General features: G+C 70.7%; 111 protein-coding genes, 3 tRNA genes and 2 pseudogenes (1 of these 116 cut by a window edge). 47 read left to right on the top strand and 69 right to left on the bottom strand.

Features of this window, described 5'->3' with window-relative positions; all coding sequences use genetic code 11:
- The 3 genes from ACZ5SK_RS37030 to ACZ5SK_RS37020 form a co-directional block, all read right to left on the bottom strand.
- Positions 1-488: the 5' end (the start) of a hypothetical protein gene (locus tag ACZ5SK_RS37030; protein WP_468577071.1), read on the bottom strand. Its footprint begins 865 nt before the window's first position; 488 of the gene's 1,353 nt are visible here — the first part of the coding sequence; it begins with the start codon at positions 486-488; its stop codon lies beyond the left edge, outside the window.
- Between the two features lie 99 nt (positions 489-587).
- Complete coding sequence (locus tag ACZ5SK_RS37025) at positions 588-833, bottom strand: hypothetical protein (RefSeq protein WP_334580129.1); 246 nt, start codon at positions 831-833, stop codon at positions 588-590.
- Positions 830-1,024, bottom strand: a complete 195-nt coding sequence (locus tag ACZ5SK_RS37020) for a hypothetical protein (RefSeq protein ID WP_334580128.1) — start codon at positions 1,022-1,024, stop codon at positions 830-832. The genes ACZ5SK_RS37025 and ACZ5SK_RS37020 overlap by 4 nt, the downstream gene beginning before the upstream one ends.
- A 295-nt stretch (positions 1,025-1,319) precedes the next feature.
- Between ACZ5SK_RS37020 and ACZ5SK_RS37015 the strand changes: the two genes are divergently transcribed.
- Both ACZ5SK_RS37015 and ACZ5SK_RS37010 read left to right on the top strand, forming a co-directional pair.
- The gene (locus ACZ5SK_RS37015; RefSeq protein WP_468577069.1) at positions 1,320-1,676 is read left to right on the top strand and encodes a helix-turn-helix domain-containing protein; all 357 of its coding nucleotides are present in this window, start codon (positions 1,320-1,322) and stop codon (positions 1,674-1,676) included.
- Complete coding sequence (locus ACZ5SK_RS37010) at positions 1,645-1,815, top strand: GIY-YIG nuclease family protein (RefSeq protein WP_334580126.1); 171 nt, start codon at positions 1,645-1,647, stop codon at positions 1,813-1,815. The genes ACZ5SK_RS37015 and ACZ5SK_RS37010 overlap by 32 nt, the downstream gene beginning before the upstream one ends.
- A gap of 112 nt (positions 1,816-1,927) precedes the next feature.
- On the opposite strand, the gene ACZ5SK_RS37005 is transcribed toward ACZ5SK_RS37010, so the two are convergent.
- The 28 genes from ACZ5SK_RS37005 to ACZ5SK_RS36870 form a co-directional block, all read right to left on the bottom strand.
- The gene (locus ACZ5SK_RS37005) at positions 1,928-2,362 is read right to left on the bottom strand and encodes an FxLYD domain-containing protein (protein ID WP_334580125.1); all 435 of its coding nucleotides are present in this window, start codon (positions 2,360-2,362) and stop codon (positions 1,928-1,930) included.
- Between the two features lie 27 nt (positions 2,363-2,389).
- Complete coding sequence (locus ACZ5SK_RS37000) at positions 2,390-2,578, bottom strand: hypothetical protein (RefSeq protein WP_334580124.1); 189 nt, start codon at positions 2,576-2,578, stop codon at positions 2,390-2,392.
- Complete coding sequence (locus tag ACZ5SK_RS36995) at positions 2,575-2,916, bottom strand: hypothetical protein (RefSeq protein ID WP_334580123.1); 342 nt, start codon at positions 2,914-2,916, stop codon at positions 2,575-2,577. The genes ACZ5SK_RS37000 and ACZ5SK_RS36995 overlap by 4 nt, the downstream gene beginning before the upstream one ends.
- The gene (locus tag ACZ5SK_RS36990; protein ID WP_334580122.1) at positions 2,913-3,143 is read right to left on the bottom strand and encodes a hypothetical protein; all 231 of its coding nucleotides are present in this window, start codon (positions 3,141-3,143) and stop codon (positions 2,913-2,915) included. The genes ACZ5SK_RS36995 and ACZ5SK_RS36990 overlap by 4 nt, the downstream gene beginning before the upstream one ends.
- Before the next feature lie 52 nt (positions 3,144-3,195).
- A complete protein-coding gene (locus ACZ5SK_RS36985) occupies positions 3,196-3,387 on the bottom strand; it encodes a hypothetical protein (protein WP_334580121.1) in 192 nt (63 codons plus the stop codon).
- Positions 3,387-3,884, bottom strand: a complete 498-nt coding sequence (locus tag ACZ5SK_RS36980) for a hypothetical protein (protein ID WP_334580120.1) — start codon at positions 3,882-3,884, stop codon at positions 3,387-3,389. The genes ACZ5SK_RS36985 and ACZ5SK_RS36980 overlap by 1 nt, the downstream gene beginning before the upstream one ends.
- 96 nt (positions 3,885-3,980) lie before the next feature.
- Complete coding sequence (locus ACZ5SK_RS36975) at positions 3,981-4,316, bottom strand: hypothetical protein (protein WP_334580119.1); 336 nt, start codon at positions 4,314-4,316, stop codon at positions 3,981-3,983.
- Entirely contained in the window at positions 4,313-4,618 is a 306-nt protein-coding gene (locus ACZ5SK_RS36970; protein WP_334580118.1) for a hypothetical protein, read from the bottom strand. The genes ACZ5SK_RS36975 and ACZ5SK_RS36970 overlap by 4 nt, the downstream gene beginning before the upstream one ends.
- Positions 4,615-4,803 (bottom strand): hypothetical protein, encoded by a 189-nt coding sequence (locus ACZ5SK_RS36965; RefSeq protein WP_334580117.1) that lies wholly within the window; start codon positions 4,801-4,803, stop codon positions 4,615-4,617. Before ACZ5SK_RS36965 ends, ACZ5SK_RS36970 begins: the two co-directional genes overlap by 4 nt.
- A 1-nt stretch (position 4,804) precedes the next feature.
- Positions 4,805-5,422, bottom strand: coding sequence for a hypothetical protein (locus ACZ5SK_RS36960; protein ID WP_334580116.1), 618 nt, complete (start codon positions 5,420-5,422; stop codon positions 4,805-4,807).
- Between the two features lie 71 nt (positions 5,423-5,493).
- Positions 5,494-6,225 (bottom strand): hypothetical protein, encoded by a 732-nt coding sequence (locus ACZ5SK_RS36955; protein WP_334580115.1) that lies wholly within the window; start codon positions 6,223-6,225, stop codon positions 5,494-5,496.
- Positions 6,226-6,244: 19 nt separating this feature from the next.
- Positions 6,245-7,297: a hypothetical protein gene (locus ACZ5SK_RS36950; RefSeq protein ID WP_334580114.1), complete on the bottom strand. Its 1,053-nt coding sequence runs from the start codon at positions 7,295-7,297 to the stop codon at positions 6,245-6,247.
- Positions 7,298-7,549: 252 nt separating this feature from the next.
- A complete protein-coding gene (locus ACZ5SK_RS36945) occupies positions 7,550-7,894 on the bottom strand; it encodes a hypothetical protein (RefSeq protein ID WP_334580113.1) in 345 nt (114 codons plus the stop codon).
- Positions 7,894-8,361, bottom strand: a complete 468-nt coding sequence (locus tag ACZ5SK_RS36940; RefSeq protein ID WP_334580112.1) for a helix-turn-helix domain-containing protein — start codon at positions 8,359-8,361, stop codon at positions 7,894-7,896. The genes ACZ5SK_RS36945 and ACZ5SK_RS36940 overlap by 1 nt, the downstream gene beginning before the upstream one ends.
- A gap of 68 nt (positions 8,362-8,429) precedes the next feature.
- On the bottom strand, positions 8,430-8,561 hold the full coding sequence (locus ACZ5SK_RS36935; RefSeq protein WP_334580111.1) for a hypothetical protein: 132 nt from the start codon (positions 8,559-8,561) through the stop codon (positions 8,430-8,432).
- A gap of 221 nt (positions 8,562-8,782) precedes the next feature.
- Positions 8,783-9,082, bottom strand: coding sequence for a hypothetical protein (locus ACZ5SK_RS36930; RefSeq protein ID WP_334580110.1), 300 nt, complete (start codon positions 9,080-9,082; stop codon positions 8,783-8,785).
- A gap of 29 nt (positions 9,083-9,111) precedes the next feature.
- Positions 9,112-9,366: a hypothetical protein gene (locus tag ACZ5SK_RS36925; RefSeq protein WP_468577085.1), complete on the bottom strand. Its 255-nt coding sequence runs from the start codon at positions 9,364-9,366 to the stop codon at positions 9,112-9,114.
- Positions 9,335-9,685, bottom strand: coding sequence for a WhiB family transcriptional regulator (locus ACZ5SK_RS36920; protein ID WP_334580109.1), 351 nt, complete (start codon positions 9,683-9,685; stop codon positions 9,335-9,337). Before ACZ5SK_RS36920 ends, ACZ5SK_RS36925 begins: the two co-directional genes overlap by 32 nt.
- The gene (locus ACZ5SK_RS36915) at positions 9,685-9,924 is read right to left on the bottom strand and encodes a hypothetical protein (protein WP_334580108.1); all 240 of its coding nucleotides are present in this window, start codon (positions 9,922-9,924) and stop codon (positions 9,685-9,687) included. The genes ACZ5SK_RS36920 and ACZ5SK_RS36915 overlap by 1 nt, the downstream gene beginning before the upstream one ends.
- Positions 9,921-10,133, bottom strand: a complete 213-nt coding sequence (locus ACZ5SK_RS36910) for a hypothetical protein (RefSeq protein ID WP_334580107.1) — start codon at positions 10,131-10,133, stop codon at positions 9,921-9,923. The genes ACZ5SK_RS36915 and ACZ5SK_RS36910 overlap by 4 nt, the downstream gene beginning before the upstream one ends.
- The gene (locus ACZ5SK_RS36905; protein WP_334580106.1) at positions 10,130-10,576 is read right to left on the bottom strand and encodes a hypothetical protein; all 447 of its coding nucleotides are present in this window, start codon (positions 10,574-10,576) and stop codon (positions 10,130-10,132) included. Before ACZ5SK_RS36905 ends, ACZ5SK_RS36910 begins: the two co-directional genes overlap by 4 nt.
- Entirely contained in the window at positions 10,573-11,172 is a 600-nt protein-coding gene (locus ACZ5SK_RS36900) for a hypothetical protein (RefSeq protein WP_334580105.1), read from the bottom strand. Before ACZ5SK_RS36900 ends, ACZ5SK_RS36905 begins: the two co-directional genes overlap by 4 nt.
- Entirely contained in the window at positions 11,169-11,513 is a 345-nt protein-coding gene (locus ACZ5SK_RS36895; protein WP_334580104.1) for a hypothetical protein, read from the bottom strand. The genes ACZ5SK_RS36900 and ACZ5SK_RS36895 overlap by 4 nt, the downstream gene beginning before the upstream one ends.
- The gene (locus ACZ5SK_RS36890) at positions 11,513-12,226 is read right to left on the bottom strand and encodes a hypothetical protein (protein WP_334580103.1); all 714 of its coding nucleotides are present in this window, start codon (positions 12,224-12,226) and stop codon (positions 11,513-11,515) included. Before ACZ5SK_RS36890 ends, ACZ5SK_RS36895 begins: the two co-directional genes overlap by 1 nt.
- Positions 12,223-12,468, bottom strand: coding sequence for a hypothetical protein (locus ACZ5SK_RS36885; protein WP_334580102.1), 246 nt, complete (start codon positions 12,466-12,468; stop codon positions 12,223-12,225). The genes ACZ5SK_RS36890 and ACZ5SK_RS36885 overlap by 4 nt, the downstream gene beginning before the upstream one ends.
- 2 nt (positions 12,469-12,470) lie before the next feature.
- Positions 12,471-13,421, bottom strand: coding sequence for a recombinase RecT (locus tag ACZ5SK_RS36880; RefSeq protein ID WP_334580101.1), 951 nt, complete (start codon positions 13,419-13,421; stop codon positions 12,471-12,473).
- Positions 13,421-14,518, bottom strand: a complete 1,098-nt coding sequence (locus ACZ5SK_RS36875; RefSeq protein WP_334580100.1) for a YqaJ viral recombinase family nuclease — start codon at positions 14,516-14,518, stop codon at positions 13,421-13,423. The genes ACZ5SK_RS36880 and ACZ5SK_RS36875 overlap by 1 nt, the downstream gene beginning before the upstream one ends.
- A gap of 86 nt (positions 14,519-14,604) precedes the next feature.
- Positions 14,605-14,898, bottom strand: coding sequence for a helix-turn-helix domain-containing protein (locus tag ACZ5SK_RS36870; RefSeq protein WP_334580099.1), 294 nt, complete (start codon positions 14,896-14,898; stop codon positions 14,605-14,607).
- Between the two features lie 254 nt (positions 14,899-15,152).
- Between ACZ5SK_RS36870 and ACZ5SK_RS36865 the strand changes: the two genes are divergently transcribed.
- A complete protein-coding gene (locus ACZ5SK_RS36865; RefSeq protein WP_334580098.1) occupies positions 15,153-15,524 on the top strand; it encodes a hypothetical protein in 372 nt (123 codons plus the stop codon).
- A gap of 117 nt (positions 15,525-15,641) precedes the next feature.
- On the top strand, positions 15,642-16,484 hold the full coding sequence (locus ACZ5SK_RS36860; RefSeq protein ID WP_334580097.1) for a hypothetical protein: 843 nt from the start codon (positions 15,642-15,644) through the stop codon (positions 16,482-16,484).
- A gap of 200 nt (positions 16,485-16,684) precedes the next feature.
- Here the strand turns inward: ACZ5SK_RS36860 and ACZ5SK_RS36855 are convergent.
- From ACZ5SK_RS36855 to ACZ5SK_RS36845, 3 genes are all read right to left on the bottom strand, one after another.
- A tRNA-Ile gene (locus tag ACZ5SK_RS36855) sits at positions 16,685-16,761 on the bottom strand.
- Between the two features lie 180 nt (positions 16,762-16,941).
- Positions 16,942-17,014, bottom strand: a tRNA-Asn gene (locus ACZ5SK_RS36850).
- Between the two features lie 5 nt (positions 17,015-17,019).
- Positions 17,020-17,092, bottom strand: a tRNA-Asn gene (locus tag ACZ5SK_RS36845).
- 162 nt (positions 17,093-17,254) lie between these two features.
- Here ACZ5SK_RS36845 and ACZ5SK_RS36840 point away from each other — a divergent pair.
- From ACZ5SK_RS36840 to ACZ5SK_RS36825, 4 genes are all read left to right on the top strand, one after another.
- The gene (locus tag ACZ5SK_RS36840; protein WP_334580028.1) at positions 17,255-17,560 is read left to right on the top strand and encodes a YtxH domain-containing protein; all 306 of its coding nucleotides are present in this window, start codon (positions 17,255-17,257) and stop codon (positions 17,558-17,560) included.
- Between the two features lie 115 nt (positions 17,561-17,675).
- Positions 17,676-19,130, top strand: coding sequence for a xylulokinase (locus ACZ5SK_RS36835; protein ID WP_334580027.1), 1,455 nt, complete (start codon positions 17,676-17,678; stop codon positions 19,128-19,130).
- Positions 19,131-19,275: 145 nt separating this feature from the next.
- Entirely contained in the window at positions 19,276-21,009 is a 1,734-nt protein-coding gene (locus tag ACZ5SK_RS36830) for an ABC transporter ATP-binding protein (RefSeq protein WP_334580026.1), read from the top strand.
- Positions 21,009-22,937: an ABC transporter ATP-binding protein gene (locus ACZ5SK_RS36825; protein ID WP_334580025.1), complete on the top strand. Its 1,929-nt coding sequence runs from the start codon at positions 21,009-21,011 to the stop codon at positions 22,935-22,937. The genes ACZ5SK_RS36830 and ACZ5SK_RS36825 overlap by 1 nt, the downstream gene beginning before the upstream one ends.
- Positions 22,938-22,999: 62 nt before the next feature.
- Here ACZ5SK_RS36825 and ACZ5SK_RS36820 read toward each other — a convergent pair whose 3' ends face one another.
- Positions 23,000-24,343, bottom strand: a complete 1,344-nt coding sequence (locus ACZ5SK_RS36820; protein WP_443041289.1) for an RNA polymerase sigma factor — start codon at positions 24,341-24,343, stop codon at positions 23,000-23,002.
- A 146-nt stretch (positions 24,344-24,489) separates the two neighbouring features.
- Between ACZ5SK_RS36820 and ACZ5SK_RS36815 the strand changes: the two genes are divergently transcribed.
- Both ACZ5SK_RS36815 and ACZ5SK_RS36810 read left to right on the top strand, forming a co-directional pair.
- Complete coding sequence (locus tag ACZ5SK_RS36815) at positions 24,490-25,155, top strand: hypothetical protein (protein WP_334580024.1); 666 nt, start codon at positions 24,490-24,492, stop codon at positions 25,153-25,155.
- Positions 25,152-26,168, top strand: a complete 1,017-nt coding sequence (locus tag ACZ5SK_RS36810) for a nucleotidyl transferase AbiEii/AbiGii toxin family protein (RefSeq protein ID WP_468577063.1) — start codon at positions 25,152-25,154, stop codon at positions 26,166-26,168. The genes ACZ5SK_RS36815 and ACZ5SK_RS36810 overlap by 4 nt, the downstream gene beginning before the upstream one ends.
- Here ACZ5SK_RS36810 and dnaG read toward each other — a convergent pair.
- The 4 genes from dnaG to ACZ5SK_RS36790 all read right to left on the bottom strand — a co-directional run bounded on the left by dnaG (position 26,139) and on the right by ACZ5SK_RS36790 (position 31,638).
- Positions 26,139-28,040, bottom strand: coding sequence for a DNA primase (dnaG, locus tag ACZ5SK_RS36805; RefSeq protein WP_334580022.1), 1,902 nt, complete (start codon positions 28,038-28,040; stop codon positions 26,139-26,141). The genes ACZ5SK_RS36810 and dnaG overlap by 30 nt on opposite strands.
- A 40-nt stretch (positions 28,041-28,080) precedes the next feature.
- Positions 28,081-29,346 (bottom strand): NAD(P)/FAD-dependent oxidoreductase, encoded by a 1,266-nt coding sequence (locus tag ACZ5SK_RS36800; RefSeq protein WP_361706739.1) that lies wholly within the window; start codon positions 29,344-29,346, stop codon positions 28,081-28,083.
- Between the two features lie 149 nt (positions 29,347-29,495).
- Entirely contained in the window at positions 29,496-30,755 is a 1,260-nt protein-coding gene (locus ACZ5SK_RS36795; RefSeq protein WP_334580020.1) for a deoxyguanosinetriphosphate triphosphohydrolase, read from the bottom strand.
- 103 nt (positions 30,756-30,858) lie between these two features.
- Positions 30,859-31,638: a sirohydrochlorin chelatase gene (locus ACZ5SK_RS36790; RefSeq protein WP_334580019.1), complete on the bottom strand. Its 780-nt coding sequence runs from the start codon at positions 31,636-31,638 to the stop codon at positions 30,859-30,861.
- 223 nt (positions 31,639-31,861) lie between these two features.
- Here ACZ5SK_RS36790 and ACZ5SK_RS36785 point away from each other — a divergent pair, with 223 nt between their 5' ends.
- Both ACZ5SK_RS36785 and ACZ5SK_RS36780 read left to right on the top strand, forming a co-directional pair.
- On the top strand, positions 31,862-32,539 hold the full coding sequence (locus ACZ5SK_RS36785) for a SanA/YdcF family protein (protein ID WP_334580018.1): 678 nt from the start codon (positions 31,862-31,864) through the stop codon (positions 32,537-32,539).
- 111 nt (positions 32,540-32,650) lie between these two features.
- Positions 32,651-35,131: a molybdopterin oxidoreductase family protein gene (locus ACZ5SK_RS36780; protein WP_468577059.1), complete on the top strand. Its 2,481-nt coding sequence runs from the start codon at positions 32,651-32,653 to the stop codon at positions 35,129-35,131.
- Here ACZ5SK_RS36780 and ACZ5SK_RS36775 read toward each other — a convergent pair.
- A complete protein-coding gene (locus ACZ5SK_RS36775; RefSeq protein ID WP_334580016.1) occupies positions 35,128-35,871 on the bottom strand; it encodes a TetR/AcrR family transcriptional regulator in 744 nt (247 codons plus the stop codon). The genes ACZ5SK_RS36780 and ACZ5SK_RS36775 overlap by 4 nt on opposite strands.
- A 214-nt stretch (positions 35,872-36,085) precedes the next feature.
- Between ACZ5SK_RS36775 and ACZ5SK_RS36770 the strand changes: the two genes are divergently transcribed.
- Positions 36,086-37,600: an MFS transporter gene (locus ACZ5SK_RS36770; protein WP_334580014.1), complete on the top strand. Its 1,515-nt coding sequence runs from the start codon at positions 36,086-36,088 to the stop codon at positions 37,598-37,600.
- A gap of 113 nt (positions 37,601-37,713) precedes the next feature.
- On the opposite strand, the gene ACZ5SK_RS36765 is transcribed toward ACZ5SK_RS36770, so the two are convergent.
- Entirely contained in the window at positions 37,714-38,415 is a 702-nt protein-coding gene (locus ACZ5SK_RS36765) for a DUF6215 domain-containing protein (RefSeq protein ID WP_361706727.1), read from the bottom strand.
- A 150-nt stretch (positions 38,416-38,565) separates the two neighbouring features.
- On the opposite strand from ACZ5SK_RS36765, the gene ACZ5SK_RS36760 reads away from it, so the two are divergent.
- Positions 38,566-39,246 (top strand): hypothetical protein, encoded by a 681-nt coding sequence (locus ACZ5SK_RS36760; RefSeq protein WP_334580012.1) that lies wholly within the window; start codon positions 38,566-38,568, stop codon positions 39,244-39,246.
- 36 nt (positions 39,247-39,282) lie between these two features.
- On the opposite strand, the gene chvE is transcribed toward ACZ5SK_RS36760, so the two are convergent.
- Positions 39,283-40,377, bottom strand: a complete 1,095-nt coding sequence (gene chvE / locus ACZ5SK_RS36755) for a multiple monosaccharide ABC transporter substrate-binding protein (protein WP_334580011.1) — start codon at positions 40,375-40,377, stop codon at positions 39,283-39,285.
- Positions 40,378-40,835: 458 nt separating this feature from the next.
- Entirely contained in the window at positions 40,836-42,482 is a 1,647-nt protein-coding gene (locus ACZ5SK_RS36750; RefSeq protein ID WP_334580010.1) for a M4 family metallopeptidase, read from the bottom strand.
- Between the two features lie 165 nt (positions 42,483-42,647).
- Between ACZ5SK_RS36750 and ACZ5SK_RS36745 the strand changes: the two genes are divergently transcribed.
- The 3 genes from ACZ5SK_RS36745 (at position 42,648) to ACZ5SK_RS36735 (ending at position 44,637) form a co-directional block, all read left to right on the top strand.
- On the top strand, positions 42,648-43,079 hold the full coding sequence (locus ACZ5SK_RS36745; RefSeq protein ID WP_334580009.1) for a gamma-glutamylcyclotransferase family protein: 432 nt from the start codon (positions 42,648-42,650) through the stop codon (positions 43,077-43,079).
- A gap of 296 nt (positions 43,080-43,375) precedes the next feature.
- Positions 43,376-43,903, top strand: coding sequence for a hypothetical protein (locus ACZ5SK_RS36740; protein WP_334580007.1), 528 nt, complete (start codon positions 43,376-43,378; stop codon positions 43,901-43,903).
- Positions 43,904-44,016: 113 nt separating this feature from the next.
- Entirely contained in the window at positions 44,017-44,637 is a 621-nt protein-coding gene (locus ACZ5SK_RS36735; RefSeq protein WP_334580006.1) for a class F sortase, read from the top strand.
- Here the strand turns inward: ACZ5SK_RS36735 and cpt are convergent.
- A complete protein-coding gene (gene cpt / locus ACZ5SK_RS36730) occupies positions 44,621-45,166 on the bottom strand; it encodes a chloramphenicol phosphotransferase CPT (protein WP_334581357.1) in 546 nt (181 codons plus the stop codon). The genes ACZ5SK_RS36735 and cpt overlap by 17 nt on opposite strands.
- A 56-nt stretch (positions 45,167-45,222) precedes the next feature.
- Complete coding sequence (locus ACZ5SK_RS36725; protein ID WP_334580005.1) at positions 45,223-46,005, bottom strand: sulfite exporter TauE/SafE family protein; 783 nt, start codon at positions 46,003-46,005, stop codon at positions 45,223-45,225.
- 152 nt (positions 46,006-46,157) lie between these two features.
- Between ACZ5SK_RS36725 and ACZ5SK_RS36720 the strand changes: the two genes are divergently transcribed.
- Genes ACZ5SK_RS36720 through nirD form a run of 3 tightly spaced genes read left to right on the top strand, consistent with a single transcriptional unit; the run spans position 46,158 to position 50,322 of the window.
- The gene (locus ACZ5SK_RS36720) at positions 46,158-47,372 is read left to right on the top strand and encodes an NAD(P)/FAD-dependent oxidoreductase (RefSeq protein ID WP_334580004.1); all 1,215 of its coding nucleotides are present in this window, start codon (positions 46,158-46,160) and stop codon (positions 47,370-47,372) included.
- On the top strand, positions 47,372-49,966 hold the full coding sequence (gene nirB / locus ACZ5SK_RS36715) for a nitrite reductase large subunit NirB (protein WP_468577056.1): 2,595 nt from the start codon (positions 47,372-47,374) through the stop codon (positions 49,964-49,966). Before ACZ5SK_RS36720 ends, nirB begins: the two co-directional genes overlap by 1 nt.
- Entirely contained in the window at positions 49,963-50,322 is a 360-nt protein-coding gene (gene nirD, locus ACZ5SK_RS36710; protein WP_334580002.1) for a nitrite reductase small subunit NirD, read from the top strand. Before nirB ends, nirD begins: the two co-directional genes overlap by 4 nt.
- Before the next feature lie 192 nt (positions 50,323-50,514).
- On the opposite strand, the gene ACZ5SK_RS36705 is transcribed toward nirD, so the two are convergent.
- Together ACZ5SK_RS36705 and ACZ5SK_RS36700 are read right to left on the bottom strand one after the other, a co-directional pair.
- A complete protein-coding gene (locus tag ACZ5SK_RS36705; protein WP_468577054.1) occupies positions 50,515-52,020 on the bottom strand; it encodes a sensor histidine kinase in 1,506 nt (501 codons plus the stop codon).
- On the bottom strand, positions 52,017-53,003 hold the full coding sequence (locus ACZ5SK_RS36700) for a response regulator transcription factor (protein ID WP_468157869.1): 987 nt from the start codon (positions 53,001-53,003) through the stop codon (positions 52,017-52,019). Before ACZ5SK_RS36700 ends, ACZ5SK_RS36705 begins: the two co-directional genes overlap by 4 nt.
- Before the next feature lie 252 nt (positions 53,004-53,255).
- Between ACZ5SK_RS36700 and ACZ5SK_RS36695 the strand changes: the two genes are divergently transcribed.
- The 3 genes from ACZ5SK_RS36695 (at position 53,256) to ACZ5SK_RS36685 (ending at position 56,655) form a co-directional block, all read left to right on the top strand.
- Positions 53,256-53,861 (top strand): carbonic anhydrase, encoded by a 606-nt coding sequence (locus ACZ5SK_RS36695; RefSeq protein ID WP_334579999.1) that lies wholly within the window; start codon positions 53,256-53,258, stop codon positions 53,859-53,861.
- Positions 53,858-55,972, top strand: coding sequence for a SulP family inorganic anion transporter (locus tag ACZ5SK_RS36690; RefSeq protein ID WP_457495714.1), 2,115 nt, complete (start codon positions 53,858-53,860; stop codon positions 55,970-55,972). Before ACZ5SK_RS36695 ends, ACZ5SK_RS36690 begins: the two co-directional genes overlap by 4 nt.
- A 176-nt stretch (positions 55,973-56,148) precedes the next feature.
- Positions 56,149-56,655, top strand: a complete 507-nt coding sequence (locus ACZ5SK_RS36685; protein ID WP_468577052.1) for a hypothetical protein — start codon at positions 56,149-56,151, stop codon at positions 56,653-56,655.
- A 24-nt stretch (positions 56,656-56,679) separates the two neighbouring features.
- Here the strand turns inward: ACZ5SK_RS36685 and ACZ5SK_RS36680 are convergent, their stop codons facing one another.
- Positions 56,680-57,681, bottom strand: coding sequence for an SDR family NAD(P)-dependent oxidoreductase (locus ACZ5SK_RS36680; RefSeq protein ID WP_334579996.1), 1,002 nt, complete (start codon positions 57,679-57,681; stop codon positions 56,680-56,682).
- 225 nt (positions 57,682-57,906) lie between these two features.
- On the opposite strand from ACZ5SK_RS36680, the gene ACZ5SK_RS36675 reads away from it, so the two are divergent.
- Positions 57,907-58,863, top strand: a complete 957-nt coding sequence (locus ACZ5SK_RS36675; protein WP_468577050.1) for an SMP-30/gluconolactonase/LRE family protein — start codon at positions 57,907-57,909, stop codon at positions 58,861-58,863.
- A 427-nt stretch (positions 58,864-59,290) separates the two neighbouring features.
- Here the strand turns inward: ACZ5SK_RS36675 and tnpA are convergent, their stop codons facing one another.
- Positions 59,291-59,707, bottom strand: a complete 417-nt coding sequence (gene tnpA, locus ACZ5SK_RS36670; RefSeq protein ID WP_334579993.1) for an IS200/IS605 family transposase — start codon at positions 59,705-59,707, stop codon at positions 59,291-59,293.
- Positions 59,708-59,732: 25 nt separating this feature from the next.
- Here tnpA and ACZ5SK_RS36665 point away from each other — a divergent pair, with 25 nt between their 5' ends.
- Positions 59,733-60,956 (top strand): RNA-guided endonuclease InsQ/TnpB family protein, encoded by a 1,224-nt coding sequence (locus tag ACZ5SK_RS36665; protein WP_334579992.1) that lies wholly within the window; start codon positions 59,733-59,735, stop codon positions 60,954-60,956.
- 36 nt (positions 60,957-60,992) lie between these two features.
- Positions 60,993-61,061 (top strand): annotated as a pseudogene (locus ACZ5SK_RS36660) (excalibur calcium-binding domain-containing protein); the annotation flags it as partial.
- 155 nt (positions 61,062-61,216) lie between these two features.
- Here the strand turns inward: ACZ5SK_RS36660 and ACZ5SK_RS36655 are convergent.
- From ACZ5SK_RS36655 to ACZ5SK_RS36635, 5 genes are all read right to left on the bottom strand, one after another.
- The gene (locus ACZ5SK_RS36655) at positions 61,217-63,505 is read right to left on the bottom strand and encodes an FtsX-like permease family protein (RefSeq protein ID WP_334579991.1); all 2,289 of its coding nucleotides are present in this window, start codon (positions 63,503-63,505) and stop codon (positions 61,217-61,219) included.
- Complete coding sequence (locus tag ACZ5SK_RS36650) at positions 63,502-64,230, bottom strand: ABC transporter ATP-binding protein (RefSeq protein ID WP_334579990.1); 729 nt, start codon at positions 64,228-64,230, stop codon at positions 63,502-63,504. The genes ACZ5SK_RS36655 and ACZ5SK_RS36650 overlap by 4 nt, the downstream gene beginning before the upstream one ends.
- A 26-nt stretch (positions 64,231-64,256) precedes the next feature.
- Positions 64,257-64,490, bottom strand: coding sequence for a hypothetical protein (locus tag ACZ5SK_RS36645; protein WP_334579989.1), 234 nt, complete (start codon positions 64,488-64,490; stop codon positions 64,257-64,259).
- Between the two features lie 572 nt (positions 64,491-65,062).
- Positions 65,063-67,810 (bottom strand): pyruvate, phosphate dikinase, encoded by a 2,748-nt coding sequence (gene ppdK / locus ACZ5SK_RS36640; RefSeq protein ID WP_334579988.1) that lies wholly within the window; start codon positions 67,808-67,810, stop codon positions 65,063-65,065.
- Positions 67,811-68,370: 560 nt separating this feature from the next.
- Positions 68,371-69,642, bottom strand: coding sequence for an ROK family protein (locus ACZ5SK_RS36635; protein WP_457495717.1), 1,272 nt, complete (start codon positions 69,640-69,642; stop codon positions 68,371-68,373).
- A gap of 114 nt (positions 69,643-69,756) precedes the next feature.
- Between ACZ5SK_RS36635 and ACZ5SK_RS36630 the strand changes: the two genes are divergently transcribed.
- Positions 69,757-71,331: an MGH1-like glycoside hydrolase domain-containing protein gene (locus ACZ5SK_RS36630; protein WP_334579986.1), complete on the top strand. Its 1,575-nt coding sequence runs from the start codon at positions 69,757-69,759 to the stop codon at positions 71,329-71,331.
- Entirely contained in the window at positions 71,328-73,277 is a 1,950-nt protein-coding gene (locus ACZ5SK_RS36625; protein ID WP_468577046.1) for an amylo-alpha-1,6-glucosidase, read from the top strand. The genes ACZ5SK_RS36630 and ACZ5SK_RS36625 overlap by 4 nt, the downstream gene beginning before the upstream one ends.
- Positions 73,278-73,454: 177 nt before the next feature.
- Here the strand turns inward: ACZ5SK_RS36625 and ACZ5SK_RS36620 are convergent, their stop codons facing one another.
- Positions 73,455-74,012, bottom strand: coding sequence for a hypothetical protein (locus ACZ5SK_RS36620; protein WP_468577083.1), 558 nt, complete (start codon positions 74,010-74,012; stop codon positions 73,455-73,457).
- Between the two features lie 469 nt (positions 74,013-74,481).
- Here ACZ5SK_RS36620 and ACZ5SK_RS36615 point away from each other — a divergent pair.
- A pseudogene (locus ACZ5SK_RS36615) lies at positions 74,482-76,134 on the top strand (alkaline phosphatase family protein); the annotation flags it as partial.
- A 78-nt stretch (positions 76,135-76,212) separates the two neighbouring features.
- Here the strand turns inward: ACZ5SK_RS36615 and dusB are convergent.
- A complete protein-coding gene (dusB, locus tag ACZ5SK_RS36610; RefSeq protein ID WP_361706697.1) occupies positions 76,213-77,352 on the bottom strand; it encodes a tRNA dihydrouridine synthase DusB in 1,140 nt (379 codons plus the stop codon).
- Between the two features lie 64 nt (positions 77,353-77,416).
- On the opposite strand from dusB, the gene ACZ5SK_RS36605 reads away from it, so the two are divergent.
- Positions 77,417-78,862 carry an MFS transporter gene (locus ACZ5SK_RS36605; RefSeq protein WP_334579983.1) on the top strand — a complete coding sequence of 482 codons (1,446 nt, stop codon included), beginning with the start codon at positions 77,417-77,419 and terminating at the stop codon, positions 78,860-78,862.
- On the opposite strand, the gene ACZ5SK_RS36600 is transcribed toward ACZ5SK_RS36605, so the two are convergent.
- Positions 78,852-79,772: a helix-turn-helix transcriptional regulator gene (locus ACZ5SK_RS36600; protein WP_361706694.1), complete on the bottom strand. Its 921-nt coding sequence runs from the start codon at positions 79,770-79,772 to the stop codon at positions 78,852-78,854. The genes ACZ5SK_RS36605 and ACZ5SK_RS36600 overlap by 11 nt on opposite strands.
- 101 nt (positions 79,773-79,873) lie before the next feature.
- On the opposite strand from ACZ5SK_RS36600, the gene ACZ5SK_RS36595 reads away from it, so the two are divergent.
- The 3 genes from ACZ5SK_RS36595 to ACZ5SK_RS36585 all read left to right on the top strand — a co-directional run bounded on the left by ACZ5SK_RS36595 (position 79,874) and on the right by ACZ5SK_RS36585 (position 82,941).
- Positions 79,874-81,364, top strand: coding sequence for an MFS transporter (locus ACZ5SK_RS36595; RefSeq protein ID WP_334579981.1), 1,491 nt, complete (start codon positions 79,874-79,876; stop codon positions 81,362-81,364).
- A gap of 145 nt (positions 81,365-81,509) precedes the next feature.
- Positions 81,510-81,728 carry a hypothetical protein gene (locus ACZ5SK_RS36590; protein WP_334579980.1) on the top strand — a complete coding sequence of 73 codons (219 nt, stop codon included), beginning with the start codon at positions 81,510-81,512 and terminating at the stop codon, positions 81,726-81,728.
- Between the two features lie 70 nt (positions 81,729-81,798).
- Positions 81,799-82,941, top strand: coding sequence for a serine hydrolase domain-containing protein (locus ACZ5SK_RS36585; protein WP_334579979.1), 1,143 nt, complete (start codon positions 81,799-81,801; stop codon positions 82,939-82,941).
- Between the two features lie 17 nt (positions 82,942-82,958).
- Here ACZ5SK_RS36585 and ACZ5SK_RS36580 read toward each other — a convergent pair whose 3' ends face one another.
- The 3 genes from ACZ5SK_RS36580 to ACZ5SK_RS36570 form a co-directional block, all read right to left on the bottom strand.
- Positions 82,959-83,753 (bottom strand): DUF899 domain-containing protein, encoded by a 795-nt coding sequence (locus ACZ5SK_RS36580; RefSeq protein ID WP_334579978.1) that lies wholly within the window; start codon positions 83,751-83,753, stop codon positions 82,959-82,961.
- Positions 83,754-83,873: 120 nt separating this feature from the next.
- Complete coding sequence (locus ACZ5SK_RS36575; RefSeq protein ID WP_334579977.1) at positions 83,874-84,473, bottom strand: TetR/AcrR family transcriptional regulator; 600 nt, start codon at positions 84,471-84,473, stop codon at positions 83,874-83,876.
- 25 nt (positions 84,474-84,498) lie between these two features.
- Positions 84,499-85,503, bottom strand: a complete 1,005-nt coding sequence (locus ACZ5SK_RS36570; protein WP_334579976.1) for an aldo/keto reductase — start codon at positions 85,501-85,503, stop codon at positions 84,499-84,501.
- 136 nt (positions 85,504-85,639) lie between these two features.
- Between ACZ5SK_RS36570 and ACZ5SK_RS36565 the strand changes: the two genes are divergently transcribed.
- Positions 85,640-86,752 carry an endonuclease/exonuclease/phosphatase family protein gene (locus tag ACZ5SK_RS36565; RefSeq protein WP_468577043.1) on the top strand — a complete coding sequence of 371 codons (1,113 nt, stop codon included), beginning with the start codon at positions 85,640-85,642 and terminating at the stop codon, positions 86,750-86,752.
- On the opposite strand, the gene ACZ5SK_RS36560 is transcribed toward ACZ5SK_RS36565, so the two are convergent.
- Positions 86,731-86,931 (bottom strand): DUF397 domain-containing protein, encoded by a 201-nt coding sequence (locus tag ACZ5SK_RS36560; RefSeq protein ID WP_361706682.1) that lies wholly within the window; start codon positions 86,929-86,931, stop codon positions 86,731-86,733. The two genes, ACZ5SK_RS36565 and ACZ5SK_RS36560, sit on opposite strands and share 22 nt — an antisense overlap.
- The gene (locus ACZ5SK_RS36555; protein WP_334579973.1) at positions 86,913-87,755 is read right to left on the bottom strand and encodes a helix-turn-helix domain-containing protein; all 843 of its coding nucleotides are present in this window, start codon (positions 87,753-87,755) and stop codon (positions 86,913-86,915) included. The genes ACZ5SK_RS36560 and ACZ5SK_RS36555 overlap by 19 nt, the downstream gene beginning before the upstream one ends.
- A 166-nt stretch (positions 87,756-87,921) precedes the next feature.
- Between ACZ5SK_RS36555 and ACZ5SK_RS36550 the strand changes: the two genes are divergently transcribed.
- Entirely contained in the window at positions 87,922-88,305 is a 384-nt protein-coding gene (locus tag ACZ5SK_RS36550; RefSeq protein WP_334579972.1) for a hypothetical protein, read from the top strand.
- 57 nt (positions 88,306-88,362) lie between these two features.
- Here ACZ5SK_RS36550 and ACZ5SK_RS36545 read toward each other — a convergent pair whose 3' ends face one another.
- A complete protein-coding gene (locus ACZ5SK_RS36545) occupies positions 88,363-89,745 on the bottom strand; it encodes a glycine--tRNA ligase (protein ID WP_334579971.1) in 1,383 nt (460 codons plus the stop codon).
- A gap of 207 nt (positions 89,746-89,952) precedes the next feature.
- Here ACZ5SK_RS36545 and ACZ5SK_RS36540 point away from each other — a divergent pair, with 207 nt between their 5' ends.
- The 4 genes from ACZ5SK_RS36540 (at position 89,953) to ACZ5SK_RS36525 (ending at position 93,147) form a co-directional block, all read left to right on the top strand.
- Positions 89,953-90,912, top strand: a complete 960-nt coding sequence (locus ACZ5SK_RS36540; protein WP_334579970.1) for a metal ABC transporter substrate-binding protein — start codon at positions 89,953-89,955, stop codon at positions 90,910-90,912.
- Positions 90,913-90,932: 20 nt separating this feature from the next.
- A complete protein-coding gene (locus ACZ5SK_RS36535; protein ID WP_334581356.1) occupies positions 90,933-91,700 on the top strand; it encodes a metal ABC transporter ATP-binding protein in 768 nt (255 codons plus the stop codon).
- Positions 91,700-92,602 carry a metal ABC transporter permease gene (locus ACZ5SK_RS36530; protein WP_334579969.1) on the top strand — a complete coding sequence of 301 codons (903 nt, stop codon included), beginning with the start codon at positions 91,700-91,702 and terminating at the stop codon, positions 92,600-92,602. The genes ACZ5SK_RS36535 and ACZ5SK_RS36530 overlap by 1 nt, the downstream gene beginning before the upstream one ends.
- A 125-nt stretch (positions 92,603-92,727) precedes the next feature.
- Positions 92,728-93,147, top strand: coding sequence for a Fur family transcriptional regulator (locus ACZ5SK_RS36525; RefSeq protein WP_334579968.1), 420 nt, complete (start codon positions 92,728-92,730; stop codon positions 93,145-93,147).
- An 81-nt stretch (positions 93,148-93,228) separates the two neighbouring features.
- On the opposite strand, the gene ACZ5SK_RS36520 is transcribed toward ACZ5SK_RS36525, so the two are convergent.
- A complete protein-coding gene (locus ACZ5SK_RS36520; RefSeq protein WP_334579967.1) occupies positions 93,229-94,080 on the bottom strand; it encodes an isoprenyl transferase in 852 nt (283 codons plus the stop codon).
- 46 nt (positions 94,081-94,126) lie between these two features.
- Positions 94,127-94,876, bottom strand: coding sequence for a DNA repair protein RecO (recO, locus tag ACZ5SK_RS36515; RefSeq protein ID WP_319672199.1), 750 nt, complete (start codon positions 94,874-94,876; stop codon positions 94,127-94,129).
- Between the two features lie 359 nt (positions 94,877-95,235).
- Here recO and ACZ5SK_RS36510 point away from each other — a divergent pair, with 359 nt between their 5' ends.
- On the top strand, positions 95,236-96,453 hold the full coding sequence (locus tag ACZ5SK_RS36510) for a GNAT family N-acetyltransferase (protein WP_334579966.1): 1,218 nt from the start codon (positions 95,236-95,238) through the stop codon (positions 96,451-96,453).
- On the opposite strand, the gene ACZ5SK_RS36505 is transcribed toward ACZ5SK_RS36510, so the two are convergent.
- Positions 96,443-97,408: an FAD-dependent oxidoreductase gene (locus ACZ5SK_RS36505; RefSeq protein ID WP_361706670.1), complete on the bottom strand. Its 966-nt coding sequence runs from the start codon at positions 97,406-97,408 to the stop codon at positions 96,443-96,445. The genes ACZ5SK_RS36510 and ACZ5SK_RS36505 overlap by 11 nt on opposite strands.
- Positions 97,409-97,566: 158 nt before the next feature.
- On the opposite strand from ACZ5SK_RS36505, the gene ACZ5SK_RS36500 reads away from it, so the two are divergent.
- Both ACZ5SK_RS36500 and ACZ5SK_RS36495 read left to right on the top strand, forming a co-directional pair.
- Positions 97,567-98,121, top strand: coding sequence for a SigE family RNA polymerase sigma factor (locus tag ACZ5SK_RS36500; RefSeq protein ID WP_334579964.1), 555 nt, complete (start codon positions 97,567-97,569; stop codon positions 98,119-98,121).
- On the top strand, positions 98,114-99,064 hold the full coding sequence (locus ACZ5SK_RS36495; RefSeq protein ID WP_361706668.1) for a hypothetical protein: 951 nt from the start codon (positions 98,114-98,116) through the stop codon (positions 99,062-99,064). The genes ACZ5SK_RS36500 and ACZ5SK_RS36495 overlap by 8 nt, the downstream gene beginning before the upstream one ends.
- Positions 99,065-99,080: 16 nt before the next feature.
- On the opposite strand, the gene ACZ5SK_RS36490 is transcribed toward ACZ5SK_RS36495, so the two are convergent.
- Both ACZ5SK_RS36490 and leuA read right to left on the bottom strand, forming a co-directional pair.
- Positions 99,081-99,776 carry a TerB family tellurite resistance protein gene (locus ACZ5SK_RS36490; protein WP_334579962.1) on the bottom strand — a complete coding sequence of 232 codons (696 nt, stop codon included), beginning with the start codon at positions 99,774-99,776 and terminating at the stop codon, positions 99,081-99,083.
- A 214-nt stretch (positions 99,777-99,990) separates the two neighbouring features.
- Positions 99,991-101,712 carry a 2-isopropylmalate synthase gene (leuA, locus tag ACZ5SK_RS36485; protein WP_334579961.1) on the bottom strand — a complete coding sequence of 574 codons (1,722 nt, stop codon included), beginning with the start codon at positions 101,710-101,712 and terminating at the stop codon, positions 99,991-99,993.
- A gap of 343 nt (positions 101,713-102,055) precedes the next feature.
- Here leuA and ACZ5SK_RS36480 point away from each other — a divergent pair, with 343 nt between their 5' ends.
- The 4 genes from ACZ5SK_RS36480 to ACZ5SK_RS36465 all read left to right on the top strand — a co-directional run bounded on the left by ACZ5SK_RS36480 (position 102,056) and on the right by ACZ5SK_RS36465 (position 106,127).
- Positions 102,056-103,126, top strand: coding sequence for a M4 family metallopeptidase (locus ACZ5SK_RS36480; RefSeq protein WP_334579960.1), 1,071 nt, complete (start codon positions 102,056-102,058; stop codon positions 103,124-103,126).
- A 21-nt stretch (positions 103,127-103,147) separates the two neighbouring features.
- Positions 103,148-103,414, top strand: a complete 267-nt coding sequence (locus tag ACZ5SK_RS36475) for a protealysin inhibitor emfourin (protein WP_334579959.1) — start codon at positions 103,148-103,150, stop codon at positions 103,412-103,414.
- A gap of 110 nt (positions 103,415-103,524) precedes the next feature.
- Positions 103,525-104,871, top strand: coding sequence for a GH1 family beta-glucosidase (locus ACZ5SK_RS36470; protein ID WP_468577037.1), 1,347 nt, complete (start codon positions 103,525-103,527; stop codon positions 104,869-104,871).
- On the top strand, positions 104,868-106,127 hold the full coding sequence (locus ACZ5SK_RS36465; RefSeq protein WP_361706662.1) for an MFS transporter: 1,260 nt from the start codon (positions 104,868-104,870) through the stop codon (positions 106,125-106,127). Before ACZ5SK_RS36470 ends, ACZ5SK_RS36465 begins: the two co-directional genes overlap by 4 nt.
- Before the next feature lie 45 nt (positions 106,128-106,172).
- On the opposite strand, the gene ACZ5SK_RS36460 is transcribed toward ACZ5SK_RS36465, so the two are convergent.
- Entirely contained in the window at positions 106,173-107,027 is an 855-nt protein-coding gene (locus ACZ5SK_RS36460; RefSeq protein WP_468577081.1) for an NAD-dependent epimerase/dehydratase family protein, read from the bottom strand.
- A gap of 150 nt (positions 107,028-107,177) precedes the next feature.
- Between ACZ5SK_RS36460 and ACZ5SK_RS36455 the strand changes: the two genes are divergently transcribed.
- Positions 107,178-108,026, top strand: coding sequence for a helix-turn-helix transcriptional regulator (locus tag ACZ5SK_RS36455; RefSeq protein WP_334579956.1), 849 nt, complete (start codon positions 107,178-107,180; stop codon positions 108,024-108,026).
- Positions 108,027-108,224: the final 198 nt, after the last annotated feature.

Genomic DNA, 108,224 nt, shown 5'->3' with positions numbered 1-108,224 from the left:
TTCCAGGGGTGCCGCTCGGAACGCGCACGGTGGTAGGCGATCCGCCGCATGATCTGCGCGTTGCGGCGCTGCGCCTCGACATCGACGTTCGTGCGGTAGACGACGATCCGGCGGGCGACCAGGCCGAGCCCCTCGGCCGACACGCACATGGCCATGGGTGTGATCCCGTACACGACCTCTTCGGTGAGGTTGTCGGCGACGACGACGCCGGTCAGTGCCGCGGCGACGGGCGCCGCCCACAGTCCGACGCGGACGGGCCACGGCGCGGCCTGCCCGAACATCGTGAGCAGGACCATGACCAGGGCGAGCACGAGCGTGACGCCTTCACCGGCGGCGACGACGCCGAGCGCGGTCGCGGCCCGCCCGAACTCGGCCGTGATGTTGGTGTACGTGCCCCAGGCGCCGAGGCCGCCGGCGCCGATCATCGGCACCGTGGCGGCGATCAGTACGGCGCGCTGCCCTTTGGTGAGCTCGCCGGTCGCGGTCATGGGTCTGCCCTTCGCGTGTGGTCGGGACGTATCGCAGGAGGGCCGGGCCCTCGCCCCAAGGGGAAGGGATGGGCGAGAGCCCGGCCGGTCTGGGTGCGGTCAGGAGCGACGGCGGCCGAACCGACCGCGCTTCTCCTCGAACGCGAACCTTGTGCCGTCTCCGGCGTCGCCGTTCTTCAGGACGGACGCGCGGTGTCGGGCACGGCGGGCCGCCGCCTGGTCCAGCTCACGGCCGCGCGTGCGTGCGTTCTTCTCCTGGTCGCGGGTCGAGGCGTGCGGGCCGACGGCGGGCGTGTAGCGCGGCCCACCGGTCAGCGCCTCGCGGAGGCGGTCAAAGGCGCTCATGCGGTCCGCCTCCCGCCGAGGCTCTCCGCGCTCTCCTTCGCGTGGAACTTCGCCGTCTCGGTCTGCCCGATTGCCTCCTCGGCCCGAGCAGCCCGGTCCTGGGACGTGCCCCGGTCCTTGCTGCATGCCCGCACCGTGGCGGGCTGGGCGACCGTCTGGTTCGGCGTCTTCGTGCTGATCCGGCGCGTCATCGGCGTCCCCCCGTGGTGTTTCGGGCGGGGATGCCGCGGGTCTGCTCCGAGGCCGGCGCCTTCTGGCCGCGAAGGATCACGGATTGGTAGGTCGATCCGGCGTTGCTCGTCTGCCCGTCCGTGACGCCCGGGGGATTACCCGGGCGCGCGTTAGTACCCTGTGGCATGCGTCAGCTCCATCTGACGTGGCCCCCGGTCGGCGTTTCCTAGGCCCCGACCGGGGGCCGACTTATAGGCGCAACATCGCGTTGCTTGCCCGACTGTATGGGACTCCCATACAGTCGGGCAAGCGGCCATGGCAGATGGGAACCGGATGGCCGAAGAAACGGCAGGCGGCGGGGAGGTGGCACAGCGCGTGTTCGACGCCCTGGAAGCCCTAAGGGCCATTGAGGACGAGACGGTCAGGGCCCGGGAGATCAGCGTGTTCCTGCGACAGTACGGACCCAAGGTCAAGGAACTCAGCGACCTACGGCGGGACTTCGTCCTCGACGAGCGAGCACGACAGGTCTCCGTGCGGAAGCTCGCAGCGAAGATCGGCGTCTCTCCCTCCACCGTCCAGGACATCGAGCGCGGCTACTCCGGGTCGGGCAAGACCCGCCCGCGCAAGGAGAAGGGTGAGGATGCAGACGACGGAGGAAGCATCAGCGGCTGAGCGGACCGCGGTGTATCGGCTGTACGACGAGGACGAGCGACTGCTGTACGTGGGGGTGGCGAGCGACCCGCGCGTGCGCTTCAAGCAGCACGGTCGGGACAAGTCGTGGCGGCCACGGGTCACCGCGCGCGTGGACTAGGCCGGCGGGCTCGTGGTTGATCGCACGGGAAAGCCCCCAGCGGGACTGCTGGGGGCTTTTGCGTGGACGCGCATGATCAGCCTACGGTCCGATCCTCAGCGCGTCGAGATCATCAGAGGCTGGCGTACCGTTCCACCTTCGCCACCCTGCATGTGATCTTGCCGTCTGCTTGTTCCAGGCCGTAGGCCTTGTCGATCGCCTTGTGACCGTGGGCCAGGTTGCTCACGGCGGCCGTGCCCTCGCCGACCTGCGTGCCGGTCGAGTCGATGAACGCGACCGACACGACGTAGTTCGAGGTGTCGGCGGAGTGGTTCACGAGCGTCAGCGTGGCCACGGGGTACTTGCCGAACTCGTCCACCTCGCAGCGGGTCAGCTTCACGTCGCCTTCGGGCGTGTGCGCCTGGCCGGTGGTCGTGGACTTCGCATCGGCCTGCGTGCTGGCGGTCGCGGGGGCCGCGGCCTTCGGCAGTCCGGACGGGTCCGTGCCGCACGCGGTGGCCGCCAGGAGGACGACGCCGAAGGCGACGGGAATGAGGGCGTTGCGCATGGTGATTGGCTCCTGAATACCGGCTGGTCAGAGGTCGAGGGCGGGTCGGTCGTCGTCCGGCTGTGTCTCGCGCTCGATCATGGCGAGTGCTTCGGCGATCGCGGCGCCGAGGAGATGTCGGGGGACGGTCGCCCGGTACTCAATGCGGACGCCCTTGCGCGGTGCGGATTCTCCGTCGGCGCGCGGGCGGGCGGGGAGGTTGGGGCTGTCGGTCACCGTGCGCCCTCCGTGGCCGTCTCGTTCCCCGCGGGGGCGTCGGGGTCGTCGACCACGCTGACCGTGACCCGGCGGACTAGGCGGACGCCGCTGTCGGGGTGCTGCTTGCGGCGCCGGCGGTACGCCTCGACGGCGCGGTCCCGTTCGGTGATGTCCCGCACGAGAGTGCCGTAGCGGCCGTTGACCCGGGCCTCGACCTGCCACCGTCGGGCCGGTGGGGCCGCCTCCGGCCCGCTGATGCCGAGGCGTTCGACGAGGGCGCGGAGCCGGTCAAGCTCGTCGTACAGGGCGTCGAGCTTGGGGCTGGTGAGGTCGTCGAGGCGGATTCGAGCGGTCATCGGAATCCCTTCAGGGCCGGGCCGTACGGACTGGCCCAGGCCGGCCGGTCGGTGCGGACCCGGGCGCGCGTTTCGGCCGCGAATCGTGTGACGTGGCGGGTGGTCTCGGCGATCCTCTCGGCGAGGGCGGCGAGCTGATCACGGAAGTGCCGCCACCAGGCTGCGAGGCGGTGGAGGGCGGTGCCGACGGCGCGGGCCTGCTCAGGAGTCAGGAGGGTGATGCGCACGAGTTGCTCCTACGGGTCGGGCCCGGCCGCCGGGTGGCGGCCAGGCCAGTGGCTATTCGGCGTCGACGGCGTACCGTCCGGTCTGGGGCACGTACGTGAGGCCGAAGCGGATCGGCAGGTTCTTCTGGTCGGCGCCGGTGCGCTCCAGGAACGGTGACCCGCAGCAGCCGCAGCCCTCGATCAAGATGCCGTGCTTCGCGGTGAGGGCGGCCAGATCCTCGAGGAACTCTTCAATCCCCGACATCACAGCTCCCCGTACGAGACGAGGAACCAGCGCGGGCGCTCCTGGACCGGGGTGAGGCCGAGCGCTTCCAGGGCGCGCGCGAGCCGCGCGTCCCACTTCTCCGTGGGCGGCTTCCACAGCAGGTCTTGCGGGTCGATGTACTCGACGTCCCCGCGGTGCACGGTCGTCGCGTGTGCGGCGAGCGCGTACGCGGGCACCGAGTGCGAGCAGTACGTCTCCAGCGTCACGCCGATCCGCTTCTGGGCCTCGCGGCGCCGCTCCCAGTAACCGGTCTCGCGGGCGCCGCGTGTCCACGTCTCGGTGAACTCGCCGACCGTGGCCAGCAACTGCTTCTCGACTGCCGTGCCGATGTCGTCCCCGTCCTCGTCGTCGGTGGGCTCGTGCCAGGACGTCGGCAGCAGGTAGCCGTACTCGTCGACTTCCTGCACCTTCCATCCCTCGTCGGCGCCGCCGAGGTCGTAGCCGTAGACGAGGATTGCGTCCGTCGCCGCTCCCATGTCAGCTGTCTCCGTTCGTGTTGGCGCTGCGGGCCTGCGTGGAGGCGAGGCAGAACGCGCCGGTGGCGAGGGCGCGGGCGTAGCGGCGGTGCGTGTTCACAGGCGTATCTCGATCTCGTGCGGTGGGACACCGGCAGCAAGCTGACGGTGGAGGAGCTGGAGGCGGGCGATGGCGATGTCGTCGCGGATGCTGAGGGCGTGGCGGGCCGGGCCGGGCAGCGCGTCCCAGCAGTCCCAGCACAGGTACTGGCCGGCCCTGCGCGAGGCCTCACAGGCGGGGTTGGGGCAGTTCAGCGCGGTCATGTGCTTGTTATCCCTGTACGTGCGGAGTCGGCGGAGCGCGGCCCTCCCCGCAGCGGCGCCCACGAGGGGCACCGCTGCGGCGAGGGTGGTGAGCGGGGCCAGGACGCCGACCAGCCGCCCGCCGGTCACTTCTTCGACCAGCCGCTGAGTGCGTTCTGGACGGTGTTGACGAGCCAGACCAGGGCGACCTGTTCGGCGGCCTGCGCCGACCAGCCGCGCCGCTTGAGGTCGGCGCGGACACCGTCGGCGTGGTCGAAAACCGGTGCCATCAGCTCGGCGAAGACCAGCAGACTGTTGCTGAGTTCGTTCCGCCTGTGGTCGATCTCCTCGGGGGTCAGTCCCTTCGGCTCTTCCTTGGTGCTGGGCTCGTCGGACAGGTGGCTGGCCACATAGCCGAGCAGGCGGTCAAGTCCGTTGGGGCGATCGGTCATCGGGGGTCCTTCCGGGGTCGCTCGGGGTGGCAGTCCCAGATCCGGGCCGCGTTGTTCCAGGTGCGGATGCGGCACCAGGTGACGGGGTGGGCGCACTCGAAGGCGAAGTACTCGATGCGCCGCCATACGCGGGCGTGCTGCCGTCGCTTGAAGTGGCGGCGGACACGCAGCGGGATCAGCCGCACGTCAGCCCCGCGCCGAGTGCCGGGCGGCCTTCTTCGGCCAGTGCGGTTCAGGTTCGACGGACGAGTCCATGGGGTCGCCGCAGTCAGCGCACTTCCGGGACTTCACCCACCTGCCCTGGGCGTTGCGGTACTCGCTGGTGACCTCCCAGGCGATGTGCGTGCACTCGGTCTCGGGGCCGATGTTGTCGAGGAAGGCGACCACCTCGCGCTGCCCGTCGGGGCACATCTCCGCGAACCGCATGCCGGGCCAGCATTTACGGCACTTCGTGGCGTGCGAGACCGCGGCGTCGTACGCGACCTTGACGGCTTCGAGGAGCGGCATCGACCGACGCGGGGCCGGCGTGGGCTTCGGCTCGTCGGGTTGCGGCTCTTCTCCGTGGATCCAGGCGGCGAGCGCGTCGGCGTACACCGTGTGCGCAGCCTCGGCCTGCTTGGCGAGTTCGCGGGCGATGATGCGGAGTTCGGCCAGGTGCGGGGCGTGCTCGATGACGGCCTGGTAGACCGGCGTGGGGAGTACCTCAGCCAACCGGACCGGGGTCCGCTTATCGCCGTAGGGCGGGTTGAGGCACAGCTTCAGGAAGTCGCGGAGCGCCTCGGGGTTCTCGTGCTGCTTCTGCACTGGGGTTCTCCTTCGTAGGGTGGGTGGCAGGCCGCCCGCTGCTACCGACAGCGGGCGGCCGACTCGCACGGTCAAGAGGCGGGCTTGTCGTGGCATTCGTCGCCGCAGCCCTCGCATGCGGTCGCTGGCTCGGGGCAGCGGCACCGCTCGGCAGCGAGCTGCTGCTCCAGGTCCTCCAGCCGCTTCGTGAGGCCGTCGATCCGGGTCAGCAGCTGGCCGTTCCGCTCGCGCAGCAATCGGGCCAGCTCCGTGGTCTTCTCCCAGGAGCGGTGTGAGACCTGTGCGGCTTCGTTGGCGATCCGCACGTAGGCGTGAACCCGCTCGTTCTCGCGCTCCAGGTGGAAGATCAGCCCCTCACGCTCGTGAGGCTGCCGACGCTTGGCCCGCCGCTTCGCCGACGCGAGAGCGACACGAAGCCGCTCCTGGTCGGCGAGGCGGATGCCCGCGTCGTACACGGCCTCGTCCTGGCACATGTCGACGAGGTGCCGCGCGGAAACCGAGGTCATCACCTGGTGGTCGGCGAGGTACTGCACGATCGTCTCGGCGGCGCCGTCCGCCAGCCGTACGCGGCTCTCCTGCCGGGCCGCAGCCAGGCAGGCGGCCACGATCAGCTCGGCCGAGGCGTCACTGGGGAAGTCGACGACGGCACCTCCCGGCTCGGTCAGGCTGGAGTCGCCGCCCTCACTGGTCACGCCCCAGACGGCGCCGTTGCGGCGCAGAAGCCCGAGCGGGTTCTCCTCGTCGCCGGTCCAGCCGTGTTGCTCAAGCTCCTCGACAACATCGAGGCGCGGGTTCCATGACATTCGGGTTCTCCTTCGTGGGTCAGGTGCCGACGCGGCGGAGGCTGGCGGCCTCGGTGTGCTCGGCGTACAGGCAGTCGGGGCAGCGGGCGGCCGGGTCGCGGTCACGGAAGTCGCGTCCACACCCGCAGGTCCGAGTGGGTGCCATGGGGTCCTGTTTGGACTGCTGGAGGGGCGCTGTGGCGTCCTCGTGCGGCGCGTCGAGGGTGGAGGGGACCGGCATCAGCAGGGGGCCCTGCACGGGCTTGCTGCGCCCCTCCCGAGGCCTGCGACGGGTCGGGGTCTCCCGGTGGGCGGAGCAGCGCTTCGCTCCGGAGCGAACCAGTGGATGCCTGCACACCTCGCACCGGCCGAACGGCTGGTCGTCCTGGGCTTCGTCCTGGTTCGGGGATTCATCGCTCTGCGCCGACGAGCCCCCAACCACCTGAGGTTGAGGAACTACATCAGCCACCTCATGGGGAACCCCATGGGAACTACCTGGGTTGTTCGGGCCTCCGTGGCCCGAACCGGTCGGTCCACTGTGGACCGAACCCATACGTGCCTCTGCGGACCGAACCGATACCTCGTCCGTAGCCCCAAGTTCGTGCCGCTGCGGCCCGAACTGGTTCGTGCCGCTGTGGCCCGAACCAGCGTCATCGGAGTTCGTGCCTCTATGGCCCGAACTTCCCTCGGAGTCGTCGTCCTGGTTGCGTCGGCGAGCGGTGGCCTTCAGGTAGTCCTCTGCGGCCTTCCAGTCCGGCCACGGGATATCGCTGGAGATGGCGTAACGCGTGGGCTTGCCCCGACGCCGCTCGCCGTCGACCAGCACCACGCCCGCACGTATGCCTGCGTCCAGGTACCGGCGCGCATCGTGCTCGCGGCATCCGGCGGCCTTCGCCAGGTCCTGAATCCGGATCGGCTTGCCGTCCGCGAAGCGAAGCTCACCCGAGGGTGCTGCCATGGCGCGCAAGGCGTACAGCATCGTCAGGAAGCCGCCCTTGAGGCCGCGTGGCATGTGCCGCGTCCACTTCCAGGCCAGCGCGTTGCCGAAGGAGTTCGGCACGGCGCCTTGCTTGCGGTCGTCCTGCTCGTCCACTGGCTATCTCTCTGGTCGTGCTGGTCAGGAGAGGCGTGCGGTGTTCGGCCCGCAGACGTCGCCGGCGTCATCTCGGGCCCCCTTTCCGGGCCCAGGACGGGACGAGCCGGACGGGCGCCCGGTGACGGCCACTGGCGGCCCACTGGAGGGCCCAGACGACCGCGCGATGGGTCATGGAGGCCAGGACCGGCGGGTGCCCGAGGAGGCCCGCTGAGCCGGTCAGGACGACGAAGACGTACAGGCCGACGAAGATCACCGGCCACCCCCGGGGACCCGCTGGGCGGGCGTCCTGTCGGCGCGTCCATCTCGGTCGCGGCGGCGGTCGTCGAGACGGATGACGCCGAGGCAGCGGGTCATCTGATCGCCGATCTGCTGCCCCTCGCACGTGGCCACGTGGGGCTTGTGCAGCTTCTCGTAGGGGGCGAGGGGCAGTTCCTCCGTCGGCCGGCGCGAGAGCCACGTGCCCCGCCCGTCCCGGGAGACGGCCGTGTTGCCGTCCGCGTGCGGCTCGGCGTCGACGGCGAGCCGCTTCCTGCCCTCGGTGAGGGTCCACCGGATTGCAGTACCGCAGACCCCGCAATACGAGGGGCTGGGCATCAGGCCACCGCCTTCCGGGGCCGCCCGTGCTGGTCGCGCAGCTCGACACCGGCCGTCAGGAGACGCGTCCGTATGAACCCGTACCCGTACCCGGTCCGGGCCCGGATCGCGCGCAGGCTCAGGCCACGCCGGTACAGACCCGCGAGGTACTCGGCGACCGGATCGGCCTCGACGGGCTGACCGCCGCTCGGGCGGAGCTGCACCCCTGCGAGGAGGAGCTGACGGCGCACGTACCGGTACGAGTAGCCGGTCACCTCCACGACCGCGTTCAGGCCCAGCCCGTCGCCGTACAGCCGCGCGAAGTCCTGCGCGGCGGGGTCGGGCTCGGTCGGTGCGGCCTGGCGGCGCGGCTCGACGCCGGCCGCGATGAGCCGGAGCCGGGTGTACTCGAACGACCGGCCGGTGCGGGCAGCAACGGCGCGGATGCTCAGTCCCTCCTCGTAGAGGGCAGCAACGTCCACGGACACGGACGAACCTTTCTGCGCTGGTGGATCAGGCCGGGGCCGCCCATGTGGGGCCCCAGCCAGGGGAGGAGTCAGGCCCAGAGGACGAAGGCCACGGCCAGCCCGAGGACGGGCGCCCACGGGCCGACGACCGGTATGAACGCGGTCCCGGCCCAGGCCACGACGCCGCACGACAGGCCGACCATGAACCGCCGGAACGTCACCGCAGGGCCCCGGCCGCGCGGCCGGTCCCCGGGACCTGGACGACGTCCGCCGGCCCGGTGACGACCGGGGTCTTGTGCTTACCGAAAGGCATGGGTCCGCTCCTTATGCGTGCTGTGCTTGCGAGTTGGCCGGGGCCCGCCTGGGGGGGCGGGCCCCGGTACGGGCCGCGGTGTGGGGCACCGGGCTCGGCCCGTTGTGGGGGATGGATGAGAGGCGACGGTCAGTCGTCGTCGCAGTCGAACCAGTCATCGTCGTGGTGGCCGTGGACGGTGCTGCCGTGGCTCGCCCCCTGGTGACGGCTGGTACCGCTAGGGCTGGTCGACTTGCCAGAGCTGCTGCCGCGGTTGCTGCTGCGGGAGCCGCTACTGCGTGAGCCACCGCCCTTCCCGGTGTGCACGGCAGTCAGCTCGATACCGAGCCCGCGCGCGTCGCAGTCGTCGTCCCCTCGCCAGTCGCAACCGGCCACGACCAGGGCTGCGAGTAGCCCGATGACCGCGCCGACCTTGATTGCCTTGTTCATCGATCCGCTCCTGATGTGCTGCGCGCGTCCTACGCGCGGTCGTCTTCTGTGAGTTGGGCCCGCTCGGCGTACACCTGCACGGCGTGCGCCTGCTTTCGGGCCCGATACGTCTCCGCACAGGCTTTGTGGGACGGGCGGCCGCCCTCGTCGCGGAGGCAGGTCGGCCCCTTGCAGAACCGGCACGGCCTGGGCCGCTGCGCCCAGTGGCGCTTCGTGTCGGACCAGTCCAGGACCCCGCTCGCGGGAAGGAAGTCATCCGGCGCCGGCGGCTTCGCTCGAGACATCGCCACCTCCCCGTCTCTGCGCGTCCCGGAGGCGGCGCCTCTGCTGTCGCCGCCGGATCGCCCGTCGCTCGTCCTTGTCCAAGCCGCCCCAGACGCCGTTCGGCTCTGCTCGTTCGAGAGCCGCTGCGAGGCACGTCTCGATCACCGGGCACCGAGCACAGACCGCTTTCGCTTCCCTGGTGACGAGCAGCACCAGGCCCTTCGGGAAGTCCTCGGGGAAGAAGATCGAGCGGTCTTCCAACTCGCGGCAGGCGGCCTGGTCGGACCAGTGCGGAGCACGCGAGAGGGTGTCGGGCGCGTGGCGGCTTGGACGAGGCATCAGCTCTCGATCTCCCCGCCCGGGTAGGCCACCCGCTGGAACACGATCGTGTCCTCGTCACCGGCGGGCACCGCTACTTCAGCGGGCTGCTTAGGCTGGTCGTGACGCGGCCGCCGGTGCTTGCCCGTCGGCCGCAGCCCGAGCCACGCCCACACGGCCAGGCCCGGGGCGAGGAGCAGCAGCCACCACCAGCTGAGGTTCTCGGCGATCCAGATCAGGACGTCCAGGACCGTGGTCATCCCTCGGCCTCCCGCCAGGTCATGACGGTCTTCTCCGTGACGCCGAGCAGCTTCGCGACGCTGCGTGCCGACGCCTTGGAGTGCTTCGCCGCGTACCGCAGCTCGTCGGGCTCCAGCTCCGTGTGCGGCAACGTCCCCGTGAGGACCCGCTGAACGGCCACCACGTCGACGCCCCGGTCCCAGGTGGCGAACTCCTTCAGGCTGTTCACGCCGCCTCACCGGCCTTCGCTGCCTCGCGCATCACTCGGTCCTGCTGGTGTGCGCCGTCGACGCAGCCCGGGATCTTGCACGACCGGGTCACGTTCCCTTCCGGCTCCCGCTGGTGGTGCAGCCGGAACGCCACCCGATACGCGGTCTGGATCGACGTCCGGTACCGGACCACGGGCGTCCCGCACTTCTCCCGCGTGCCGGTCCACCGCCGGTGACCGCCCTCCACGGCCTCGGACTGCTCGGTGAACGCCTCCTTCCACGAGCCGTACGCCGGACGCCGGCCACGCACGTACGAGGGCAACCCGACCCGCTTACGCACCTCGTCGACCCGCCGGTCACCGATACCGAGCTTCAGGGCCACAGCCCGGTTGGAGACGTCCTCCTTGGCGAGCAACGCGTGAAGTATCTGCTCGTCACTGACCTCGACGACCGTGTCCGTCATCGCTTCACCTCCGGCCACTGGGCCTTCTCGACAGCGGCGCGGTGCGCCTTGGGCATGTCGGTGATCGGGGCGAGCAGCCAGTCACGGCCAGCCGCCATGAGCGTCACGGCGTCGGCGGCGTTGTCGTTGCCGCCGGTCTGCCACTGCGGCCACCGGCGGGCGACGGCGTCCACGACGGCCGTCTTCGGCCCCGACCCCTTGCCGGTCGCGTACAAGATCCGCTGGTTGGGGGACAGGAGGCCGATGGGGATCTCGGCGTCCGTGAGCCGCTCGAAGATCCGCCACCACAGCCAGCCGCGCTCGTGCGCGCCGCCTCCGGAACGGGACAGGGCGGCGGCCTCGATGACGGCGAGGTCCGGTCGGCCGATCGCTTCCGTGACCGCATCCAGGACGCGCCGCATGTGGGCGAGCCGTACGCGGTGCGGGAGCTTGGTGATCGGGTTCTTCTTGTCCTCGTAGCCGATCACCTGGCACCACCCCATCGAGGAGGCAAGGCCGGTAGCCGACAGCGACAGGTCCACCCCGACAACGCTCGGGCCGGGAGGGATCTCGGCCTCTGGCTCGGGATCCGACGCGAACAGGTGGATGCTCTTCATCCTTCGCCGCCGTCCTTGTCCTGGCCGCCGTCGAGCCACTCGGCGGGGATGGGCGGGGCGAGCTGGAGTTCGGGCCACTCCAGCCGCTCGCCGTTCGTGTCGTCGTTGCCGGGCGGGTCGTCGAGGTCGAGCCGTGCGGTGAAGTGCTCGCCGGCGAGGTCGGCGGCCTCCTTGCCGGACGCGGCGACGAACGGGGCCGCGCCGGTAAGGAACGCCCGCCGCGGTGACCAGCCGAGGACCTTCACCCACACGTGCGCGGTGTCCTCGTCGCAGCAGTCGAGACGACCGCCGTCCTCGACGGCGATGACCGTGACGACGGTCGGAAGCCACTTGTGCGTCATCACGCACCCCTCAGCCACAGCGGGCGCACCGCGACGTAGTCCTCGGTGATCTGCTCGGGCATCTGGATCCGCGTGAGCACCAGGTCGTCCGGGTCCGTGACGCCGAGGTTGACCTTCGTGTCCAGGTAGCAGCCCGGCAGGTCGGGCAGCTCCAGGCCCACGGCCTGCGCGAGGAAGTCAGCGAGCACGGTGACTTCGCGCTCCATGTGCCAGCCGAGGACGACGACCTGCGCCGTCCGCGTCTTGACGTCGACCGAGTTCACGTAGACCGCGCTGGTGTAGCGGGGTTCGTCGAGCGCCAGCAGGTACCGGCGGCCCAGCAGCGTGATCCGCCACAGTTCCTCGTTGCCGTCTGCGTACCGGCGGGCGCGCAGCCCGCGCAGTTCCTCGGTGGGGTCCTCGAACGACTCGCCGCCGGCCAGGGCCCGCAGCACGTGCTCCGCCGCCTTCGACAGCGGCTGCTCGGTCGCGTGCTTCACCACGCGGGTCTGCGCGACGCGCCACGCGTGCGTTCCGCGCGTCGTGTCCGCCGAGCACGGGCACGCGGAGACGACGGCGACCGTCGCCGAGTCCCTCACGTGGCCGTGGCACTGCATCACGCTGTTCCGGCCCTTCTCGCACAAGCGGGCCGAGCAGCAGGGGCAGTTGAGGCAAGGAGCCTGGGCCGGGCGCAGATACTCGGGGCCGAACGTCTCGTGGATCTCGATGGTCATGAGTCCTGTCCTGGGGTCTCGTGTCCGCAGCGGAAGCACTGCCGGGAGCCGTCCGCGCGCATCGCGTGCGGGGTCCGGCGCTTCTCGCGCGGGCAGTCGTCGAAGTCGGCTATGTCGGCGCGGCCTGCAAACAGGGCGGGCAGCGCCAAGACGGAGGGGGCCTGGTCGGGGGCCGTGGTGGGGGCGGCGGGGGCCGGGCCCGCGAACAGTGCGCGGGTCCGGCTCCAACAGGCGGCGAGCACGCCTACCGCCTCTTGTTCCTGTCGCGGTTGCGGCGCCTCGGCTTCGCCCGGCCCCGCGTCTTGACCGCCAAGCGGGGCGCCGGGGCGTCCTGCGACGCCTCGGCCGCCCGCGCGGCCTGCCGCGCATCCGCTTCCAGCACGGCCGTCTCCGGGTCGATCGCCGCGAGGATCTGCGGCTTGCCGTCTTCGGCGGCCTGCTCGACCGCGACCAGGGCCCGCAGCTCAGCCGACTTCGGCACGAGCTTCGCCATGCGCCGGATCGCGCTCTTGAGGTGCATGTCCGGGAACCGCGTGTGCCACAGCGAGTCCTTCTTGCCGCTCGACTCCGCCCGCTGATAGGCGCTGCTGAACTCGTCGCGGATCTCCTCCGCTTCCTCCCGGGTGACGACGGCGACCGCCGACCGGGCGCCGCCCTCCAGCCACGCGAACGCGTACGCGAACAGCGGCTCCCCGCGGTCCTTCTTCGACGCCAGCAGGTTCGGCTTGTGCAGGAAGTCCTCGCCGACCCGGGCCGTGGGCACGTAGTCCCAGTCGTCACCGTCGTAGACCAGGCCGGCCACGACCGACTTCACCAGACCCGATCGGTACATCAGCTCGATGTAGCCGTGGTACGTGGCGAGGAAGGTCGCGATCCGGTCGTCGGCGGTGATGACCGCCTGGTGGCCGTCCGGGATCAGCCCGAACCTCGCGGCCGTGATGACGCTCTGCAGCACGCTCGCCGGGGTGCACTTCCGCAGCTTCGGCAGGACCGGCCGGAGCGCCGCGAGGAACAGGTCCACGCTGACGTGCTTCGGCAACGCGGCCTCGATGTCCGCCCGGAACTGCTCGATGTCGGGGCCGTGCCCGGCGGGCGTCTCCTCGACGTCGTCCGCCCGGCCGTGCCGGATGTCCGCGGTGCTGGCGACGGTCGCCGCCCGCTGCTGGACGCGTTCCTTCAGGGTGGTCAGGGCCATCACAGCTCCTTCGCAGGCACGCGGAGGACCCTCGCGCGACACGCCTCGTACTCGGCGGGGTACTTCTCCTTGATCAGGTCCATGTCGAGGACCTCGACCGTCTTCCGGCACCCGGCGACGATGGCCGGGTAGTCCTTCTCGAACTCCTTCGCCGAGAACGTCCCGTTGGGGACGTACGACCAGGCCTTCTTGCCCTCGACCTCCGCGACACCTGCCGCGCCGCACGCAAGGCGCATCTCGTTCTCAACCGTGGTCTTCTGCTCGTCCAGGTCCTTGATCTGGGCGGCCAGCGCCGCGCGCCGCTTCCGCAGCTTCTCCGCCTTCATGCGGGGCACCTCGACGACGTCCTTCGGCTTGACGTGCCACAGGCGGCCGAGGAGGTCCTTCGTCGCCTCAAGCCCGTCAGCGGGCGGCGGGAAGCCCTCGATCACGTGCCGCTGGAACCACTTCCCGCAGACGTCGATGAGGGTCTCGATCAGCTCGTCATCCCGCTCGATGCGGTGGAACTTGAGCGTGTTCCCGCCGACGAGGGCGACGGCCCAGCCGTACGGCCAGCCGCCAACGGCGATGTTCCAGTGGACTTGCAGCGCGGGCCCGTCGGGCACGCCGTCTTCCCAGTCGCCCAGCTGATACGCCGAACGGTTCTTCAGCTCGACCGGGGCGACGACCGCTCCGGTGGCCGGGTCGAGCGCGTACCGGTCCACGTTCGAGCGCATCCACGGCCGTTCGATGTTCGCGAGCGTTCCCGGCGTCGGCACGGCCGGGATGCCGGTCCGCTTCGTGAACAAGTGGGCGATGAAGTCCTCGATCTCAAGACCGACTTCGGCGTACTCGCTCAGCTCGGCGTCCATCGGGACGGGCCGCCCGTGCTTCTCCTCGTACACGTGCCGGGAGCCCTGGTATTTGTTGAGGCCAAGGATCTTCGCGACTTCGGAGCCGCCGATGCCGGTCCGACGGACCTCTTCCCACCGGGCCCGGTACTCGAGGTCGTTCAGGTCGCCGGCGGGCAGCAGGAGCCGCGCGGTGGGCGCCCCGTACGCGAGGTCATCCGAAGTGGCCTCGGCCGGTGTCCACGGTTGGGTAGCCTGTTGAGACAACGTTCCTTCTCCTTCGAGGGTTCGTTCGGGGAATTGAGGCCGTCGAGCTGTGCAAGAGCTCGGCGGCCTCGCCTGTTCGGTGGTCTTCACGACGCCTTGCGCTGCGCGACCGCGGGCGGCTCGTCGTCGAGCCGGGTCACGCCACTCGCCGGTTGCAGGTCCGAGACCGAACAGCCGAGGACGGTGGCCATCGCGCGCAGCCGGTCCGGGTTCGCATTGCGTCGGCCGGCCTCGATGTCGCACATCAGCTGGGTCGAGAATCCGCACTTCTCTGCCAGGTCTTTCTGTGCCAGCCCGGCGTTCTCACGGGCGCGTGTCACCGCCTCTGGCGAGTGATGAAGTGGCGCGCCTTTGCGGCGTCGCATGCGGGTGTTTTTCATGTTCGTAGTCTATGCGTAGTGACGCGTAGCGTGAACAGTACGTGCGTAGTTTGCAGCTAGTGTGACCTCAGTCACACAGGAGGCCGATGGGATTCCGCCAGTACGCGCAGCCGTGTAGCGCAGTACTGCGTAGTTATGCGAACCTTCGCTATATGGATGCGCAGACACCAGCACCGCCCCCTGAGGCCGTGCTCATCAAGGAGGCCCTCCGCCGAGTCCGGCTATCAGGGCGCGAAGCGGCGAAAAGGGCCGGAATGAGCGAGACCCGATGGCGGCAGATCGTCAACGGCTACCAGGACGTCGGAGGCGTGCGCATCGCGGTAAGCGCACCCGACGAGACGCTCACCCGCATGGCGCAAGTCGTCGGCCTCACCTCGGACCAGCTCCGCCACGCCGACCGCGCCACCGCCGCCGAACTCCTCGACGAACTCGCCGGGCCGCCGACGCCTGCGAGCACGCCGGGAGCACCCGCGAGCAATGCCCAGGTCGAGGCGATCACCGCACTCCTGGCCACCCTCACCCCCGAGGCGCGAGAGCAGGTACTCAGCCGATTCGAACGCCAGGCAGCCGACGGAGCTACCCAGACGAACACGCCGGGGGAGGTCGGGCACCGCAGAGCCGTATAACAGTAAGTGACCACGTGTCACATTACGGTTACGAACATAGCTCGCTGTAGAAACCGCTTACACCCACGGTTGATCATTACCCCTCACGCAACACAATCGTTACGTAAGGGGGCGTACATGGTTGAAGTGGTATTGGCTGGCGTGCTCGGTGCAGCAGTTCTGGCGATCGTCCTGCTCTACAAGAACGGCCAGAGCCAGACAGCTCGCCTGACCAAGCTCGAAGCCGAGCTCGTCGCCGAAAGAATCGCCCGCATCACCCAGCAACCGGTTCCGCTTCCCGTGCTGACGGAGGACGAGGATCCCGAGCCCGTGCGCCGGAAGCGGCACCTGGCGCTCTACATAGGCGGCGGCGTGGCTGCCTTCATCTCATCCCTCGGCCCACGCCTCCACGCCCTCGTTCGCGGACGCCGAGCTGCTGCCGTCACCGTCGCCGCGAGTTCCGTACTCGTCGCCACCACCGCCTTCGGCCACTACGCGAACACTGGCAGTGACGCGGCGCCAGGCTCCCCCGGACACGCCCCGGTTGCGACCAACCCCGCCTTCAGTGACGGCGACGACCAGGCCCCAGTGCCGGGTGCGACCGACGAGGCCGGCGCGGACAAGAACGGCACGACGCAGAGGGAAGGCGCCACCGGTTCCGGCGCCGCTCCCGAACTCCTCGGCCAGTCCGGCATCACCGGCGACGAACACACCGGTGCAAGCCGGCCGGAGGCCGGCAGCCAGGGAGGGCACAACGACCAGGAGCGCCCCGGAAACGACGCCTCGGGCACGCCTACGCCCACCGCACCGGCCGAGACCCAGCCGCCAGTGGAGAGACCGACTCCTCCGTCGACCGCCGAGCCGGAACCCAGCCAGCCGCCGGCCACGGAGCCGCCCGCCGACGACAAGCCCGGCGACGACGGCCTATGTATAGGGGTCCCTCCGATCGTCGAACTCTGCCTTCCCGGCAAAGCGCAGTAGCCGCAGGACCGTTCATCCATGGAGGCGCGCGAGGGGGCCCGAATCCGGCCCCCTCAGCGCGTTCGGCCGTCAGGGTGGGTGGTTTTCACTTCGGGCGAGCATCGGGCGAGCAGACGAACATCGGCTACGAAAAAGAGCCCCCGGAGAACCGGGGGCTCTAGCGTTTTGGCTGGCCAGAAGGTTTCTGCCCTGGCACCGCATGGTGGGGCGGGTGGGACTCGAACCCACGGCCGACGGATTATGAGTCCGCTGCTCTAACCGGCTGAGCTACCGCCCCATAGCGGCGTGTCGCGTACATGTGTGCGCGCCGTCTGCCGCAGCATAGCCGCTCATACGATCTCACGCTTCGGCTGGTGGACCTTGCACGACCATGAGGACTGCGCCCCTGGCCTGCACGGTTCCCGTCGGCGTGCGACCGACATGAAAAAGGACCCCCATGGGGTCCTCGTTCACGATGCTCCCCCGACTGGACTCGAACCAGTAACCTGCCGGTTAACAGCCGGCTGCTCTGCCAATTGAGCTACGGAGGACCGAGCTCCCCCGACTGGACTCGAACCAGTAACCTGCCGGTTAACAGCCGGCTGCTCTGCCAATTGAGCTACGGAGGAATGCCTCGTTGCATCGAACGTACCTACCTGGGTATTCGCCAGGGGGCGCTCGCTCGCTGCGACACATACATTAGCGCAAGCTGGGGGGTGCTCCGCCAATCGGTTCCCCCGGCGCCGGCGCCGATGCCGTGCCAGGGACCTACATGAGGGAAGGTGGCCGTCATGCGCTACAAGCTCACGTTCGTCGTCGGGCTGGCTCTGGGTTACGTACTGGGCACGCGTGCCGGGCGCGAGCGCTACGAGCAGCTGAAGAAGTCGGCGCAGCAGGTCGCCCAGAACCCCGCGGTGCGCAACACCGCCGAGACCGCCGCCCACCAGGGCCGCCAGTACGCGGGCAAGGCGTACCACGTGGTCAGCGAGAAGGTCGGCGACCACATGCCCGAGTCGGTCGCGGGACGGGTCCGCGCCCTGAAGGAGCGCAGCGCCCACAACGGCGGGGGCGACGACTGGGGCACCAGCGACACGTAACCGCATCTCTGCGCGCGGGCGCGACCAGCCAGAACGCACCCGCCCCGCAAGAACTCACCCAGTCGTACGGTCTCCACGGCGAAACCCAAGCGGAGTGTGCGGCAGAATTTTCGTTATGGGGATAGTCGCCGGGTTGGACAGTTCGCCCGATTTCACTCGTATCGTCGTCTGCGACGCGGACAGCGGAGCCGTGCTCCGGCAGGGATATGCGCCGCATCCGATGGAAGGCGCCGAGAGCGGTGGGCGGCCCTCCGATGTCGATCCGCAGGCCTGGCTGCTGTCCCTGGGCGAGGCCGCGGGCGGTGGGCTGCTCGAAGGGGTACAGGCCATCGGGGTGTCCTCGCAGCAGAACGCCGTCGTGCCGTTGGACTCGCAGGGCAACACCGTGCGTCCGGCGATGGTGGGCGGTGACAAGCGGGCGCAGGTCGCGGCGGCCGATCTGGTCGACGCGCTGGGCGGGCGCGAGGCCTGGGCGCAGGCGGTGGGGTGTGTGCCGCAGGCGGCCCAGCCGGTGACCAAGCTGCGCTGGCTGGCGAAGAACGAGCCGGACGCCGCCGCGCGGACCGCCGTGCTGCTCCAGGCGCACGACTGGCTGGTGTGGCAGCTGCTGGGGCGGCCGGTCAGGAGGACCACCGATCGGGGTGGGGCCTCCGGTACCGGGTACTGGTCGGCGGCCACCGGCGGTTACCGGCCCGATCTCGTGGAGCTGGCGCTCGGTCACCAGGCCATGCTGCCCGAGGTGATCGGACCGTCCGACGCGGCCGGTACGACGCCGGAGGGGCTGTTGATCTCCGCGGGGACCGGCGAGACCATGGCCGCGGCCCTGGGGCTCGGGATCGGGCTCGGCGACGCGGTCGTGTCGCTGGGCGCCTCCGGGTCCGTGATGGCCGTGCACCCCGAGGCGCTCATCGACCAGAGCGGGATGATCACCTCCCTGGCGGACGCGACCGGCATGCACCTGCCCGTCGTCACCACCCTGAACGCCGTACGGACCCTGCGGGGCGCCGCCGAGCTGGTCGGGGCGGCCGATCTGCAGGCGCTGTCGGACCTGGCGATGAAGTCGACGCCGGGGTCGCACGGGCTGGTCATGCTGCCCTATCTGGAGGGTGAGCGGACGCCGAACCTGCCGCACACCGCCGGGACGCTGGCGGGGCTGCGGCGCGAGTCCATGAAGCCCGAGCACTTCGCGCGGGCCGCCTTCGAGGGCATGCTGTGCGGGCTCGCCGACGCGCTCGACGTGCTGCGCGGCCGGGGCGTGGACGTGCGGCGGATCTTCCTGCTCGGGGCGGCGGCCGAGCTGCCGGCCGTGCAGGCGGCGGCGCCCGCGCTGTTCGGGGCGCAGGTCGTCGTACCGCAGCCGGCGGACTATGCGGCGATCGGGGCGGCCCGGCAGGCGGCGTGGGCGCTCGGGGTGTCGCAGGGCACTCTCGATCCGCGGAACCCGCCGGCCTGGCAGGGGGCGGCGGCGCAGGTCCTGGACCCGGGTGAGGAGCTGGCCGTGGGGCAGGCGGTGCGGCAGCAGTTCGTGTCGGTGCGGGAACAGACGCATCCCGGGGCGTTTCGCCCGTAGCGGCCTCCTGGGGCTCTCCACGGAAGGCCTTAAAAACACTGCTGTCGGCTTAATGGGTTGAGGTAACGCGGGTGGAGTGTCCGACGATAGGGGCCAGGGGCAACCGAATGCCCAAGCCCCGCCCGTCGACTCCGAGAGACGTAGCGTGCTCATACGACTGCTGAGGACGTACCTCAGGCCTTATCGAAAACCCATCACCCTGCTGGTGCTGCTGCAGTTCCTGCAGACCTGCGCCACCCTCTACCTGCCCACGCTCAACGCCCACATCATCGACCAGGGCGTCGTCAAGGGGGACACGGGATACATCCTGTCCTTCGGCGGCGTGATGATCGGCATCTCGCTGGCGCAGGTCGTGTGCAACATCGGCGCCGTGTACTACGGCGCGAGGACCGCCTCGGCGCTCGGCCGGGACCTGCGCGCCGGCGTCTTCGACCGGGTGCAGTCCTTCTCCGCCCGGGAGCTCGGCCACTTCGGCGCGCCCACGCTGATCACCCGGACCACGAACGACGTCCAGCAGATCCAGATGCTGGCCCTGATGACGTTCACGCTGATGGCCTCGGCGCCCATCATGTGCGTGGGCGGCATCGTGCTGGCGCTCGGCCTGGACGTGCCGCTGTCCGGGGTGCTCGTCGCCGTGGTTCCGGTGCTGGGCATCTGCGTGACGCTGATCGTGCTGCGGCTGCGGCCGCTGTTCCGGTCCATGCAGGTGAAGGTGGACACCGTGAACCGGGTGCTGCGCGAGCAGATCACCGGCAACCGGGTGATCCGCGCCTTCGTGCGCGACGAGTACGAGGAGGGCCGGTTCCGGAAGGCGAACACCGACCTGACGGACATCTCGCTGAAGACCGGCAACCTGCTCGCACTGATGTTCCCGGTGGTCATGACCACGGTGAACCTGTCGTCGATCGCGGTGGTCTGGTTCGGCGCCCACCGGATCGACAGCGGCGGGATGCAGATCGGTGATCTGACCGCGTTCCTCGCCTATCTCATGCAGATCGTCATGTCCGTGATGATGGCCACCTTCATGTTCATGATGGTGCCGCGGGCGGAGGTGTGCGCCGAGCGCATCCAGGAGGTGCTGGACACCTCGTCGTCCGTGGTGCCGCCGGTGGCGCCCGTCACCGAGCTGCGCCGGCACGGGCATCTGGAGATCCGGGGCGCGGGTTTCCGCTATCCGGGCGCCGAGGAGCCCGTCCTCAAGGCCGTCGAGCTGGTGGCGCGTCCCGGGGAGACGACCGCCGTGATCGGCTCGACCGGCAGCGGCAAGTCCACGCTGCTCGGGCTGGTGCCCCGGCTGTTCGACGCCACCGAGGGCGAGGTGCTCGTCGACGGGGTGCCCGTCGCGGACGTCGACCCGGTGCTGCTGGCCAAGACCGTCGGGCTGGTGCCGCAGAAGCCGTACCTGTTCGCGGGCACGGTCGCCACCAACCTGCGCTACGGCAATCCGGACGCCACGGACGAGGAGCTGTGGCACGCGCTGGAGGTGGCGCAGGCCAAGGACTTCGTCAGCAAGCTGGAGAACGGCCTGGACTCCCCCATCGCGCAGGGCGGGACGAACGTCTCCGGCGGTCAGCGCCAGCGGCTCGCGATCGCCCGTACGCTCGTGCAGCGGCCGGAGATCTACCTCTTCGACGACTCCTTCTCCGCCCTCGACTACGCCACCGACGCGGCGCTGCGGGCGGCGCTCGGACGGGAGACGGCCGAGGCGACCGTCGTGATCGTCGCCCAGCGGGTGGCGACCATCCGCGACGCCGACCGGATCATCGTCCTCGACGAGGGCCGGGTGGTCGGCACGGGCACGCACAGCGAGCTCATGGCGGACAACGAGACCTACCGGGAGATCGTGCTCTCCCAGCTCACGGAAGCGGAGGCTGCCTGATGGCCGGGCCCATGGGGCGCATGATGGCCGGCACCGGTCCCGAGAACCGCTCGCTGGACTTCAAGGTGTCGGGCAGGCGGCTGCTCACCCAGTTCAAGCCGGAACGGCTCACCCTCTACGCGATGCTGGCCTGCGTGACGCTGAGCGTCGGCCTCAGCGTGGTCGGGCCGAAGATCCTCGGCAAGGCCACCGACCTGGTCTTCGCGGGCATCATCGGACGGGAGATGCCGGCCGGGACGAGCAAGGAGCAGGTCCTCGACTCGATGCGGGGGCGCGGCGAGGGCAGCGTCGCCGACATGCTCAGGAGCACCGACTTCACGCCCGGCAAGGGCATCGACTTCGACGCGGTCGGCGAGGTCCTGCTGTTCGCGCTCGGTGTGTTCCTCGTCGCCGGTCTGCTGATGGCGGTGGGGACGCGCCTGGTCAACCGGGCCGTGAACCGCACGATGTTCCGGATGCGCGAGGACGTGCAGACGAAGCTGTCGCGGCTGCCGCTGTCGTACTTCGACAAGCGCCAGCGCGGTGAGGTGCTGTCCCGTGCCACGAACGACATCGACAACATCGGGCAGACGCTCCAGCAGTCGATGGGCCAGCTCGTCAACTCGCTGCTGACGATCATCGGTGTGCTGGTGATGATGTTCTGGGTGTCGTGGCTGCTCGCGCTGGTCGCGCTGGTGACCGTGCCGCTGTCGTTCGTCGTCGCCACGCGGGTGGGCAAGCGGTCACAGCCGCACTTCGTGCAGCAGTGGCGCACCACCGGCAAGCTCAACGCGCACATCGAGGAGATGTACACGGGTCACACGCTGGTGAAGGTGTTCGGCCGCCAGGAGGAGTCGGCCGAGCAGTTCGCCGAGCAGAACGAGGCGTTGTACGAGGCCGGGTTCAAGGCGCAGTTCAACAGCGGGGTCATGCAGCCGCTGATGATGTTCGTGTCGAACCTCAACTATGTGCTGGTGGCGGTGGTGGGCGGGCTGCGCGTCGCGTCCGGCTCGCTCTCCATCGGTGATGTGCAGGCGTTCATCCAGTACTCGCGCCAGTTCTCGATGCCGCTGACGCAGGTCGCGTCGATGGCGAACCTGGTGCAGTCGGGCGTCGCCTCGGCCGAACGGATCTTCGAACTCCTGGACGCGGAGGAGCAGGAGGCGGATCCGGTGGCGGCCGAGCGGCCGAAGGAGCTGCGCGGGCGGGTGGCACTGGAGGGCGTGTCCTTCCGGTACGACCCGCAGAAGCCGCTGATCGAGGACCTGTCGCTGGCGGTGGAGCCCGGCCACACGGTCGCCATCGTCGGCCCGACGGGCGCCGGCAAGACGACGCTGGTGAACCTCCTCATGCGGTTCTACGACGTCTCCGGCGGACGCATCACCCTCGACGGCGTCGACATCGCGCGGATGTCCCGCGACGAACTGCGCGCCGGGATCGGCATGGTGCTCCAGGACACCTGGCTGTTCGGCGGCACCATCGCGGAGAACATCGCGTACGGCTCGGCGCGCGAGGTCACCCGCGGCGAGATCGAGGAGGCGGCGCGGGCCGCGCACGCCGACCGGTTCGTGCGCACCCTCCCCGACGGCTACGACACCGTGATCGACGACGAGGGCAGCGGGGTCAGCGCCGGTGAGAAGCAGCTGATCACGATCGCGCGGGCGTTCCTGTCCGACCCGGTGATCCTGGTGCTCGACGAGGCCACCAGCTCCGTCGACACCCGCACCGAGGTGCTGATCCAGAAGGCGATGGCGAAGCTGGCGCACGGGCGTACGTCGTTCGTCATCGCGCACCGGCTGTCGACCATCCGGGACGCCGACACGATCCTGGTGATGGAGAACGGCTCGATCGTCGAACAGGGCGCGCACGCCGAGCTCCTCGCGGCCGACGGGGCGTACGCGCGGCTATACCAGGCGCAGTTCGCGCAGGCGGTGGCCGAGGTCGACTGACGCTCTCCTCGCCCGGAGGCTTCTCGGGGGCCGCTCGCATCGGATGACGGCGGGCGGCCCCTTCAGTCCAGATAGCCCCGCAGCTGGTCCGCGAAGGCGTGGTCGCGGAGTTTGCTGAGGGTCTTCGACTCGATCTGCCGTATCCGTTCGCGCGTCACGCCGAAGATGCGGCCGATCTCCTCCAGGGTGCGCGGGCGGCCGTCGGCGAGGCCGTAGCGGAGCTGGACCACCTTGCGCTCGCGCTCGCCGAGCGTCGACAGCACGGCCTCCAGGTGCTCGCGCAGCAGCAGGAACGCCGCCGACTCGACGGGGCTGGTCGCGTCGCCGTCCTCGATGAGGTCGCCGAGGGCCACGTCGTCCTCCTCGCCCACCGGGGCGTGCAGGGAGACCGGTTCCTGGGCCAGCCGCAGCACCTCGCCGACGCGCTCGGGCGCCAGGTCGAGCTGGGCGGCGACCTCCTCGGGGGTCGGCTCGTAGCCGCGTTCCTGGAGCATGCGGCGCTGGACGCGGACGACCCGGTTGATGAGCTCGACGACATGGACGGGGACCCGGATGGTGCGGGCCTGGTCGGCCAGCGCCCGGGACATGGCCTGGCGGATCCACCAGGTGGCGTACGTGGAGAACTTGTAGCCGCGGGCGTAGTCGAACTTCTCGACCGCCCTGATCAGGCCGAGGTTGCCCTCCTGCACGAGGTCGAGCATGGTCAGCCCGCGCCCGATGTACCGCTTGGCGACGGACACCACGAGCCGCAGGTTGGCCTCGATCAGCCGCCGCTTGGCCATCCGGCCCATGACGACCAGCCGGTCGAGGTCGAGGGCGAGTTCGCTGTCCAGGTCGGATGCGCCGCTGAGCTTCTCCTCGGCGAACAGGCCCGCCTCCACGCGCCGCGCCAGCTCTACCTCCTCGGCCGCGGTGAGCAGCGGGATCCGGCCGATCTCGCGCAGGTACTGGCGGAACAGGTCCGAGGAGGGGCCGCTGTTGTCGGCGGCGCGGGCGCGGGGCGGTACGACGGGCTCGGGGGCCTCTTCGAGAAGCTCGGCAGTCGGCTCGACCTCCTGTTCGGCGTCCTGCTCGGCGTCCTGCTCGGCCTCGAGCTCGCCCGCCGTCGCCGGCTCCGCCTCCGGTTCCGTCTCGGCTTCCGTCTCCGTCTCCGTCTCGGATTCCGTCTCCGGGTGGTGCGCGGCACGCTGCTGCGGCGGGACCGCGACGAGGACGTCGGTCTCGGCGTCGGCTTCCGCGCCGTCGGCCGCGCCGGTGGTCTTGCCGGTGGTCGTGCCGTTCGTACTGTCGGCAGTGCGGTCGGTGTGGGTCAGGGTCTGGGTCTGGGTCTGCACGGGGGCGACCTCCAGGATGATCGCTGCTGAGGTGAGCAGCAGCGGTACTACGGGGGCGGAGTCGGCGACCACGCCGCTGTCGTCCGGGATCGGCCGCGCTCCGAGGACTCAGGCACCGCAACCCAGTGTGGAGTACGACACATCACCGCCACGAGGGGCGTGCGGTGACTTTTTGCGTCCGACCCGTGACCGGCACGCGGTCACGGCCGTAAACCCAGATGCCCGTGCCACCCCTGGTCTGGGACGATGCGCCGGTGTCCGCCTCCCTGTACGAAACACATGTGACGGTCCGCTGCCCCGGCCCGACCGAGTCGCGGCGGCTGCGCCGCTGGGCGGCCGCGGCCGGTCTCAAGCTGACGCACATCGTGCTGGCCCGTGGCCGGATGCGCGAGCAGCCCATGCTCACCCTGTCCGGTTCCCGGACCTACGCCGAGGAATCCGCTCGGGCGCGGGGCGTGGTGGCACGGCTCGTGGCGGACGGCTTCCACCCCGTGCGCGTGAAGATCGAGTCGACGCCGTGGGCTCCGGAGGTGCCGCGCGAACCGTGCGGCGGCGGGCAGTACTTCGAGCACCACCTGAAACTGCTGCTCGACGCGGACGCCGACCTGACCTCGCTGGCGGCTCGGGTCGTCCCGTACGGCGCCCATCTGTCGTGGAACGCACGGCGGGTGGCCGGGGGTGGGCGGCACGAGCGGTTCGTGACCCAGCGGTGCCACGGGGTGGACGCCGAGGGGGCGCGGCGGGCGCTGGAGGAGTTGCTGACGGAGTTGCGGGTGTTCGACGTGCTGGATGCGGAGCGGGAGTTCGTGCTCCACGACAGTGACCTGTCGGTGGACGACGGGTGGATCGAGGAGACCGTGGGCGTGCGAGGGGTGCGGGGATGAGCGGGTCGTGGCAGGACTGGAAATGGTCGGGCGGCGAGTCGCCCAGGGAGCCGCTGGACGACCGGGCACGCCTGGCCCAGCAGCTTCCGCGCACCGTGCGGACCGTGCCGGGCGAGGAGGTGACGCAGCGGCTGATCTTCGACCCGGCCATGAAGCAGTACCCGAACGCGTACCGCGCCGCCGACCCCGCGTTCGCGGACCCGGCGAAGACCGAGGCGTGGCGGGTGGCGCGGCGCGGGGCGCTGGACCTGGTTCTCGCCGCGATCTCCGACTCGGAGTGGGTGGACTCGCTGGTGCTGCGCGGCAGCGTGCTGATGTCGGCGTGGTTCGGGGGCGCCGCCCGCGAGCCGGGTGACCTGGACTTCGTCGTCGTACCGCAGCAGTGGAGGATCGACGACCCGCGGACGGCCCGGATGCTCGACGCGATCGCGGCGGCGGCCGAGGCGCTGGCAAGCGCGCGCGGGCCGCAGCTGGGGATCTCCGCGGCGGGCGCGGCGGTCGAGGACATCTGGACCTACGAGCGGGTGCCGGGCCGCCGCATGGTGCTGCCGTGGTCCGCGCCCGGGCTGCCCGGCGGCCATGTCCAGCTCGACTTCGTCTTCAACGAGAAGCTGCCCGAGGCGCCCGATCCGGTGGAGCTGCCGGGCGGGTCGGTGCTGCTCGCGGCGACCCCGGAGCTGTCGCTGGCCTGGAAGCTGATGTGGATCATCAACGACATGTACGCGCAGGGCAAGGACCTGTACGACGCGGTGCTCCTCGCCGAGCGGTATCCGCTGCCGTACGAACTGCTGCACGAGGTGTTCCGGCTCTCGGGCGAGTGGCCGGTCCCCTCCCGCGAGAAGATCCTGTTCGAGGACGTGGTCGAGGGGGTGGGATACGTCGAGTGGAACCACTTCGTCGACGAGTACCCGCAGTTCAGGGACGACGAGCGGGAGTTCGCCGAGCGGCTGGTGCGGGCGGTGGGGTCGACGTTCGAGGGGCGGTCAGAGGGCGGCGGCGCCGTGCTCTCGTAGGGCCTGGTCATACTGCTGCAGCACCCACAGCTCGTTCTGTACGGCGGCCAGTTGGGCGGGGTCGCCGCCTGCGCCCAGTCGGGTCAGCTGGGACTGGACGTCGCGGATGCGGCGCTCGACGGCGCGGCGGCGGACGGTGACCAGTTGGGCGCCGGCGTACATCTCGTCCACCGTCTTGCGCATGATCGGCTCGACGGCGAGTTCGGTCACCATGGCGCGGACGGTGTCGTCGGGGGCGGCCTCGCGGACGCGGATCAGGTACTCCTGGCCGTCCTGCACGCCCCACTCGGCGCCGCCCGCGTCCAGGACCGTCTGGCGTACGGCCGCGTAGGGGGCGGCGGTGAACTCGTCGACGCCGTACGCGTCGAAGGCCGGGGAGACCAGCTCCGGGCGCTGCAGGGCGAGCTTCAGCAGCTCGCGCTCGGTGGCGTAGACGGGGTTGCGGAGGGTGAGGGCGGGGCCGGCGGTGGCGGGGCGCGGGGCGGCGTCGTACTGCTGGCGGCTGCGGCTGCCCGGCGCGGGACCCTTGCCGCCGCCGTCGCGGGCCCAACGGGCCAGCTGGGCGACCCGCTTGACGACGAACTGGGTGTCGAGGATGCCGAGCATGCCCGCGAGCTGGACGGCGACCTCGTGCTGGGCGCCGCTGTTCTTGATGCGGGCGACGATGGGCGCCGCCTCGTCCAGTGCTGCGGCGCGGCCGCCCGGGGTGTCGAGGTCGTAGCGGACGACGATCTGGCGCAGCGCGAACTCGAAGAGCGGGGTGCGGGGTTCGGCGAGGTCGGCGACCGCCTCGTCGCCCTTGGCGAGGCGCAGGTCGCAGGGGTCCATGTTGTCGGGCGCGATCGCGATGTACGTCTCGGCGGCGAACTTCTGGTCGTCCTCGAAGGCGCGCAGGGCCGCCTTCTGGCCGGCCGCGTCGCCGTCGAAGGTGAAGATGACGCGGGCCGATCCGTTGTCCATGAGCAGCCGGCGGAGGATCTTGATGTGGTCGTTGCCGAAGGCCGTGCCGCAGGTCGCGATGGCTGTCGTCACCCCGGCGAGGTGGCAGGCCATGACGTCGGTGTAACCCTCGACGACGACGGCCCGGCTGGTCTTGGCGATGTGCTGTTTGGCGAGGTCGATGCCGTACAGCACCTGGGACTTGCGGTAGATCGCCGTGTCGGGGGTGTTGAGGTACTTGGGCCCGTTGTCCGCCTCGTAGAGCTTGCGGGCGCCGAAGCCGACGACCTCCCCGCCGATGTCGCGGATGGGCCACATCAGGCGGCCCCGGAAGCGGTCGATGGGGCCGCGGCGGCCCTCCTGGGCGAGGCCGGACAGGAGCAGCTCCTTGTCGCTGAAGCCCTTGCCGCGCAGGAAGCGGGTGAGGTGGTCCCAGCCCTGGGGGCTGTAGCCGACGCCGAAGTGGACGGCGGCGGCCTGGTCGAAGCCGCGCTCGGCGAGGAAGATCCGGCCGGTGTCGGCCTCGGGGCTGGTGGCGAGCTGTTCCGCGTACCACTCGGCGGCGATCTTGTGGGCCTCGACCAGGCGGATGCGTTCGCCGCGCTGGTGGGAGGGGTTGTAGCCGCCCTCCTCGTAGCGCAGCGTGATGCCGGCCTGGCCGGCGAGGCGCTCGACCGCCTCGGAGAAGGTGAGGTGGTCGACCTTCATCACGAACGTGATGGTGTCGCCGCCCTCCTGGCAGCCGAAGCAGTGGAAGAGTCCCTTGCTCGGACTGACCTGGAAGGACGGCGACTTCTCGTCGTGGAACGGGCACAGCCCCTTGAGGTTGCCGCCGCCCGCGTTGCGCAGCTGGAGGTACTCGGACACCACGGCGTCGATCGGGACCGCGTCCCGTACCGCCTTCACGTCCTCGTCGTTGATCCGTCCAGCCACGAGGTGATTCTACGGGGCGGGGCCGACACTCCCGGGGCCGCTACGAGGCCAGGTCCTCCAGGGGAACGTGCGGGTCGGCCAGCGCCTCCGTGTTCACGGGGGTTCTCGACGTGATCAGCTTCTGGATCGGCTCTGTGACGTCCCACACGTTCACGTTCATCCCGGCCAGCACGCGGCCCTCCTTGACCCAGAACGCGATGAACTCCCGCTTGCCGGCGTCACCCCGGATCACCACCTCGTCGTACGTCCCCGGCGGCGCCCACCCGCTGTACTCCATGCCCAGGTCGTACTGGTCGGAGAAGAAGTAGGGCACGCGGTCGTAGGTGACGTCCTTGCCGAGCATCGCGCGGGCGGCGGCCGGACCGCCGTTCAGCGCGTTGGCCCAGTGCTCCACCCGCAGCCGGGTGTCGAAGAGACCGTGCGGGAAGGACGCGACGTCGCCGGCCGCGTGGATGTCGGGGTCGGAGGTGCGCAGCTGGGCGTCCACCGAGATGCCGCCACCGTGGGCGCGGTCGGCGAGGGTGAGGCCGGCCGCCTCCGCGAGGCCCGTGCGGGGGGCCGCGCCGATCGCCGCGAGGACGTCGTGCGCCGGGTGCTCCTCACCGTCGTCGGTGCGGGCGGCGAGGACCATGCCGTCCTGGCCGACGATCTCGGTGAGCCGGGCGCCGAAGTGGAAGCGGACGCCGTGCTCGCGGTGCAGGTCGGCGAAGAGGCCGCCCAGCTCCGGGCCGAGCACACCGTGCAGCGGGGTCGGCTCCGGTTCGACGACGGTGACCTCCGCGCCGTACTCACGGGCCGCCGCCGCGATCTCCAGGCCGATCCAGCCGCCGCCGGCGATCACGATGTGGCCGTTGTCACGGCCGAGGGCGGCCAGGACGCCCTTGAGCCGCTCGGCGTGCGCGAGCCGCCGCAGGTGGTGCACGCCCGCCAGGTCGGTGCCGGGGATGTCCAGCCTGCGCGGCTCGGCGCCGGTGGCCAGGAGCAGCTTGTCGTAGTGGACGAGCGTGCCGTCGTCACCGAAGCGGACCGTCTTCGCGGTGCGGTCGATCGCGTCGACGGTCTGGCCCAGGTGCAGCTCGATGTCGTTCTGCGCGTACCAGGCGGGCTCGTGCACGAAGACGCTCTCGCGCGTCTCCTTGCCGAGCAGATAGCCCTTGGAGAGCGGCGGACGCTCGTAGGGGTGGTCGCGCTCGTCGCAGATCAGTATCACGCGGCCGGTGAAGCCCTCCGCCCTCAGCGTCTCGGCCGCCTTCGCGCCGGCCAGGCCTCCTCCGACGATGACAAATGTCTGATCCGCGTCGACCACGTGATGCCTCCTCGTAAGCGTGCCGCCACATGCGAGCGTCCCGCACGCAGCGTGATGGGGGAAGGGGGACGTGCCCGATCAAGGCACGCCGGGGCTCGTTCGGGCCCGTTTGGGCGCACCCGACCCTCCCTCGGTCAGGGTCCAACCGGTCAGGGTGTCGTCTGCCCCGTCAGACGGGCGTGAAGCGAGCGGGCGGAGGCGTCGGTGAGGGAGGCGATCTGGTCGACGACGACCCGCTTGCGGGCCCGGTCGTCGGCGGCCCGGTCGAACAGCGCGCGGAACTGGGGGTCGAGACCGTCCGGGGCGCGCGCGGTGAGCGCCTCGGCGAGCTCGCTGATGACGACACGCTGGTCGGCGCGCAGGCGTTCCTGCTCGGCCCGCTGCATGACGTACCGGTCGGCGACCGCCTTGAGGACCGCGCACTCCAGGCGCGTCTCGTACGGGACGACGAGTTCGGCGCCGTAACGGGTGAGGCGGCCCGCGCCGTGGCGCGCGCGGGTGGCCGACTCGGCGGCGAGGCAGAAGCGGCCGATGAGCTGGCTGGTGGCGTCCTTCAGGCCGGCCTGGGCGACCGCCGTGCCGTCGTAGCCGTGCGGCCACCACTCCTGGTCCAGGAGACGGTCCAGGGCGGCGGCGAGTTCGGCCGGATCGGTGTCGTCCGCAACGTAGCGGCCGACGGCGACCCGGAAGACCTCCTGGCGTTCCGGCTCGGCGTGCAGGCAGCCCGGGTCGATGTGTCCCGCGTGCAGGCCGTCCTCCACGTCGTGCACCGAGTACGCCACGTCGTCCGCCCAGTCCATGACCTGCGCCTCGAAGCACGTGCGCGTGCCCGGGGCCTCCTTGCGGACCCAGTCGAAGACCGGCCGGTCGTCCTCGTACACACCGAACTTGCGGGACGCGGGGTCCGTGGGGTGGGCGCCCCGGGGCCACGGGTACTTGGTGGCGGCGTCGAGGGCGGCCCGGGTGAGGTTGAGGCCGACGGAGCCCTCGGCGGTGAAGCGCTTGGGCTCGATGCGGGTGAGGAGACGCAGTGACTGGGCGTTGCCCTCGAAGCCGCCGCAGTCCTGCGCGAAGTCGTTCAGGGCCTGTTCGCCGTTGTGGCCGAACGGGGGGTGCCCCAGGTCGTGGGAGAGACAGGCCGCCTCGACCAGGTCGGGATCGCAGCCCAGGGCCGCGCCGAGCTCGCGGCCCACCTGGGCGCACTCCAGGGAGTGCGTGAGGCGGGTGCGGGGCGTGGCGTCCCAGGCGTCGGTGCGCTCTCCCGGGGTGACCACCTGGGTCTTGCCGGCGAGTCTTCTGAGCGCCGAGGAGTGCAGGACGCGTGCGCGGTCTCGTTGGAAGGCGGTACGGCCGGGGCGTTTGTCGGGTTCGTGCGCCCAACGTTCGGTTGACGGCGGGTCATAGGGCATGTTTCGACAGTAAGCGGCGGTACTGACAATTGGGCGCCTACTCGACTGCCGGGTTCGGTGGTTTGGCGGCCACAGGCCGGATGTGGTCGCTCGCGCCCCTTTTTTAGGCGGCGTTGCTCTTGCCGTCTGCCTGCAATGCCTGGTCGTAGCGGTGGAGCAGGAGGTCGGTCATCGCGGGGTGGGTGCCCAGCGGAGCAGATGCGATCCAGGGGGCCGCCTGCGCGCATTCCGTTGCGAAGCGGCCGGGGGCCGTGAAGTAGGAGGCGACGGCCACCCTTTCCCGGCCCCTCGCCGCCAGTGCGCGCAGGGCCGTGGGGACCGTCGGGGTCGCTGTGGAGGCGTACGCGGGGATCACCGGGACGCCCAGGCGGTGGGCCAGGAGGTGGGCGGTGCGGCGGGTGTCGACGGCCGAGTCGGGGTCGCGGGAGCCGGCCGCCGCGAGGACCACCGCGCTCGTGCGGCGTTCCGCGTCCGTCAGGTCCGTGCGCCAGCCCGCCTCGACCAGACGGCTGTGGAGCGTCTCCACCAGCAGGGGGTGCGGGCCGAGCGGGGCCGCCACGCGCGTGCGTACCCGAGCCCTGGCCGCCATCTCGGGGATGTCCCGCTTGACGTGGTAGCCGCGGGCCAGCAGCAGCGGGACCAGGACGGCGTCCGTCGTGTCGTGGGCGTCGAGGTCGGCGAGGGTGTCCGTCAGCAGGGGCTCGTTGAGCTCGATGTGGCCGAGGTGGACCGGCAGGCCGGGACGCTGCTCGCGGACGCGGTCCAGGAGCGTGCGGACGGTGCTCAGGGCGCGCGGGTCGCGGCTGCCGTGGGCGACGACGACCAGCGCGGGCGGGCCGGGTCGCCGGCGGCCGTCGAGGTGGACGAGGCTTGGCTGGCTCATGCACCGATCGTGACGGCCCGAGGTTGCACCGCCGTTGCCTGACCGTCACGAGTTCTTTCCGGGGGTTCACGGCGGGCGGGGCGGCGGTGTGAGATGCCGCTCGAACGCGGAAGCGACGCGGGAGGCGAACCGGATTCGAACCTGGATCGACCTGGATCGAACCGGATCTCTGTTCGCTGCGTCTTCCCAGGCCGAAGGGGTTGTCGACCCGGGGGGACACCGTATGAACATCCGTCGACCGCGGCTGCCGCGCACCCGTGCGGGACGGCGCCGGCTGGTGCAGGCCGTGATGGCGGGGTGTGTGCTGGCGCTGCTGCCGTCCACCTGGATGTGGGTGACGACGGCGGACCGGCTCGGTACGACGGCGGACGCGCCGCGCACCGAGGTCGCCGTCGTGTTCGGCGCGGGTCTGTGGGACGGCGAGCCGTCGCCGTATCTCGCGCACCGGCTGGACGCGGCGGCCACGCTGTACCGGGAGGGTCGGATCAAGGTCGTGCTCGTGACGGGCGACAACAGCCGCAAGGACTACGACGAACCCGACGCGATGCGCACGTACCTGACGAAGCACGGGGTGCCCGATGCGCGGATCGTCAGCGACTACGCCGGTTTCGACACCTGGGACTCCTGCGTCCGCGCCAAGAAGATCTTCGGCGTCGACCGGGCCGTACTGATCAGCCAGGGGTTCCACATCCGGCGGGCCGTCGCCCTGTGCGAGGCGGCGGGCGTGGACTCGTACGGTGTCGGCGTCGCCGCCAAACACGACGTGACCTGGTACTACGGGGGCGCCCGGGAGGTCCTCGCGGCCGGCAAGGCGGCCCTGGACGCGGTGTTCGAGCCGGACCCCCGGTTCCTCGGGCCGAAGGAGCAGGGCGTGACGAGGGCGCTGGCGGACGGCCGGTAGCGCGCGAGGCGGACGCCTCACGGTGGGCCGGGGTCGGGCGGGAGGGCACCACCACACCGCCGTAACAGGAGACCGCACGGGGTGTAACACGGCCGACGCACGCTGAGGCGTATGCGGACCACCTCGACACCCACCCACTGCCCGTACTGCGCCCTGCAGTGCGGGATGGCCCTGTCGCCCCTGCCCACGGGGGGTGTCGAGGTGGTCGAGCGCGCGGACTTCCCGGTGAACCGGGGCGCGCTGTGCGGCAAGGGCCGTACGGCGGCTCAGGTGCTCTCGTCCCGGGTGCGGCTGACCTCCCCGTTGGTGCGGTCCGGCGACACGCTCGTGCCGGCCACCTGGGAGGAGGCGCTCGACCGGATCGCCGGGGAGCTGGCGCGTGTGCGGGACGTGCACGGGGCCGACGCGCTCGGGGTGTTCGGCGGGGGCGGGCTGACGAACGAGAAGGCGTACACGCTCGGCAAGTTCGCGCGGGTCGTGCTCGGCACCTCGCAGATCGACTACAACGGGCGCTTCTGCATGTCGTCCGCGGCGGCGGCCGGCATCAAGGCGTTCGGCCTGGACCGGGGGCTGCCGTTCCCGCTGGAGGACATCCCGAGGACGGGGTGCGTGATCCTCGTCGGGTCGAACCTCGCGGAGACCATGCCGCCCTCCCTGCGGTTCTTCAACGAACTGCGGGAGAACGGCGGCACGTTGATCGTGATCGACCCGCGCCTGACGAAGACCGCCGAGCAGGCCGACCTGCATCTCGCGCCCCGGCCCGGGACGGATCTCGCCCTCGCCCTCGGCCTGTTGCACCTGATCGTCGCCGAGGGACGGGTCGACGAGGAGTACGTGCGGGAGCGGACCGTCGGCTGGGAGGACGCGCGGGCCGCGGCCATGGCGCACTGGCCCGAGTACGTGGAGCGGATCACGGGGGTGTCCGTTCCACAACTGAGGGAGACAGTGCGGCTGTTCTGCGAGCCCGAGACCGCGATGGTGCTCACCGCGCGCGGACCCGAGCAGCAGTCCAAGGGGACCGACACGGTCGGCGCGTGGATCAACCTGTGCCTGGCGACGGGCCGGGCGGGACGCCCGCTCAGCGGCTACGGCTGCCTCACCGGGCAGGGCAACGGGCAGGGCGGGCGCGAACACGGCCAGAAGGCCGACCAGTTGCCCGGCTACCGCAAGCTGGACGACCCGGCGGCCCGGGCCCACGTGGCCGAGGTGTGGGGCGTCGACCCCGACTCACTGCCCGGGCCGGGACGCAGCGCCTACGAGCTGCTGGACGCCCTGGGCACGGACATCCGCTCGCTGCTGCTGATGGGGTCCAACCCGGTGGTGTCCGCGCCGCGGGCGGCCCATGTCGAGGAACGCCTGAAGTCCCTTGGTTTCCTTGCCGTCTGTGACGTCGTCCTGTCGGAGACGGCGGCCCTCGCGGACGTCGTCCTGCCGGTCACCCAGTGGGCGGAGGAGACGGGGACGACGACCAGCCTGGAAGGGCGGGTGCTGCTGCGCCGGCAGGCGATCACCGCCCCGGAGGGCGTGCGCAGCGACCTGGAGGTGCTGCACGAGCTGGCGGCCCGGCTGGGCGTCGAGAAGGGCTTCCCGACCGAGCCCGAGGAGGTCTTCGAGGAACTCCGGCGGGCCAGCGCGGGCGGCATCGCGGACTACTCCGGGATCAGCTACGCGCGACTGGCGGAAGGAGCGGGCGAGGGCGTGTTCTGGCCCTGCCCAGCAGAGGAGAAGCCGGACACGGGGGGCGTGGCGGACGCTGGGGCGGTGGGTGACGCGGGGGCCGCTGGGAACGCGAGGGCCGTGGCGGACGCAGGGGGCGCAGAGAACACTGGGGGCGTGGGGGACGCCGGGGACGGGGCGGACGCAGGGAACGCAGGGAACGCAGGGAACGCGAAGACCGTGGCGGACGCGGGGGGCGCAGAGAACGCTGGGGGTGTGGGGGCCGCCCGGGACGGGGTGGACGCGGGGGCCGCTGGGAACGCTGGGAACGCGAAGACCGTGGCGGACGCAGGGGGCGCAGAGAACGCTGGGGGTGTGGGGGCCGCCCGGGACGGGGTTGACGCCGGGAACGGGGTGGACGCCGGGAACGGGGTGGACGCCGGGGGCGGGGGGCGGGGCGAGCGGAGGCCGGCCGGTACGCCTCGGCTCTTTCTTGAGCGGTTTGCCACGCCGGACGGCCGGGCTCGGTTCGTGCCGGTCACGCACCGGCCGGCCGCCGAGGAAACGGACGACGACTACCCCGTGCTGCTCACCACCGGGCGGGTCGTCGCGCAGTACCAGTCCGGCGCGCAGACCCGGCGGGTGGACGAGCTGAACGCCGCCGCGCCCGGCCCGTTCGTCGAGCTGCACCCCCGTCTCGCGGCGCGGCTCGGGGCGGCCGAGGGCGACCCGGTGGCGGTCGTGTCCCGGCGGGGGCGCGCCGTCGCACCCGCCCGCATCACCACCAAAATCCGCCCGGACACCGTCTTCATGCCGTTCCACTGGCCGGGCGAGGGCCGCGCCAACACCCTCACCAACCCGGCGCTCGACCCGACCTCGCGCATGCCGGAGTTCAAGGTGTGCGCGGTACGGGTGGAGAAGGCGGCGGCTCTCTAGGACGGGTCGCGGGGCAGGCGCAGGGCCAGGCCGTCCAGGACGACCTCCAGGCCGTAGGTGAACTTGTCCTCGCGCAGTGCCACCGGGTCGCTCGCCCCGGCGGCGCTTACGGCGTACTCGTCGGCGAGGTGGTCGTAGGGGGCGGCGGCCTGCTGGGCGGCGGGCATCAGGCGGGCGATGAAGTCGACCTCGCTCTCGCCGGAGCGGGCGACCGTGGTGAGCCAGGCCGCCTCGGTGGTGCTGACGCCGATGACGTAGCTGAGCAGCGGCTCGATCGCGCGGCCCGGCTCCTCGAAGCCGGCGGCGGTGAACAGGGCGGCCAGGCTCTCGGAGAAGGCCATCAGGTTGGGGCCGAGGTAGGCGAGGCCGGCCTGGCCGAGGACCGAGGACAGCCAGGGGTGCCGTAGCGCCGTCGCACGGAAGGAGGCCGCGGCCTCCGTGACGGCGGCGCGCCAGTCGGGGCCGTCGGCGGGCGGGACGTGGATCTCGGCGGCGACCTCGTCCACGGCCAGCTCCATCAGCTCGTCCTTGGTGGCGACGTGCCGGTAGAGAGAGGTCGCGCCGGCGTTCAGGCGCGCGCCCAGCTTGCGCATGCTCAGCGCCTCGATGCCGTCGGCGTCCAGCATCGCGACCGCCTCGCGGACGATCGCGTCCTGGCTGAGCGCGGGCTGGTCGGGCTCGCGCTTCTGCCGGGTCCAGACGGACGCGACGGGCTTCGGGTTCTTCGTCTTGGCGGCCATGGCTTCACTCCCGGCGATCCGACGGCATGGGGCGTACATCGTGCGCCTCAGCGTACAGAGTTCGGCGCTTGCGCACACTGTTCCGCCGTGCGTACAGTGTTCGCAACGGACGGAACACCGTACGCAGCCCGTTGAGAACGCCGAATTCGCTCAAGTCGCTGAAGTCACTCAAATCGTTGAAATCGCCGAAGTCATCGAAAGGACCGGACTTCCCATGTCGGAAACCCGCAGCCCACGCCGTTGGTGGATCCTCGTCGTGCTGTGCCTGAGCACGCTGGTCCTGACGATCGACAGCATGGCGCTGACCGTCGCGGTGCCCTCGATGACCGAGGACCTCGGCGCGAGTGCCCAGGACACGCAGTGGATCCTCGACTCCTACATCCTGGTCTTCGCCGGCCTGCTGCTGACCTCCGGAAGCCTCGGCGACCGCTTCGGCCGCCGGAAGGTGATGCTGACAGGCCTGCTGCTCTTCGGGGCGGCCTCACTGGCCGCGACGATCTGTACGAACCCCGGTGAGGTGATCGCCGTCCGCACCGCGATGGGCGTCGGCGGGGCGCTGATCATGCCGTCCACCCTCTCGATCCTCATCACCGTCTTCGACGAGGAGGAGCGCGGCAGGGCGATGGCGGCCTGGGGGTCGGTGTCGATGCTGGGCCTGGTCGGCAGCCCCGTGCTCGGCGGTGTCCTGATCGACCACTTCTCCTGGCACTCGATCTTCTTCATCAACGTCCCCGTCGTCGTGCTGGCCGTCGTCGCCGCCGTGGTCCTGATGCCGGAGTCGAAGGCGCCCTGGCAGAAGCCCGACCCGCTGGGCGCGGTGCTCTCCGCGGTCGGCATGACCGCCCTGGTGTGGTGGATCATCGAGCTCCCGCAGCACGGCGCCTTCGGCGGCCGCTCCACCGTCAGCCTCGTGGTCGCCGTCGTCGGTCTGGCCGGCTTCGTGATCTGGGAGAACGTCAGCTCCGCCCCGATGGTCCCGCTGGTCCTCTTCAAGCACCGCAACTTCAGCGGCGGTTCGCTCTCGCTGGCCCTGGTGCAGATCGGCAACGGCGGTCTGCTGCTGGTCCTCACCCAGTACCTGCAGTTCGTCCTCGGCTACTCCCCCGTCAAGGCGGGCCTCGCCTTCCTGCCCCTGGCCGTCGCCGCGCTGATCGGCAACGGCATGGGCGCCAAGTTCGCCGCACAGTACGGCAACCGCTACGTGATCCTGTCCGGCATGCTCGTGATGGTCGCCTGCTTCGCCCTGCTGACGACGGTCGACGCCGACTCCGGCTTCACCGTCCCGGCGATCGCCCTCGGGCTGCTCGGCCTCGGCGCGGGTCTGGCGATGCCGGCCGCGGTGGGCGCGCTGATGGGCACCATCCCCGCGGACAAGGCGGGCGTCGGCTCGGCCCTGAACGACACGATCCAGCAGGCCGGCACGGCTCTGGGCATCGCGATCCTCGGCTCCCTCCTCACCAGCGGCTACGCCGCCGAGATGCCGGCCGACGCCCCCGAGGCGGCCCGGCAGTCCATCGGCGGGGCGCTGGCGGTGGCCGGCGGGGACCAGGCCCTGGTCCGGGCGGCCCGGGAGGCCTTCACCGCCTCGATGACGACGACCTTCACGGTCAGCGCGATCGGTGTGCTGGCGGCGGCGGTCCTGGCCACCCTGGTGATGCGCGACCGCAAGCCGGAACAGCCGACGGCCTCGCTCGACACGCCGGTGGAGGAGCAGGAGCTGGTCGCCTGACCGGCTGGACGCCCGTACCGAGAAGGCCGGCACCCCGCGGGGGCGCCGGCCTTCGGCACGGTCGTCAGCCGGTAGGCGGTAGCCGGTAGCCGGTAGCCGGTAGCCGACGGTCGTCAGCCGGCTGCCGTCCAGCCCGGGATCGCGGGCAGTACCTTCTGCGCGACGCGCAGCAGTGCCGCGTCGTCCGGACGGATGCTGTCCTGGCGCCAGATGGCGAGTTCGTAGGAGCCGCCGCCGTCCTTGGCGTCCGGGGCGACGACCAGGGTGCGGGCGATGCCGCCGGGGGCGGTGTCGGACTTGCCACCGCCGAGGTTGAACTGGATGGCGATCGTCCGGCCCGAGTAGAGCACCGCGGGGTGGCCCAGGATCGTCTTCTTCTCCGCCTCGCTCAGCAGGTCCTCCATCCCGCCGACCGGGAAGTCGTCGTAGGACCGTGAGAGCTGCACGGTGTAGGTGTCCAGCTGGACGGTCCCCTCGGGGGTCTGAGTCTCCGAGCCGTCCATCTCGATCGAGCCGTCACCGCCGTAGGCGCTGCGCGCTTGCTCCCGCGGAGTGCCGAGGAGCGTCGGCAGGTCCGCGCGGTTCAGCGCCGTGCACAGCTGGGTTCCGGAGACGCGGTGCGCCGCCCTCGCGGCCCGGTCGGCCTTCTTGTCCTTGTCGTCGGCGGTGCAGGTCGCCGGCTTGTCGGCGGCCTTGGCGTCGTTCTTCTGGAGCACGAACAGCCCGCCCCCGAGCGCCCCGACCACGACCAGCGCCGCGATGGCCTGAGCCCATGCGTTCGGGCCCTTCTCGGGCGCGGCAACTTCCTCGACCATGTCCCCCATGTCCCCTATTACCCCCGGTACTGCCTGCTCGCGCGGGATGCGCGCTGGGGGAGCGTAGCGGGTGATCCAGCCACGCGGAAGAGAGTTATTCGGGCGACGCCGGGCTGTGACGTGCGTACGCTCCGCTTCCGGAGGTGCGCCATGGGAATGTCCCTGCTCTACCAGGTACTCGAGCCGTTGCCGGACGCCGTGAGCGCGCTGCGGCGTGCCCGTGGGCTGCTGGACACGTTCGCGGAGTGGGCCGAGGAGCCGTTCTCTCCCGAGGTCGGGCCGGTCGTGACGGTCGATCAGTTCCACTACGCGCGGCGTTACTTCACCTGGGGTGAGGTCGGATGCTGTGACGGCAGACCCCTTCCGCCGGACGGACTGGCGGAGTTCTGGCACGTGCTCGCCCGAACGGACGCGGTGCGCGGTCGCGACGCCTACGGCGTGGAAGTCGAGTTGCGCCCCGAGATCGCCGAGGTGTGGCCCCTGATCGAGGAACGGGGACTGCAACTGGCCCTGCCCGGCTGGAGCACTCCCCCCTTCAAAGGGCGCGGGCCCGACGAGTTCTGCCCGGAGGCGGAGTTGGACCTCATGGTCCAGGCCGTGGGCCCGCTGGGATTCGACGTGTCCTGGGAGGGGAGTCTGCGCGGCCTGCCCTCGTCGAAGCTCTGCGGAGTGCAACTCTGCCTCAACAGTGTGTGGACCGACCAGTGCGCCGAACCCGCCCCCGGAACCCACGCGGTCTACCTCTCCATAGGCACCCGCAACCGCGACGTCCAGGAGGAATGGCTCGACCGGACCGGGCTGAGCCTCGGCCCGGCGGTGGTCGGCTGGTAGCCGCGGCGACCGCGTGGGGTTTGGGGGCGGGACGCCTCAGGACTTGAGTTCGGCGTCGGTGTAGTAGCCGCCCGCGACCAGGACGTACTCGTAGTTGCTCTTGTCGACGGTCGTCGGCTGGAGCAGGTAGGACGGCACGGTCTTGACGCCGTTGTTGTAGGCCCGTCTGTTGTTTATCTTCGGCGTCTTGCCGGTGAGGATGTCGTCGACCATCTCCGCGGCGACCCCGGCGAGGAGGCGGAGGTCCTTGTAGACGGTCTGCGACTGCTCGCCCTTGATGATCGACTTCACCGAGGCCAGTTCGGCGTCCTGACCGGTGATGATGGGCAAAGGCTTGTTTCCGGAGCCGTAGCCGTCCTCCTTCAGCGCCTTCAGGACGCCGATGGAGATGCCGTCGTACGGCGACAGGACCGCGTCGACCGTCTTGGTGCTGTACGACGCGGAGAGGATGCCCTCCATGCGCTTCTTCGCGGTGGGGCCGTCCCAGCGCAGGGTGGTGACCTGCTTGAGCGCGGTCTGGCCGGACCGGATGACCAACTGCTTGTTGTCCAGGTACGGCTGGAGGAGGTGCATCGCGCCGTCGAAGAAGTACTTGGTGTTGTTGTCGTCGGGGGAGCCGGCGAACAGTTCGATGTTGAACGGGCCCTTGCCCTTCTCCAGGCCGAGCTTGTCGATGATGTAGCGGGCCTGGAACCGGCCGACCTGCTCGTTGTCGAAGGAGACGTAGTAGTCGACGTTCGGGGTGCCGAGGATGAGCCGGTCGTAGGAGATCACCGGGATCTTGGCGGCGGCGGCCTGCTGGAGCACGCCGTTCAGCGACCTGTTGTCGATGGCCGCGATGATCAGCGCGTCGACACCCTCCTTGATCAGGCCCTCGATCTGGGAGACCTGGGTTTTCGGGTCGTCCTCGCCGTAGAGCAGCTTGGCCTGGTATCCCTCGGCCTTCAGGTCGCTGACCACGCTCTTTCCGTCGGTGAGCCAGCGCTCGGAGGCCTCGGTCGGCATGGCGATGCCGATGGTGCCGCCCGCCTTCTTGGCGCTGCCCGTGGTGCTCTCGCCGCACGCGGACAGGGTGAGGGCCAGAGAGGCGGCTCCGGCGATCGTGGCGAGCGCCGCTCTTCGGTTGCGCATGGTGATCGTTCCTCGTTCTTCTCGTCGTTGAGAGGGTGACGGCGTAACCGCGGACCGGACTCAGGGGGATCGGTGCGCCGCGGCGGATCCGCACACGGTCGCCGACGTCGTCAGGGACGTGGTGCGCACGTTCAGGCACGGGGAACAGGCGGCGGGTCGCGCTGAGACGACTGCGGGTCGGAACACCTGGGCATACGTCAGACCGCGCCATGGCGTGCCTGTCGCGTATGTACCGATTCCGGTGGTGCGCAGTGCGCTTGCCTTTCAGCCGTTCGAAATACCGTCACATGGTCGCAAGTTTGGCGCGAGATTAGGAGCGGGCGTGCAGGGTGTCAACGGTCCGCACAGAAACGGTTTCGGAAAGTACAGAAAACAGCACGGTGACGACACAGCGGCCGCCCCGGTCCCGAGGACCGAGGCGGCCGCGTCACATGCCCAGGAGCAGGTCGTCGGCGGGGTCAGTTCACGTTGACCGCGCTCCAGGCCGCCGCCACCGCGTTGTACTCCGTGCTGCCGTTGCCGTAGAGGTCCTTCGCCGCGTTGAGGGTCGCCGTCCTCGCGCCCGCGTAGTTCGTGGAGGACGTCATGTAGACCGTCAACGCCCGGTACCAGATCGCGCCGAGCTTGTCGCGGCCGATGCCCGTCACCGTGGAACCGTTGTATGTCGGCGAGTTGTACGTCACGCCGTTGATCGTCTTCGTGCCGCTGCCCTCGGCCAGCAGATAGGCGAAGTGGTTGGCGACGCCCGAGGAGTAGTGGACGTCGAGGTTGCCGACCGAGCTGCTCCAGTAGTCGGCGGAGTTGCCGTCCTTGCTCGGCTTGTCCATGTAGCGAAGGGCGTCCCGGCCGAAGCCGGAGCGGACTATCTTCTCGCCGATGAGGTAGTCGCCGGGGTCGGAGGAGTTGCCCGCGTAGAACTCCACCAGGGAGCCGAAGATGTCGGACGTCGCCTCGTTCAGGCCGCCCGACTCGCCCGAGTAGGTCAGCGCGGCCGTCTTGGACGTCACTCCGTGGGACATCTCGTGTCCGGCCACGTCCAGGGCGACCAGCGGGCCGAGCTGGGTGCCGTCACCGTCGCCGTAGGTCATGCAGAAGCAACTGTCGTCCCAGAAGGCGTTGTTGTAGCTGTTGCCGTAGTGGACGCGGTTGTAGGAGCCCTTGCCGTCGTTGCCGATGCCGTTGCGGCCGTGCACGTTCTTGTAGTAGTCCCAGGTCACGTCGGTGCCGTACTGGGCGTCGACGGCGGCCGTGGAGCGGTCGGCGCTCGCGCCCGTGCCCCAGTGGTTGTCCGTGTCCGTGAACAGGGTCGCGGGGGCGCGGCTGATGCAGATGCCGAAGATGCACAGGTCGGTCTTGTTGGCCGCGTCACCGGTGTAGGTGTTGCCGCGCGTCGGGTCCTTGAGCTGGTACGTCGAGCCCGACAGGGTCGTCTCCAGCGGGACCGTGCCGCCGTACAGGGACTTGCCGTCGCCCGTCGCCGTCTCGATGGTGTCCCAGGCGTCGATCTGCGCGCCGGTGCGGGCGTCGGTGAGCACCGCGCGGGCGACCGGGTTGCCGAGCGAGTCCAGGGCGACGACGTTCGTCCGCCAGGCCAGCTTCGGGGCGCCGTGCAGGGCGTCGACGACCAGCTGCGGCTTGGCCTTCACCTGCTTGAGCGTCTCGCCCAGGTTGGCCGCGCGCAGGGCGTTGACGGCCACGTCGGCGGCCTTGGGCGCCGACAGCTTCGGCGTGATGCTCGCGAGCGAGATCGCCGCGCGCGTCGCCCGGTTCGCGCTGCGGTAGCTGCCGTCGGGGGCCAGATGGACCACGAAGTCCCCGCCCAGGACGGGGAGTTGGCGGTAGGTGCGGTCGTAGCGGATGTGCTGGGCGCCGTCCTTGTCGACGACCACGTCGCGGACGGAGGTGCCCTGCACGGAGGTGAGGCCCAGGGCCGCCGCGTGGTCGGCGAGGGCCGCCGCCGCGTTGTCCAGGGCGGTGGCCCGGGTCGGCCTGTCGGCCGCGTCGGCGACCGGGGAGAGTACGGCGGCCAGGAGCGTGGCCGTGGTGGCGGCGATGCCGGCGGTGGCGAGACGGGAACCTCTCACGTGCTGCCGTATCCGACTCATCAGTGTCTTCGGTCTCCTCGGGAAGGCGCCGTGGGGGGCGCGCGTGGGGGTGCTTGGGGAGTGGCGCTGATGTGGTCCTGGCATTCAAGAGGGCCTGACATGTCATGTCCATAGCGCCAACGCGAGAGACCGGTGTGGGGGCCGTGAGGGGAGAGAATCGTTTCTGTGACCGCCCCTGAACTCCCCTTCTTCGTCTACGGCACGCTCCGCCCCGGCGAGGTCAACCACGACGCCTTCCTGCGCGGCCGCACCCTGCGCGAGGAGCCGGCCCGGCTCAGCGGCGCGGTGCTGTACGACGGCCCCGGCTACCCCTACGTCGTCGAACAGCCAGGCGCCGCGGGCGCGTCCGTCGTCGGGGAGCTCGTGACGGCCCTCCCGGCGGCGTACGCACGGCTGCTCGCCGAGCTCGACCGGCTGGAGGAGTACCGGCCGGGCGACCCGCGCAACCTCTACGAGCGCGTCGAGCGGTCGGTGCTCGGCGAGGACGGCTCGACCCCCGTACGCGCCTGGGTGTACGTCGCCGCGCCCGCCGTCGCCGCCCGGCTGCGGGCCCGCGGGAAGCCGATCGAGGGCGGGGACTGGCTCACGCGGGGGTGACCGACTCGCGCGGGGGTGACCCACTCGCGCGACGGTGGCCGGTCACCCGTTCACACCCTCTTCGGAAGCTTTTCCGCACTTTGCCGCCCGCACGGCGATGACCTGGTGAAACGCAGGTGACGGCAGCCGTACGTCGTCGAATCTGACACCCATTCATCCCATTCCTGACGCGACATCAGCAAGCGCGCACTCGCCACTGCGACTTACCTCGGAAAGGCAGAGAACCTCAGAAGATCCCGAAGACCTCGAAGACCTCGACGGCCCCGAAGGCCCCGAACAGCTCGTGAGGAGCACCGATGCGACGCACCACCCGGCTGCTGACCGGTACCGCGCTCGCCGTCACCGCCGCGGCCGGCTTCGCCGGACCCGCCCACGCGGCCGGCTCGCGGGCCGGAAACCTGGAGGTGTACCCCTCCATCGCGGTGCCGGGCGGGCAGGTGTCGGTGAACACGGCGGCGTGCGGGAACGGTCATGGGGCGGCGGGCGACGCCGGCGCGGTGGGCGCCGGTCGTTTCACGCTCGCGCCCAGCGCGCACGAGGGCGAGGCCGCGGGCCGGTTCCAGGTGCCGCCCAGCGCGCAGCCGGGGACGTACGAGATCGTCGCGGAGTGCGGCGGGGACGGGCGGCGGATCACCGGGGACCTGGTGGTCACGCTGGCCTCGGACCGGCAGCCGACGGCTCCGCGCGGAAGTGTGAAGACGGGGGTCGGCGGCGCGCTGGGCACCGACCCCGTACAGACCGCGGCCGGTGTGGCGGCTCTCGCCGTCGCCGCCGCGGGCGGTACCTGGCTCCTGCATCGCCGGGCGAGAGGCGACGGGTTCTGACGGACACCCTCCGCTGTCCGTCAGCAGGTACCGCATGTCCCCTCCCCCTCCGGGTCCGACGCCCCTCGCGGCCCGGAGGGGGCTCGGGGCCCGTCACCGAGAGGAGTTCCACGATGCGCCGCGAAGTCGGCAACACCGCGATAGCGGCCGTCACCGCGGTCGCCCTGTGCTCCGGCGCCTGGCTGCTGCACAGCGGCGCCGAGACGCACCCCCCGCCGCAGCCGTCCGCGGCCCAGGCCCGCTCGGGAAGCACGGACGTACGCTCCGTCGCCGCCCTGCCGCCGTCCCCGCCCATCCGCATCCGCATCCCCGCGATCAGGGTGAACGCCCCCATGATGGGCCTGGGTCTGACGGCCGGCGGCAGCCTCGCCGTGCCGCCGCCCGGGAGGAAGAACCTCGCCGGCTGGTACGAGGCCGGCGCCACCCCCGGAGAGACCGGCACCGCGATCGTGGCCGGCCACGTCGACAACGCCGACGGCCCCGCCGTCTTCTACGACCTCGGCGCGCTGCGCAAGGGCAGCACCGTGGAGGTGGACCGGCGCGACGGCAGCGCGGCCCTGTTCACCGTCGACGCCGTCGAGGTGTACGAGGCCAGCCGCTTCCCCGACGAGAAGGTGTACGGCGCGGCCGACCGGCCCGAGCTACGGGTGATCACCTGCGGCGGCGGCTACTCCAAGTCGACCGGCTACCAGGGAAACGTGGTCGTCTTCGCGCACCTCACCGGGAGCCGCTGAGCACGGTCGTGGCGAGCGTCCGGGCGATCGTCCGCGCGCAGTCCAGCGCCTCGCTGTGCGTGGTGTCGACCTCCAGGTCGTAGACCACGCCCAGGTGCACGAGCTCCGCCTGCCGCTCGGCCATCCCCCGCACCCGGTCGCCGCGCACGATCTCCCGCCCCGCGGCCACCGCGGCCTCGCACCGGACGCCCACCCACAGCACGTCGAGTCCGTCGAGGACCTTGCGCCACCCCTCCTGGGACTGCGCGCCGCCGAGGAAGACATCGTCGATGATCACCCGGGCGCCGGCGTGGACCATCGCGGCGATGCCCGTCGCCCACGCCGCCTGCAGCGTCATGAACGCGTCGTCGACGTTCACCTCGCCGTCCGCGGCGAGCTCGATCCCGGCGCCCGCCCCGGGCATCGCCTCGATCAGCGAGTCGACGCCGAAGGCCAGCCAGGGCTCCGGCAGAACCTCCTGCAAACACCGCACTATCCCCGACTTGCCGGAGCTGGAGCCGCCGTTCAGCACGATCACCTGAGTCGTCACACGCGTCGTCACGCGGGTCACAGTAGGGGGCGGGGCCCGACTCCCCCCACTCGTTTTCAGGCGATCCACTGGTCGTACGCCAGGTTCGCGACCAGTGCGAACACCACCGTCAGCAGGACGACCCGGACGAAGCCGCTGCCCTTCTTCAGGGCCGTGTGCGCGCCGAGCGTCCCGCCCGCGAGGTTGAAGACGGCCATCACGGCCGCCAACTGCCACAGCACGGCGCCCTGCCAGGCGAAGGTCGCCAGCGCGCCGGCGTTGGTACAGCAGTTGACGATCTTGGCGGTGGCCGAGGCGGTGACCAGGTCGAGGTGGAGCACGGCGGTCAGGGCGAGCACCAGGAAGGTGCCCGTGCCGGGGCCGATGAGACCGTCGTAGAAGCCGATGCCGAGGCCGGCGAGGGCGATGGCCGCCAGCATCCGGCGGCGGGAGGCCTGACCGGTGGGCGGGGCCGTGCCGAAGGCGGGGCGCAGGATCACGAAGCCCGCCACGCCCAGCAGCACCACCATGATCACCGGCTTCAGCACCTCGGTGCTCATCCCCGCGGCGAAGAAGGCCCCGCCGGACGACCCGGCCAGCGCCGCCAGCCCGATCCGCACCGCGAGCCGTACATCCACGGGCGTGCGCCGCGCATAGGTCACGGCCGCGCCCGAGGTGCCGACGATCGCGACCGCCTTGTTGGTGCCGAGCGCGGTCGCCGCCGGCGTCCCGGCCGGGAGGCCGAGCAGCAGCACGGGCAGGAGCAGCAGCCCTCCCCCGCCGACCACCGCGTCGATCCAGCCGGCCGCGAGAGCGGCGACGCAGAGCAGCGCCAGCATGCTCAGGGATATGTCGGGCATGGTCAGGAACCCTATGCGACCACCGCCGGGACCTCGCGACGGCCATCGGGGACAACCCTCACACCCACCCTGCGCCCCCGCTGAGGGCAGCGTTCCTCGCGGGAAACAACCGTGATGCGGCCGGGTAACGTCGGCACCGCACGCTCCTGGACATGACCTCGAATTCGCGTGTGGTGGTGATCGGCGCCGGCCTCGCGGGCGTACGACTCGCCCGCCGGCTCGGCGAGCTGGGCACGCCCGCGCTGCTGATCGGCGAGGAGGAGCACCGGCCCTACAACCGGGTCCTGCTCGCCGAGGTGCTGGCCGGGCGGTACGCCCCCGAGGTGATCGCGCTGCCCGCGCCCGCCCAACTGGTCCGGGCCCAGGTCACCGGCATCGACCGCGACCGGCGGACGGTGGCCTGCGCGGACGGCTCGAAGATCGCATACGACACGCTGGTCCTGGCCACCGGCTCCAACCCGGTGCTGCCGCCCCTGCGCGGTCTGTTCACCCCCGACCACGTGCTGCCGGAGGGCGTCCACGCCTTCCGCACCATGGACGACTGCCTCGGTCTGTCGAAGGCGGTACGGCCGGGCGTGCGGGCCGTCGTCATCGGCGGCGGACTCCTCGGGGTCTCCGCGGCCCGCGCCCTGGCGATGCGCGGCGCGCAGGTCGTCCTCGCGCAGCAGGCCGAGCGGCTCATGGAGCGCCAGCTCGACCCGAACGCCTCGAAGCTGGTGCTGCGGCACCTGAAGGACCTCGGCGTCGAGGTCCACACCGAGTGCCGGGTGCGCGACGTGCGCTGCGTCGGCGGGGCCGTCCGCTCGGTCGAGATGGCCGACGGTTACACCCTCGGCGCCGATCTGGTGGTGCTGGCCTGCGGGGTCTCCCCGCGCGCCGGTCTCGCCAAGGACGCGGGGCTCGCCGTCCACAAGGGCATCCTCGTCGACGACGAACTGCGCACGTCCGACCCGCACATCCGCGCGATCGGCGACTGCGCGCAGCACGACGGGAACGTGTACGGACTGGCCGCCCCGGCGCTCGAACAGGCGGACGTCCTCGCCGAGTCGCTGACCGGATCCGCGAACTCCCGCTACAGCGGCACCCGTGCCCTCACCCGGCTCACGCTCGCCGGGCACAGCGCCTTCGACCTCGCCGCGTTCGGCGAGACGGAGCCGCTGCCCGGCGACGACGTCGTGCAGCTCGCCGACGCCACCCGGGGCACCTATCGCAAGGTCGTCGTCCGCGACGACCGCCTGGTCGGCGGGGTCCTCGTCGGCGAACTCGGCACCGTCGGCGCACTCGCCCGCGCCTGGGAGGGAGCAGAGCCGCTCCCCACGGACGGCGGCCCCCTGCTTCACCTGCTCACCAACGATGGAGGCTCCTGATGACCGCCACCCTGGGGGCCACCCCCACGATCGTGCTCGTCGGCCACGGCATGGTCGGCCAGCGCTTCCTCGAAGCGCTCGCCGAGCGCGGCCTGACCGCCACGCACCGCGTGGTCGTGCTCTGTGAGGAGCCGCGTCCCGCATACGACCGTGTGGCGCTCACCTCGTACTTCTCGGGCAAGACGCCCGAGGACCTCTCCATGACCGACATGGCGTTCATCGAGACGCACGGCATCGAGCTGTACGTCGGCGACCCGGCGGAGACGATCGACCGCGAGGCGAAGAAGGTCACCGCCCGCTCCGGCCAGGTCTTCGAGTACGACACCCTCGTCCTCGCCACCGGCTCGTTCCCCTTCGTGCCGCCGGTGCCGAACAAGAACGCCGAGGGCTGCTTCGTCTACCGCACCATCGACGACCTGCTCGCGATCGAGGAGTACGCCAGGACGGCGACGACCGGCGCGGTGGTCGGCGGCGGGCTGCTCGGACTGGAGGCGGCCGGCGCGCTGAAGGGCCTCGGACTCACCTCCCACATCGTGGAGTTCGCACCCCGTCTGATGCCCGTCCAGGTCGACGAGGGCGGCGGGGCGGCCCTGCTGCGCACCATCGAGGACATGGGCCTGTCCGTCCACACGGGCGTGGGCACGCAGGAGATCGTCGTCGGCGAGAACGGCGCGGTCACCGGCATGAAGCTCTCCGACGGCTCCGAACTCTCCACCGACCTGGTGGTGTTCAGCGCCGGCGTCCGCCCCCGCGACCAGCTCGCCCGCGACTGCGGTCTCACGGTCGGCGAGCGCGGCGGCATCACGGTCGACGAGCAGTGCCGTACGGTCACCGACCCGCACGTCTTCGCGATCGGCGAGTGCGCGCTGGCCTCCGACGGCCGGGTGTACGGCCTGGTCGCCCCCGGCTACGAGCAGGCCGAGACGGCCGCCGCGACCATCGCCGAGGACGAGGCGGAGTTCACCGGCGCCGACCTGTCCACCAAGCTGAAGCTGCTCGGCGTGGACGTGGCCTCCTTCGGCGACGCGCACGGCGCGACCGACGACTGCCTCGACGTCGTCTACTCCGACTCCCGCTCGGGCCTGTACAAGAAGCTGGTCATCGGCCGCGACGGCACCCTGCTCGGCGGCATCCTGGTCGGCGACGCGGAGGCGTACGGCACGCTGAAGGCGTTCACCGGTTCCGTCCCGCCGGTCGCGCCCGAGTCGCTGGTGCTGCCCGCCGGTGCCGGAGAGTCCGTCCAGCTCGGCCCGACCGCGCTGCCGGACGACGCGATCATCTGCTCCTGCAACAACGTTCGCAAGGGCACCATCCGCGCCGCGGTCACCGACCACCAGTGCACCACCGTGCCCGAGGTGAAGAAGTGCACCAAGGCCGGTACCACCTGCGGCAGTTGCGTCAAGGTCCTCGGCCAGCTCGTCACCGCCGAACTGGAGGCGTCCGGCGTCGAGGTCGACAAGGGCCTGTGCGGCTGCTTCGCGCAGACCCGCGAGGAGCTGTACGAGATCGTCCTCGCCCTGCGCATCAACACCTACCAGGACCTCCTCGACCGCTACGGCCGTGAGGACGCCCGGGGCGGCGACGGCTGCGACATCTGCAAGCCGGCGGTCGCGTCGATCATCGCGTCCCTCGCCCCGACGATCGGCGCGAGCGGCTACGTCCTGGACGGCGAGCAGGCGGCGCTTCAGGAGACCAACGACCACTTCCTCGCCAACCTCCAGAAGAACGGCTCCTACTCGGTCGTCCCGCGCATCCCCGGCGGCGAGATCACCCCCGAGGGCCTCATCGTGATCGGTGAGATCGCCCGCGACTTCGGCCTCTACACGAAGATCACCGGCGGTCAGCGCATCGACATGTTCGGCGCACGGGTCGAACAACTCCCGCTGATCTGGACCCGGTTGGTCGACGCCGGCTTTGAGTCCGGCCACGCCTACGGCAAGTCCCTGCGCACGGTGAAGTCCTGCGTCGGCCAGACCTGGTGCCGCTACGGCGTCCAGGACTCCGTCCGCATGGCGATCGACCTGGAACTGCGCTACCGGGGACTCCGCTCGCCCCACAAGCTCAAGTCGGCGGTGTCGGGCTGCGCCCGCGAGTGCGCCGAGGCCCAGTCCAAGGACTTCGGCATCATCGCCACCTCGGGCGGCTGGAACCTCTACGTCGGCGGCAACGGCGGCGCCACCCCGCGCCACGCCGACCTCCTCGCCCAGGACCTCAACGACGCCGAACTGATCCGCCTCATCGACCGGTTCCTGATGTTCTACATCCGCACCGCCGACCGCCTGGAGCGCACCTCGACCTGGCTGGAGCGCATCCCCGGCGGCCTGGACCACGTCCGCGACGTGGTCGTGGAGGACTCCCTCGGCATCTGCGAGGAGCTGGAGTCCCTGATGAAGGACCACGTCGCGCACTACGCCGACGAGTGGGCGACCACCATCAACGACCCCGAGAAGCTCGCCCGGTTCGTGTCCTTCGTCAACGCGCCGGACACCCCCGACCCGGTCGTCGGCTTCGTCCCCGAGCGCGACCAGATCAAGCCCGACCTGCCGCTGCTGACCATCGGCCACCGTCCCCTGGAAGGGAGCACCCAGCGATGACCCTGGCAATCGAGACCACCGACCTCAAGGTCCACCTGCGGCTGGAGGAGGGCGGCGAGGACTGGTTCACGGTCTGCGACCTCACCCAGCTGCTCCCCGGCCGGGGCGTGGCCGCCCTGCTGCCCGACGGCCGCCAGGTCGCCCTGTTCCGCGACCGGGCGGGCGAGCTGTACGCCATCGACAACCGCGACCCGTTCGGCGGCGCGGCCGTCCTCTCCCGCGGCCTGACCGGCACCCACCAGGGCCGCCCGTTCGTCGCCTCCCCACTGCTGAAGCAGCGGTTCGACCTGCGGAGCGGGCAGTGCCTGGACGACGAGACGGTACGCATCGCGACGTACGAGGTGCGGACGGCCTGACGGTTGACGGGCGGGCGGGTCCGACGGCCAACGGTTGACGGGCGGGCGGCCTGACGGCCAACGGTTGACGGGCAGCTGTTGACGGGCGGACGGTCTGACGGGCCCGCCCGTCCTGCCTGCCGCCCGCCGTCCTGCCTGCCGCCCGCCGTCCTGCTTGCCCGCCCGCCCTCTGCCTACCTACCTGCCGTCTGTCTACCGGCGGCCGGGCGCCGTGGTCTCAAGGGGTCTGGCCGACCGGGGTGCGGGCACGCCGGGCAGGGCCGGTACCGCCGGGAGCCGGACCACCGCGTCCAGGCCGCCGCGCGGCGCGGGCCGCAGGGCCACCTCGCCGCCGCTCGCGTGGGCGAGGCGCTGCACCAGGGCGAGGCCCAGACCGGTACCGCCCTTGGGCGCGTCCGGGGCGCGCCAGAAGCGGTCGAAAGCGCGCCGCCGCTGCTCCTCCGTCATGCCCGGCCCCTCGTCCATGACGTGCAGCTCGACCCACGCCGGACCCGCCGGACGGTTCGGCTGCCGGTGCGGGAAACGCCGCTCGTGGGATGAGGCGCGCGTGGCCTGGTGGCGGGGGTCGATCGAGACCGTGGAGCCCGGGGGCGCCACCCGCAGGGCGTTGGACAGCAGGTTGTCGAGGATCTGCTCCACCGCGCCGGGCAGCGCCAGCACCTCGCCCGCGTAGTCCCCGGCCAGCGCCAGCCAGACGCCGTGCTGCTCGTACAGCGGCGTCCAGGCGCGGTGGCGCTCCGCGCACACCCGGCCCAGATCGACCGTCTCCCGTTCGGCGGCGCTCTCGTCGAGCCGGGCCATCGCCAGCAGCCCCTCGACCATCCGGGCCAGCCGGTCGGTCTCGGTCAGCGCGGCGGTGAGCGAGCCCCGCGCGTTCAGGGCGATGTCGTTCTCCAGGTTCTCCAGCCGCAGCCGCAGCGCCGCGAGGGGCGTCTTCAGCTGGTGCGAGGCCTCGCCGGCGAACGCCCGCTGGGAGGCCAGGAGGTGTTCCAGACGGGCGGCGGTGCGGTTGAAGGTCGCGGCGAGACTGCGGACCTCCGGCGGCCCCTTGGTGATCGCGACGGGCGTGGCGGCACCGCCGACGGCCAACTCATGGGTGGCGTGCTCCAGTTCACGGATCGGACGGCCGGTCCAGCGGGCGATGACGAACCCGAGGACGGCGACCGCGGTGAGCGCGGCGAGGCCGCCGAGCGCCAGCAACAGCCACACGTGGTGAACGCGTTCGGACACCATCCGGGTCGGCAGGGTGATCCGGACGGCGCCCTGCTCCTCGACGCCGTGCCGGACCGGGGTGGCCACCGCCAGATACTGCACCCCGCCGATGGTGGACGTGCGGACGTCCGCCGTCGCCGTCCCCTGGAGCGCGGCGGCGATGCCCGGCCAGGAGGCCAGGCCGCGCTCCTCGCTCGCGGTGAGCGGATGCGAGCTGGCCAGCAGCGAGCCGCGCTCGTCGACGATCAGCACCTTGCCGCCGATGCGTTCGGCGCAGTGCGCGGCCCGCTCGGGCAGGTCCTGCGCCGCCCGGCCGGCCGAGATGGACAGCGAGGCGAACGCCGACACCGACTCCGCCTCGTCCTTCGCCGCGTTCGTCACCCGCTCCCGCTCGCCCCGCGAGTACACGAAGCCCAGCGGGATCTCCAGACAGACCAGGACCAGCGCGGCGAGTGTGAGATAGCTGAGCAGCAGCCGACGGGTCATCGGTAGGCCGCCGTGGGGTGAGGCTCGTCGAACCGATGGGCCGAGGTGAAGTCGTGGGCCTGAGTGAAGTCGTGGGTCTGGGTGAAGTCATGGGTTCGGTGGGGGTACGGGGCCTGCGGCTCGTATGCGGGGGGCGTGGGTGCCTGTGGCGCGGGTGCATATTCCGGCGCGGGGGCGTACTGCGGGGCGGGGGCCTGAGGTGTGTCCGGTGAGGTGGTCTGCACGGCCAGCCGGAAGCCCACTCCGCGCAGGGTCTGTATCCAGGCCGGGTGGCCCAACTTCCTTCGCAGGGTGGCCACATGGACGTCCAGCGTCTTCGTCGGCCCCTGGTAGTGCGGGTCCCACACCCGGTCGAGGATCTGCTGCCGCGAATACACGGCCCCCGGATCCTCGGTGAGCAGCGCGAGCAGCTCGAACTCCTTGGGCGTCAGTGTCACCGAGTCCGGTCCGACCCAGACCTGCCGGGTCCGCCGGTCGACGACGAGGGGGCCGACGGCATCGCCAGTGAGTTGGGGCTGGGACTGGGGCTGCGGCTCTGGCTGCGGCTGCGGCTGCGGCTGCGGCTGCGGCTGCGGCTGGGCGTTGTAGCCGGGGCCCGTCTCGGCGAAGTCCCGTTCCTGAAGCCCCCGTTGGGTCCGTCGGGTCACCGCGCGCACCCGGGCCACGAGTTCACGCATGCTGAAAGGCTTCGCCAGGTAGTCGTCGGCGCCCAGCTCCAGGCCCAGGACGCGGTCCGCCTCCTCGCCCCGCGCGCTGAGGATGATGATGGGGACGTCGGAGGTCTGTCGGATGCCCCGGCAGACGTCGATGCCGTCGATGTCGGGCAAGCCCAGGTCGAGCAGGACGACATCGCCGTACGGGCCCCTCAACCCTTCGTTGCCGGTGCCGACGTGATGCACCGTCAGGCCGAAGTTGCCAAGGCCCTCGACGAGCGGTTCGGCGATCGTCCGGTCGTCCTCGATGAGCAGGACTCGTACACCCATGCGTTCCCGTCTCTCCCGTGAACCGAATTCGCGTGTTCCGTGGATCCGTTGCTCCGTCACGCTACAAGAACGGTAAGAAAAACGCCGCACCCCTCCCGGACAATGTGAGCAGCGGCTCAGCTCCGGACGAAAACTGTCCCATTTTTGTCGGCGGTTTAGTGTTCCTCTAACCTTCGCCTGGCAAACGCCCCTCTACGGTGATGAGGAACTGGTCGGACTCCCACGACGACCAGCTCTGACCTGGGAGGATCCATGAAGGCATTGCTGGACCGCGCCCGCTCGTTCAAACGACGGGTCGACTTCGAAAGCGGCGAATACCGGCGGCTGGCCGAAGGCCAATATCCCGAGGCATTGTTCATCACCTGCTCGGACTCGCGGGTGATACCCGCCCTGATCACGGGCGCACGGCCCGGTGAGATATTCGAGCTGCGAAACGCGGGCAATATCGTTCCGCCGCACGGCCGGCAGGGCGCCTCGGGCGAGGCCGCCACCATCGAGTACGCACTGGAGGTGCTCGGCGTTCAGGACATCGTGGTGTGCGGCCACTCCCACTGCGGCGCGATGGGCGCCCTCAAGTCCGGCGACGACCTCTCCGCCCTGCCCGGCGTGGACGCCTGGCTGCAACTGGCCCGCCCGAGGCTGGCGTCCGTCCTGGACGGCGACGTCGAGGACCCGTCGATGCCGGACGTCGCCCAGCTGAACGTCGTCAACCAGCTTGCCGTGCTGCGGAGTTACCCGACGGCACGTCGGCATCTCGACGCGGGACGACTGCGACTGCACGGCTGGTACTACGAAGTGGACACCGGCCAGGTGCACGAGCTCGACACGGACGGCCTGTTCCGGGTGCACGCGGCATGAGCGGCGCCCACGCGACGAGGACCCGCGGCATGCGGGCCCGCGACCCCAGGGCTCCGGACCCCAGGGCTCCGGACCCCAGGGCTCCGGACAGCAGGGCTCCCGACAACAGGGCGGACACCCCTACAGAGGACACGACCGGTTACACGGCGAAGCCCCAGCAGCGCCAGCAGCCCCAGAAGCGCCAGCAGCCCGAGAAAGGACCGCGGGGGGCCAAGGACGGCCCGAAGGCGGATCTCGCCACCGAGATCACCGCCTCCCTCGTCGTCTTCCTGGTCGCGCTGCCGCTGTGCATCGGCGTGGCCGTCGCCTCCGGCGTCTCCCCCGAGCTGGGCATCATCTCGGGTGTCATCGGCGGTCTGGTGGTGGGCGCGGCGCGCGGCAGCACGCTCCAGGTGAGCGGCCCGGCCGCCGGTCTCGCCGCGCTGGTCGCGGAGACCGTGCTGGAGTACGGCGTGGCCATGCTCGGTGTGATCGTGCTCTTCTCCGGGCTCCTCCAGATCGTCCTCGGGCTGGTGAGACTGGGCCGGTTCTTCCAGGCGATCTCGCTGGCCGTCGTCCAGGGCATGCTCGCGGGCATCGGTCTGCCGCTGATGTTCAGCCAGGCGTACCCGGCGATGGACGCCAAGGCCCCCGGCACCCCGCTGGAGAACATGGCCGGCATCCCCGGCCTGCTCGCGGACACCTTCGCCGACCCGCAGGCACTGATCGCGGCGGGCCTGGGCGTCGTCACCGTCGTCCTGAGCTTTCTCTGGAAGAAGGCGCCGGGGCCGATCAAGAAGGTGCCCGCGGCCCTGGTCGCGGTGGGCATCGGCATCGCGGTGGCCGCGACCCCGGGCGTGGACGTCAAGACGCTCCAGGTCGGCAACCTGCTGGCCTCGGTCGACGTCCCCGGCCCGGAGCAGTTCGCGGGACTGGCGGACGCCGGGATCATCACCGCGATCCTCACCTTCACCGTGATCGCCTCGGCGGAGTCCCTGTTCACGGCCGCGGCGGTGGACCGTATGCACGACGGACCGCGCACCCGCTACAACCCCGAGCTGATCGCCCAGGGCGCCGGAAACACCCTCGCGGGACTCGTCGGCGCGCTGCCCATCACGGCGGTGGTGGCCCGCAGTTCGGCGAACGTCCAGGCGGGCGCCAAGACCCGGCTCTCCCGCACCCTGCACGGCCTGTGGCTGCTGGCCTTCGCGCTCCTGCTCCCCCAGGTGCTGGCCCTGATCCCGATCTCGGTCCTCGCGGGCGTGCTCGTCCACAGCGGCTGGAAGCTCTTCGCGCCCGCCGAGTTCCCGAAGATGTGGCGGCAGGATCGCGGCGAGTTCGCGGTCATGACGCTCACCACGCTGGTGATCGTGGCGACAGCACTCCTGGAGGGCGTCCTGGTCGGCCTCGCGGCGGGCATCGTGCTGGCCGCGGTGCGCATGTCGCAGACGGTCATCCGGCAGCACATCGACGACGACACCGCGAAGGTGGTGATGGCCGGCAACGCGACCTTCCTGCGGCTGCCCCAGGTCATCGAGGCACTGGAGTCCGCCGCCGAGGCCGGCAAACCCCGCATCCGGCTCGACCTCACCGGCGTCACCCACCTCGACCACGCCTGCCGCAGCCAGGTGGAGGAGTTCACCGCCCAGCAACGCGGCAAGGGCCTACGAGTGGAACTGCTGATGCCGGGCCCGGCGACACCATCGCCCGCGGGGGCCGAGGGGCCGGTGCAATCCGTGGGGTCCGTGGGGTCCGTAGGACCAGTGGACGAGGGCATGGCCCCGGCGGCCGAACGTGCGGCGCCCCCGCAGCCCGACCCGCTGCCGCGCCGCCAGCCCGTCCCGGCATCGGCCACCGCATCCGCCACCGCGTCCGTAGCCGTTTCCGCCCCCGGCCCCACCGCCGAGTGGTTCTACCTGGACACCACACCGATGCCGGAGGACTTCGCGCAGCGGTACGTGGAGGAGTACGCGGCCGTGGACGAATACCTCCCGGAGCACCCACAGCGCCACGAGCAGAACTACGGGCAGGGCTACGAGCAGAACTACGGCCAGGACTACCGCCAGAGCCGCGGGCAGGACTACGGCCAGAGCCAGGGAGGGGGGTACACGCAGGGCTACGCCTCCTACTGACAGGGCCCGGGCGGGCGGCGTAGGTACAGGTCACGTGCGGCCGGGCGGCCGCACCACCCCCGTGCTTCCGCACCCCCGAACCCTCCGACGAAGCTGCAACCCCGGTGCGCGGTCCGGTGTCCCCCAGGACATCGACCGCGCACCGCAGCGCGGCCGGCGGAGATCGGGGAACGATCATGAACCTTTCGCACGTCTCGCGCACCGCGGCCGTCCTCGCCGTCGCGGCGGTCACCACCCTCACCGCAACCTCGGCATCGGCGTCGACACCGGCATCTGTATCTGCACCGGCACCGGCACCGGCACCGGCACCAGGGCGGGGTCAGGCCTTCGAGGCCCAGGCCCAGGCCCAGGCCCACCGCAGCACCCCGTACGCCTGGGCCACCCGCAGGGGCAGCACCATAGGCATCTACGGCATCGACATGCACGGCCAGGGCTTCACCGTCGGCGGCACGGTACGGATCGCCCTCTTCCGGGACTCGGGCCCGCGCGGCATCCCGGTCTGGACGAAGGACGCCACCGCCCGCCGGATCACCGGCCGCCCCGGCGGCTCCTTCAACGTGACGACGGGCCTGCTGGACTGCACGGCGTACGGCTACGCGAAGGACTCGACGATGATGGTGTGGGACACCGCCACCAACACGTGGTCCAACAAGGTCCGCGTCTCCACGGCCTGCGACCAGTAGCCGGGGTTGAGCGGTTGAGCGGGCTCAAGCCTTGAGGACGGCCGCGTAGGACACCCCGGTCAGCTCCTCGGAGGCGGCCCACAACCGCTCCCCCGCACGGTCGTCGAGAGTCCAGGGCGCCCGCCGCGACGGTGCGGGCGCCCCGCGCCACATCGCGAGGGACGGTCCGGTGAACGAGTCCGGGCGCACACCGGGCGCGGTCGCCGCGTACAGGGTGGGCAGCGCGCCGGCCTCCGCCGACTGGGCGATCGCCCGGTTGCCGAGCGCCATCAGCCGCTCGGCGACCCGGCGCCCCTCGGCGCGCGGCCCGGCCGTCTGGAGGTTGGTCGCCGCGTACCCCGGGTGCGCGGCGGCCGCCACGACGCCGGACCCGGCCGCCGCGAGCCGACGCGCGAGCTCGTGCGTGAACAGCAGATTGGCCGTCTTGGAACGGCCGTAGGCGGTCCAACGGCGGTAGCGACGCTCGGAGTTGAGATCGTTCGCATCGATGTTGCCGAACAGATGGGCCATGCTGGAGACGGTCACAACCCGCACCCCGGCCTGCGCCCCGGTCTGCGCGCCGGACTGCGCCCCGGACTGAGCGCTGATCGGCACCCCGGCCGACCGGCCCTCCGCGGCGAGCAGCGCGGGCAGCAGAAGCCCGGTGAGGGCGAAGTGCCCGAGGTGGTTCACCCCGAACTGCGTCTCGAACCCGTCGGCGGTCGTGCCGTACGGCATCGCCATCACGCCCGCGTTGTTGACGAGCAGGTCGAGCCGCTCGTACGGCAACGACTCCGCGAACTCCCGCACGGAGCCGAGATCCCCGAGATCGAGCCGCCCCAACTCAACTTCCACACCCGGCACTTCACCACGCAGCCGCGCAACGGCATCCCGCCCCCGCGCCTCACTCCGGCAGCCGAGCACGACCCGCGCCCCCTTGCGGGCAAGCTCCCGCGCGGTGACGTACCCGAGCCCGCTGTTGGCCCCGGTGACGACAGCGGTACGACCGCTCTGATCAGGGATGTCACGCACACTCCAGCCTGCCATGACCGCACTCCTTCCACTGCTGCCGCCCCCTCGCCGCAGCCTACGACGACGCCTCCAGACTGGATTGAAAGGAACTCGACAGCCAATCGGAGGAACACGGTCGGGCGACGGCTCGTTACTCGCCAACGAAGTTCAAAGCAGAAGCAAAGCCGCACACCCACTGCGGCCACAGCTCACGGTGTTACGCCGTTCGCCGCCCGCACCCCACCCCGGAGGCACGTAACCATGACACCCACCCCCTTCGCATCCCCGTCCCGCCGCACGTTCCTCGGCGGCACCGCCCTGGCCGCCCTCACCCTCACGGCCACGACGACCCCCGCCACCGCCGGCACCCTCACCCCCACCCCCTCCTGGCCGACCGAGTACCCCCTCCCCGACGGCTGGCTCCCCGAGGGCATCGCCATCGGCGGCAAGCCATACGCCTACCAGGGCTCCCGCGCCAACGGCGGCATCTACCGCACCGACCTGCGCACCGGCGAGGGCAGGGTCCTGTACGCGGGCGGCGCCGGACAGGTCGCGGTCGGCCTGAAGCTCGACCACGACGGCCTGCTGTACGTGGCGGGCAGCACAGGAGTGGCGCGCGTGGTCGACGCCCGCACGGGCACACTCGTGACGACCCATCAACTCACCCAAACCGCAGGTCACTTCATCAACGACGTGACCCTGCTTGGCGACCGCGCCTGGTTCACCGACTCACAGGACGCGGTCCTGTACGGCGTCCCGCGCGGCCACGCCGGCGGCGACATCCGCGCACTCCCCCTCACCGGCGACTGGGTCCAACTCCCCGACGTCATCAACGCCAACGGGATCGTCGGCACGCCGGACGGCCGCGGCCTGATCGTCGTCAGGAGCACACCGGGCGAGCTGTACAACGTGAACCCCAGCACGGGCCACGCCACCAGGATCAAGCTGGTCGGCGCGCCGGACGTCGTCAACGGCGACGGCCTCCACCGCATCGGCCGCACCCTGTACGTCGTCCAGAACCGCCTCAACCTGATCAGCGTCTGGTCCCTGGACCGCACGGCCACCACCGCCACCCTGACCCGCACGATCACCGACCCCCGCTTCGACGTCCCCACCACGGCCGCCCGCTACGGCAACCGCCTCTACCTGGTCAACGCCCGCTTCACCAGCCCACAACTCCCGAAGACGACGTTCACGGCGGTGGCGGTACCGATCTGACGCCACCGCAACCCGTCACCCGGGCGGGTGACATCATGAACGCATGACGACGACCATCACCGCCGCCCGAAAGGCAGATGGCGCGTAGCCGCCCCGGCGCGCTACGCGCCCGCCGGTCTCCCGGCCTCCGCACCCGCAAGGCCCCCCAGCCGACACGCATCCGCGGCCTCTCCGCCCGCACCAGCCGCGCGATCCACCACGTCGAGCACGAGGGCGGCGACTTCCACCTCTTCCCCGGCGCGACAGCGAGCGCCCTGCACCGCTACCGGTCTTCATTCGCAGTGCATCGGCCTTCAGGCCGGTGGTGAAGCGAATCTGACGGTGGCGACGCGGAGCGTCGCAGAGTCAGGTCCGGCGGAGCCGGAGACCGCGTTTCGCCTGCGGCGCGGAGCGTCGGGAGGGCTTTCCCAGACGGGGCCGGTGGTGCTCACACGGGCCGGTTCTGCTGTTCGATGTACTGCCTGACCACGGAGAGCGGGGCGCCGCCGACGGTTCCGGCGAAGTAGGACCCGGACCAGAGTTTGTTGGCCCGCCAGTAGTGGCGCACCAGATCGGGGAACTCCTGGCGCAGGCGGCGGGACGAGACGCCCTTGAGGGAGTTGACCAGCTTGGTCACGGCGACCTTGGGCGGGAAGTTCACCAGCAGGTGGACGTGGTTGTCCTCACCGTTGAACTCCACCAGGTCGCACTCGAAGTCCGTACACACCGACCGCATGATCTCCTCCATCCGCCTCAAGTGGGCATCGGTGAACACCTTGTGCCGGAACTTGGTCACGAAGACCAAGTGCACATGCATCACGAAAACACAGTGCCGACCAGTTCTGATCTCCCGCATCTCACCCATAACCCAAGTATGTAGGGTGACGGCCATGCAGCTCAGGTACAGCTTCCGCCTGTACCCGGACACCGGCCAGCGGACCGCGTTGGCGAAGGCGTTCGGGTGCGCCCGTGTCGTGTTCAACGACGCCGTGCGTGCCCGTGAAGACGCCCGTAAGGCCGGGCAGCCGTTCCCGACGGCCAGTCAGTTGTCTCGGAAGCTGATCACCGAGGCGAAGCGGACAGCCGGGCGGTCCTGGCTGGGCGAGGTCTCCGCAGTGGTGCTCCAGCAGTCCCTACGGGACGCCGAGAAGGCGTACCGCGGCTTCTTCGCCTCCCTCAAGGGCACGCGCAAGGGACCGAGGGTGGGCCCGCCACGGTTCAAGGTCCGCAAGGACACACGGCAGTCGATCCGGTTCACCGCCAACGCCCGCTGGAACATCACCGGCAGCGGCCGTCTGAACCTGCCGAAGATCGGCGCGGTGAAGGTGAAGTGGTCCCGCACCCTGCCCGCCGCCCCCACCTCCGTCACCGTCGTCAAAGACGCCGCAGGCCGGTTTTTCGCCTCCTTCGTCATCGACACCGACCCCGCCGCCGACGCGGCCCGAATGCAGCAGACCGACGGCAGCATCGGCATCGATCTCGGCCTGACCCACTTCGCGGTCCTCTCCGACGGCACGAAGATCGACTCCCCGCGCTTCCTGCGGCGTGCGGAGAAGAAACTGAAGAAGGCCCAGCGGGAGCTGTCCCGCAAGCAGAAGGGATCAAAGAACCGGGCCAAGGCCCGTCTCAAGGTCGCCCGCGCCCACGCCAGGGTCGGCGACGCACGCCGTGAGTTCCACCACCAGCTCTCCACGAAGCTGATCTCCGAGAACCAAGGGATCGCTGTGGAGGACCTGTCGGTGGCGGGACTGGCCCGCACGAAGCTGGCCAAGTCCGTGCACGACGCCGGCTGGTCATCGTTCATCAGCATGCTGGAGTACAAAGCAGAGCGGTACGGCCGCACCCTGGTCAAGATCGGCCGGTTCACACCGACCTCCCAGACCTGCTCCACCTGCGGCGTCAAGGACGGGCCCAAACCCCTGAACGTCCGGGAATGGACCTGTAGCAACTGCGGCACCGTCCACGACCGGGACACCAATGCCGCGATCAACGTGAAGACGGCCGCCGGACTGGCGGCATCGGCCTGCGGAGCGCCGGTAAGACCAGGAGCGATCCCGGCACAGCGCGAAGAAACAGGAAGCCATGGATTCCCGACCGAACCCCGTGCCGCGTAGCGGCACAGCAACGATCGGGAAGGCCAGAATCCTCGGGCTTCAGCCCGAGGTGCAAGTCAAAGCCGCCACCTGGACCGCGACGGAGACGGAGTCGGCTGCGAATAGCGACACCCGCACAGGTTTGCCGAACCAGCAACAGAACCCGAACGAACCGAAACACCGCCGAAGGGCTGTCCCGTCGCCCGCCGGCCGTATCCACCAGAGAGGGGCGGCACCTCATACCCGAGGTACCGCCCCACACCACGTCCACCCACTCTCCGTCAGTCCCGCCGAATCAACTCCGGATCGATCCGCCGCCCGATCAACGGCAGGGATCCAAAGGCGGCGACCGCAACGACTCCGAGAGCGGAAGCCACCAACAGCGGCACACCGGCCCCGTCCCAAAAGACCTCGCCCCCGCCGCTGACGAGATAGCTGGACTCAGCCGCCTTCCCTGTGACGACCGCCAACACCAGGCCCGCCGCGAGTGGCAACACCACCTGCGCCACCTGCACAGCCCTCAACGTACGAGGCCGCGCACCGAGGAGAGACAGGGCGGTCACCTGCGGTCGGCGCTCGACCGCGCGGTCGGTGGCAGCCACGAGGTAGGCGGCTACGCCGATGATGAGGCCGAGGACCATGCCCATGGCGAGGATCGACTTGACGACGGTGATCTGTTGGAAGGCAGTAACCACAATGCCGGGTGTCATCACGTTGGCGGTCGGATCGACAGCGCCAATGTTGTCGAGGACAGACCGGACGGTCTGGGGCGCTGAGCTGCTGACCAAGGTGAGGCTGGCCCCCTCAGGTCGGAAGCCATCAGGCAGGAAAGAGGGCGGCACTACGACGTCGCTGCTACTCAACGCCGAGAGTCCTGGTTCATCCCGATAGATCACCTGTTGCTTCGGCACTCGAACCGTCATCACGCGCCGCTCGCCTTTGTCATTCCTGAGGTGGAAAGGGAAGCTCGCACCAGGCTTACTGTCTTCGTTGTACGTCGCCCGAGGGTTTACAACTCGAAAAGGCTGTCCATCCGTGCATCGCCCGAGTTCAGGCACCATCCCTCGAAGTTGACTGCACGTAGCAATCACGGCGGAGATTCTCGGTGGAAACTCGATTGCCGGATCTGCCCACGAGCTCGCTTCCACGCCATGCCCACGGACACCCGCTACCGTCTCAAACGCCCGCTGCCGATCTTGGGGGACACTGTCGAGAGACAGCATGTACGACTGCACAGGTGAAGTGTTCTTGGAGACTTGGTCCAGCTCGATGAGCACTCCTTGGGCGAGCGACGCCGCATAGACGAGCAACACCAAACCGGTAGCGACGCGCAGAGCCCCGCCTGGTTCCACCTCGTTACGTCTCATAGCCAGGCCGAGAGACAGAGAGTTGGTACGTGTCACCGTCCGGGACAGGCTCCGAGAAAGGATCGGGAGCGACAAAACGAGCCCGACCCCCACCAGCACCACGGCAAGCGGCATAAGGATCGACGAGACCGAGGTGTCTCGGGGCACGTGTCCCGTCGCGCCGGCGACGCAGTATCCGGCGACGATGCCCAGGCCTGGGAGGAGCGGCAGCAGCCCCCACTTCGCTGGCGGTTTCTCCACCGCGTTACGCCTCACGGCCAAGGGGTTCGCAGCAGCCTTTCTGGCTCCGACCGCGCCCGCGAACCAGGCGAGCGCCGGACAACCGATCAGGCAGATGAGGGTGGCGGACAGGGACAGCGATCCGTCTGACGGATACCAACGGAAGCCAGGAAGACCGACACGGGAGATGAGTTGGTTGGCCACCGCGTAGACGCCCAGGCCGAGCAACGCTCCGAGCAATGCCGCTGCGACCGTCTCAGCCGCGTTGACGCGCTGAACACCCTTCTTGCTCAGTCCGACCAGCCGCAGCGCGGCGAGCCGTCGGGCCCGCGCTGCGGCCGACAGCCGCGCACACACCGACAGGTAGACGGCCAACGGAAGAAGGACGACACCAGACAGCGTGAACCGCACGATGTCCAGCGTCGAGGGCTCCACCGTTTCGTGGGTTGTATATGGCATCCCGTAGGACGTCACGGGTTGCCCGCCCTTCAACTGGTCCCGGGCGACGCCGATGTACGCGTACAGCTCGTCTGGGTGAGCCAACCCTTGAGGGCCGATGAGTCCCCGTTCCCGCCCCGGCACGAGTTGGGCTAGCCCCGGCTCCTTCCTGAGCTCTTCGTGTAGCCGCGGCGACACGAACACCTCGCCACGAGCGGGCAGTTCACTCAGGCCCGGTGGGGGGTCAATGGCGAAGGCACCTGGCGCATGGAAGACGCGGGTCATGGGGCGGGATCCGTACGGGTCCGTCAGGCTGACCTCACGAGGTGCCCTGTTGGCGCCGACACAGAATTGGCGACCGCCGCGGCAATCCCCCTCACGTGCTGCCTTACGTCCGTCCTGCGCCGCCAGGATCCCTGGGATCGCAAGCACCATGGCCAAGCAACAGACACCGACGGCGCTGCCTCCGGCCATGAGCAAGAAGCGCACGCGGTTGCCTCGCCCACTGCCCATCAACAGCCTTAGGCCCAGCAAGAGTTCCTTCATGTCGCCTCCCGCGCCAGGACCGAGAGAATGCCGTCGCACATCGCATACTGACCGTCGGCTCGTGAAGCCACCTGCGCATCGTGCGTGACCAGCACCACGGCTGTCCCTTGGGAACGCGCCAGGGAGAGGAACTCCTCCAGCACAGCGGTGGCGTTCGCGCTGTCGAGCGATCCGGTCGGCTCATCAGCGAACACCACGGCCGGGCGATGCACCAACGCCCGTGCAACCGCCACGCGTTGGCTCTGCCCTCCGGAGACCTGCGAAGGTCGACGCTGCCGCAGGTCGGCGAGACCCAGCCGACCGAGAACCTCCCCGGCAGCGGTCAGCGCCTCCGCTTTGCGCTGACCGGCCAGGCGCAGCGGCAGGGCGGTGTTCTCCTCCACCGTCAGCTCCGGGAGGAGTTCGCCGTACTGGAAAACAAATCCGAAACGCTCACGGCGCAGCTTGCTGAGTTCCTCGTCGTCGAGTTCGCCGAGAACGCGTCCCTCGAAACGGACTTCACCGCGCGCCACGGGCAAGACCCCGGCAAGGCAATACAGCAACGAGGACTTGCCGGAGCCGCTCTGCCCGCTGATCGCCACGACTTCACCCCGGCGCAGGCTGATGTCGGCATTCCTGACAGCAGGTGTTTCTCCGTAGAAGAGGTCGACACCCGTGGCGGACAGGACTTCTGACGTGTTGATGATGGTTTCCCCTATGACGAGAGGGAGCCTAGATGCGGGCATCTGGGCTGGTGGGGTACAGAAGGCTTTTAGCGACCGCTCGAGAGGCTCTTGGTGTGGGAGCAGTTGTCGGGGTGCAGACTGCCGCGGTCACGGCATGCCTTGATCTCTGCGTTATTGGTGTAGCGCTGGGCGCCGTTCCAGTTCGACTGGTGCAGAGCGACCGTCTTCCGCTGCTTGCCGTTGTAACGCACCCACCCGTGCCCCTCGACCCGTACCAGCATGTAGACGTTGTGACCGTCTTCCGGGTCAGAGTCCTTCAAGTTACCTTTCCACTCGAAGGCACCATGGTTCTGACCTGCAGGATTGAAGCGATACTCACCCGCCAGGAAGTCAACGCCCGACGAGTGCAGATACGGCATGTTTCGCCAGCCCCCCGCACCAACTGCCGTCCCCGCCCCCATGAGAAACGCCCCCGCAGCCAGCACTCCGGCCAATACCTTCCGCATCGCACACCTCTCCGACCGCCCGGTAGCCCCGTCGACCACCACCGACCACAGAAAGTAGTCGGTCGATCACGTGCTGAAACCTTCAGTCGCTCACCCGCCATCACATCAGGTGATCGAAATCCAGACACCACCGCGCAAACCGCATCCGAACCAGCCATCGGGAGAGATATCGGGGGAACGAACGGCGCAACCCGCCCTGAACGGCAACACAAGAGGACGGCACCCCCGCACAGGGTGCCGTCCTCCTTGGTGCGCCGGAGCCGCCGCCGATCGGTGAGGGTCGGGGACCAGCGGCGGCTCCGGGGTTCATGGACCCCTCAGGCTCCTGGCCTCCGGGCGTCCGGGCCTCAGTCCTTTGCGGCCTCTCAGGGCCTCGGGCCTCCGGCTCAGCGGTGGTCGCTGCCCGTCGACTGCGTGGCCGCCCGGCCCGCTTCCAGGCGGGCCACCGGGATGCGGAACGGGGAGCAGGAGACGTAGTCCAGGCCTACCTCGTGGAAGAAGTGGACGGACTCCGGGTCGCCGCCGTGTTCGCCGCAGACGCCGAGTTTCAGGTCGGGGCGGGTCGCCCGGCCGGCCTCGGCCGCGGCCTTGACGAGCGAGCCGACGCCGTCCTTGTCGATGGTCTCGAAGGGGCTGACGCCGAAGATGCCCTTCTCCAGGTACGCCGTGAAGAAGGAGGCCTCGACGTCGTCGCGGCTGAAGCCCCAGACCGTCTGGGTGAGGTCGTTCGTGCCGAAGGAGAAGAACTCGGCCGCCTCCGCGATCTGGCCGGCGGTGAGGGCCGCCCGGGGGAGTTCGATCATCGTGCCGATCGCCAGCTTCAGGGCGACGCCCGTCGCCGCCTCGACCTCCGCGACGACCTGGTCGGCCTCCTCGCGGACGATCTCCAGCTCCTGGACGGTGCCGACCAGCGGGATCATGATCTCGGCGCGCGGGTCGCCCTTGGCGTTCTTGCGCTCCGCCGCCGCCTCCGCGATGGCCCGGACCTGCATCGTGAACAGGCCGGGGATGACGAGGCCGAGGCGTACGCCCCGCAGGCCCAGCATCGGGTTCTGCTCGTGCAGGCGGTGGACCGCCTGGAGCAGGCGCAGGTCGTTCTCGTGGGACTCCTGGCGGGACTCCGCCAGCGCCACCCGCACCGACAGCTCGGTGATGTCGGGCAGGAACTCGTGCAGCGGGGGGTCCAGGAGGCGGACCGTCACCGGGAGGCCGTCCATCGCCTCGAAGAGTTCGACGAAGTCCTTCTTCTGGAGGGGCAGGAGCTGCTTCAGGGACTCCTCGCGCTCCTCCTCCGTGTCCGCGAGGATCAGGCGTTCCACCAGCTCACGCCGGTCGCCGAGGAACATGTGCTCCGTGCGGCACAGGCCGATGCCCTGGGCTCCGAAGCGCCGGGCGCGCAGCGCGTCCTCGGCGTTGTCGGCGTTCGCGCGCACCCGCAGCCGTCGCTTGCGGTCGGCGAAGGCCATGATGCGGTGGACGGCCTCGACGAGCTCGTCGGCGTCGTCGGCGCCCGCGTGCATCCGGCCTTCGAAGTACTCCACGACGGGGGACGGGACGACCGGGACCTCGCCCAGGTAGACCTTGCCGGACGAGCCGTCGATGGAGATGACGTCGCCCTCTTCCACCACGTGGCCGCCCGGCACCGTCATCCGGCGGCGCTTGGTGTCGACCTCGAGCTCCTCCGCGCCGCAGACGCAGGTCTTGCCCATGCCCCGGGCCACCACCGCGGCATGCGAGGTCTTGCCGCCGCGGCTGGTCAGGATGCCCTCGGCGGCGATCATGCCGTCGAGGTCGTCGGGGTTGGTCTCGCGGCGGACGAGGATGACCTTCTCGCCCGAGCGCGACCACTTGACGGCGGTGTACGAGTCGAACACGGCCTTGCCGACGGCCGCGCCCGGGGAGGCCGCGATGCCCCGGCCGACCTTCTCCACCTTCGCGTCCTCGTCGAAGCGGGGGAACATCAGCTGGGCGAGCTGGGCGCCGTTGACGCGCTGGAGGGCTTCCGTCTCGTCGATGAGGCCCTGGTCGACGAGCTGGGTCGCGATGCGGAAGGCCGCGCCCGCCGTGCGCTTGCCGACGCGGGTCTGGAGCATCCACAGCTGGCCGCGTTCGATGGTGAACTCGATGTCGCAGAGGTCCTTGTAGTGGTTCTCCAGCGTCTCCATGATCTGCATCAGCTGGTCGTACGACTTCTTGTCGATGTGCTCCAGTTCGGCGAGCGGGACGGTGTTGCGGATGCCCGCGACCACGTCCTCGCCCTGGGCGTTCTGGAGGTAGTCGCCGTAGACGCCCTGGTGGCCGGAGGCCGGGTCGCGGGTGAAGGCGACGCCCGTGCCGGAGTCGGGGCCGAGGTTGCCGAAGACCATCGAGCAGACGTTGACGGCGGTGCCGAGGTCGCCGGGGATGCGCTCCTGGCGGCGGTAGAGCTTGGCGCGGTCGGTGTTCCAGGAGTCGAAGACCGCGTGGATGGCGAGGTCCATCTGCTCGCGCGGGTCCTGCGGGAAGTCGCGGCCGGCCTCCGTCTTGACGATCTTCTTGAAGCGGGTGACCAGCTTCTTCAGGTCCGCCGCCTCCAGCTCGGTGTCGACGGCGACCTTCTTCGCGGTCTTCGCGGCCTCCAGCGCGTCCTCGAAGAGCTCGCCGTCGACGCCGAGGACGGTCTTGCCGAACATCTGGATCAGCCGGCGGTAGGAGTCCCACGCGAAGCGGTCGTCGCCGGCCTGCTTGGCCAGGCCCTGGACGGACTTGTCGGAGAGGCCGATGTTCAGGACGGTGTCCATCATGCCGGGCATCGAGAACTTCGCGCCCGAGCGGACGGAGACGAGGAGGGGGTTGTCGGCCTGGCCGAGCTTCTTGCCCATCCGCTCTTCCAGGGCGGCGAGGTGCGCACTCACCTCGTCACGCAGTGCCGCGGGCTCCTCGCCGCTGTCGAGGTAGACCTTGCAGGCCTCGGTGGTGATGGTGAAGCCCGGAGGGACGGGAAGGTCCAGGTTGGTCATCTCGGCGAGGTTGGCGCCCTTGCCGCCGAGGAGGTCCTTGAGGTCCTTGTTGCCTTCGGTGAAGTCGTAAACGAACTTCACGCCCTCAACGCTCGCGGCCTGCTCGGTTACCGGGAGATCTTTGTTTTCCGACACGGGTCTCGACTCCTCGAGGACGCGGTGGCTGCCCTGACGGCCAGGAACATACCCAGATCAAAGGCGTCTGGGTACGTCTACTCGCGCGTCATGTGCTCGTAACCAGTCGTCCGCCAGCGGATCGAAAGTCAAGGCTTGGCAAGCCCAGAGCGGCGGATGTTTTCACTTCTTGAACGCAAGCACCTCCCACGCGCCTCACATCCCGCTCAGACGAGCGCCGTGTGGCACGATTGATTTCGATCGATGAACGATCAAGCGATGGCACTCAGTGCCACTCCTTGGAGAAGTGCAGCGACTCATGATCCGCTCATCTGAGCACTACCCCCCTCAGGGGTGGCGAGAATCACGCTTCCACAGGCCGCCCGATTTCACCATGCGGACGCGTCTCGGGACGGAAACCCGCCCGTCATGCCGCCGGCCTGCCGCCCGTCGTACGGCACGTCGCACGGCACGTCGTACGGCACGTCGCACGGCCTGTCGGCACGTCGCACGGCCTGTCGTGCAGCACGTCGCACGGCCCGTCGGGCGGCCCATCGTGCGGCCCGTCATACGAGCGTCCCTCACACCCCCAGCGCCAGCAACCGCTCCTCCACCCGCTCCGGCGCATACAGGTGCTCCACGACCAGCGCACCCCCTCCCACCAGGCCCGCCCGCTCCCCCAGCCGCGAGGTCACGACGTCCAGACGGGCCGTGGAGCGGGGCAGCGCCCGCTGGTAGAGCAGCTCGCGCACGCCCGTGAGGAAGGCGGTTCCGGCCAGATCCCCGGCGATCATCAGGACCCCGGGGTTGAGCAGCGTCACGACCGTCGCCAGGACGTCCCCGACGCGGCGCCCCGCCTCGCGGGCCAGCGCCGCGGCCTCGGGGTGCCCGGCGGCGAGCAGGTCGCGCACGTCCGAGCCCGAGGACGCCGGTATTCCCGACTCCGTGAGCCGCCGCGCCACGGCGCCTCCGCTGGCGACGGCGGCGAGACAGCCGTGGGAGCCGCAGCGGCACAGCGCCTCCGCGCCCACCCGGATGTGCCCGATGTCGCCGGCGCCGCCGTCCACGCCACGGAAGATCGAGCCGTCGACCACGACTCCGGCGCCGATGCCCGTGGACACCTTGACCAGCACGAACGCCGAGCAGTCCGGGTACCCGGTGCGCTGTTCGCCGTACGCCATGAGGTTGGCGTCGTTGTCGACGAGCACCGGGACCGCCGGCGCCCCGGTGCGTTCCGTGAACGCTCGCGCGAGGCGGCCCCGTATGTCGTAGCCGTCCCAGCCGGGCATGATCGGCGGCTGGACGACCCGGCCGGTCTCGCTGTCGACCGGGCCGGGGACGGCGAGTCCGATGCCGCAGACCTCGTCCGGCCGGTGGCCCGCCTTCTCCAGCAGCTCGGCGAACCAGCCGCCGAGTTCGCCGAGGACGGCGTCCGGACCGTCCTCGATGACCAGGGTGCCGCCGTGCTCGGCGAGGATCTCGCCGGTCAGGGTCAGCACGGCCGCCCGGGCGTGCCGGGTGTCCAGGTCCGCGGCCAGGACGACCGCGTGGGCGTCGTCGAACTCCAGGGTGATCGAGGGGCGGCCGCCGAGCGGGGAGTCGACCGGGCCGCCGGCGCCCTCGCGCAGCCAGCCCGCGCGGAAGAGGCGCTCCAGGCGTTGGCCCACGGTCGCGCGCGAGAGGCCGGTGGCCTGCTGGAGGGCGCCGCGGGTCGTCGCCCGGCCGCTGCGCACCAGTTCGAGCAGATCTCCGGCGCTGGCCTGGCTGCCTGCCCGGCCCGCCCTGCCGGTCCCGCCGGCACTGCCCGCCCTGCCGGTCCCGCCGGTCCGTCCCGAACGCCCGGTCATGCGCACCCCCTTGTGTTTCCCCAGCGTGCATTACATATTGAGTTTTGCGTGTTAAATAGACGTAACCCTACGGTAGCCACTGCCGAACCAGTCGGCCTTGTCGTCTTCGGGGAGCCCCGAGTGGATCGCACCGCCCAGCTCATCGCCCGCCCGGCGGAGTACGCCGTTGCATACGATCCGGCGGCTCCGCCGGGTTCGCCGCACCCCAGGTCGCTGCACACGCGGGCGGCAGCCGTGCTGGAGGGCAACTGGACCGGCGCGTCGACCGTGCCGTCGCGCCGGCTGTACCCGCACCAGTGGTCCTGGGACTCGGCGTTCATCGCGATCGGGCTCAGGCACCTCTCGCCGCGCCGGGCGCAGACGGAGCTGGAGACGCTGCTGGCCGCCCAGTGGGACGACGGGCGTATCCCGCACATCGTCTTCAACCCCTCCGTACCGCTCGACGCGTACTTCCCGAGCCCCGACTTCTGGCGCTCCTCGACCGCGGGGCGCGCTGCGGGCGCCCCGCGCACCGTACAGACCTCCGGCATCGTGCAGCCACCGGTGCACGCGCTCGCGGCCTGGCTGGTGCACCGCGCCGACCCGGGGCTCTCCCGGGCGCGCGGCTTCCTCGCCCGGGTCTACCCGCGGCTCGCCGCCTGGCACCGGTATCTGCTGCACCGGCGGGACCTCGGCGGGGGCGGGCTGGTGTCGGTCGTCCACCCCTGGGAGCAGGGCATGGACAACGCGCCGAGCTGGGACGCGCCGCTCGCCCGGGTCACCCCGGCCCCGGCCCGCTCCTTCCGGCGCGCCGACCTCGACCACGGCGCGGCCCAGGACCGTCCGACGGACCTGGACTACGGGCGGTACGTGCGGCTGGCGACGGAGTACCGGGACGGCGGCTATGCCGACGGGGGCGGGGAGTTCGCCGTCGAGGACCCCGCCTTCAACGCGCTGCTCATCGCCTCCGAACACGCCCTCGCGCGCATCGCGCAGGAGCTGGGCGCGCCGGCCGGCGCCCGCCACGCGCGCGCGGAACGCCTGACGACGGCCCTGGTCGAGCGGCTGTGGGACCCGAGGGAGGGCATGTTCTTCTGCCGGGACGTGCAAGGGGCGCGGGCCGACGGACAGGGCGGTCCGGGCGGTCCGGGCGATTCGGGTGATCCGGGCAGTGCGGGCGGTGCGGGCGGTGCGCTGATCCGTGAGCGTGGGGTCTCCGGGCTCGTGCCCCTCCTCCTGCCCGGGCTGCCGCGCGAGGTGGTGACGGCCCTCGTGGGGACCCTGCGCGGCCCGCACTTCGGGCTCGGCACGACCACCCGCCTCGTCCCCAGCTACGACCTGCTCGGCGAGGCCTTCGACCCGCACCGTTACTGGCGCGGCCCGGCCTGGTTCAACACGAGTTGGCTGCTGGAGCGCGGTCTGCGGCTGCACGGCCACCGGGCCGACGCGGACGCGCTGCGCCGGGCGGTGCTGGACATCGCGGTCGGCTCGGACTTCGCGGAGTACGTCGATCCGTACACCGGCGAGGCCTGCGGCGCGACCGGCTTCAGCTGGACCGCCGCGCTCACGCTCGACCTGCTGCACCGAAGCGACGCGGACCAGGCAGACCAAGCGGACCAAGCGGACCAAGCGACCGAAGTGAACCAAGTCAACCGAGTGAACCAGGCGAACAAGGCGAACAAGGCGAACGCTCTCAAGGGAGGGGACCGGGGATGACGGACCGGCATCATCTGCTCGTGTACGGCGGGACGTTCGCCGCCGTGGGCGACCACGGGGACATCAGCGGCGTACGGGGCTCCGGCACGGCCTCCGGGTCCCCGGAGGGGTTATTCGTCCGGGATGCCCGGCACCTCAGCCGCTGGCAGCTGACGGTCGACGGCGCCGTGCCCGAGGCGCTCGCGCCGGTCGCGGACGGGGACGTCACGCGATGCGTGCTCGTGCCGCGCGGCGGACGCAACGAGCCGCCGTCCTGCACCCTGTTCCGTGAACAGGCCGTCGGAGACAGCTCGTTCGTGGAGTCGCTGCGGATCGTCAGCAACCGGCCGGTGCCGACGACGGTCCGGCTCGCGGTCACCGCCGACGCCGACTTCACCGACCAGTTCGAACTCCGCTCCGACCACCGTACATACGCGAAGACCGGGGTCGTCCGCCGCCGCCAGGTCCTGGACAACGGCGTGGAGTTCACCTACCGGCGCGGTGAATGGCAGTCCCGCACGACGGTGACGGCCGAGCCCGCGCCGGACGGCGTCGAGGAGACCGGCACCGGGGCCCGCCGTCTGGTGTGGACGCTGGAGCTGGAGCCGCACGGCTCGGCCGAGTTGACCCTGCGGGTGATGGCCCGGCCGCACGGCGAGAAGCGGGCCCTGCGGGTGCCCCGTTCCCCGGCCGCGGTGGCCGAGCAACTCCGGGCGCAGGAGGGCGAGTTCATGGAGGGCGTGGCCTTCCCGACCGGCTGGCCCGAGCTGGCCGCCGCCTGCGTTCGCGGGCTCGCGGATCTGGCCGCGCTCCAGGTGCAGGCGACCGGGCCGGACGGCGAGGAGTTGCGCGTTCCGGCGGCGGGCGCCCCCTGGTTCCTGACCCTGCTGGGCCGCGACGCCCTGCTCACCTCGCTGTTCACCCTCCCCTACCGGCCGCGGCCGGCCGCCGCCACACTGCTGGCGCTCGCCGCCGGACAGGCGACCGAGACCGGCCGGGACTCGGTGTCCCAGCCCGGGAAGATCGTGCACGAGGTGCGGCACGGCGAACTGGCCCACTTCGGACAGGTCCCCTTCGGCCGCTACTACGGTTCGGTGGACGCGACCCCGCTGTTCCTCGTCCTGCTCGGCGCGTACGTCGAGCAGACCGGGGACGCGGCGACGGCCCACCGCCTGGAGCCCAACGCCCGCGCGGCGGTGGGCTGGATGCTGGACCACGGCGGGCTCACCTCCCGCGGTTACCTGGTCTACCGCGCCGACAACGGCGGCCTGGCCAACCAGAACTGGAAGGACTCCCCCGGCGCCATCTGCTCCGCGGACGGCACCCGCGCGAGCGGGGCGGTGATGGCGGCGGGGGCGCAGGGGTACGCGTACGACGCGCTGCGCCGTACTGCGTGGGTGGCGCGCACGGTGTGGCAGGACGAGACGTACGCGGCGCTGCTGGAGCAGGCCGCGGCCGATCTGCGGGACCGTTTCCAGCGGGACTTCTGGATGCCGGACCGCTCGTTCCCGGCGCTCGCGCTGGACGGCGAGGGCCGCCAGGTCGACGCGCTCGCCTCGGACGCCGGGCATCTGCTCTGGTCGGGTCTGCTGGACAAGGAGTACGGCGAGGCCGTGGGCCGGCGGCTGGTCGAACCCGACTTCTTCTCCGGCTGGGGCGTGCGCACCCTCGCCGCCGGGCAGGCGGCGTACCACCCCCTGTCCTACCACCGGGGTTCGGTCTGGCCGCACGACAACGCGCTGATCACGCTGGGGCTCGCCCGCTACGGCCTGCACGACGAGGCCCGTACGGTCGCCCACGCGCTGGTCGACGCGGCGACCGCGACCGGTCACCGCCTGCCCGAGGTGCTCGCGGGCTATGGCCGCGACACGCACGCGCAGCCGGTACCGTACCCCCACGCGTGCGTACGGGAATCCCGCTCGGCAGCGGCCCCGTTGGCGCTGCTCACGGCAGTCGGGGGCGCGTGACGTTCCCTCCCGGGAGGTGCTTGGCGTGACGTTTGCGCGGTGTTTGCCGAGCACAGGCCCAGGGGGCTGAACGCGGGCGAAGGGCAGGCCGTACGAAACTGTGGCGGATCCGACCCACACCGGATCCGCCGAACCGCCGGGCTTCGTACGGAAGGACCCTCGGGTGCCTGTCTCCACTCACTCATCCCAACACCCCGCCCCAAACCCCCCCGAGGACACCCCCGCCAACCCCCCGACCACCCCAGACCCGGCACCCCGGGAAACGGGGACCCCGGAGGCGGCGAAGCCCAGAACCACCGACGCCGAGACGTCTGTGCCGGGAACCCGGGAGCCGGAGGCCACCGAGGCTGAAGCACCGAAGACGACGGAGCCGAAGACCACGGAGCCGACAGCCCCGAAGCCCGAGACCACCGAGGCAGAGGCCTCGGTGCCGGGCCCCCGGGAGCCGAAGGCCCCTGAGACGACGGCCACGGAACCGGCGGCCTCGAAGGCAGAGGCCTCAGAGCGAGCGGTCACGAAGGCGAAGGCTGCTGAGACGGAAGCGCCGGAGACGACGGAGTCGGAAACGGCGTCCCCGGGCGGGACGACCCCGGAGTCGTCCGCGACGGAGCCGGACCCGGCGAAGCCGAAGACCACCGCCGGATCAGACGCGACGGAGACGGAGGCCCCCGCCGGATCAGGCGCGACGGACACGAAGGCCTCCGGCGAGTCAGGCGCGACGGACACGAAGACCACCGCCGGATCAGGCGCGACGGACACGAAGACCACCGCCGGATCAGGCGCGACGGAGACGGAGGCTCCCGCGGAGACGGCCCCGGCGAAGCCGAAAACCCCCGGCGAATCAGGCGCGGCGGACACGAAGACCACCGGCGAGTCAGGCCCGGCGGAGACGGAGGCTCACGCGGAGACGGCCCCGGCGAAGCCGAAAACCACCGGCGAAACAGGCCCGACGGACACGAAGACCACCGACGAATCAGACCCGGCGGAGACGGAGGCCCCCGCGGGGGCGGACCCGGCGAAGCCGAAAACCACCGGCGAAACAGGCCCGGCGGACACGAAGACCACCGCCGGATCAGGCGCGACGGAGGCGAAGGCCCCCGGCGAATCAAACGCGGCCGAGACGGAGGCTCCCGCGGGGGCTGTTTCGCAGGTTGGGGAGAGGCGGGGGCGGCGGGCTCGGGGGGGCAGGGGGTGGGTTGGGTCCTGGCGGGGGCGGCATCCTCGGGGTGCGCGGGTGGTGTGGTGGAGCGTGACGGTTCTTGCCGTCGTGCTGGTGCTCGGGGCGTTGGTGATGCCGAATCGTCTCTTCGCGGTTCATGTGAGCCAGTTCCTGCGGCTGCCGGGTGAGGCGATCATCGGTGCGGCCGTGCTGCTGGCGCTGCCGCGCCGGCCGCGGGTGGCGCTGGCGGCGCTGGCCGGCGCGGCGCTCGGGGCGCTGACCGTGCTGAACCTGCTCGACATGGGGTTCGTGGAGTACCTGGGCCGCGACTTCAACCTCGTCCTGGACTGGGGTCTGCTGGACGACGCCCAGTCCTACGTCGCGGACTCGATGGGCGGGACGGTCGCGCTCGCCGCGGCGATCGGCGTCGTCCTGCTCGTCGTCCTGGTCATGGTGATCATGGCGCTGGCGACGGTCCGGCTGAGCGGCATCCTGGTGAGCAACACCCGACAGGCGACCCGGGGCACGCTGATCGCGGGCACCGCCTGGATCACGTGCTCCGTGCTCAGTCTGCAGTACGCCGGGATGCCGGTCGCCTCCGACCGGGTCGCGCACACGGTCGCCTCGGAGGCGAGGCGGGTGCGCGACACCCTGCGGGACGAGGCCGCGTTCGGCAAGGTGGCCCGCGCCGACGCGTTCGGCGCCACCCCCGCCGACCAGCTCGTGCCTGACCTGCGCGGCAAGGACATGATCTTCACGTTCATCGAGAGCTACGGCCGCAGCGCCATCGAGGACCCGATCATGGCGCCGGGCGTCGACAAGACCCTCGACGTGAGCACGCAGGCCCTGACGAAGGCCGGCTTCCACGCGAAGAGCGGCTGGCTGACCTCGGCGACGTACGGCGGCAGCAGCTGGCTCGGTCACTCCACCACGCTGTCCGGGCTGTGGGTCGACAACCAGCAGCGCTACCGCACGGTGATGGCGAGCGATCACCTGTCGCTGACGAAGGCGTTCAAGAAGACCGGCGCCTGGGACACCGTCGGGATCATGCCGGGTGTGCAGAAGGGCTGGCCGGAGCAGAAGTTCTACGGCCTGGACAAGGTCTACAACGCCTTCCAGATGGGTTACCAGGGACCGAAGTTCAGCTGGTCGACCATGCCGGACCAGTACGCCCTGGAGGCGTTCCAGCGGCTGGAGCACAGCCGCACGGACCGTGACAAGCCGCTGATGTCGGAGATCATCCTGACCTCCAGCCACCAGCCCTGGGCGCCGATACCGAAGATGGTCGGCTGGGACGACCTCGGCGACGGCTCGGTCTTCGACGGCATCGAGAAGGCCGGCAAGAAGGCGTCCGAGGTCATCGCCAACAGCGCCAAGTCCAAGGAGGAGTACGGCAAGTCCATCCAGTACTCGGTGACCGCCCTCACCCAGTGGCTGGAGCGCTACGGCACCGACGACACCGTCCTGGTGTTCCTCGGCGACCACCAGCCCATAGCCCGGGTCAGCGGCAACAACGCCAGCCGGGACGTGCCGATCTCGATCGTCGCCAAGGACCCGAAGGTCCTCGACAAGATCGCCGCCTGGAACTGGACGGACGGCCTGAAGCCGGCCCACAACGCGCCGGTGTGGAAGATGAGCTCGTTCCGCGACAAGTTCCTGACGGCGTACGGGTCCACCCCACACCCTTCCGGGAACTGACCTCGCCCGCCGGAACTGACCTCGGTCGCCGGAATCGGTCCTGGCCGCCGGAACCGACCCCGGCCGCCGGGTCCGGTCTCAGCCGCCGGAGGTGTCCAGCTCCGCGTCCTCGCTGATCCCCGCGCAGTCGTAGGGGTCCTTCAGCCAGCCGTCCGGCAGGACGACCCGGTTGTTGCCGGAGGTGCGGCCGCGGGGGCCGTCGGCGCCGGTGGGCCAGGGCTGGTCGAGGTCCAACTCGTCCAGCCCTGTGCGTAGTTCCGCCAGCGAGGAGGTGATGGCGAGGCGCCGCCGCATCTCGGAGCCGACCGCGAAGCCCTTCAGGTACCAGGCGACGTGCTTGCGGAAGTCGATGACCCCGCGCGCCTCGTCGCCGATCCACTCGCCGAGCAGGGCGGCGTGCCGCACCATCACCTCGGCGACCTCGCGCAGGGTCGGCTCACGGAAGTCGTCCCGCCCCTCGAAGGCTGCCACCAGGTCGGCGAACAGCCACGGCCGGCCCAGGCACCCGCGCCCCACGACCACCCCGTCGCAGCCTGTCTCGCGCACCATCCGCAGTGCGTCCTGCGCCGACCAGATGTCGCCGTTGCCGAGGACGGGGATCTCCGGGACGTGCTCCTTGAGCCGGGCGATGGCGTCCCAGTCGGCGGTGCCGCCGTAGTGCTGGGCGGCCGTACGGCCGTGGAGCGCGATCGCCGTGACGCCCTCCTCGACGGCGATCCGGCCGGCGTCGAGGTAGGTGATGTGGTCGTCGTCGATGCCCTTGCGCATCTTCATCGTCACCGGGAGGTCGCCGGCGCCCGACACCGCCTCGCGCAGGATCGCCCGCAGCAGGTTGCGCTTGTACGGGAGGGCCGAGCCGCCGCCCTTCCTGGTGACCTTCGGGACCGGGCAGCCGAAGTTCAGGTCGATGTGGTCGGCGAGGTCCTCTTCCGCGATCATGCGGACGGCCTTGCCGACGGTGGCCGGGTCGACGCCGTACAGCTGGATCGAGCGCGGCTGCTCGGTCGCGTCGAAGCGGATCAGCTGCATGGTCTTCTCGTTGCGCTCGACCAGCGCCCGGGTCGTGATCATCTCGCTGACGAACAGGCCTTTACCACCGCTGAACTCCCTGCACAGGGTGCGGAAGGGCGCGTTGGTGATCCCGGCCATGGGGGCCAGGACGACGGGCGGCTGGACGGCGTGCGGGCCGATCTGCAAGGGGGACGCGGGCGTGGGCATTGCCCCATTCTCACGCACCGGACGGAGTGCCGCGAAATTCATTAGTTAGGCGTACTATTCACGCATGCCTGAGCTCAGCCCCCGACGACGCCTCCTCGTCCTCGCGATCTGCTGCATGAGCCTGCTGATCGTGAGCCTCGACGTCACCGTCCTGAACGTGGCGCTGCCCGCGATGCAGCACGACCTTCACGCCACGACCGCCGGCCTGCAGTGGACGATCGACGCGTACACGCTGGTGCTGGCCGCGCTGCTGATGCTGGCGGGCTCGACCGCCGACCGGATCGGCCGCAAGAAGGTCTTCATGGCCGGCCTGGTCGTGTTCTCGCTGGGCTCGCTGCTGTGCTCGCTCGCGCCGAGCCTGGAGCTGCTGATCGCGGCCCGCATGGTGCAGGCGGTCGGCGGTTCGATGCTGAACCCGGTCGCCATGTCGATCATCACCAACACCTTCACCGACCCGCGCGAGCGCGCCCGGGCGATCGGCGTGTGGGGCGCGGTGGTGGGCATATCGATGGCCGCGGGCCCGCTGCTGGGCGGACTGCTGGTGGAGTCCGTGGGCTGGCGCTCCATCTTCTGGCTCAACCTGCCGGTCGGCCTGCTGGCCCTGCTGGCCACCCTGCGCTACGTCCCCGAGTCCCGCGCGCCGAAGGCCCGCCGTCCCGACCCGGTCGGCCAGCTGCTGGTCATCGTCCTCTTCGGCTCCCTGACCTACGCGATCATCGAGGCGCCGGAGGCGGGCGCCGCCACGAGCGGTCCCTTCGCCGCCGTCGCTCTGGTCGCGCTCCTCGGCCTCCTGCGGTACGAGCCCCGACGCGCTGAACCCCTCATCGACCTGCGGTTCTTCCGCTCGGTCCCGTTCAGCGGGGCGACGGTCGTGGCGATCAGCGCGTTCGCCGCGCTGGGCGGGTTCCTGTTCCTGTCCACCCTGTATCTGCAGAACGTGCGCGGCCTGGACGCCCTGCACGCCGGTCTGTGGATGCTCCCCATGGCCGTGCCGATGTTCCTGTGCGCGCCGCTGTCCGGGCGGCTGGTCGGCAGCCGGGGGCCACGCCTGCCCCTGCTCGTCGCGGGCGTGGCGATGACGACGAGCGGTCTGCTGTTCGCCGCCTTCGACGCGGAGACGTCCGATGGGACGCTGTTCCTCGGGTACATGCTGTTCGGCGTGGGCTTCGGTTTCGTGAACGCGCCGATCACGAACACGGCGGTGTCGGGCATGCCGCGCAGTCAGGCGGGGGTCGCGGCGGCCGTCGCCTCCACCAGCCGCCAGCTCGGCCAGACCCTGGGCGTCGCGGTCGTCGGCGCGGTCCTGGCGGCGGGCGTGAGCACCTCGTCGTACCGCGAGACCTTCGTCTCCGCCGCGGTCCCCGGCTGGTGGATCCTCACCGGCTGCGGCCTGGCCGTCATCGTCCTGGGGGTCGTCACCACGGGTCCCTGGGCCAGGCGTACGGCGGAACGGACCGCCCAGCGCCTTCAGGCCCCGGAGATCCGGGAGGCGACGAGCATCAGGGCGTGAGCGCGCCCCGGGCGCGCGCGTGCAGCTTCTCCAGGCGCTCGCGGGTCTTCTGGTCCACGGGCGCGTAGGTCACCATGCGGGCTCCGTTTTCCGGGTTCAGCCACAGGTCGGTGTGGGTGACGGTGAGGAGGCCGACGTGGCGGTTGCGGAACTGCTTGGTCTTGCCGCGGGACCCCACGACCTCGTAGCGCTCCCAGTTCTCGCGGAACTCCGGGGACTCCGTCTGCAGACGTTTGACCAGCATCTTCCAGGCGGGTTCGGAGAGGTGGCCGGCCATGGAGGCACGGAGTTTCGCTGCCATCAGGCGCATGGACTCGTCGAGGTGGACGACCGACTCGCGCCACTGCGGATGGGTGTGGATGAGGATCATGCAGTTGCGGTCCTCGGGCGGCACGGCGTCGAGGTCGCAGAGCAGGTGGGCGTAGGTGCGGTTGTAGGCCAGGATGTCGTAGCGGCTGTTCTGGACGCAGGCGGGCAGCGGGTCGAGCTGGTCGAGCAGCGTGCGGACGGCGTCGGAGATGCCGGTGCAGGAGGAGGCCGGGGTGGGGTCGGCGGAGCCGGCGAGCTGGAAGAGGTGGGCCCGCTCGCTCGGGTCGAGCTGCAGGGTGCGGGCGAGGGCGTCCAGGACCTGCACCGAGACATGGATGTCCCGGGACTGTTCGAGCCAGGTGTACCAGGTGACGCCGACCGCCGAGAGGTGGGCGACCTCCTCACGCCGAAGTCCTGGCGTGCGGCGGCGCGTTCCGCGGGGGAGGCCGACCTGTTCGGGCTTGATGCGCTCGCGGCGACTGCGCAGGAAGGCGGCCAGTTCGTGCCGCCGGACCTCCGAGCCGACGGTCTCGCGGGGCGGCGTCCCGGTGGGCGACCCGGTCGGCGACCCGGTGGGCGTCTCGTAGGCCATCGTCGTCATGCCTCCAGCGTGCAGCCGCCCGGACCCTGTTGCCAGGTACTCCTTGTACCAGGATAAGGACACTCTGGTACCCGGTTGAGGGGCGGCGCAAGCTCGACGGCGTGACCGAGACAACGACTACCACCACGACTACCACCACGACCGCCGCCCGGACCACCGCCACGGCCACCAGCCCACCGGGCGACCGCACTTCGGCACCGGCCCACGCCCTCGGCTCCCTCGGCTCCCTCGGGCTGTTCACCGTGCTGCTCGGCGCGGCGCTGCCCCTCATCGACTTCTTCATCGTCAACGTCGCCCTACCCACCATGGGCCGGGACCTCGCCGCGAGCGAGTCCGTCCTCGAACTCGTCGTCGCCGGGTACGGGCTCGCGTACGCCGTGCTGCTCGTCCTCGGCGGCCGGCTCGGCGACCTGTTCGGCCGGCGCCGGCTCTTCCTGGGCGGCATGGCGGCCTTCGGCCTGACCTCGCTGGCCTGCGGGCTCGCGCCCGACGCGTGGTCGCTGGTCGCGGCGCGGGTCGCGCAGGGCGCGTCGGCCGCCGCCATGGTCCCGCAGGTGCTCGCCACCATCCAGTCCTCCACCGAGGGAACCCGCCGCGCCAAGGCCATGAGCCTCTACGGGGCCACGGCCGGGCTGTCGATGGTGGCGGGCCAGATCCTCGGCGGGGTGCTGGTCGCGGCGGACATCGCGGGCAGCGGCTGGCGTTCGGTCTTCCTCGTGAACGTCCCCGTCGTCGTCGTGGGACTGTTCCTCGCCGTCCGCACGGTCCCCGAGACCCGCTCCCAGCGCCCCGAACCGGTGGACGCCCCCGGCACGGCCCTGCTCGCCGTCGCCCTGCTGACGCTGCTCGCCCCGCTCACCGAGGGCCGCGCGGCGGGCTGGCCGCTGTGGACGTGGCTGTCCCTGGCGGCGTTCCCGCTGGTCGCAGTGGCCTTCTATGTCGTCGAGCGCCGCGCCGACCGCAACGGCCGTACCCCTCTGGTCCCCCCGAGCCTGCTCGAACTCAGCACGCTGCGGCGCGGTCTGACGCTCATGGTGCCGTTCTCGATCGGCTTCAGCGGGTTCATGTTCGTCGTGGCGGTGGCGCTGCAGAGCGGGGCTCGCCTGGGCCCGGTCCAGGCCGGTCTCGCCCTGGCCCCCATGGCGGTGGCCTTCTTCGCCGCCTCGCTCGCCGGTCCGCGGCTGGTCGCCCGGTTCGGGGCGCGGGTGGTGACGGCGGGGTCGGTGCTCCAGGGCGTCGGAATCCTCCTGATCGTGCTGACCGTGCGCGCCGACTGGCCGGACCTCGGCTTCGTGGAGCTGCTGCCGGGCGCGGCGGTCGCCGGTGCGGGGCAGGCGCTCCAACTGCCCGTCGTCATGCGGATCGTGATGTCCGAGGTGCCGCCGGCCCGTGCGGGCGTCGGCAGCGGCGTGATGGTGACCACCCAGCAGACGTCGCTGGCGCTGGGCGTGGCCACTCTCGGCACGCTGTTCCTCTCCCTGGTCCCGGGGATGGGCATGCGCGACGCCCTGGTGACCACGCTGGCCGTGCAGTTGGCCGGGGTGGTCGTGACGGGGCTGCTGAGCCTGCGGCTGCCGCGCAAGGTGGGCTGAGTGCGGCGGCGTTCGGGGAACGGCTCGGACAACGCGGGGGGCCGGACCCCCTGTTGATGTTGGTCTTGCTGCACACTCCTTCCTGCACACTCCTTGCCGCGCGGGCAGACCCGATGCCCCAGGAAGCTCGGACGCTGGAGGCGTCATGCTGGAGATCAACACGAGCAGGGTGAGTCGCTGGGACCAGCACGGGCGGGAGCACGTCGTCAGGGTGCAGCGGGCCGGAGTACAGCGCACGATCAGGTGTGACACCTGCGGCTGGCGCAGGGCGGCGCAGTTCCTGCCCTGGCTGAAGGCGCAGGAGCACCTCGCCGAGGCGCACCAGGCGACGGTGGACCCCACGGAGGGCCGCGACCCGCGATGACTTCCGGCCGTCCGGGGAGTCGTAGCGGTGAAGCGAAGGACTCTCAAGGACTCGCACCGGAAGGCCTGCCATGAGCACTCTGCACAGGACCCTGCGACAGTACGTCGACGACGGCACCGTCCCGGGGGCGGTGGGCCTGGTGGCCCGCGGCGACGACGTGGAGGTGGTGACCGTCGGCGCGCAGGACGCCGACGGCACGGCCCCGATGACCCGGGAGTCCCTCTTCCGCATCGCCTCGATCACCAAGCCGGTCACGGCGGCGGCGCTGCTCACGCTGGTGGACGACGGCACGGTCGGCCTCGACGCGCCGGTGGCCGAGTGGCTGCCGGAGCTCGCGGAGCCGATGGCGGTCCGTACGCCGTCTTCTCCCGTGGACGACCTGGTCCCGGCGGCCCGTCCGATCACGGTCGAGGACCTGCTGAGCTCGCGCCCGGGCTGGGGCTTCCCGTCGGACTTCTCCCTGCCGGCCGTGCAGGCCCTCTTCGCCGTGCAGAAGGACGGCCGCTTCCCACAGGCCTATCCCGACCCGGACACCTGGCTGACGGACCTGGCCCGGGTGCCTCTCCTCCACCAGCCGGGCGAGGCCTGGCTGTACGGGACGGCGTCCGATCTACAGGGCATCCTGATCGCGCGGGCGTCGGGCCGCAGCCTGCCCGAGTTCCTCGCGGAGCGGCTGTTCGAGCCCCTGGGCATGAAGGACACGGCGTTCGAGGTCCCGAAGGAGAAGCGGGACCGTTTCACCACCGCGTACCGTCCCGACGGCGTGGGCGCGCTGGAGGTGTCGGACACCCCGGACGGCGAGTGGAGCAGCGTGCCGCGGTTCCCGTCGGGCGGCGGGGGCCTGGCGTCGACGGCCGACGACTGGCTGGCCTTCGCCCGCCTTCTGCTGAACGCGGGCGAGGCCGGCGGCCGCCGCATCCTCTCCCCCACCTCGGTGAGCCGTATGACGACCAATCACCTGACGGCGGCCCAGCGCGACATCGGCGCGCTCTTCATGGAAGGCCAGGGCTGGGGCTACGGCGGTCAGGTCGACGTCTCCCCCGTCGACCCGTGGAACGTCCCGGGCCGCTACGGCTGGGTCGGCGGCACGGGGACGACGGCCCACATCGTCCCGCAGACGGGCACGGTGACGATCCTGCTGACGCAGGTGGCGATGGAGAACCCGACCCCGACCCCGCTGATGCGGGACTTCTGGCGGTGCACGGCCAAGTAGGGGCCAGGTGGCAGCGGTCAGTGGCAGTGGCCGTGCCGGCCGAGGGTCTCCACGGGGGTCGCGCCGGGACGGGTCCACTGCGGCACGGGCCGGCTGGTCGGGCCCCAGGTCGGGTTCCCGTCCGCGTCCGAGCGCCAGGACCAGCACGCGCTGCCGCCCGTGGGCCAGTCCTCCGGGTTGTCCTCCCATGCCTCGCCGCGGCCGTAGGGCGTCATGTCGAGCAGGCCCAGGGACCCGTTGACGCGCTCGTTGCCGCGGCCCGTCGTGGAGTAGGTGAGGAACACGCGGTCGCCGTCGCGCAGGAAGCAGGTGAGATACCCCATGCTGCCGCCGGCCGGTCCGTCCACGCCCCGTACCGAGTACCAGGGCTGGGTGTAGCCCATGAACTCGACGAAGGGGGCCACCTCGTCCCATGGGCCCGTGGTCAGGACGGCGAACGACACGCCTCGGGCGTTGAGGTAGGCGGCGTCCTTCAGATGCCAGGCCGTGGTGGTGCAGCCCTCGCACTGCCCCTGGTGCGGCGCGCCGTCGTACCACATGTGCTTGTAGACGACGAGCTCGTCGCGGCCCTGGAACAGGTCGAGGAACGGGACCGGGCCGTCGGGTCCGACGACCTCGACCGTCCCGTCGAACTCCACCATCGGCAGCCGGCGGCGGGCCGCGGCGATCGCGTCGCCCTCGTGGGTGTGGGCCTTCTCCCGGACCAGCAGCTCGTCACGGGCGGCCTGCCAGGCAGCCAGGTCGACGACGGGCGGGCGGCCGGGCAGTGCGGTGGCCGAGGCGGTGGCCGGGTCGTCGGGCGTGGTCGTCATGGCGTCCTCCGTGGTCCGTGGTGTCAGGTGCCGGTCCGGTCGGCGTCGTACGGCGTCGTGCGACGTCCTACGACGCACACGACGACGCTCACCGGTACAGACTCGCGACCCGGCCGGAACTCATCGGACGCGCTGCCGCAGCCCGTGCAGCAGGAGGTCCACCAAGGCCCGGAAGTCGTCCTGCGACCCCGGCTGTTCCCACTCCTGGAAGTAGGCGGGGTCGTGGAAGCGGGCGGTGGCCTGGAAGACGGCGCGGGCGGTGGTCGCCGGGGCGGGAGCCGTGAACGCGCCCGTCGCCACGCCCGCCTCGATGATCCGGGTCAGCTGGCCGGTGAGGTCGTCGAGGTGTTCGCCCACCACCGAGCCGCTCTCGACGGTCAGCACCATGTACGTGGCGAACAGCTCGGGGTCGCCGCCCGCCTTGCGGCGCTTGGCCTCGTAGAGCTCCGCGAGCCAGTCGCGCAGCCGGGTCTCCGGGTCGCGGGTCTCGTCGGCGGTGATGCCGGAGAGGGTCTCGGACGTGTGGTCCAGCCACCGCTTAGTGACCGCCGCACGCAGCGCCGCCTTGGTGCGGAAGTGGCGGTAGACGCTGCCGTGACTGACGCCGAGCGCGCGGGCCACGTCGACCACGGTGGCCTTGGCCGGACCGTGGCGGCGCAGCACCTCCTCGGTGGTCTCGAGGATGCGTTCGGCGGTCAGGGCCTCGGCCGGTGGTGACATGCTCAGACCGTACCCGGAAGGGCGATCACGCTTCGAGGTGAGTCATCTGGGCCTCCGGGTAGCGCGCGCCCGCGGCGGCGTCGGCCGGGACCGCTTCCTCGATCGCAGCGAGGTCGGCCTCGTCCAGCGTGACCTGCAGCGCGCCGAGCGACTCCGCGAGCCGCTCGCGGGTCCGCGCGCCGACCAGCGGCACGATGTCGTCGCCCCGGCCGAGCACCCAGGCGATCGCGATCTGCGCGACGGAGACGCCCTTCTGCTCGGCGATCTTCCGCAGAGCCTCCACCAGGTTCAGGTTGTGCTGGAGGTTGTCGCCCTGGAAGCGGGGGGACCGCGCGCGGAAATCGTCTGCCGCGAGTTTCCGGTCGGCGCTGAAGTGCCCGGAGATCAGCCCGCGCGACAGGACTCCGTACGCGGTGATCGAGATGCCCAGCTCACGGGTGGTGGGCAGGATCTCCCGCTCGATGCCGCGGGTGATCAGCGCGTACTCGATCTGGAGGTCGGCGATCGGCGCGGTGGCGGCGGCCCGGCGGATCGTCTGCGCGCCGACCTCGCTGAGGCCGATGTGCCGGACGTACCCCTTCTCGACCAGTTCGGCGATCGCTCCGACCGTCTCCTCGATCGGTACGGCCGGGTCGAGCCGGGCGATGCGGTAGACGTCGAGGTGGTCGACGCCGAGGCGCTGAAGGGAGTAGGCGGCGAAGTTCTTCACCGCTGCCGGGCGGCCGTCGTAGCCGCTCCAGCTGCCGTCCGGGTCGCGCAGCGCGCCGAACTTCACGCTGATCTGCGCCTGCTCGCGCCGGGCGGCGGGGGCGGTGCGGAGGGCTTCGCCGATCAGCATCTCGTTGTGGCCCATGGCGTAGAAGTCGCCGGTGTCCAGCAGGGTCACGCCGGCCTCCAGAGCGGCGTGGATCGTCGCGATCGACTCGGCCCGGTCCGCCTCGCCGTACAGCGCGGACATGCCCATGCAGCCGAGGCCGAGGGCGGAGACCTGGGGGCCGGTGGTGCCGAGGGTGCGTGTGGGGATCGTCATACCCAACAGCATGGCATGACAGCTGACAGATTTCAATATCTGTCAGTCGTCCGGTCGACAGGCCCGGGGCCCCGGGGACAATGAGAGATGTCGGCGTGCAGTCACCTCGGCGGCGCCTGCCGCCGTGGAGGCCGCCATGAGCATCCGCATCGCCACGTTCAACATGGAGAACCTCTTCCGCCGGCCCACGGCGTTCCGCATCCCGGACCCGGTGAAGCGCAAGGAGATCCTCGACGACTTCGCCACGCTGGTCGGCCTCCTCGACCTGCCGGTGTACTCGGACAGCGACAAGACGAAGATCGCCGGGCTCATCGAGAAGCACCGGGCGTACGACATCGACCCGACGAACCCGCCGCCGATCTACGTGAACCAGTCCCGTCCGGGCAAGGACTCCGGACTGTTCAAGCCGCCGGGGCCGGGCAAGCACCCCAGCATCGAGGTGACCGCCAAGGGTCGTGCCGCGTGGGCCGGTTGGGCCGAACTCGGGCAGGACGACTTCGACCTGGACGCGGTGCGGAACACCGGCCGGGTGGTCTCAGAGGTCGACGCCGACATCCTGCTCACCGTGGAGGTCGAGGACCGGCTCACCCTGGAGCGCTTCAACACGCAGGTCCTCGCGGGGGCGCTCGGCAGGCGGCCGTACCCCTACAGCCTGCTGATCGACGGCAACGACAGCCGGGGCATCGACATCGGGATCCTCAGCCGTCACCCGATCACGTCCATCCGGTCCCACATCTTCGACACCCACCCGGAACGCCCCGACCAGCGGCTCTTCAGCCGCGACTGCCCCGAGTTCGAGATCCGGCTCAACGGCACGCCCCTGGTGATCCTCGGCAACCACCTGAAGAGCAAGTTCCAGGACGATCCCGAACTGCGGCTGGCACAGGCGAAGCGGGTCGCGGAGATCTACACAGCGGCGAGGGAGCGCTCCCCGCACGTCATCGTCGCCGGGGACCTCAACGACGACCCCGACAGCGACGCGGTCACCGTGCTACGGGACACCGGCATCCACGACGTGATGAGCCACCGCACCTATCGCGGCCTCCCCGGCACCCACGGCGACTGCAAGAGCGAGCGGAACAAGATCGACTACCTCCTGCTCGCGCCGGAGCTGTGGCGGGAGGTGCAGCACGTCGGCCTGGAGACCCGTGGAATCTTCGCGGACGACATCAAGTCCTTCGACACGGTGACGTCGAAGGGCAACGAGGCGTCCGACCACGCGGCGCTCTACGCGGACGTCGACCTGTAGGCCCCGACGAACGCCCCCCAGGCCTCCGGCCCGAAGACAAGCACACCCCGGGCGGGAGCCTTGCTGTCCCGCACGGGAACGAAGGGGAGGTCGTCGGAGACCTCAAGGCACTGACCGCCGTCCGAGTTGCTGTAGCTGCTCTTGCGCCACGTCACATTGCTCAGGTCGATGGCTCGCACGGCACTTCCTCCAAGATGCGCAAGATGAACGTCCGCGACTCAGCGGGATTCAGCGCCAGGTCACGTACCGCATCATATGTCCGGTGCAGACGCTCAACCCTGCTTGTCTCCTCGACCAGTTCACCCCGTACGTCGTTTTCGGTGTAAGCCACCGTTCGGCCATCCACTAGGCGCAGGAACATCATGTCGGTGCTGTCCAGCGAGTGCAGCCCCGTGCCGAACGGCAGCACATGAAGGGTGATGTTCGGGCGCACCACGGCCTCTAGCAGGCACTCCAGCTGTTCTCGCCACTCTCGGGGGTCACGCAGCGAATTACGCAGCACCGCCTCAGAGAGGATCATGCGGAACGGGGGTGCGTCGACCCCCTCCAGCACCTTCCGCCGTCCAAGGCGGGCCTCGACCTGCTGTTCCAGGTCCTCACCCTTGAGCCCGCCCGCCGCGAGCGCCTCCCGTGCGTACCCGGCCGTGTGAAGCATCCCCGGTGGCCTGCTCACGCCGTAGTGCCACAGGCCAATCGCCTCGGCCTCCAGCAACATGTACCGCCGATACTGCTCCTTGAACTGCGAAGGATCCGCCACCGCCAACTCCCACAGAGTGAGCAGCATCGGCGTCGTCCCGTAGTGCTGGTCCAGGGCCTCTACGATCTCCGGGCTTCCCAGGTTCTGGCCGCCCTCCATCTTCCCGAAGGTCGACGCGTTCCAGCCGAGCACCTCCTCAAGCTGCCGCAGACTGTCCCCCTTGTCGGCCCGCAGTAAGCGCAGTTCCTCCGCGAACCGTCGCCGAGGTTCCTGGCTCCGTCCCGTGATCACCCGCCTCGACGGCATCTCACCCCTCCGGAATTTATGGAATTTGCACCGCTGACCGACGCCGAACCCCACCTCAACGGCGTGCCGACCCCGCTCCAGGGCCATCCTGACGACAACCCCCCACCACCCAGAGTAGCCCAACCCTCACATTTCGTAGGGAAGTTGGGTAAAAGGAGCGGATGACATGCAGCACGAACCCGGCACCCTCCTCTACGACCCGGCCACCGACAAGGTCGGTGAGTACCGCGACCGGTCCGGCCCCTACGCGATGCTGCGGCCGGTCGGCGGCGGACGGGAGTGGCAGGCCGACCCGGCCGCCGTGCGCCCGGCCACCCCCCAGGAGCGGCTGAGCGCGGGCGTCCGGGCGGCGAACCGACGCCCCCGGACCGACGCGCCGTTCCTCGTCGGCATCGGCACGCCCCGCCCGCCCGTGCCGACGCCCGACTGCGCCGAGTGCGTCGATCTGGCGGCGCGACGGGCCGACGCCCGCGCCACGCACGACTACAGCGCGGAGACCGACGCCAACGTGCTGCTGCGCAGCCACCAGCGGCGCGAGCACCGGGAATGACGAATGCCGGGCCCCCGAAAAGGGACCCGGCACTCGGAGCCGAGGGGAGGCGCGGCCTCAGCAGCCGATCAGACGCCCCGCGAGGTAGCCCTCGATCTGGTCGAGGGACACCCGCTCCTGCTTCATGGAGTCCCGCTCGCGCACGGTGACCGCGTTGTCGTCCAGCGTGTCGAAGTCGACCGTCACGCAGTACGGCGTGCCGATCTCGTCCTGGCGGCGGTAGCGGCGGCCGATGGCGCCGGCGTCGTCGAACTCGATGTTCCAGTTCTGGCGGAGAGCGGCCGCCAGACCCTTGGCCTTCGGGGAGAGCTCCGGGTTGCGGGACAGCGGCAGGACCGCGACCTTCACCGGGGCCAGACGGTGGTCCAGGCGCAGGACCGTCCGCTTCTCCAGCTTGCCCTTGGCGTTGGGCGCCTCGTCCTCGACGTAGGCGTCCAGGAGGAACGCCAGCATGGCGCGGCCGACACCCGCCGCCGGCTCGATGACGTACGGAGTCCAGCGCTCCTGGGCTTCCTGGTCGTAGTAGGCGAGGTCCTGGCCGGAGGCCTTGGAGTGCGCGCCCAGGTCGTAGTCGGTGCGGTTCGCGACGCCCTCGAGCTCGCCCCACTCGTTGCCGCCGAACTGGAAGCGGTACTCGATGTCGGCGGTGCGCTTGGAGTAGTGGGAGAGCTTCTCCTTCGGGTGCTCGTACCACCGCATGTTCTCTTCACGCAGGCCCAGGCCGGTGTACCAGTTCCAGCGCTGCTCCATCCAGTACTCCTGCCACTTCTCGTCCTCGCCCGGCTTGACGAAGAACTCCATCTCCATCTGCTCGAACTCGCGGGTGCGGAAGATGAAGTTGCCGGGCGTGATCTCGTTGCGGAAGGACTTGCCCATCTGGGCGATGCCGAACGGCGGCTTGCGGCGCGAAGTGGTCTGCACCTGGGCGAAGTTGGTGAAGATGCCCTGGGCGGTCTCGGGGCGCAGGTAGGCGATGGAGCCGGTGTCCTGCGTGGGGCCGAGGTGGGTGGAGAGCAGGCCGGAGAACTGCTTGGGCTCGGTGAACTGGCCCTTGTTGCCGCAGTTGGGGCAGTTGATGTCGGCCATGCCGTTCTCCGGCAGGCGGCCGTGCTTGGCCTCGTAGGCCTCTTCGAGGTGGTCCGCGCGGAACCGCTTGTGGCAGGAGGTGCACTCGGTCAGCGGGTCGGAGAAGGTGGCGACGTGACCGGAGGCCACCCAGACCTCGGGGGCCAGGATGACGGACGAGTCGATGCCGACCACGTCCTCGCGCGACGTGACCATGTAGCGCCACCACTGGCGCTTCAGGTTCTCCTTGAGCTCGACACCCAGCGGTCCGTAGTCCCAGGCGGCACGCTGTCCGCCGTAGATCTCACTGCAGGGGAATACAAAGCCACGGCGCTTGCTCAGGCTGACGATGGTGTCGATCTTGTCGGCGGCCACGGTGCTCTCTTCATAACGACGACGGGCGACGAAGCGAGATGCTTCCAGCGAAGACTTCAGGGTACCGGCGGGTCCTCCCCCTCGACCAAATCGGTGGTCGTTCGCGGGGGGCCATACCGCAGCCCTTCGGGGCTTACCGGGCCCTTACGCTGCCCTCACCCGGATCCTTGTTGACAACGGTTTCCATATTTGTTGAAAATGACTGTCATGAACGCACGACGACTCATATCCGGCACCGCGGTCGCCGCGGCCACCGCCCTCGGCCTCGGCACCCTGTCCGCCTGCTCCTCCGACAGCGCGGCCGCGGCCAACACGGACAAGTTCGACGTCGTCGCGTCGTTCTACCCGATGGCCTTCCTCGCCGAGCAGATAGGCGGGGCGCATGTGCACGTCACCAGCCTGACCGAGCCCGGCCAGGAGCCGCACGACCTGGAGATCAGCGCCAAGCAGACCGCCGCGCTCCAGGAGTCCGACGCGGTGCTCTACCTGAAGAACCTCCAGCCCTCCGTCGACTCCGCGGTGTCCCAGTCCGAGATCAAGACCAAGATCGACGCCGCCTCCCTCACCACGATGGAGAAGCACGGCAACGAGGTCGGCGGCCACGCGGCCGAGCACGACGGCCACGAGAACGAGGAGCTGGCCGGCCTCGACCCGCACATCTGGCTCGACCCGGTCCGCTACTCCCAGGTCGCCCAGGGCGTCGGCAAGGCCTTCGAGAAGGCCGACCCGGACCACGCCGCCGACTACAAGGCCAACACCGCGGCCCTCGTGAAGAAGCTCGACGAGCTGAACACGCAGTTCAAGACCGGGCTCGCGAACACGAAGACCAAGGTCTTCGTCACCACCCACGCCGCCTTCGGCTACCTCGCCGAGCGCTACGGCCTGACCGAGGAGGCCATCACCGGCCTCGACCCCGACTCGGAGCCCAGCGCCGCCCGCGTGAAGGAGCTTGAGAAGATGGCCAAGGCCGACGGCGTCACGACCGTGTTCTACGAGACGCTCGTCAGCGACAAGACCGCGAAGACCATCGCCTCCGACGCCGGGCTGAAGACGGACGTCCTCGACCCGATCGAGGGCATCGTCAAGGGCAAGTCCAGGGGCACGGACTACTTCTCGGTCCAGGAGGCCAACCTCAAGGCGCTGCAGACGGCCATGGGAACCAAATGACCGGTACGGAGGACGACGACATGGCCGAGCCCGTCATCGCGATGCGCGAAGTACGCGCGGACCTGGGCTCGCGCCCCGTTCTGCGGGGCGTCGACCTCACCGTGCGACGCGGTGAGGTCGTCGCCCTGCTCGGCGCCAACGGCTCCGGCAAGTCGACGGCGGTGCGCAGCGTGATCGGCCAGGTGGCGATCGCCGACGGCGAGATCGAGCTGTTCGGCACCCCGCGCCGCCGGTTCCGGGACTGGGCGCGGATCGGCTACGTCCCGCAGCGCACGACGGCCGCCGGCGGCGTCCCGGCCACGGTGACGGAGGTCGTCTCCTCGGGCCGCCTCTCCCGCACCCGCTTCGGCGTCTTCCGCAAGGCCGACCGGGAGGCCGTACGGCACGCCCTGGAGCTCGTAGGCATGGCGGACCGCGCCAAGGACAGCGTCGACGCTCTCTCCGGCGGCCAGCACCAGCGCGTGCTCATCGCCCGCGCCCTCGCCTCCGAGCCCGAGCTGCTGATCATGGACGAGCCGATGGCGGGCGTCGACCTGGCCAGCCAGGAGATCCTGGCGCAGACGCTGAAGGCGCAGGTCGCGGCGGGTACGACCGTGCTGCTCGTCCTGCACGAACTGGGTCCCCTGGAGCCCCTGATCGACCGGGCGGTGGTGCTCCGCGACGGCTGCGTCCTGCACGACGGGCCGCCCCCGCAGGCCGTCGGCCAGCACGCGCTTCCCGGCCACGACCACGTACACCCGCACGCACCCGCGGGCGCCGAACCGATCCGTACGGGACTGCTGAGCTGATGGACTTCCTGAACTACGCCTTCATGCAGCGGGCGCTGCTCGCCGCGATCCTCGTCGGCATCACCGCCCCCGCCGTCGGCATCTACCTCGTCCAGCGCCGTCAGGCCCTCATGGGCGACGGCATCGGCCACGTCGCGATGACGGGCGTCGGCCTCGGCTTCCTGCTGTCCTGGTCCCCGGTGTGGATGGCCACGGCGGTCTCCGTCCTCGGCGCCGTCGTCATGGAACTCATCCGCTGGTACGGCAGGACCCGCGGCGACATCGCCCTCGCCATGCTCTTCTACGGCGGCATGGCCGGCGGCGTGATGTTCATCAACCTCGCGCCGACGGGCTCCAACGCGAACCTGACGTCGTACCTCTTCGGCTCGCTCTCGACCGTGTCGGAATCGGACGTCACCGCGATCTGCCTGCTCGCCGCCTTCGTGGTCCTGGTCACTCTCGGCCTGCGCCGCCAGCTCTTCGCCGTCAGCCAGGACGAGGAGTTCGCCCGGGTGACGGGCCTGCCCGTGCGCGCGCTGAACCTGCTGACGGCGATCACGGCGGCGGTGACGGTGACGGTCGCGATGCGGGTGGTGGGCCTGCTGCTGGTGTCGGCCCTGATGGTCGTCCCGGTGGCCGCCGCCCAGCAGCTCAGCCGCAGCTTCGCCGCCACCTTCGCGATCGCCGTCGCCATCGGCGTGACGGTGACCATCGGCGGCACGGTGACCTCGTACTACCAGGACGTCCCGCCCGGCGCGACGATCGTGCTGCTCACCATCGCCGCGTTCGTCGCACTGAGCGTGCTGGCCGCTCCGCTGGCCCGCCGCCGCGCCCGCGCACTGGCGGCGGCGCAGCCCGCCGGGGACCCGGCCGAGTGCGCGATTCCGGCCACCAGGAAGGCCGGGGACGGGATCGGCGTCTGACCGCGCACAGGCCGGACTGGCACAATGGCCGGGCAAGCGGCAGACGTGAGGCGCGCGAGAGCCGAAGGGGCGCGACACCGGCACAAGACGCCCCGTAGGCGAACGGGCCATCGAAGGAGGCAACGGTGACGACCGCTGGACCGCCCGTGAAGGGCCGTTCCACCCGGCAGCGTGCCGCCGTGGCAGCGGCGCTCGACGAGGTCGACGAGTTCCGCAGCGCCCAGGACCTGCACGACATGCTCAAGCACAAGGGCGACTCGGTCGGCCTGACCACGGTCTACCGCACCCTGCAGTCCCTCGCCGACGCGGGCGAGGTCGACGTCCTGCGCACCTCCGACGGCGAGTCCGTGTACCGCCGCTGCTCCACCGGCGAGCACCACCACCACCTGGTCTGCCGCGTGTGCGGCAAGGCCGTGGAGGTGGAGGGCCCGGCGGTGGAGAAGTGGGCCGAGGCCATCGCCGTGGAACACGGCTACGTCAACGTGGCCCACACGGTGGAGATCTTCGGCACGTGTTCCGACTGCGCGGGGGCCTCCGGCGGTTGAGCGGTGACGGTGTGCGGTGAGCCCGGGGTGACAGTCCCTGGGGGCTGCCGCCCCCGGCCCCCGGCCCCCGGCCCCCGGTGACTACGAGGTGGTCGGGTTTCCCGCGATGTCCCGCTCCATGGCCAGGAGTTCCTCGTTCGGGACGGCGCCGCCGAAGCGTCGGTCGCGGGAGGCGAACTCCACGCACGCCCGCCACAGGTCGCGGCGGTCGAAGTCCGGCCACAGCACGTCCTGGAAGACCATCTCCGCGTACGCGCTCTGCCAGAGCAGGTAGTTGGAGGTGCGCTGCTCGCCGCTCGGCCGCAGGAACAGGTCGACGTCCGGCATGTCCGGGTAGTACAGGTACTTCGCGAGGGTCTTCTCGGTGATCTTGGACGGGTCCAGCCTGCCCGCCTTGACGTCCTCGGCGAGCGCCTGCGCGGCGTCGGCGATCTCCGCGCGGCCGCCGTAGTTCATGCAGAAGTAGAGCGTGAGCCGGTCGTTGTCCTTCGTCTGCTCCTGGGCGATCTGGAGCTCCTTGGCGACCGACTTCCACAGCTTGGGCATCCGGCCCACCCAGCGGACGCGGACGCCGAGCTCGTCGAGCTGGTCACGGCTCTTGCGGATGAAGTCGCGGTTGAAGTTCATCAGGAAGCGCACCTCGTCGGGCGAGCGCTTCCAGTTCTCGGTGGAGAACGCGTACAGCGAGATGTTCCGCACGCCCAGCTCGACCCCGCCCTGCAGCACGTCGAGGACCTGCTCGGCGCCGACCTTGTGGCCCTCGGTGCGCGGCAGCCCGCGCTGCTTGGCCCAGCGGCCGTTGCCGTCCATGACGATCGCCACATGCTCGGGCACCAGCTCACCGGGGAGCTTCGGCGGGCGCGCGCCGGACGGGTGCGGCTCCGGCGTCCTGTACTCCCGACGCTGCCGTCCCAGGAACCCGCGTACCACCATGTGTCTCTCGTCTCCTCTGCTGCCTGTTTCTCTACGTGCCTACGTGCTATTTCTCTACGTACCGAAGGGAGCGCAGGCCGCGCTCCAGATGCCAGTGCAGGTAGGCGGACACCAGCCCGCTGCCCTCCCGGACGTACCGCGGCTCGCACGCGTCCGCCGTCTCCCAGTCTCCCGTGAGCAGCGCACCCAGCAGGACCAGGGTCTGCGGCGAGGGCACGACGCTGCCGGCCACCCGGCAGTCGGCGCAGACCGAACCGCCGGCGGCGACGGAAAAGAACCGGTTGGGGCCGGGCATTCCGCACTTGGCGCAGTCGCCGAAGCTGGGCGCGTAGCCGTTGACGGCCAGCGAGCGCAGCAGGAACGCGTCAAGGACGAGGTGCGGCGCGTGTTCGCCCCGGGCCAGCGTCCGCAGGGCGCCCACCAGCAGCAGGTACTGCTGCACGGCCGGCTCGCCCTCGTGGTCGGTGAACCGCTCGGCGGTCTCCAGCATGGCCGTGCCGGCGGTGTAGCGGCCGTAGTCGGTCACGATGCCGCCGCCGTACGGCGCGATGATCTCGCTCTGCGTGCACAGCGGCAGCCCGCGCCCGACGAGCTCGCTGCTGCCCCGCGCGAAGAACTGCACGTCGACGTGGGAGAAGGGCTCCAGCCGGGCCCCGAACTTGGACTTCGTCCGCCGCACCCCCCGCGCCACGGCCCGCACCCGCCCGTGCCCGCGGGTGAGCAGCGTGATGATCCGGTCGGCCTCGCCGAGCTTCTGCGTCCGCAGGACGACGCCGTCGTCCCGAAAGAGACTCATCGCACACCACCGCAACGCTCGCCCCGAAGCACACCCCGGCCCACCACACCCGACACCCGGGTGCCCGGCACACTGCCGTCGTCGCGGAACAGGCTCATACGGCCATTCTCGCTTACGCGAAGGGGGTGGCGGGACCGGGCCGACGGGATCCGTCGGGTGGAGCGGCGGGCACCGGGGCGCGATTCCCGGTGGTGGGCGGCGCACGCGGTGGCGGCGCGGCGCGGACGGGACGCCCGGGCCGGAAGAGGTCTCGGGGACGACGGCGGCCTTCCGGCGACCCTTCGATTCCCGCAACTCCCCTTCTACGAAGGTGCGTTGACTTTCGGTACGATCGAATCCGGCTGGGGGGAGCAATGGGCATGAGCGCATGGTCCACTCGGGACGCCGACGCGAGCGACTTACCGCGGCTCAGCGAACTCCTGACGGAGACCGGTGAGAGCGCTGCCGTGCCGTCGGCGGGCCTTCTTGCCGGCTCGATCGACGCGGGCCTGGTCCGGATCGCCGAGTCCGACGGCGAGGTCGTCGGATGCGCCGCAGCGGAAAGACCCTCATCCGGACACGTATGCCTGTCGGTGATCGCCGTTCGCGACGGCCTGCGAAGACGGGGAGTCGCTCTCCGCCTGCTGGCCGAGCTGTCGCAGCGGATCTCGGAGCAGCCCGGGCCGGCCCCGTTGTTCTCGGCGGTGGTGGAGGCCACCGCCGTCCCGGTGTCGGGGCTGCTGCTGAAGAGCGGGTTCATCGGCACCCGGGTCATGCGCACCAGCCGGGACGTCGACGGCATCTGCCTCCACTTCCAGCACAAGAGCCGCGTCGAGTACATCGACCCCGGCTCGCGCTATCTCGTGCCCCTCAGTGCACGGACCCAGCTGATCGAGTCCCTCGCACCGCAGGATCAGGCCGTGACCTCGTTGGTGTCGCTGGGCGGCGAACCCGCAGTCGAGATCACGCGCTTCGAGCGGGACGACCCCGCGACCCTCCAGTCCGGGGAGGCGGCGGCAGGCATCGCGTTCTCCGGAGCGATGCTCGCGGCCATCACCTTCCTCCTGGGCTTCGCCTTCACGTCGACCCGCTTCCCGGACGATGTTCGTCTCCTCCTGATCGGCGCGACGTTCAGCACGGTGCTGTCCCTGATCGTCTACGCCAGTGCCTCGGGAGAACTGGCCCGGATCCACTCGAACACCTTCGGAAAGATCATGAAGTACGGCAACGTGCTCTCCGAGTACGGTGGTGTGCTGCCCTTCGTCATCTCCCTCCCCGTGACCTACGCACAGGCGAGCGGTGATCCGGAGACGACCATGGTGCTGGCCGTGCTCCTGACCGTGGGCATCGCCTGGTACGAGCAGTCGGAGTTCTCCATCGCCCACCGGTTCCGCAGGAGCGCGGTGGAGATCGTCCTCATGGCGTTCACGGCGGCTTCGCCCCTCACGGGTGCGGCGGTCGTCGCGACGAAGACCACCAGCTGGCCATGGACCGCCGCGCTGGCCTGCGCCCTGGCCGCTCGCACCTGGCTGTACCTGTACCGGCGCGGCCCCGAAGCAGGGACCGCCGGTCGCAGACAGTGGCAGATCAGGGAGTGAGTTCCTCAGCGGCGCGCAGCAGGTCGGCGGCCTCCCGGGCGCACCCCCAGGACAGGGTCAGTCCGGCGCCTCCATGACCGTAGTTGTGCAGGAGCAGCGTCCCGTCCCGGTGCTCCGTCTCCAGCCGGACCCGGGGGCGGACCGGCCTGAGTCCCACGCGGTGGGCGATCACCGAGGCGTCGGCGAGGGCCGGCTCGACGGCCACGCATCGTCGGACGATGTCCAGGGCGGCCGCGGCGTCAGGGCGGAGATCCCAGCTGTCCCAGTCCGAGGTGCCCCCCAGGATCACCACGTCGGAGTGCGGATAGATGTAGGTGAGCTCTTCGGCGTCGGGGGTGTCGTCGCAGAAGAAGGTCCCGATGCCGGGGTTCTCCACCACGACGAGTTGACCGCGCACGGCCTGCACGGACGGATCGCCGACCAGCGCCCGCGAACCCGTTCCCGTGCAGTTCACGATGACGGGCGCCTCCGGCAGCGCCTCTTCGAGCGATGCGTAACGGCGCTGCCGAAGCCGACCGCCGGCCTTCACCAACCGGTCGACGAGATGGTCCAGATATGTGGGCATGTCGACGACGGGAGCACGGTAACGCCAGCCTTCGACGTAGCCCGGGCGCAGGTCGCCCTGCTCGCACGGACTGGCGTCGACCCATGAGGCCCAAGCCGGCTTGTCCCGTGGCAGGCGGGACTCGTGTGTGCCCTCGACCAGGCGGACTCCCGTCCTGTCGTCGGCGCCGAGTTCCAGCAGGGCCAGAAGGGTTTCCCTGCTCCAGCGTTCCACCAGGTCGGCGGGCTCGGCCAGGAACGGATCCCACGAGGCGCCCGCCGCCGCCGAGGTCGTGGCACCGGGGAGCAGTTCGGCGTCCACTCGCACGTCCCGGCCCGCCTCGGCGAGCCGGACGGCTGTGGTGAGCCCGATCACTCCGGCACCGATCACGACCGCTGGCGCCGACACCATCGCCTCCTCGGTAGGGCTCCTCCGGCGGCTGCCGGCGGCCGTACGGTCCGCCTCTGAGGAGCCCTCAGTCTATCGTCGGTCCTTCGGCCGAACGCCTCGCCGAATCCAGGCAACCGATTCCGCCCATCCGGTGGTCTGGAGGGCGAGGAGGGTGCTTGATGCAGGCGGAACTAGAGGAGCGGTTCCAGGAGTTCGTCAGAGCGCGGTGGTCCCGGCTCGTGCGGACCGCGTATCTGCTCACGGGGGACGTCCACCACGCGGAGGACCTGACGCAGACCGCGCTGGCCAAGGCGTACCGGTCGTGGCGGCGGATCTCGCGTGCCGACAACCCGGAGGCGTATGTCCGGCGGATGCTGGTCAGTTGCAACAGTGACCGGTTCCGCAAGCGGCGGGTCGCCGAGGCGCTGACCGCGGCGCCGCCGGAGCGGGCGGGGCGGGACGAGGGCGCGGGGCGGGTCGAGGAGCGTGGCTCCCTGCTGGCCGGGCTGGCCCAACTGCCCCCGAAGCAACGGGCGGTGGTGGTGCTGCGGTACTGGGAGGACCTGTCCGAGGCGGAGGTGGCCGAGGTGCTCGGCTGCTCGCCCGGCACGGTCAAGAGCCAGGCCTCGAAGGGGCTGGCGAAGTTGCGTACGTATCCGGGGCTGGCTCCCGCCGGTCGCGCGGTGTCCGGTGGCCAGGGTCGGGCTCAGGGGCAGGGAGGCAGCAGTGGGTGAGGCAGACAACCCGGCAAACACAGACAACCAGGAAGACTTCGGGTTCGAGGAGCGGATGCGTGAGCTGCTCGCTGAGGACGCGTACGCCGTTCGTCCCTCCCCGGCGCCGTATCCGGCGATCCGGCGCCGGGGACTGGCCGAGCGGCGGCGGCGCGCGGCGGTGACCGGCGCGGCGCTGGCGACGCTGGCCGCGGTGCCGGTGGGGGCGTACGCCGTGGCCGGGGGGAACGGGGGGCGGGGCGCCGACACGGCGGCGCCGAGGCCGTCGGCCAGCGCCCCGCACAGCCCGGCCGTCACCCCGTCCGCCACACCCACCGGACCCGCGCGGCCGGCCACCGACCGGCAGTTGTTCGACGGGATCACGTTCGCGCAGGCGGCGAACGGGCTGCAGAAGTGCATCGACTGGGACCAGAGGAACACGCCGTCGGCGCTGGGCCGCGAGGGTCTGGGCAAGGCCGCGGACTACCGGATCATCCTGGCGATCAAGAGCACCGGTGACTCCAACGCGCCCGGCGACGGCATGTACGTCGTCGCGACCAAAACGCAGCCGGCCGGCTCCCGGGTGATCTGCAACGTCAGGAACGGCGAGGCTGGGGGCATCAACTCCGGTTCGGGCGACGTCGGTGCGCCGGACGCGGGTCCGGTCGTGGCCGACATCAACGGCGGCAAGCTGTACCAGCAGTCGTTCATCGACAAGGGCAACTGGAAGCTGCCGTTCCGCTGGGGGTTCATCGGCACGGTCGAACCGTCCGTCGCCAGGGTGACCGTCTCCTACGGCGACGGCGGCCCCGTCACCGCCTCCCTGGACCACGGCTGGTTCGTCGCCGCCGGCATCCTGAACCAGCAGGTCACCGTGGCCCCGCACATCAAGGGCTACGACGCGGCCGGCAAACTCGTCTACGACTCCGACGACGACAAGTCGTACGAGCGGACCCTGCCGTAGGGGAACAGGTCCGGCGTCAGGACGGGGTGCGGGCCGCTGCCAGCAGCCGGGTCACGTCGTCCGCGCAGATCATCAGGGCCGTGCCCACCGTCGCGAGGACCTCGCGCTCGGCGGGGGTGTACGGGCCGTCCGCGAGGGCGATGCGGGCGCCCTGGAGCAGGATCGATTCACGGCCGGCCGGCGCGAGGTGGGGGGCGAGGGGGTCGAGGGCCTCGTGGAGCTCTATGGCGAGGCCCGCGCCGTACGGTTCGCCGTAGCTGTGGCCGGTGTCGGCGGCGAGGGCGTCGACGAGGGCGGCGAGCTGTTCCTCGGTGCAGTCGGCGAAACCGGCCGCGCGCACCGCGCCCGCCGCCGTCTGAAGGGACGTCGGGGCGCAGGCGCCGCCCGCGGACAGGACCGCGAGGGCGACGGTGTGGACGGCGTCGCGGAGCATCGCGGAGAAGCGGATGGTGGTGGGGTGGTCGAGGACGTCGGTGCCGAAGTGGCGTCGGCAGGCGGCGCACTCGACGACCGGCCCGGTCGCGCCGCGCGGGGCGACGGGCACACCGAGGACGGTGAAGCGGCGCCGGCCGGTCAGCCGCTGGTAGTTGCGGTCGCCGCCGCAGCCCGGGCAGAAGAACTCTCCGTCGCCCACGGTCGTCCACGCGGTGCGGGTGCCCAGGATGCGGGCAAGCCTGGTGACACGGCCGTCTCGTCCCCGTCCTGGCAGCACGTCGCACCTCCGTAACTCCCCCACAGCCTTAAGGGCGCGGGAGGTGCCCCCAGGCAACATCGCCGCGTCTGCGTGATGTTAGCCACATCAGGGAGGACTAGTCAGCACCCAGGACGAGACCTTTCCGTGACCTCCACGCCGCGGTGGCCGAAAACGACGGGGCCCTGGTCGCCGTATACGACGACCGGGGCCCCTAAACCGCCGGTCAGGAGGGTCAGCGGGTGGCGCGGTTGACGGCCGAGACGACTGCCTTCAGCGAGGCACGCGTCGTGTTCGCGTCGATGCCGATGCCCCACAGGACCTTGTCGTCGATCGCGCATTCGATGTACGAGGCGGCCTGCGCGGACGCGCCCTCGCTCATCGTGTGCTCCTGATAGTCCAGCAGGCGTACGTCGATGCCGATGCCCTGGAGCGCGTGGAAGAAGGCCGAGATCGGACCGTTGCCGGTGCCGACCAGCGTCGTCTCCGCGCCGTCGACCTCGGCCTCGACGGTCAGCGTGTCCACGCCGTCCTTGTCGGTCGTCGACTGCCCCGCCCTGAGCTGCATCCGCCCCCAGGCGTTCTCGGGGTTGGGCAGGTACTCGTCGCGGAAGACGGCCCAGATGTCGGAGCCGGTGACCTCGCCGCCCTCGGCGTCGGTCTTGGCCTGGATCAGCTTGGAGAACTCGATCTGCATCCGGCGCGGCAGGTCCAGCTTGTGGTCGTTCTTCAGGACGTACGCGATACCGCCCTTGCCGGACTGCGAGTTGACGCGGATGACGGCCTCGTAGGAGCGGCCGACGTCCTTCGGGTCGATCGGCAGGTACGGGACCGCCCACTCGATGTCGTCGACGGTGACGCCCTTCGCGGCCGCGTCGGCCTCCATGGCGTCGAAGCCCTTCTTGATGGCGTCCTGGTGGGAGCCGGAGAAGGACGTGTAGACCAGGTCGCCCACGTACGGGTGGCGCGGGTGGACCTCCATCTGGTTGCAGTACTCCCACGTACGACGGATCTCGTCGATGTCGGAGAAGTCGATCTGCGGGTCGACGCCCTGCGAGAACAGGTTCATGCCCAGGGTGACCAGGTCGACGTTGCCGGTGCGCTCGCCCTGCCCGAACAGACAGCCCTCGATGCGGTCGGCGCCGGCCATCAGCGCCAGCTCGGCCGCCGCCACGGCCGTACCGCGGTCGTTGTGGGGGTGGACGGACAGCACGACGTGCTCGCGGCGGGAGAGGTTGCGGCCCATCCACTCGAAGCGGTCGGCGTGCGTCGACGGCGTCGAACGCTCCACCGTGGCCGGCAGGTTCAGGATGATCTCGCGGCCCGGACCGGGCTGGTAGACGTCCATCACCGCCTCGCAGACCTCGAGGGCGAAGTCCAGCTCGGTGTCGGTGAAGATCTCGGGGCTGTACTGGTAGCCGAACTCGGTCTCCGGGCCCAGCAGCTTCTGCGCGTACTCCATCACCAGGCGGGTGCCGTCGACGGCGATCTGCTTGATGTCGTCCCTGGAGCCGCGGAAGACGACCCGGCGGAACACCGGGGCCGTGGCGTTGTACAGGTGGACGGTGGCGCGCTTGGCGCCCTTGAGGGACTCCACGGTCCGCTCGATCAGGTCCTCGCGGGCCTGGGTCAGCACGGAGATCGTGACGTCGTCCGGGATCGCGCCCTCTTCCTCGATGATCGAGCGCACGAAGTCGAAGTCGGTCTGGCCGGAGGCCGGGAAGCCGACCTCGATCTCCTTGTAGCCCATCTTGACCAGTTGGTCGAACATCCGGCGCTTGCGCTCGGGCGACATGGGGTCGATCAGGGCCTGGTTGCCGTCACGCAGGTCGGTGGAGAGCCAGCGGGGGGCGGTGGTGATCCGGTTGTTCGGCCAGGTGCGGTCGGCGATGTCGACCTGCTCGTACTGTCCGTACTTGTGGACCGGCATCTGGCTGGGCTGCTGGCGGTTCGCCATGGGGCGTTGGCTCCTCGGGGTGACCGGAGAATGTCCGGACGGAAGGACGGCCGACGCGCAACACCAAGCACCGCGGGGAGGGGGTCGGCCTCGACTACAGGCCCTCGCCGCGGCAGCTAAGGAGAAGCAGCCCGAAACGCATAGTGCTCCGCAGCCTAGCCGAGGCGCTGGTGTCACGCGGGTTCGTATCAGTATGCGGGACCGGCGGAAACAAATATAGGAAAAGGGGCGAAACGTGCTCCATACCACTTGAAGCCACGGATCGGCCATGTTTGTCACAGTTTTTCACCGATCATGGTTGCCTGTGGTGACATTGGGGTAACGCAGTGCAAGGGTGCCGGGCATGACGACCCACGGGGGCTTCGAGCCCGTCTTCTGCACCGTCGTACCGCCGCACATCCTCGACCGGCTGGCCAGGAGCGACGATCCGGCCCTCGCCGGCCCCGCCCGGCGCACCATCCTGCGCGACAGCGAGCTGCGCTCCCTGCGCCAGGTGACCACCGAGTACGGTCTCGTGGCCGCCCCGAAGGCGAAGGCGCCGTCGGACCAGCCGCTGCGCACCGTCTACGACTGCGAGCACGGCACCACCCTGCCCGGCGTCAAGGTCCGCGCCGAGGGCTCCGAGCCCGGCCAGGACGCCAGTGTCAACCGCGCCTACTCCGGCCTCGGCGCCACCTTCGAGCTCTACCTGAAGGCCTACACGCGCCACTCCATCGACGGCGACGGGCTGCCCCTCGACGCCACCGTGCACTACGACGAGGGCTACAACAACGCCTTCTGGAACGGCGAACAGATGGTGTTCGGCGACGGTGACGGCGAGATCTTCGTCGACTTCACCTCCTCCATCGACGTCATCGGGCACGAGCTCACCCACGGCGTCACGCAGTACACGGCGAACCTGACCTACAACGGCCAGCCGGGCGCCCTCAACGAGTCGATGTCCGACGTCTTCGGCTCGCTCATCAAGCAGTACTCCCTCGGCCAGACCGCCGCCGAGGCCGACTGGCTGATCGGCGCGGACCTGCTCGCCCCGGGCGTCACCGGCACCGCCCTGCGCTCCATGAAGGCGCCGGGCACGGCCTACGACGACGACGTCCTCGGCAAGGACCCGCAGCCCGCGACGATGGACGGCTATGTCCGCACCGGCCGCGACAACGGCGGTGTCCACATCAACTCGGGCATCCCGAACCACGCGTTCTACCTGGCCGCCACCGCCCTCGGCGGCCACGCCTGGGAGAAGGCGGGCCAGATCTGGTACGACGTCCTGACCGGCGGCGAGCTCACCGAGAGGGCCTTCTTCACCGACTTCGCGGGGCTGACGGTGAAGGCCGCGCGCGAGCGCTTCGGCGACGGCGGGGAGGAGTTCCAGGCCGTGGAGAAAGCGTGGGAGCAGGTGGGGGTGCGGATTCTCTGACCGCGGGATAGACAGGGACCCATGCGTATTCAGGTGCGGCGCACGGGCGGGTTCGCGGGCATCGAGCGGCAGGCCGAGGTGGACACCTCGGGGCGGCCCGATGCCGGCGACTGGCACGCCCTGGCCGAGCAGGCGGTCGCCGCCGGTCGGGGCGACCCTCCCATGGGCGTGCCCGACGGGTTCCGTTACGAGATCACCGTGGACGGCAAGACGGTGTACGCGGCAGATCCCCGGCTCACCCCGGAGCAGCGGGAGCTGATCTCGCGGGTGCTGAAGGAAGGGGCCTGAAGGAAAGGGCCTGAAGGACGGGGCCTGACCGGTCGGTCGCGCCGGGCGTGAACTGCCACTTCACGCCCGGGCGTTGACTTCCTTACCCGTGGGTAAGGATGATCCCGCCCATGGCGAACGATCCGCGTCCCGCGGCCCATCCGATTCCCCCGATCCCCCCGTTCCCGGCCGGCTTCCTGTGGGGGGTGTCCACCTCCGCCCATCAGATCGAGGGCGCGGTCGACCAGCGCGAACCGTCCGTGTGGGACACCTTCACGGCCGAGCCCGGGCGGGTGAAGGACGGCTCCACGGCGGCCGTGGCCTGCGACCACTACCACCGCTACGGCGAGGACGTGGCCCTCCTGGCGGGCCTCGGAGTGGACGCCTACCGCTTCTCGATCTCCTGGCCGAGAGTGAACTCCCCCGGCGGCCTCGACTTCTACGACCGCCTCGTCGACGCCCTGCTGACGGCGGGCGTACGCCCCGTCCCCACCCTCTTCCACTGGGACCTCCCGGCGAACCTGGACTGGCTGGAGCGGGACACGGCGTCCCGGTTCGCGGAGTACGCGTCGGTGGTCGTGGACCGCCTCGGCGACCGCGTCAAGAAGTGGATCACCCTCAACGAGCCCGCCGAACACACCCTGTTGGGGCACGCGCTCGGCACCCACGCCCCCGGCAGGCAGCTGCTCTTCGACGCGCTGCCGGTGGCCCACCACCAGCTTCTGGCCCACGGCCTCGCCGTCCAGGCCCTGCGCGCGGCCGGCGCCACCGACATCGGCATCGCCAACTCCCACGGCCCGACCTGGCCGGCCTCCCAGGAGCCCGCCGACCTGGAGGCGGCGGCCTTCTACGACGTCCTGCTGAACCGCCTGTTCGCGGAGCCGCTGCTGCTCGGCGAATACCCCGACGGGCTGGGCGAGTTGATGCCGGGGGACATGGCGTCCGACCTGAAGGTGATCTCCGAGCCGCTCGACTGGTACGGGATCAACTACTACGCCCCGACGCGGGTAGGCGCCCCGCAGGGCACCGAGATCGAGTTCGGCGGGATCACCATGCCGGCCGAACTGCCCTTCTCCGTCCAGGAGATAGCCGACGTCCCGGTCACGGACTTCGGCTGGCCGGTGGTCCCCGAGGGCCTCACCGAACTCCTGACGACCTTCAAGGACCGCTACGGCGACCGCCTCCCGCCGGTGGTCATCACCGAGAACGGCTGCTCCTACGAGGGCCTCGACGACCAGGCCCGCATCGCCTACCTGGACGGCCACCTCCGCGCCCTGCACAAGGCGCTGGAGGCGGGCGTCGACGTGCGCGGCTACTTCGTGTGGTCGCTGCTGGACAACTTCGAGTGGGCGGAAGGGTATGCGCGCCGCTTCGGCCTGGTCCACGTCGACTACGCCACCCAGACCAGGACCCCGAAAGCGTCGTACGCCTGGCTGCGGGACGTGCTGCGGGCGCAGAGATCGCAGGCACGGGGATGACGACGGCCGACCGGGTTCCGGTCGCCGCGCTGGCCGAGCCCGTCGAGCGGGTCGGCCGGGGCTGGACGTCGGCCCTGTCGCTGGCCAACGGGGCGATCTGGGTTGGCTGGTACGGCCCGCTGCAGATCCTGCTGGCCTCCCAGGCCGAGGACTTCGCGCCCGGCTCCGGCATGTCGAAGGAGACGATGCTGGCCTGGGTGACGGGCGCGGGCGCGGTGATCTCGCTGGCCGCGAACCCGCTGTTCGGCGCGCTGTCGGACCGTACGACGTCCCGCCGGGGCCGGCGCACGCCGTGGATCGTGGCCGGCGCGGCGGGCGGCGCGCTCTCGCTGCTGCTGCTCGCGGGCGCGGGCGGCGTCTGGACGCTGGCGGCGGGCTGGTGCCTGGTCCAGCTGACCCTGAACGCGGCCTTCGCGGCGGTGACGGCGGCGGTGCCCGACCGGGTGCCGCGGCTCCAACGGGGCTCGGTGGGCGGCTGGTTGGGGGCCGCACAGATCCTGGGCGTGGTCGGCGGCACGGGGCTCGCGACGGTCGCCGGGGGCGTCGGGGCCGGATATGCGGCGTGCGCGGTGTTCACATGGGTGGGCGTGCTGCCGTACGTCCTGCGGTACGAGGATCTGCGGCTGCCGGCGGCGGACCGGCCGGCGTGGTCCTGGCGGGGCTTCGCGGCCGGGTTCTGGCTGAGCCCGCGCAGATACCCCGACCTGGGGTGGGCGTGGCTGACGCGCTTCCTGATGAACCTGAGCAACGCGCTGGTGCTGCTCTACCTGCTGTACTACCTGCGGGACCGGCTGGACTACGCCGACCCCGAGCAGGGCGTGCTGATCCTGACGGCCGTCAACGGGGTGACGCTGCTCGCCACGGTCGTCGTCGGGGGCGTCTGGTCGGACCGGGTCGGCCGGCGCAAGCCGTTCGTGATCTGGTCGGGCGTGCTGATGGCGGTGGCGACGGCGGGGCTCGCGGCCTGGCAGACCTGGCCGGGGGCGATCTTCGCGGCGGCCGTGCTGGGCGTGGGGTTCGGGGTCTTCACCTCCGTGGACTTCGCGCTGATGACGGACGTCCTGCCGAAGGCCGTGGACCGGGGCAAGGACCTGGGCATCATCAACGTCGCCAACGCCCTGCCCCAGGTCGCGGCGCCCGCCCTCGCCGCGCCGATCGTGACCTACCTGGGCGGCTACCGGGTGCTGTACCTGGTGGCCGCGGTGATCGGCCTGGCGGGGGCGGTGCTGGTGGGGCGGATCAGGGGGGTGGAGTGAGCGGGGTGGAGTGCGGGGTGCAGTGAGCCGGGGCTGGGACCTGTCCTAGAGGGCTCCGGCCTCGCGGGCCGCGTACACGCTCGGGTACAGCGGGCGGTAGCCCAGCTCACGGCGGATGCGGTCGGTGGACGTCAGCTGGAAGAACGGGTCGGGGTCGGTGCGCTCGTAGAGTTCGGCCGGGACGTCGACCCCGTTCAGCTGGTGCAGTTCGACCGCGGTGACGGGGGCGTCGTCGGCGATGTTGTAGATCCGGCCGGCGATGCCCGGCGCGTGCAGGATGCGCAGCAGGCCCTGGGCGACATCCGCGTGGTGACCCATGTGCAGCCGCTGGGTCGCCGCCCACTTCCCGGCCCACATCAGCGACTGGGCGAGGTGCGGGTCGCCTTCGCCGTAGACGAAGGGAAGTCGGGCGACGCGCACGTCCAGGTCCTCCATCGCGAGCAGCTCCCGCTCGGCCTGCGCCTTCGACTCGGGGTAGGCGCCCCACATGGTGCCGCCGGGCCGGGACTCGTCATCCTCGGTCAGCAGGCGGCCCCTCCCCTTGCCGTACACCAGCCCCGTGCTGACCTGCACGAACCGCTGCACGCCGGAGGCAAGCGCGGCGCGGCCCAGTTCCACCGCCGCGTCCCGGTTGACGGCCCACGCCTCCTCGTCCGGCACCCCGCGGAAGGCGGCCGCGACGTTCACGACCGCGTCCACCCCGGCCACCGCCTTGCCCAGCGCCTCCACGTCCCGCAGATCCCCGACCACCACCTCGGCGCCCAGCTCCGCGAAACGTTCCCCGCGGGCGGCGTCACGCACCAGGATCCGCGCCCTCTCCCCCGGCCGGGTCTGCGCCAGCAGCCTCGGCACGAACCGTCGGCCGACCTGTCCCGTCGTACCCGTCACCAGTGTCAGCATCGTCATCCGCTCCTCTTGGTCCAGTGGTCCAGTGGCCCTGTGCTCTGGTGCCACCAGCCTCGGCGGGAGCGGGGAGGACCGGGAGAGACCTCTCGATCAGGGGACCGGCAGTCCCTGGATAAGACGGGCGGCCTGCCGCAGTCTGGAGGGGTGAACCGACCCGAACTCGCCGACTTCCTGCGCCGCGGCCGCGCCCGTCTGACCCCGTCGGCCGTGGGCCTGACCGAGGGCGCCCGCCGCCGTACGCCCGGCCTGCGCCGCGAGGAGGTGGCACAGCTGGCCGGGATGTCGGTCGACTACTACACGCGGCTGGAGCAGTCCCGTGGCCCGCGCCCGTCCCGCCAGATGCTGACGGCGCTGGCCCGCGCCCTGCGGCTCACCGACTACGAACGCGACCATCTGTTCCACCTGGCCGGCGAGGAGCCGCCGCGCCGCGAGAGGGCGTCGACGCACGTCTCGCCGGGGCTGCTGCTGATCCTGGACCGTCTGCACGACACGCCGGCGCAGGTGGTGACCGACTGCGGCGAGGTCCTGGCCCAGAACGCGATGGGCAGGGCGCTGACCCTCGACGTGATGTCCCGCCCCCGGCGCGAGCGCAACCTGCTCCGCCGCTACTTCCTGGACCCCGGTGCCCGCGGTCTGTTCCCGCAGGAGGACCGGCCGGACCACGCCCGCGCCCAGGTGGCCAACCTGCGCGCGGTGACCGCGGCCCGCCCCGACGACCCGGAACCGGCCGCACTGGTCGCCGAACTCCGCGCGGGCAGCGAGGAGTTCGCGCGGCTGTGGGACGAGCACGAGGTGGCCCTGCGGCACAAGGCGACGAAACGCTTCCTGCACCCGCAGGTGGGCCTGCTGGAGCTGGACTGCGAGGTGCTGCTCAGCCACGAGCACCACCAGCTCCTGGTCATCCACACGGCCCGCCCGGGCACGGACACCTACGAGCGGCTCCAGCTGCTACGGGTGGTGGGACTCCAGGACATGTCCCCGCAAACGGTCTAGACAGCCCCGCAAACGGTTCAGAACCCCAGCTTGCGCAGCTGCTTCGGATCGCGCTGCCAGTCCTTGGCGACCTTCACATGGAGGTCCAGGCTGTATCAACATGCGGCTACCGCCGCGCGGCCGGGGTGCCGAGCAGGGCCTCGATCCGCCTGCGGGACTTGATGCCGACGCGACACCCCTTCAACCAACCCTAGAAAC

This window comes from Streptomyces sp. NPDC031474 (assembly GCF_055581185.1).
The sequence above is the reverse complement of the archived record's forward strand: the minus strand, read 5'-3'. Positions and strand labels throughout refer to the sequence as shown.

Excerpts from the sequence above, each read along its gene's own strand:
- ACZ5SK_RS37025 (WP_334580129.1), bottom strand. The coding sequence starts at position 833 with ATGAGCGCCTTTGACCGCCTCCGCGAGGCGCTGACCGGTGGGCCGCGC.
- ACZ5SK_RS37020 (WP_334580128.1), bottom strand. The coding sequence starts at position 1,024 with ATGACGCGCCGGATCAGCACGAAGACGCCGAACCAGACGGTCGCCCAG.
- ACZ5SK_RS37015 (WP_468577069.1), top strand. The coding sequence starts at position 1,320 with ATGGCAGATGGGAACCGGATGGCCGAAGAAACGGCAGGCGGCGGGGAG.
- ACZ5SK_RS37010 (WP_334580126.1), top strand. The coding sequence starts at position 1,645 with ATGCAGACGACGGAGGAAGCATCAGCGGCTGAGCGGACCGCGGTGTAT.
- ACZ5SK_RS37005 (WP_334580125.1), bottom strand. The coding sequence starts at position 2,362 with ATGCGCAACGCCCTCATTCCCGTCGCCTTCGGCGTCGTCCTCCTGGCG.
- ACZ5SK_RS36995 (WP_334580123.1), bottom strand. The coding sequence starts at position 2,916 with ATGACCGCTCGAATCCGCCTCGACGACCTCACCAGCCCCAAGCTCGAC.
- ACZ5SK_RS36985 (WP_334580121.1), bottom strand. The coding sequence starts at position 3,387 with ATGTCGGGGATTGAAGAGTTCCTCGAGGATCTGGCCGCCCTCACCGCG.
- ACZ5SK_RS36980 (WP_334580120.1), bottom strand. The coding sequence starts at position 3,884 with ATGGGAGCGGCGACGGACGCAATCCTCGTCTACGGCTACGACCTCGGC.
- ACZ5SK_RS36970 (WP_334580118.1), bottom strand. The coding sequence starts at position 4,618 with ATGACCGATCGCCCCAACGGACTTGACCGCCTGCTCGGCTATGTGGCC.
- ACZ5SK_RS36955 (WP_334580115.1), bottom strand. The coding sequence starts at position 6,225 with ATGTCATGGAACCCGCGCCTCGATGTTGTCGAGGAGCTTGAGCAACAC.
- ACZ5SK_RS36945 (WP_334580113.1), bottom strand. The coding sequence starts at position 7,894 with ATGCCCAGCCCCTCGTATTGCGGGGTCTGCGGTACTGCAATCCGGTGG.
- ACZ5SK_RS36930 (WP_334580110.1), bottom strand. The coding sequence starts at position 9,082 with ATGAACAAGGCAATCAAGGTCGGCGCGGTCATCGGGCTACTCGCAGCC.
- ACZ5SK_RS36925 (WP_468577085.1), bottom strand. The coding sequence starts at position 9,366 with ATGTCTCGAGCGAAGCCGCCGGCGCCGGATGACTTCCTTCCCGCGAGC.
- ACZ5SK_RS36920 (WP_334580109.1), bottom strand. The coding sequence starts at position 9,685 with ATGCCTCGTCCAAGCCGCCACGCGCCCGACACCCTCTCGCGTGCTCCG.
- ACZ5SK_RS36915 (WP_334580108.1), bottom strand. The coding sequence starts at position 9,924 with ATGACCACGGTCCTGGACGTCCTGATCTGGATCGCCGAGAACCTCAGC.
- ACZ5SK_RS36905 (WP_334580106.1), bottom strand. The coding sequence starts at position 10,576 with ATGACGGACACGGTCGTCGAGGTCAGTGACGAGCAGATACTTCACGCG.
- ACZ5SK_RS36900 (WP_334580105.1), bottom strand. The coding sequence starts at position 11,172 with ATGAAGAGCATCCACCTGTTCGCGTCGGATCCCGAGCCAGAGGCCGAG.
- ACZ5SK_RS36895 (WP_334580104.1), bottom strand. The coding sequence starts at position 11,513 with ATGACGCACAAGTGGCTTCCGACCGTCGTCACGGTCATCGCCGTCGAG.
- ACZ5SK_RS36890 (WP_334580103.1), bottom strand. The coding sequence starts at position 12,226 with ATGACCATCGAGATCCACGAGACGTTCGGCCCCGAGTATCTGCGCCCG.
- ACZ5SK_RS36880 (WP_334580101.1), bottom strand. The coding sequence starts at position 13,421 with ATGGCCCTGACCACCCTGAAGGAACGCGTCCAGCAGCGGGCGGCGACC.
- ACZ5SK_RS36870 (WP_334580099.1), bottom strand. The coding sequence starts at position 14,898 with ATGAAAAACACCCGCATGCGACGCCGCAAAGGCGCGCCACTTCATCAC.
- ACZ5SK_RS36865 (WP_334580098.1), top strand. The coding sequence starts at position 15,153 with ATGAGCGAGACCCGATGGCGGCAGATCGTCAACGGCTACCAGGACGTC.
- ACZ5SK_RS36860 (WP_334580097.1), top strand. The coding sequence starts at position 15,642 with ATGGTTGAAGTGGTATTGGCTGGCGTGCTCGGTGCAGCAGTTCTGGCG.
- ACZ5SK_RS36840 (WP_334580028.1), top strand. The coding sequence starts at position 17,255 with ATGCGCTACAAGCTCACGTTCGTCGTCGGGCTGGCTCTGGGTTACGTA.
- ACZ5SK_RS36835 (WP_334580027.1), top strand. The coding sequence starts at position 17,676 with ATGGGGATAGTCGCCGGGTTGGACAGTTCGCCCGATTTCACTCGTATC.
- ACZ5SK_RS36825 (WP_334580025.1), top strand. The coding sequence starts at position 21,009 with ATGGCCGGGCCCATGGGGCGCATGATGGCCGGCACCGGTCCCGAGAAC.
- ACZ5SK_RS36815 (WP_334580024.1), top strand. The coding sequence starts at position 24,490 with ATGCCCGTGCCACCCCTGGTCTGGGACGATGCGCCGGTGTCCGCCTCC.
- ACZ5SK_RS36810 (WP_468577063.1), top strand. The coding sequence starts at position 25,152 with ATGAGCGGGTCGTGGCAGGACTGGAAATGGTCGGGCGGCGAGTCGCCC.
- ACZ5SK_RS36795 (WP_334580020.1), bottom strand. The coding sequence starts at position 30,755 with ATGCCCTATGACCCGCCGTCAACCGAACGTTGGGCGCACGAACCCGAC.
- ACZ5SK_RS36790 (WP_334580019.1), bottom strand. The coding sequence starts at position 31,638 with ATGAGCCAGCCAAGCCTCGTCCACCTCGACGGCCGCCGGCGACCCGGC.
- ACZ5SK_RS36785 (WP_334580018.1), top strand. The coding sequence starts at position 31,862 with ATGAACATCCGTCGACCGCGGCTGCCGCGCACCCGTGCGGGACGGCGC.
- ACZ5SK_RS36780 (WP_468577059.1), top strand. The coding sequence starts at position 32,651 with ATGCGGACCACCTCGACACCCACCCACTGCCCGTACTGCGCCCTGCAG.
- ACZ5SK_RS36775 (WP_334580016.1), bottom strand. The coding sequence starts at position 35,871 with ATGGCCGCCAAGACGAAGAACCCGAAGCCCGTCGCGTCCGTCTGGACC.
- ACZ5SK_RS36770 (WP_334580014.1), top strand. The coding sequence starts at position 36,086 with ATGTCGGAAACCCGCAGCCCACGCCGTTGGTGGATCCTCGTCGTGCTG.
- ACZ5SK_RS36765 (WP_361706727.1), bottom strand. The coding sequence starts at position 38,415 with ATGGTCGAGGAAGTTGCCGCGCCCGAGAAGGGCCCGAACGCATGGGCT.
- ACZ5SK_RS36760 (WP_334580012.1), top strand. The coding sequence starts at position 38,566 with ATGGGAATGTCCCTGCTCTACCAGGTACTCGAGCCGTTGCCGGACGCC.
- chvE (WP_334580011.1), bottom strand. The coding sequence starts at position 40,377 with ATGCGCAACCGAAGAGCGGCGCTCGCCACGATCGCCGGAGCCGCCTCT.
- ACZ5SK_RS36750 (WP_334580010.1), bottom strand. The coding sequence starts at position 42,482 with ATGAGTCGGATACGGCAGCACGTGAGAGGTTCCCGTCTCGCCACCGCC.
- ACZ5SK_RS36740 (WP_334580007.1), top strand. The coding sequence starts at position 43,376 with ATGCGACGCACCACCCGGCTGCTGACCGGTACCGCGCTCGCCGTCACC.
- ACZ5SK_RS36735 (WP_334580006.1), top strand. The coding sequence starts at position 44,017 with ATGCGCCGCGAAGTCGGCAACACCGCGATAGCGGCCGTCACCGCGGTC.
- ACZ5SK_RS36725 (WP_334580005.1), bottom strand. The coding sequence starts at position 46,005 with ATGCCCGACATATCCCTGAGCATGCTGGCGCTGCTCTGCGTCGCCGCT.
- ACZ5SK_RS36720 (WP_334580004.1), top strand. The coding sequence starts at position 46,158 with ATGACCTCGAATTCGCGTGTGGTGGTGATCGGCGCCGGCCTCGCGGGC.
- nirB (WP_468577056.1), top strand. The coding sequence starts at position 47,372 with ATGACCGCCACCCTGGGGGCCACCCCCACGATCGTGCTCGTCGGCCAC.
- nirD (WP_334580002.1), top strand. The coding sequence starts at position 49,963 with ATGACCCTGGCAATCGAGACCACCGACCTCAAGGTCCACCTGCGGCTG.
- ACZ5SK_RS36705 (WP_468577054.1), bottom strand. The coding sequence starts at position 52,020 with ATGACCCGTCGGCTGCTGCTCAGCTATCTCACACTCGCCGCGCTGGTC.
- ACZ5SK_RS36700 (WP_468157869.1), bottom strand. The coding sequence starts at position 53,003 with ATGGGTGTACGAGTCCTGCTCATCGAGGACGACCGGACGATCGCCGAA.
- ACZ5SK_RS36695 (WP_334579999.1), top strand. The coding sequence starts at position 53,256 with ATGAAGGCATTGCTGGACCGCGCCCGCTCGTTCAAACGACGGGTCGAC.
- ACZ5SK_RS36690 (WP_457495714.1), top strand. The coding sequence starts at position 53,858 with ATGAGCGGCGCCCACGCGACGAGGACCCGCGGCATGCGGGCCCGCGAC.
- ACZ5SK_RS36685 (WP_468577052.1), top strand. The coding sequence starts at position 56,149 with ATGAACCTTTCGCACGTCTCGCGCACCGCGGCCGTCCTCGCCGTCGCG.
- ACZ5SK_RS36680 (WP_334579996.1), bottom strand. The coding sequence starts at position 57,681 with ATGGCAGGCTGGAGTGTGCGTGACATCCCTGATCAGAGCGGTCGTACC.
- ACZ5SK_RS36675 (WP_468577050.1), top strand. The coding sequence starts at position 57,907 with ATGACACCCACCCCCTTCGCATCCCCGTCCCGCCGCACGTTCCTCGGC.
- tnpA (WP_334579993.1), bottom strand. The coding sequence starts at position 59,707 with ATGGGTGAGATGCGGGAGATCAGAACTGGTCGGCACTGTGTTTTCGTG.
- ACZ5SK_RS36665 (WP_334579992.1), top strand. The coding sequence starts at position 59,733 with ATGCAGCTCAGGTACAGCTTCCGCCTGTACCCGGACACCGGCCAGCGG.
- ACZ5SK_RS36655 (WP_334579991.1), bottom strand. The coding sequence starts at position 63,505 with ATGAAGGAACTCTTGCTGGGCCTAAGGCTGTTGATGGGCAGTGGGCGA.
- ACZ5SK_RS36650 (WP_334579990.1), bottom strand. The coding sequence starts at position 64,230 with ATGCCCGCATCTAGGCTCCCTCTCGTCATAGGGGAAACCATCATCAAC.
- ACZ5SK_RS36625 (WP_468577046.1), top strand. The coding sequence starts at position 71,328 with ATGACGGACCGGCATCATCTGCTCGTGTACGGCGGGACGTTCGCCGCC.
- dusB (WP_361706697.1), bottom strand. The coding sequence starts at position 77,352 with ATGCCCACGCCCGCGTCCCCCTTGCAGATCGGCCCGCACGCCGTCCAG.
- ACZ5SK_RS36605 (WP_334579983.1), top strand. The coding sequence starts at position 77,417 with ATGCCTGAGCTCAGCCCCCGACGACGCCTCCTCGTCCTCGCGATCTGC.
- ACZ5SK_RS36600 (WP_361706694.1), bottom strand. The coding sequence starts at position 79,772 with ATGACGACGATGGCCTACGAGACGCCCACCGGGTCGCCGACCGGGTCG.
- ACZ5SK_RS36590 (WP_334579980.1), top strand. The coding sequence starts at position 81,510 with ATGCTGGAGATCAACACGAGCAGGGTGAGTCGCTGGGACCAGCACGGG.
- ACZ5SK_RS36585 (WP_334579979.1), top strand. The coding sequence starts at position 81,799 with ATGAGCACTCTGCACAGGACCCTGCGACAGTACGTCGACGACGGCACC.
- ACZ5SK_RS36580 (WP_334579978.1), bottom strand. The coding sequence starts at position 83,753 with ATGACGACCACGCCCGACGACCCGGCCACCGCCTCGGCCACCGCACTG.
- ACZ5SK_RS36575 (WP_334579977.1), bottom strand. The coding sequence starts at position 84,473 with ATGTCACCACCGGCCGAGGCCCTGACCGCCGAACGCATCCTCGAGACC.
- ACZ5SK_RS36570 (WP_334579976.1), bottom strand. The coding sequence starts at position 85,503 with ATGACGATCCCCACACGCACCCTCGGCACCACCGGCCCCCAGGTCTCC.
- ACZ5SK_RS36565 (WP_468577043.1), top strand. The coding sequence starts at position 85,640 with ATGAGCATCCGCATCGCCACGTTCAACATGGAGAACCTCTTCCGCCGG.
- ACZ5SK_RS36555 (WP_334579973.1), bottom strand. The coding sequence starts at position 87,755 with ATGCCGTCGAGGCGGGTGATCACGGGACGGAGCCAGGAACCTCGGCGA.
- ACZ5SK_RS36550 (WP_334579972.1), top strand. The coding sequence starts at position 87,922 with ATGCAGCACGAACCCGGCACCCTCCTCTACGACCCGGCCACCGACAAG.
- ACZ5SK_RS36540 (WP_334579970.1), top strand. The coding sequence starts at position 89,953 with ATGAACGCACGACGACTCATATCCGGCACCGCGGTCGCCGCGGCCACC.
- ACZ5SK_RS36535 (WP_334581356.1), top strand. The coding sequence starts at position 90,933 with ATGGCCGAGCCCGTCATCGCGATGCGCGAAGTACGCGCGGACCTGGGC.
- ACZ5SK_RS36530 (WP_334579969.1), top strand. The coding sequence starts at position 91,700 with ATGGACTTCCTGAACTACGCCTTCATGCAGCGGGCGCTGCTCGCCGCG.
- ACZ5SK_RS36520 (WP_334579967.1), bottom strand. The coding sequence starts at position 94,080 with ATGGTGGTACGCGGGTTCCTGGGACGGCAGCGTCGGGAGTACAGGACG.
- recO (WP_319672199.1), bottom strand. The coding sequence starts at position 94,876 with ATGAGTCTCTTTCGGGACGACGGCGTCGTCCTGCGGACGCAGAAGCTC.
- ACZ5SK_RS36510 (WP_334579966.1), top strand. The coding sequence starts at position 95,236 with ATGAGCGCATGGTCCACTCGGGACGCCGACGCGAGCGACTTACCGCGG.
- ACZ5SK_RS36505 (WP_361706670.1), bottom strand. The coding sequence starts at position 97,408 with ATGGTGTCGGCGCCAGCGGTCGTGATCGGTGCCGGAGTGATCGGGCTC.
- ACZ5SK_RS36500 (WP_334579964.1), top strand. The coding sequence starts at position 97,567 with ATGCAGGCGGAACTAGAGGAGCGGTTCCAGGAGTTCGTCAGAGCGCGG.
- leuA (WP_334579961.1), bottom strand. The coding sequence starts at position 101,712 with ATGGCGAACCGCCAGCAGCCCAGCCAGATGCCGGTCCACAAGTACGGA.
- ACZ5SK_RS36480 (WP_334579960.1), top strand. The coding sequence starts at position 102,056 with ATGACGACCCACGGGGGCTTCGAGCCCGTCTTCTGCACCGTCGTACCG.
- ACZ5SK_RS36475 (WP_334579959.1), top strand. The coding sequence starts at position 103,148 with ATGCGTATTCAGGTGCGGCGCACGGGCGGGTTCGCGGGCATCGAGCGG.
- ACZ5SK_RS36470 (WP_468577037.1), top strand. The coding sequence starts at position 103,525 with ATGGCGAACGATCCGCGTCCCGCGGCCCATCCGATTCCCCCGATCCCC.
- ACZ5SK_RS36465 (WP_361706662.1), top strand. The coding sequence starts at position 104,868 with ATGACGACGGCCGACCGGGTTCCGGTCGCCGCGCTGGCCGAGCCCGTC.
- ACZ5SK_RS36460 (WP_468577081.1), bottom strand. The coding sequence starts at position 107,027 with ATGCTGACACTGGTGACGGGTACGACGGGACAGGTCGGCCGACGGTTC.